113 protein-coding genes, 1 tRNA gene, 1 other RNA gene, 2 pseudogenes and 1 riboswitch (2 of these 118 cut by a window edge) are annotated in these 113,296 nt (G+C 53.1%); of the genes and pseudogenes, 62 read left to right on the top strand and 55 right to left on the bottom strand.

The window, feature by feature from the left end:
- Positions 1–383, bottom strand: a pseudogene (locus JNC80_RS14095) (DUF1036 domain-containing protein) (its annotated part extends 10 nt beyond the left edge of the window); the annotation flags it as partial.
- Positions 384–491: 108 nt separating this feature from the next.
- A complete protein-coding gene (locus JNC80_RS14090; protein ID WP_151160272.1) occupies positions 492–797 on the bottom strand; it encodes a hypothetical protein in 306 nt (101 codons plus the stop codon).
- A 292-nt stretch (positions 798–1,089) separates the two neighbouring features.
- On the opposite strand from JNC80_RS14090, the gene JNC80_RS14085 reads away from it, so the two are divergent.
- The 3 genes from JNC80_RS14085 to JNC80_RS14075 all read left to right on the top strand — a co-directional run bounded on the left by JNC80_RS14085 (position 1,090) and on the right by JNC80_RS14075 (position 2,738).
- Positions 1,090–1,887, top strand: coding sequence for an N-formylglutamate amidohydrolase (locus tag JNC80_RS14085; protein ID WP_376710654.1), 798 nt, complete (start codon positions 1,090–1,092; stop codon positions 1,885–1,887).
- 18 nt (positions 1,888–1,905) lie between these two features.
- Positions 1,906–2,211 (top strand): DUF1244 domain-containing protein, encoded by a 306-nt coding sequence (locus tag JNC80_RS14080; protein WP_376710653.1) that lies wholly within the window; start codon positions 1,906–1,908, stop codon positions 2,209–2,211.
- A 257-nt stretch (positions 2,212–2,468) separates the two neighbouring features.
- On the top strand, positions 2,469–2,738 hold the full coding sequence (locus tag JNC80_RS14075; protein WP_033315879.1) for a DUF2312 domain-containing protein: 270 nt from the start codon (positions 2,469–2,471) through the stop codon (positions 2,736–2,738).
- A 62-nt stretch (positions 2,739–2,800) separates the two neighbouring features.
- Here the strand turns inward: JNC80_RS14075 and JNC80_RS14070 are convergent, their stop codons facing one another.
- Complete coding sequence (locus tag JNC80_RS14070; protein WP_075657275.1) at positions 2,801–3,154, bottom strand: DUF1428 domain-containing protein; 354 nt, start codon at positions 3,152–3,154, stop codon at positions 2,801–2,803.
- 72 nt (positions 3,155–3,226) lie between these two features.
- On the opposite strand from JNC80_RS14070, the gene JNC80_RS14065 reads away from it, so the two are divergent.
- Together JNC80_RS14065 and JNC80_RS14060 are read left to right on the top strand one after the other, a co-directional pair.
- The gene (locus JNC80_RS14065) at positions 3,227–3,682 is read left to right on the top strand and encodes a MarR family winged helix-turn-helix transcriptional regulator (RefSeq protein ID WP_151160269.1); all 456 of its coding nucleotides are present in this window, start codon (positions 3,227–3,229) and stop codon (positions 3,680–3,682) included.
- A 111-nt stretch (positions 3,683–3,793) separates the two neighbouring features.
- Positions 3,794–4,741 carry an aldo/keto reductase gene (locus JNC80_RS14060; RefSeq protein WP_376710652.1) on the top strand — a complete coding sequence of 316 codons (948 nt, stop codon included), beginning with the start codon at positions 3,794–3,796 and terminating at the stop codon, positions 4,739–4,741.
- A 64-nt stretch (positions 4,742–4,805) separates the two neighbouring features.
- Here JNC80_RS14060 and JNC80_RS14055 read toward each other — a convergent pair whose 3' ends face one another.
- From JNC80_RS14055 to JNC80_RS14045, 3 genes are all read right to left on the bottom strand, one after another.
- Positions 4,806–6,617 (bottom strand): ABC-F family ATP-binding cassette domain-containing protein, encoded by a 1,812-nt coding sequence (locus JNC80_RS14055; RefSeq protein ID WP_376710651.1) that lies wholly within the window; start codon positions 6,615–6,617, stop codon positions 4,806–4,808.
- A gap of 160 nt (positions 6,618–6,777) precedes the next feature.
- Entirely contained in the window at positions 6,778–7,062 is a 285-nt protein-coding gene (locus JNC80_RS14050) for a YMGG-like glycine zipper-containing protein (protein WP_075657278.1), read from the bottom strand.
- 110 nt (positions 7,063–7,172) lie between these two features.
- On the bottom strand, positions 7,173–7,814 hold the full coding sequence (locus JNC80_RS14045; RefSeq protein WP_376710650.1) for a thiamine diphosphokinase: 642 nt from the start codon (positions 7,812–7,814) through the stop codon (positions 7,173–7,175).
- Positions 7,815–7,999: 185 nt separating this feature from the next.
- Positions 8,000–8,109, top strand: a riboswitch (TPP riboswitch).
- Between the two features lie 61 nt (positions 8,110–8,170).
- Between JNC80_RS14045 and thiB the strand changes: the two genes are divergently transcribed.
- The 4 genes from thiB to JNC80_RS14025 all read left to right on the top strand — a co-directional run bounded on the left by thiB (position 8,171) and on the right by JNC80_RS14025 (position 13,490).
- Complete coding sequence (gene thiB / locus JNC80_RS14040; RefSeq protein WP_376710649.1) at positions 8,171–9,178, top strand: thiamine ABC transporter substrate binding subunit; 1,008 nt, start codon at positions 8,171–8,173, stop codon at positions 9,176–9,178.
- 70 nt (positions 9,179–9,248) lie between these two features.
- Entirely contained in the window at positions 9,249–10,895 is a 1,647-nt protein-coding gene (thiP, locus tag JNC80_RS14035) for a thiamine/thiamine pyrophosphate ABC transporter permease (RefSeq protein ID WP_376710648.1), read from the top strand.
- Entirely contained in the window at positions 10,892–11,626 is a 735-nt protein-coding gene (locus tag JNC80_RS14030) for a thiamine ABC transporter ATP-binding protein (RefSeq protein ID WP_376710647.1), read from the top strand. Before thiP ends, JNC80_RS14030 begins: the two co-directional genes overlap by 4 nt.
- Positions 11,627–11,984: 358 nt before the next feature.
- Positions 11,985–13,490: a M48 family metalloprotease gene (locus JNC80_RS14025; RefSeq protein WP_051138948.1), complete on the top strand. Its 1,506-nt coding sequence runs from the start codon at positions 11,985–11,987 to the stop codon at positions 13,488–13,490.
- 98 nt (positions 13,491–13,588) lie between these two features.
- Here JNC80_RS14025 and JNC80_RS14020 read toward each other — a convergent pair whose 3' ends face one another.
- The 5 genes from JNC80_RS14020 to JNC80_RS14000 form a co-directional block, all read right to left on the bottom strand.
- The gene (locus JNC80_RS14020; RefSeq protein ID WP_376710646.1) at positions 13,589–14,314 is read right to left on the bottom strand and encodes a hypothetical protein; all 726 of its coding nucleotides are present in this window, start codon (positions 14,312–14,314) and stop codon (positions 13,589–13,591) included.
- A gap of 142 nt (positions 14,315–14,456) precedes the next feature.
- On the bottom strand, positions 14,457–14,582 hold the full coding sequence (ykgO, locus tag JNC80_RS14015) for a type B 50S ribosomal protein L36 (RefSeq protein WP_075657282.1): 126 nt from the start codon (positions 14,580–14,582) through the stop codon (positions 14,457–14,459).
- Positions 14,583–14,824: 242 nt separating this feature from the next.
- On the bottom strand, positions 14,825–15,898 hold the full coding sequence (locus JNC80_RS14010) for a 5-(carboxyamino)imidazole ribonucleotide synthase (protein ID WP_075657283.1): 1,074 nt from the start codon (positions 15,896–15,898) through the stop codon (positions 14,825–14,827).
- 3 nt (positions 15,899–15,901) lie between these two features.
- On the bottom strand, positions 15,902–16,408 hold the full coding sequence (gene purE / locus JNC80_RS14005) for a 5-(carboxyamino)imidazole ribonucleotide mutase (protein ID WP_075657284.1): 507 nt from the start codon (positions 16,406–16,408) through the stop codon (positions 15,902–15,904).
- Between the two features lie 120 nt (positions 16,409–16,528).
- Positions 16,529–16,732 (bottom strand): YdcH family protein, encoded by a 204-nt coding sequence (locus tag JNC80_RS14000; RefSeq protein WP_033315775.1) that lies wholly within the window; start codon positions 16,730–16,732, stop codon positions 16,529–16,531.
- A gap of 334 nt (positions 16,733–17,066) precedes the next feature.
- On the opposite strand from JNC80_RS14000, the gene JNC80_RS13995 reads away from it, so the two are divergent.
- Entirely contained in the window at positions 17,067–17,249 is a 183-nt protein-coding gene (locus tag JNC80_RS13995; RefSeq protein WP_028233180.1) for a YdcH family protein, read from the top strand.
- Positions 17,250–17,345: 96 nt separating this feature from the next.
- Here the strand turns inward: JNC80_RS13995 and JNC80_RS13990 are convergent, their stop codons facing one another.
- Entirely contained in the window at positions 17,346–18,731 is a 1,386-nt protein-coding gene (locus JNC80_RS13990; RefSeq protein ID WP_376710645.1) for an MFS transporter, read from the bottom strand.
- Positions 18,732–18,799: 68 nt separating this feature from the next.
- Here JNC80_RS13990 and JNC80_RS13985 point away from each other — a divergent pair, with 68 nt between their 5' ends.
- Positions 18,800–19,198: a helix-turn-helix domain-containing protein gene (locus JNC80_RS13985; protein ID WP_376710644.1), complete on the top strand. Its 399-nt coding sequence runs from the start codon at positions 18,800–18,802 to the stop codon at positions 19,196–19,198.
- Between the two features lie 33 nt (positions 19,199–19,231).
- On the opposite strand, the gene JNC80_RS13980 is transcribed toward JNC80_RS13985, so the two are convergent.
- The gene (locus JNC80_RS13980; RefSeq protein WP_075657287.1) at positions 19,232–20,518 is read right to left on the bottom strand and encodes an MFS transporter; all 1,287 of its coding nucleotides are present in this window, start codon (positions 20,516–20,518) and stop codon (positions 19,232–19,234) included.
- 241 nt (positions 20,519–20,759) lie between these two features.
- A complete protein-coding gene (locus JNC80_RS13975; protein ID WP_376710706.1) occupies positions 20,760–20,951 on the bottom strand; it encodes a DUF1192 domain-containing protein in 192 nt (63 codons plus the stop codon).
- A 394-nt stretch (positions 20,952–21,345) separates the two neighbouring features.
- Between JNC80_RS13975 and JNC80_RS13970 the strand changes: the two genes are divergently transcribed.
- Together JNC80_RS13970 and JNC80_RS13965 are read left to right on the top strand one after the other, a co-directional pair.
- Complete coding sequence (locus JNC80_RS13970; RefSeq protein WP_225685274.1) at positions 21,346–22,350, top strand: NAD(P)H-quinone oxidoreductase; 1,005 nt, start codon at positions 21,346–21,348, stop codon at positions 22,348–22,350.
- Between the two features lie 384 nt (positions 22,351–22,734).
- On the top strand, positions 22,735–23,421 hold the full coding sequence (locus tag JNC80_RS13965; RefSeq protein ID WP_022709100.1) for a DUF1013 domain-containing protein: 687 nt from the start codon (positions 22,735–22,737) through the stop codon (positions 23,419–23,421).
- A 71-nt stretch (positions 23,422–23,492) separates the two neighbouring features.
- Here JNC80_RS13965 and JNC80_RS13960 read toward each other — a convergent pair whose 3' ends face one another.
- The gene (locus JNC80_RS13960) at positions 23,493–25,421 is read right to left on the bottom strand and encodes a propionyl-CoA synthetase (protein WP_376710643.1); all 1,929 of its coding nucleotides are present in this window, start codon (positions 25,419–25,421) and stop codon (positions 23,493–23,495) included.
- 203 nt (positions 25,422–25,624) lie between these two features.
- Between JNC80_RS13960 and JNC80_RS13955 the strand changes: the two genes are divergently transcribed.
- Positions 25,625–25,792 carry a hypothetical protein gene (locus JNC80_RS13955; RefSeq protein WP_022711757.1) on the top strand — a complete coding sequence of 56 codons (168 nt, stop codon included), beginning with the start codon at positions 25,625–25,627 and terminating at the stop codon, positions 25,790–25,792.
- A gap of 61 nt (positions 25,793–25,853) precedes the next feature.
- Here JNC80_RS13955 and JNC80_RS13950 read toward each other — a convergent pair whose 3' ends face one another.
- On the bottom strand, positions 25,854–26,879 hold the full coding sequence (locus JNC80_RS13950; RefSeq protein WP_376710642.1) for a class I fructose-bisphosphate aldolase: 1,026 nt from the start codon (positions 26,877–26,879) through the stop codon (positions 25,854–25,856).
- Positions 26,880–27,125: 246 nt separating this feature from the next.
- Here JNC80_RS13950 and JNC80_RS13945 point away from each other — a divergent pair, with 246 nt between their 5' ends.
- Entirely contained in the window at positions 27,126–28,328 is a 1,203-nt protein-coding gene (locus JNC80_RS13945) for a PQQ-dependent sugar dehydrogenase (RefSeq protein WP_376710641.1), read from the top strand.
- 47 nt (positions 28,329–28,375) lie between these two features.
- Here the strand turns inward: JNC80_RS13945 and JNC80_RS13940 are convergent, their stop codons facing one another.
- The 3 genes from JNC80_RS13940 to tkt all read right to left on the bottom strand — a co-directional run bounded on the left by JNC80_RS13940 (position 28,376) and on the right by tkt (position 32,744).
- Positions 28,376–29,569 carry a phosphoglycerate kinase gene (locus tag JNC80_RS13940; protein ID WP_221720732.1) on the bottom strand — a complete coding sequence of 398 codons (1,194 nt, stop codon included), beginning with the start codon at positions 29,567–29,569 and terminating at the stop codon, positions 28,376–28,378.
- Positions 29,570–29,654: 85 nt separating this feature from the next.
- Positions 29,655–30,662 (bottom strand): type I glyceraldehyde-3-phosphate dehydrogenase, encoded by a 1,008-nt coding sequence (gene gap, locus JNC80_RS13935; protein WP_075657293.1) that lies wholly within the window; start codon positions 30,660–30,662, stop codon positions 29,655–29,657.
- Positions 30,663–30,758: 96 nt separating this feature from the next.
- Positions 30,759–32,744 carry a transketolase gene (gene tkt / locus JNC80_RS13930; protein WP_376710640.1) on the bottom strand — a complete coding sequence of 662 codons (1,986 nt, stop codon included), beginning with the start codon at positions 32,742–32,744 and terminating at the stop codon, positions 30,759–30,761.
- Between the two features lie 416 nt (positions 32,745–33,160).
- Here tkt and JNC80_RS13925 point away from each other — a divergent pair, with 416 nt between their 5' ends.
- The 6 genes from JNC80_RS13925 (at position 33,161) to JNC80_RS13900 (ending at position 36,935) form a co-directional block, all read left to right on the top strand.
- Positions 33,161–33,433: a DUF4164 domain-containing protein gene (locus JNC80_RS13925; RefSeq protein ID WP_028233611.1), complete on the top strand. Its 273-nt coding sequence runs from the start codon at positions 33,161–33,163 to the stop codon at positions 33,431–33,433.
- An 85-nt stretch (positions 33,434–33,518) separates the two neighbouring features.
- A complete protein-coding gene (locus JNC80_RS13920) occupies positions 33,519–33,884 on the top strand; it encodes a cell division protein ZapA (protein ID WP_376710639.1) in 366 nt (121 codons plus the stop codon).
- A 100-nt stretch (positions 33,885–33,984) separates the two neighbouring features.
- A non-coding RNA gene (ssrS, locus tag JNC80_RS13915) (6S RNA) lies at positions 33,985–34,143 on the top strand.
- 186 nt (positions 34,144–34,329) lie between these two features.
- Complete coding sequence (locus JNC80_RS13910; protein WP_376710638.1) at positions 34,330–34,926, top strand: 5-formyltetrahydrofolate cyclo-ligase; 597 nt, start codon at positions 34,330–34,332, stop codon at positions 34,924–34,926.
- Between the two features lie 48 nt (positions 34,927–34,974).
- Positions 34,975–35,799, top strand: coding sequence for a TIGR00282 family metallophosphoesterase (locus JNC80_RS13905; protein ID WP_075657296.1), 825 nt, complete (start codon positions 34,975–34,977; stop codon positions 35,797–35,799).
- Between the two features lie 389 nt (positions 35,800–36,188).
- Complete coding sequence (locus JNC80_RS13900; protein WP_376710637.1) at positions 36,189–36,935, top strand: TerC family protein; 747 nt, start codon at positions 36,189–36,191, stop codon at positions 36,933–36,935.
- An 82-nt stretch (positions 36,936–37,017) separates the two neighbouring features.
- Here the strand turns inward: JNC80_RS13900 and JNC80_RS13895 are convergent, their stop codons facing one another.
- Together JNC80_RS13895 and JNC80_RS13890 are read right to left on the bottom strand one after the other, a co-directional pair.
- Entirely contained in the window at positions 37,018–37,593 is a 576-nt protein-coding gene (locus JNC80_RS13895) for a biotin transporter BioY (protein WP_225685269.1), read from the bottom strand.
- 341 nt (positions 37,594–37,934) lie between these two features.
- The gene (locus JNC80_RS13890) at positions 37,935–38,621 is read right to left on the bottom strand and encodes a GntR family transcriptional regulator (protein WP_075657299.1); all 687 of its coding nucleotides are present in this window, start codon (positions 38,619–38,621) and stop codon (positions 37,935–37,937) included.
- A 385-nt stretch (positions 38,622–39,006) separates the two neighbouring features.
- Here JNC80_RS13890 and JNC80_RS13885 point away from each other — a divergent pair, with 385 nt between their 5' ends.
- Together JNC80_RS13885 and JNC80_RS13880 are read left to right on the top strand one after the other, a co-directional pair.
- Complete coding sequence (locus JNC80_RS13885) at positions 39,007–39,753, top strand: YebC/PmpR family DNA-binding transcriptional regulator (protein ID WP_022710828.1); 747 nt, start codon at positions 39,007–39,009, stop codon at positions 39,751–39,753.
- A 318-nt stretch (positions 39,754–40,071) separates the two neighbouring features.
- Complete coding sequence (locus JNC80_RS13880; protein WP_376710636.1) at positions 40,072–40,857, top strand: glutamate racemase; 786 nt, start codon at positions 40,072–40,074, stop codon at positions 40,855–40,857.
- A 128-nt stretch (positions 40,858–40,985) separates the two neighbouring features.
- Here JNC80_RS13880 and rpmE read toward each other — a convergent pair whose 3' ends face one another.
- On the bottom strand, positions 40,986–41,207 hold the full coding sequence (rpmE, locus tag JNC80_RS13875) for a 50S ribosomal protein L31 (RefSeq protein WP_075657301.1): 222 nt from the start codon (positions 41,205–41,207) through the stop codon (positions 40,986–40,988).
- Positions 41,208–41,228: 21 nt separating this feature from the next.
- On the opposite strand from rpmE, the pseudogene JNC80_RS13870 reads away from it, so the two are divergent.
- Positions 41,229–43,196 (top strand): annotated as a pseudogene (locus JNC80_RS13870) (ABC transporter transmembrane domain-containing protein).
- A gap of 95 nt (positions 43,197–43,291) precedes the next feature.
- On the opposite strand, the gene JNC80_RS13865 reads toward JNC80_RS13870, so the two are convergent.
- From JNC80_RS13865 to JNC80_RS13840, 6 genes are all read right to left on the bottom strand, one after another.
- Positions 43,292–44,320, bottom strand: a complete 1,029-nt coding sequence (locus JNC80_RS13865; RefSeq protein ID WP_116089049.1) for a peptidoglycan -binding protein — start codon at positions 44,318–44,320, stop codon at positions 43,292–43,294.
- 10 nt (positions 44,321–44,330) lie between these two features.
- Positions 44,331–45,341, bottom strand: a complete 1,011-nt coding sequence (locus tag JNC80_RS13860) for a MotA/TolQ/ExbB proton channel family protein (protein WP_075657304.1) — start codon at positions 45,339–45,341, stop codon at positions 44,331–44,333.
- A 336-nt stretch (positions 45,342–45,677) separates the two neighbouring features.
- A complete protein-coding gene (locus JNC80_RS13855) occupies positions 45,678–46,469 on the bottom strand; it encodes an inositol monophosphatase family protein (RefSeq protein WP_376710635.1) in 792 nt (263 codons plus the stop codon).
- A gap of 445 nt (positions 46,470–46,914) precedes the next feature.
- Positions 46,915–47,475, bottom strand: coding sequence for an elongation factor P (gene efp, locus JNC80_RS13850; RefSeq protein WP_022710520.1), 561 nt, complete (start codon positions 47,473–47,475; stop codon positions 46,915–46,917).
- Positions 47,476–47,810: 335 nt separating this feature from the next.
- Complete coding sequence (locus JNC80_RS13845) at positions 47,811–48,980, bottom strand: tetratricopeptide repeat protein (RefSeq protein WP_376710634.1); 1,170 nt, start codon at positions 48,978–48,980, stop codon at positions 47,811–47,813.
- A gap of 12 nt (positions 48,981–48,992) precedes the next feature.
- Positions 48,993–49,658, bottom strand: coding sequence for a thiamine phosphate synthase (locus JNC80_RS13840; protein WP_220160312.1), 666 nt, complete (start codon positions 49,656–49,658; stop codon positions 48,993–48,995).
- A gap of 394 nt (positions 49,659–50,052) precedes the next feature.
- Here JNC80_RS13840 and JNC80_RS13835 point away from each other — a divergent pair, with 394 nt between their 5' ends.
- From JNC80_RS13835 to JNC80_RS13745, 19 genes are all read left to right on the top strand, one after another.
- Positions 50,053–51,273, top strand: coding sequence for an OpgC family protein (locus tag JNC80_RS13835; RefSeq protein WP_370637687.1), 1,221 nt, complete (start codon positions 50,053–50,055; stop codon positions 51,271–51,273).
- A gap of 620 nt (positions 51,274–51,893) precedes the next feature.
- Positions 51,894–52,400, top strand: a complete 507-nt coding sequence (gene rcdA / locus JNC80_RS13830) for a protease adaptor protein RcdA (RefSeq protein WP_306401563.1) — start codon at positions 51,894–51,896, stop codon at positions 52,398–52,400.
- A 263-nt stretch (positions 52,401–52,663) separates the two neighbouring features.
- Positions 52,664–53,197 carry a crossover junction endodeoxyribonuclease RuvC gene (gene ruvC / locus JNC80_RS13825; protein ID WP_022710526.1) on the top strand — a complete coding sequence of 178 codons (534 nt, stop codon included), beginning with the start codon at positions 52,664–52,666 and terminating at the stop codon, positions 53,195–53,197.
- Positions 53,194–53,811, top strand: a complete 618-nt coding sequence (gene ruvA / locus JNC80_RS13820) for a Holliday junction branch migration protein RuvA (protein WP_121994086.1) — start codon at positions 53,194–53,196, stop codon at positions 53,809–53,811. The genes ruvC and ruvA overlap by 4 nt, the downstream gene beginning before the upstream one ends.
- Before the next feature lie 36 nt (positions 53,812–53,847).
- Positions 53,848–54,888, top strand: coding sequence for a Holliday junction branch migration DNA helicase RuvB (gene ruvB / locus JNC80_RS13815; protein ID WP_121994085.1), 1,041 nt, complete (start codon positions 53,848–53,850; stop codon positions 54,886–54,888).
- Entirely contained in the window at positions 54,888–55,364 is a 477-nt protein-coding gene (gene ybgC, locus JNC80_RS13810; RefSeq protein ID WP_376710633.1) for a tol-pal system-associated acyl-CoA thioesterase, read from the top strand. Before ruvB ends, ybgC begins: the two co-directional genes overlap by 1 nt.
- 3 nt (positions 55,365–55,367) lie before the next feature.
- On the top strand, positions 55,368–55,568 hold the full coding sequence (locus JNC80_RS13805; protein ID WP_306401530.1) for a hypothetical protein: 201 nt from the start codon (positions 55,368–55,370) through the stop codon (positions 55,566–55,568).
- Positions 55,569–55,590: 22 nt separating this feature from the next.
- A complete protein-coding gene (locus JNC80_RS13800) occupies positions 55,591–55,740 on the top strand; it encodes a hypothetical protein (protein ID WP_376710632.1) in 150 nt (49 codons plus the stop codon).
- Positions 55,741–55,845: 105 nt separating this feature from the next.
- Positions 55,846–56,556, top strand: coding sequence for a protein TolQ (gene tolQ / locus JNC80_RS13795; RefSeq protein ID WP_022710531.1), 711 nt, complete (start codon positions 55,846–55,848; stop codon positions 56,554–56,556).
- Positions 56,557–56,636: 80 nt separating this feature from the next.
- Positions 56,637–57,086 (top strand): protein TolR, encoded by a 450-nt coding sequence (gene tolR, locus JNC80_RS13790; protein ID WP_022710532.1) that lies wholly within the window; start codon positions 56,637–56,639, stop codon positions 57,084–57,086.
- A 7-nt stretch (positions 57,087–57,093) separates the two neighbouring features.
- The gene (gene tolA / locus JNC80_RS13785; protein ID WP_022710533.1) at positions 57,094–58,173 is read left to right on the top strand and encodes a cell envelope integrity protein TolA; all 1,080 of its coding nucleotides are present in this window, start codon (positions 57,094–57,096) and stop codon (positions 58,171–58,173) included.
- Between the two features lie 126 nt (positions 58,174–58,299).
- Positions 58,300–59,610: a Tol-Pal system beta propeller repeat protein TolB gene (tolB, locus tag JNC80_RS13780; protein ID WP_376710631.1), complete on the top strand. Its 1,311-nt coding sequence runs from the start codon at positions 58,300–58,302 to the stop codon at positions 59,608–59,610.
- A gap of 336 nt (positions 59,611–59,946) precedes the next feature.
- Entirely contained in the window at positions 59,947–60,462 is a 516-nt protein-coding gene (gene pal, locus JNC80_RS13775) for a peptidoglycan-associated lipoprotein Pal (RefSeq protein ID WP_022710535.1), read from the top strand.
- A 231-nt stretch (positions 60,463–60,693) separates the two neighbouring features.
- Entirely contained in the window at positions 60,694–61,668 is a 975-nt protein-coding gene (gene ybgF, locus JNC80_RS13770; RefSeq protein ID WP_376710630.1) for a tol-pal system protein YbgF, read from the top strand.
- A gap of 26 nt (positions 61,669–61,694) precedes the next feature.
- A complete protein-coding gene (gene tilS, locus JNC80_RS13765; RefSeq protein ID WP_376710629.1) occupies positions 61,695–63,149 on the top strand; it encodes a tRNA lysidine(34) synthetase TilS in 1,455 nt (484 codons plus the stop codon).
- A 152-nt stretch (positions 63,150–63,301) separates the two neighbouring features.
- A complete protein-coding gene (ftsH, locus tag JNC80_RS13760; protein WP_075657311.1) occupies positions 63,302–65,239 on the top strand; it encodes an ATP-dependent zinc metalloprotease FtsH in 1,938 nt (645 codons plus the stop codon).
- A gap of 267 nt (positions 65,240–65,506) precedes the next feature.
- On the top strand, positions 65,507–66,853 hold the full coding sequence (glmM, locus tag JNC80_RS13755) for a phosphoglucosamine mutase (RefSeq protein ID WP_376710628.1): 1,347 nt from the start codon (positions 65,507–65,509) through the stop codon (positions 66,851–66,853).
- Between the two features lie 251 nt (positions 66,854–67,104).
- Positions 67,105–67,971, top strand: a complete 867-nt coding sequence (locus JNC80_RS13750; RefSeq protein WP_376710705.1) for an outer membrane protein — start codon at positions 67,105–67,107, stop codon at positions 67,969–67,971.
- A gap of 105 nt (positions 67,972–68,076) precedes the next feature.
- On the top strand, positions 68,077–68,781 hold the full coding sequence (locus tag JNC80_RS13745) for an outer membrane protein (RefSeq protein ID WP_376710627.1): 705 nt from the start codon (positions 68,077–68,079) through the stop codon (positions 68,779–68,781).
- 61 nt (positions 68,782–68,842) lie between these two features.
- Here JNC80_RS13745 and JNC80_RS13740 read toward each other — a convergent pair whose 3' ends face one another.
- The 3 genes from JNC80_RS13740 to JNC80_RS13730 are packed head-to-tail and all read right to left on the bottom strand — an operon-like array spanning position 68,843 to position 70,468.
- Complete coding sequence (locus tag JNC80_RS13740; RefSeq protein WP_376710626.1) at positions 68,843–69,181, bottom strand: DUF6616 family protein; 339 nt, start codon at positions 69,179–69,181, stop codon at positions 68,843–68,845.
- A gap of 23 nt (positions 69,182–69,204) precedes the next feature.
- Positions 69,205–69,975, bottom strand: coding sequence for a DNA alkylation repair protein (locus JNC80_RS13735; protein ID WP_376710625.1), 771 nt, complete (start codon positions 69,973–69,975; stop codon positions 69,205–69,207).
- The gene (locus tag JNC80_RS13730) at positions 69,956–70,468 is read right to left on the bottom strand and encodes a MarR family winged helix-turn-helix transcriptional regulator (protein WP_376710624.1); all 513 of its coding nucleotides are present in this window, start codon (positions 70,466–70,468) and stop codon (positions 69,956–69,958) included. Before JNC80_RS13730 ends, JNC80_RS13735 begins: the two co-directional genes overlap by 20 nt.
- Before the next feature lie 190 nt (positions 70,469–70,658).
- On the opposite strand from JNC80_RS13730, the gene JNC80_RS13725 reads away from it, so the two are divergent.
- From JNC80_RS13725 to JNC80_RS13705, 5 genes are all read left to right on the top strand, one after another.
- Complete coding sequence (locus JNC80_RS13725; RefSeq protein ID WP_376710623.1) at positions 70,659–71,825, top strand: phosphoserine transaminase; 1,167 nt, start codon at positions 70,659–70,661, stop codon at positions 71,823–71,825.
- A gap of 214 nt (positions 71,826–72,039) precedes the next feature.
- Positions 72,040–73,641 (top strand): phosphoglycerate dehydrogenase, encoded by a 1,602-nt coding sequence (gene serA, locus JNC80_RS13720; RefSeq protein ID WP_022710547.1) that lies wholly within the window; start codon positions 72,040–72,042, stop codon positions 73,639–73,641.
- A gap of 130 nt (positions 73,642–73,771) precedes the next feature.
- Positions 73,772–74,293, top strand: a complete 522-nt coding sequence (locus JNC80_RS13715; RefSeq protein ID WP_220160299.1) for a GNAT family N-acetyltransferase — start codon at positions 73,772–73,774, stop codon at positions 74,291–74,293.
- Positions 74,294–74,498: 205 nt separating this feature from the next.
- Positions 74,499–75,788: an adenylosuccinate synthase gene (locus tag JNC80_RS13710; RefSeq protein WP_022710549.1), complete on the top strand. Its 1,290-nt coding sequence runs from the start codon at positions 74,499–74,501 to the stop codon at positions 75,786–75,788.
- A gap of 321 nt (positions 75,789–76,109) precedes the next feature.
- Positions 76,110–77,576 carry a transcriptional regulator gene (locus tag JNC80_RS13705; RefSeq protein ID WP_225685251.1) on the top strand — a complete coding sequence of 489 codons (1,467 nt, stop codon included), beginning with the start codon at positions 76,110–76,112 and terminating at the stop codon, positions 77,574–77,576.
- 128 nt (positions 77,577–77,704) lie between these two features.
- Here the strand turns inward: JNC80_RS13705 and rpoH are convergent, their stop codons facing one another.
- Both rpoH and JNC80_RS13695 read right to left on the bottom strand, forming a co-directional pair.
- Entirely contained in the window at positions 77,705–78,580 is an 876-nt protein-coding gene (gene rpoH / locus JNC80_RS13700; RefSeq protein ID WP_376710622.1) for an RNA polymerase sigma factor RpoH, read from the bottom strand.
- 306 nt (positions 78,581–78,886) lie between these two features.
- Complete coding sequence (locus JNC80_RS13695) at positions 78,887–79,900, bottom strand: RluA family pseudouridine synthase (protein WP_116089028.1); 1,014 nt, start codon at positions 79,898–79,900, stop codon at positions 78,887–78,889.
- Between the two features lie 53 nt (positions 79,901–79,953).
- Between JNC80_RS13695 and JNC80_RS13690 the strand changes: the two genes are divergently transcribed.
- The gene (locus JNC80_RS13690) at positions 79,954–80,430 is read left to right on the top strand and encodes a hypothetical protein (protein WP_376710621.1); all 477 of its coding nucleotides are present in this window, start codon (positions 79,954–79,956) and stop codon (positions 80,428–80,430) included.
- A 329-nt stretch (positions 80,431–80,759) separates the two neighbouring features.
- Positions 80,760–81,185 carry a Fur family transcriptional regulator gene (locus JNC80_RS13685; RefSeq protein ID WP_028233722.1) on the top strand — a complete coding sequence of 142 codons (426 nt, stop codon included), beginning with the start codon at positions 80,760–80,762 and terminating at the stop codon, positions 81,183–81,185.
- A gap of 311 nt (positions 81,186–81,496) precedes the next feature.
- Here JNC80_RS13685 and JNC80_RS13680 read toward each other — a convergent pair whose 3' ends face one another.
- From JNC80_RS13680 to JNC80_RS13670, 3 genes are all read right to left on the bottom strand, one after another.
- On the bottom strand, positions 81,497–82,579 hold the full coding sequence (locus JNC80_RS13680) for a sensor histidine kinase (protein ID WP_445482808.1): 1,083 nt from the start codon (positions 82,577–82,579) through the stop codon (positions 81,497–81,499).
- Between the two features lie 126 nt (positions 82,580–82,705).
- On the bottom strand, positions 82,706–82,870 hold the full coding sequence (locus tag JNC80_RS13675; protein ID WP_022711298.1) for a DUF1328 domain-containing protein: 165 nt from the start codon (positions 82,868–82,870) through the stop codon (positions 82,706–82,708).
- A 165-nt stretch (positions 82,871–83,035) separates the two neighbouring features.
- Complete coding sequence (locus JNC80_RS13670; RefSeq protein WP_075657367.1) at positions 83,036–83,833, bottom strand: response regulator; 798 nt, start codon at positions 83,831–83,833, stop codon at positions 83,036–83,038.
- A 279-nt stretch (positions 83,834–84,112) separates the two neighbouring features.
- On the opposite strand from JNC80_RS13670, the gene JNC80_RS13665 reads away from it, so the two are divergent.
- The 3 genes from JNC80_RS13665 (at position 84,113) to JNC80_RS13655 (ending at position 85,851) form a co-directional block, all read left to right on the top strand.
- Complete coding sequence (locus JNC80_RS13665; protein ID WP_220160424.1) at positions 84,113–84,328, top strand: NepR family anti-sigma factor; 216 nt, start codon at positions 84,113–84,115, stop codon at positions 84,326–84,328.
- 5 nt (positions 84,329–84,333) lie between these two features.
- Complete coding sequence (locus tag JNC80_RS13660; protein WP_022711295.1) at positions 84,334–84,882, top strand: RNA polymerase sigma factor; 549 nt, start codon at positions 84,334–84,336, stop codon at positions 84,880–84,882.
- Positions 84,883–84,945: 63 nt separating this feature from the next.
- Complete coding sequence (locus JNC80_RS13655; protein ID WP_376710619.1) at positions 84,946–85,851, top strand: diacylglycerol/lipid kinase family protein; 906 nt, start codon at positions 84,946–84,948, stop codon at positions 85,849–85,851.
- Between the two features lie 212 nt (positions 85,852–86,063).
- Here the strand turns inward: JNC80_RS13655 and JNC80_RS13650 are convergent, their stop codons facing one another.
- The 4 genes from JNC80_RS13650 to JNC80_RS13635 all read right to left on the bottom strand — a co-directional run bounded on the left by JNC80_RS13650 (position 86,064) and on the right by JNC80_RS13635 (position 87,619).
- A complete protein-coding gene (locus tag JNC80_RS13650; RefSeq protein ID WP_022711293.1) occupies positions 86,064–86,300 on the bottom strand; it encodes a hypothetical protein in 237 nt (78 codons plus the stop codon).
- A gap of 104 nt (positions 86,301–86,404) precedes the next feature.
- Complete coding sequence (locus JNC80_RS13645) at positions 86,405–86,863, bottom strand: hypothetical protein (protein WP_376710618.1); 459 nt, start codon at positions 86,861–86,863, stop codon at positions 86,405–86,407.
- A 1-nt stretch (position 86,864) separates the two neighbouring features.
- Positions 86,865–87,194 carry an ElaB/YgaM/YqjD family protein gene (locus JNC80_RS13640; protein WP_028233720.1) on the bottom strand — a complete coding sequence of 110 codons (330 nt, stop codon included), beginning with the start codon at positions 87,192–87,194 and terminating at the stop codon, positions 86,865–86,867.
- Positions 87,195–87,460: 266 nt separating this feature from the next.
- The gene (locus tag JNC80_RS13635; RefSeq protein WP_022711290.1) at positions 87,461–87,619 is read right to left on the bottom strand and encodes a hypothetical protein; all 159 of its coding nucleotides are present in this window, start codon (positions 87,617–87,619) and stop codon (positions 87,461–87,463) included.
- 475 nt (positions 87,620–88,094) lie between these two features.
- On the opposite strand from JNC80_RS13635, the gene exbB reads away from it, so the two are divergent.
- From exbB to JNC80_RS13620, 3 genes are read left to right on the top strand one after another with little or no spacing between them, the layout of a single operon-like run.
- Entirely contained in the window at positions 88,095–89,348 is a 1,254-nt protein-coding gene (gene exbB, locus JNC80_RS13630) for a tonB-system energizer ExbB (RefSeq protein ID WP_376710617.1), read from the top strand.
- 5 nt (positions 89,349–89,353) lie between these two features.
- Positions 89,354–89,872, top strand: coding sequence for a TonB system transport protein ExbD (exbD, locus tag JNC80_RS13625; RefSeq protein ID WP_376710616.1), 519 nt, complete (start codon positions 89,354–89,356; stop codon positions 89,870–89,872).
- A gap of 42 nt (positions 89,873–89,914) precedes the next feature.
- A complete protein-coding gene (locus JNC80_RS13620) occupies positions 89,915–90,805 on the top strand; it encodes an energy transducer TonB family protein (protein WP_370627106.1) in 891 nt (296 codons plus the stop codon).
- Positions 90,806–90,873: 68 nt separating this feature from the next.
- Here JNC80_RS13620 and dut read toward each other — a convergent pair whose 3' ends face one another.
- Positions 90,874–91,356: a dUTP diphosphatase gene (gene dut, locus JNC80_RS13615; protein WP_376710615.1), complete on the bottom strand. Its 483-nt coding sequence runs from the start codon at positions 91,354–91,356 to the stop codon at positions 90,874–90,876.
- Between the two features lie 208 nt (positions 91,357–91,564).
- The gene (locus tag JNC80_RS13610; protein WP_376710614.1) at positions 91,565–92,041 is read right to left on the bottom strand and encodes an Lrp/AsnC family transcriptional regulator; all 477 of its coding nucleotides are present in this window, start codon (positions 92,039–92,041) and stop codon (positions 91,565–91,567) included.
- 128 nt (positions 92,042–92,169) lie between these two features.
- Here JNC80_RS13610 and JNC80_RS13605 point away from each other — a divergent pair, with 128 nt between their 5' ends.
- Together JNC80_RS13605 and JNC80_RS13600 are read left to right on the top strand one after the other, a co-directional pair.
- A complete protein-coding gene (locus JNC80_RS13605; RefSeq protein WP_022711284.1) occupies positions 92,170–92,388 on the top strand; it encodes a DUF6356 family protein in 219 nt (72 codons plus the stop codon).
- 95 nt (positions 92,389–92,483) lie between these two features.
- Positions 92,484–93,308, top strand: a complete 825-nt coding sequence (locus tag JNC80_RS13600; RefSeq protein ID WP_116089021.1) for a class II glutamine amidotransferase — start codon at positions 92,484–92,486, stop codon at positions 93,306–93,308.
- 6 nt (positions 93,309–93,314) lie between these two features.
- On the opposite strand, the gene mbfA is transcribed toward JNC80_RS13600, so the two are convergent.
- From mbfA to JNC80_RS13585, 3 genes are all read right to left on the bottom strand, one after another.
- Positions 93,315–94,298 (bottom strand): iron exporter MbfA, encoded by a 984-nt coding sequence (gene mbfA / locus JNC80_RS13595; RefSeq protein WP_376710613.1) that lies wholly within the window; start codon positions 94,296–94,298, stop codon positions 93,315–93,317.
- Positions 94,299–94,392: 94 nt separating this feature from the next.
- Positions 94,393–94,884: a GNAT family N-acetyltransferase gene (locus tag JNC80_RS13590; RefSeq protein WP_376710612.1), complete on the bottom strand. Its 492-nt coding sequence runs from the start codon at positions 94,882–94,884 to the stop codon at positions 94,393–94,395.
- Between the two features lie 135 nt (positions 94,885–95,019).
- Positions 95,020–97,203: a malate synthase G gene (locus JNC80_RS13585; protein WP_376710611.1), complete on the bottom strand. Its 2,184-nt coding sequence runs from the start codon at positions 97,201–97,203 to the stop codon at positions 95,020–95,022.
- Between the two features lie 520 nt (positions 97,204–97,723).
- On the opposite strand from JNC80_RS13585, the gene JNC80_RS13580 reads away from it, so the two are divergent.
- On the top strand, positions 97,724–98,281 hold the full coding sequence (locus JNC80_RS13580; RefSeq protein WP_225685243.1) for an HNH endonuclease: 558 nt from the start codon (positions 97,724–97,726) through the stop codon (positions 98,279–98,281).
- A 23-nt stretch (positions 98,282–98,304) separates the two neighbouring features.
- Here the strand turns inward: JNC80_RS13580 and JNC80_RS13575 are convergent, their stop codons facing one another.
- Positions 98,305–98,835 carry a disulfide bond formation protein B gene (locus JNC80_RS13575; RefSeq protein ID WP_376710610.1) on the bottom strand — a complete coding sequence of 177 codons (531 nt, stop codon included), beginning with the start codon at positions 98,833–98,835 and terminating at the stop codon, positions 98,305–98,307.
- A gap of 81 nt (positions 98,836–98,916) precedes the next feature.
- Positions 98,917–99,507 (bottom strand): YqaA family protein, encoded by a 591-nt coding sequence (locus JNC80_RS13570; RefSeq protein WP_022711277.1) that lies wholly within the window; start codon positions 99,505–99,507, stop codon positions 98,917–98,919.
- A gap of 472 nt (positions 99,508–99,979) precedes the next feature.
- Here JNC80_RS13570 and JNC80_RS13565 point away from each other — a divergent pair.
- Positions 99,980–100,066 (top strand) — tRNA-Leu (locus tag JNC80_RS13565).
- Between the two features lie 48 nt (positions 100,067–100,114).
- Here the strand turns inward: JNC80_RS13565 and JNC80_RS13560 are convergent.
- The 7 genes from JNC80_RS13560 to JNC80_RS13530 form a co-directional block, all read right to left on the bottom strand.
- On the bottom strand, positions 100,115–100,270 hold the full coding sequence (locus tag JNC80_RS13560) for a 2-dehydro-3-deoxyphosphooctonate aldolase (protein WP_080600489.1): 156 nt from the start codon (positions 100,268–100,270) through the stop codon (positions 100,115–100,117).
- Positions 100,271–100,359: 89 nt separating this feature from the next.
- Entirely contained in the window at positions 100,360–101,622 is a 1,263-nt protein-coding gene (locus JNC80_RS13555) for an FAD-dependent oxidoreductase (RefSeq protein WP_046801861.1), read from the bottom strand.
- 23 nt (positions 101,623–101,645) lie between these two features.
- Entirely contained in the window at positions 101,646–102,095 is a 450-nt protein-coding gene (locus JNC80_RS13550) for a MerR family transcriptional regulator (RefSeq protein WP_003500212.1), read from the bottom strand.
- A gap of 136 nt (positions 102,096–102,231) precedes the next feature.
- Positions 102,232–105,402 carry an efflux RND transporter permease subunit gene (locus JNC80_RS13545; protein WP_003500205.1) on the bottom strand — a complete coding sequence of 1,057 codons (3,171 nt, stop codon included), beginning with the start codon at positions 105,400–105,402 and terminating at the stop codon, positions 102,232–102,234.
- Complete coding sequence (locus JNC80_RS13540) at positions 105,399–106,658, bottom strand: efflux RND transporter periplasmic adaptor subunit (RefSeq protein WP_003500202.1); 1,260 nt, start codon at positions 106,656–106,658, stop codon at positions 105,399–105,401. The genes JNC80_RS13545 and JNC80_RS13540 overlap by 4 nt, the downstream gene beginning before the upstream one ends.
- A 300-nt stretch (positions 106,659–106,958) precedes the next feature.
- Positions 106,959–109,703 (bottom strand): heavy metal translocating P-type ATPase, encoded by a 2,745-nt coding sequence (locus JNC80_RS13535; RefSeq protein WP_080600488.1) that lies wholly within the window; start codon positions 109,701–109,703, stop codon positions 106,959–106,961.
- A gap of 132 nt (positions 109,704–109,835) precedes the next feature.
- The gene (locus JNC80_RS13530; protein WP_428839562.1) at positions 109,836–110,225 is read right to left on the bottom strand and encodes an ArsR/SmtB family transcription factor; all 390 of its coding nucleotides are present in this window, start codon (positions 110,223–110,225) and stop codon (positions 109,836–109,838) included.
- A gap of 322 nt (positions 110,226–110,547) precedes the next feature.
- Here JNC80_RS13530 and JNC80_RS13525 point away from each other — a divergent pair, with 322 nt between their 5' ends.
- Positions 110,548–110,814: a glutaredoxin family protein gene (locus JNC80_RS13525; RefSeq protein WP_003500194.1), complete on the top strand. Its 267-nt coding sequence runs from the start codon at positions 110,548–110,550 to the stop codon at positions 110,812–110,814.
- A gap of 10 nt (positions 110,815–110,824) precedes the next feature.
- The gene (locus JNC80_RS13520) at positions 110,825–111,841 is read left to right on the top strand and encodes a 2Fe-2S iron-sulfur cluster-binding protein (RefSeq protein ID WP_003500193.1); all 1,017 of its coding nucleotides are present in this window, start codon (positions 110,825–110,827) and stop codon (positions 111,839–111,841) included.
- A gap of 322 nt (positions 111,842–112,163) precedes the next feature.
- Here the strand turns inward: JNC80_RS13520 and JNC80_RS13515 are convergent, their stop codons facing one another.
- Positions 112,164–113,296 carry the 3' portion of a multicopper oxidase family protein gene (locus tag JNC80_RS13515; protein ID WP_003500192.1) on the bottom strand. Its footprint extends 319 nt past the window's final position, so only the last 1,133 of its 1,452 coding nucleotides appear in the window; the start codon falls outside the window, past its right edge; the stop codon is at positions 112,164–112,166.

The following is a 113,296-nucleotide window of genomic DNA, read 5'->3' as shown; positions in this document are numbered from 1 at the left end:
TTGGTTCCTGTCACTGTGGCATTGCCGGCTGGTGCATCATCAGTCAGCTGCACCATCCAGCTTGATTGTTCGCCCGTATCATATTCCTGAAAACCGGAGCGCTGATAACCGCGGGCAAAACAGTCATTCACGCCGTTAATTTTGAATTCGTTTTCAGCCACACACATATTGACCTTGCCGTCCCAGCGGCCGCCGCCTTCTGAATCCTCAGCATAAACATAGTAATAGCGGGAGGTCAGCGGGCCTTCGATCAGGGTCTTACAGCTTGATCCGTTAATATGCCACCAGCCTTCCGTGATCCATCCGCTCTTGGCGCGATAGCCGATTGCGACACCGACAAGATTTTGCGTCGAATTACAAACGCGAAAATCGGCACGGGCTTCAGGTGCGGAAAAGATAACAGAAATCAATGTGACCGAAACAAAAGCCAGACAATAGAACAAGGTAGAATGAAGACGCATCCGCCAGAACCTTTCAGCGCACGGTACTGCTTAAATATGACAGCAAGGTGTAACAGCCTGACCATTACCACCGGACTGCATCTTTTGTTCGGCTCTGTTTCGGGCAGAAACAAATGATACAGCACTGTAAACAACCGGGTTGCGGCACCGTATCTGCTTCACCATGAAAATGCGATGCCGTAAAGCCGCATAATTCACGCAAGTTGCAGGCAGACTCAAGAGCCTGAGGTCAGTTTTCCGCTGTAAATCAGAACTAATTGCAAAATAACCTGTCTTGCCGGTCAAGCCGCTATCGGCAACCTTTGTAATCATCTCCGGCAGATAGTGACGGATCACAGTCTGAAAAATACCTCCTGTTTTGCGAATTCAGTGGTTTTCAGTTGTCACAATTGTAATCAAATCGATTTAATTGCTGTTTTGTCTATAGCCCACACTCCGACCGGATACTAGAGCGTATCGCGTTTAATTATATCCGCTGCGCGTGCTCTATCTTTTTGTTTTTACGTCTATCCATTTGAGCCAGGCATGCTCTGGCCTATCTTGCAAAATGGAGCGCCGGTCACAAATGGCTCGCAATTCCTTGCAATCCATTTATATGTTGATCATCCAATCCATAGCCGGAAACGAGATGACAGGTTTTTCCCCTTTTGAGACCATTGACGGTGATTTTGAGCAAGGTCTGCTGCTGATTGCCGATCATGCCAGCCGTGCAGTGCCTGAGGACTATGGCACGCTCGGGCTGGAGCCACGTGTTTTTGAACGCCATATCGCCTATGATATCGGCGTTGAGATGCTGACCAGAGCGCTGGCAGAAAAGCTGAACAGTCCGGCTGTGCTCGGCGGTTTTTCACGGCTGCTGATTGATCCGAACCGCGGCGAGGATGATCCGACGCTGATTATGCAGCTGTCGGACGGTGCTGTTATTCCGGCTAATTATCCGATGCGGACTGAAGAGCGGGAAAACCGGCTGAACCGCTTTTACCGCCCTTATCACTATGCGGTTGATGCAGCCTGCAACAAGATGCTGCAAGCCGGTGGAAGCGCCCCTTTTGTCGTCTCTGTTCATTCCTATACGCCGGTCTGGAAAACCATACCGCGCCCGTGGCAGGTTGCATTGCTCTGGGATAATGATGACCGGGCAATAACACCGCTTTTGTCGATGTTACGTGAAGACGGTACATTATCTGTCGGCGATAATGAGCCCTATGACGGCGCTCTGCGGAATGACACATTGTTTCGCCATTGTACCGCTAAAGGCTATGCCAATGTGCTGATTGAAGTGCGGCAGGATCTGATCGCAACACCGGAAGGTGTGCAGGTTTGGGCCGATCGCCTTGCGCCTATGCTGGCACATATCAATATGATGGATGGTATTCACGATATCCGCCATTATGGTTCACGCACCGGTTCCGTTGAACGGATTTGAGCTGCGAAAGGAAATTGCATGACACATATTACAGGTAATCAGCGTCTCGCCTATGAGGCAGCAGCTTTTCGCAAGCTGGTTGAGCATTTGCGCAACCGCACCGATGTTCAGAATATCGATATGATGAACCTGACCGGCTTTTGTCGCAACTGCCTGTCCAACTGGTTTCAGGAAGCGGCCAATGCTGATGGCAATGCGCTGACCAAAGACGAAGCACGCGCCGAGATTTACGGCATGCCTTATGATGAATGGCGGGAAAAATATCAGACACCGGCCAGTCAGGCGCAGCAGGATGCTTTTTCCGCACGAAAACCAAGCCACTAATAAAGCTGCTTCAGAAAAAGTGGCTACCGGTTTTTTGCCCGAAGCCGCGACAGATAAAAAACAGAGTGGGTTTTCACTCGAAAATTGAACCACTCTGTAGATTTTAACCAGTATCTTACCGCTTGGCGGCTAGTTTAAGTTCCAAGATTCTTAAATCCATTGCTTGACCATGCGGCTCATGTGAGGCAACCAAGACCACCTGTTTTAAGGCCTGCGACTCGCCCAGCGTTTCATATGGTCTTGTCTATAATCGGAGAATGATATTGAGCGACGATATTACCGGCGACAACGCCCAGTCCATTGCAGTCGGCCAGCTGCGTGCATTTATTGAACGTATTGAACGTCTGGAAGAAGAAAAGAAAACCATTTCTGATGATATCAAAGAGGTTTTCGCTGAGCTGAAAGGCTCCGGCTTTGACTCCAAAGCCGTACGCACCATCATCCGCCTGCGTAAGAAAGAAGCGCATGAGCGTCAGGAAGAAGAAGCGATGATCCAGCTTTATATGGACGCGCTCGGCATGAGCTGATTTCAGCAGTGCTGAAACAAAAAGGGGGCTTTCGCCCCCTTTTTTATTGCTAAAAATCAGTGTCAAACATCAAGCAGTTTCTCAAAACCACCATAGATCATACGCTTGCCGTCAAAAGGCATGGATTCACCCATCGCCTGCATGCGGGGATCTTCCATCATTTTTTTCCAGGTTGTATCGCGCACAGTTTTGTTCGGAAATTCAATCCAGCTGAACACAACAACTTCGCCGTCTTTGGCCTGCACGGAGCGGCGGAAATCCGTCAGCTTGCCATCCGGCACATCATCGCCCCAGCACTCAACAATGCGGGTGGCGCCAAATTCTTTAAAAATCACAGCCGCTTCAGCTGCATGTTTACGGTAGTCTTCTTTGCGGTTTTCCGGCACAGAAGCGACAAAACCCTCGACATATCCCATTTTCATTCTCCTCCTTGTGGGCAACTTTATTCTTGCGTTGACTTAATATGTTGATATCAACATAATTGTAAAATGTCAATGAATGTACCATTTTCGACCACACTGGAAGTCCGTGATACATGTCTGTGCCTGCACGCACAGCGCGCAGCCCGTGCTTTAGCCCGTTATTTTGACGATGCTTTGAGGCCTTTCGGACTGACAAACGGCCAGTTTTCTTTGCTGATGGCTTTAAACAGGCCTGAACCGCCATCCATCGCACCGGTTGCCCAATTGCTCGCTATGGATCGCACGACTTTAACGGCCGCACTCAAGCCGCTTCAGAAAAAAGCACTGATAGAAATTATACCAGATGCAGCAGACCGGCGCAGCCGATTATTACTGCTGACACCCAAAGGTTCAGCTCTGCTGGCAGAAGCCGTGCCTGTCTGGCGGCAGACCCATGCAGAACTGGAAAATAACCTTCTGAACGGTAACGGTGATTTTTTGCGCTCAATGCTGCTCAGCCTTGGGAATATCACTCCGGCATGAAACACAAAGCTGTGTTATCAGAATAGTTTGCCGCGCTTTTTCTTTCCCTCCGCATCTTTTTAGTCATAATCCGCTCTGAACGAATAATGCATATCCTGCGGAGGAAACGGAATGCGCATGAAACAACTCGGACGGTCAGATTTACAGGTTTCACCTTTCTGCTTCGGCGGCAATGTGTTCGGCTGGACAGCCAATGAAACCACATCTTTTGCTTTGCTCGACCGTCTGCTCGATGCTGACCTGACATTTATTGATACGGCCAATGTCTATTCCCGCTGGGTAGAGGGGCATAAGGGCGGTGAATCGGAAACCGTTATCGGGAACTGGCTCAAAAGCCGTGGCAGCCGTGACAAGATGATCATTGCCACCAAGGTTGGTGCCGATATGGGCGAAGGCTTTACCATGGCGCCTGCCCATATCCGTGAATGTGTTGACGCTTCGCTCAAGCGCCTGCAAACAGATTATATTGATCTCTACCAGTCGCATTATGATGATCCGAATACGCCGTTTGAGGATGTGCTCGGTACATTTCAGGATCTGATCAAAGCCGGTAAAGTCCGTGCAATCGGTGCATCCAATATCACTGGGGAGCGCCTGCAAAGTGCATTGGAAATTTCAGAGAAACATAATCTGCCGCGTTATGACTCATTGCAGCCGTTGTATAATCTCTATGATCGCAAGGATTATGAAACCACGCTGGAGCCGGTGGTGAGCGCCAATCAGGTTGGCGTTATTCCTTATTATACGCTGGCGGCTGGTTTCCTCACGGGGAAATATCGCAGCGAGAAAGATTTAGGCATTAGCCCGCGTGGTAACAGGGTCGGCACCAGCTATCTCAATGAACGCGGATTGAAGATTCTGGTAGCGATGGATCAGGTGGCAGAACGCTATAGCGTGACTGTGGCGCAAATTGCTGTTGCATGGATGATGGCTCAGCCGTCAATCACAGCACCGATCGCCAGCGCCACCAAGATTGAGCAGCTGGAAGAACTGATTAAAGCGACTCAGCTGACGCTCGATCAGGGCGCATTGGATGTTCTGAACAAGGCCAGCGCATAAAACAAAAAAGCCTGCCTGAAACATCATTCAGGCAGGCTTTTATCAGAGCATTGTGAAGGACTGATTAGCCTTCAATCTCCTCACGCAGCATTTCCAGTTCAAGCCATTCTTCTTCATGGGCTTCATTTTCACTGCGTTTCTTTTCAATCTCAGCAGCGATCTTGGCAAACTGCGCAGGGTCTTTGGTATAGAGCGCCGGATCAGCCATTTTCGCCTCAAGTGCTGTAATTTCTGCACTCAGCTTTTCCATCTTCGCCGGTAATGTTTCCAGTGCAAATTTCTGCTTGTAGGACAGTTTGCGCTTTTCATCGCGTTTTGGTGCGGGGGCAGCTTCCGCCTTGTCACTACCTGCGGGTGCGGCAGATTTTACCTGACGGCGTGCCAGCGCTGTTTCTTTGCGCTGCGCCATCATATCCGCATAACCGCCGGCATATTGCAGCCAGCGCCCGTCACCTTCCGGTGCAATCACCGATGTTACCGTGCGGTCGAGAAAATCACGGTCATGGCTCACCAGAATAACGGTGCCTGCAAAACTGGATACCAGTTCCTGCAACAGATCCAGTGTTTCCATATCCAGATCATTGGTCGGCTCATCGAGGATCAGCAGGTTGGCCGGACGCGACAGAACCCGCGCCAGCATCAGACGTGCGCGCTCACCACCGGATAATTCACGGATCGGCGTGCGTGCCTGTTCCGGCTGAAACAGAAAGTCTTTCATATAGGAGACAACATGGCGCTGCTCGCCATTCACCACCAGCGATTCACCGCGCCCGTCTGTCAGATAATGCGACAGGGTTTCATCGGGATTGAGCTCACGCTTCTGATCCAGCTCGGCAAAATCCAGATTAACACCGAGACGGATCGTGCCGGAATCCGGTTCAAGTTTACCGGTTAGCATCGACAGCAATGTGGTTTTGCCTGCACCATTTGGCCCGACAAGACCGATACGGTCACCGCGATTGACGCGGATGGAGAAATCCTTGACCAGCACACGCTCATCATAGGCTTTGCTGATCTTATCTGCTTCAATCACCAGCTTGCCGGATTCTTTCACGTCGCTGGCCTGCAGCGTTGCCACGCCTTGCGCATGGCGATGGGTGCGGAATTCATGGCGCATTGTATGCAGCTCGCCAAGGCGGCGCATATTGCGCTTGCGGCGGGCAGTCACGCCATAGCGCAACCAATGTTCTTCACGAACAATCTGACGGCCGAGTTTCTGATGATCGCGCTCTTCTTCTTCCAGAACTTTGTCGCGCCATTCTTCAAAATGCGCGAAGCCCTGTTCAATACGACGTGTCACACCGCGATCCAGCCAGATCGTGGCGCGGCTGACATTTTCCAGAAAACGACGGTCATGGGAAATCAGCACAATCGCCGAGCGGATCTGGCGCAATTCCTGTTCCAGCCATTCAATCGTTGCGAGATCAAGATGGTTGGTCGGTTCATCCAGCAGCAGCACATCCGGCTGCGGTGCAATAACCCGCGCCAGCGCTGCACGACGTGCTTCACCGCCGGAAAGCTGCTCCGGTGTTTCATCGCCGGTCAGTCCCAGATTTTCCAGAAGATAGGCCACGCGATACGGATCATCAGTCGGGCCGAGACCTGCTTCCACATAATCACGCACATTGGCAAAACCATCCATATCCGGTGCCTGTGCCAGATAGCGGATAGTCGCCGATGGATGCCGGAAAACCTCGCCGCCGGTTGGTTCAACCATACCGGCTGCAATTTTCAACAGTGTGGATTTGCCGGAGCCGTTACGCCCGACCAACGCAATCCGTTCTCCCTCACTGATCGACAGGCCTGCATCCTCCAGCAGCGGTGTGCCACCAAAAGTCAGGCTGATCTGGTCAAGTCGGAGAAGAGGAGGAGCCATGGATAATTACGCTTTAAAAAGAGAGGCCGAAGATTGTTACTGCTCATTACTGCATATTGCTGCAAACAGGAACCCTCGCGGCAAATTTCCTGAACTTGATACGAGAGCATAAAAAAACAGGCCGGAAACCGGCCTGTTTTTAAATTCAATTTTGTAACTATTAGTTACAAGGCGCTTCGTAAACGCGGCCGTAATTGTCGCGGTAGCGGCAATACTGAACGCCGTTACGGGTCTGTGCTGCACCGAGCAGCGTACCGGCAACCGCACCGATTGCAGCACCGGTCAGGGCGCCGCGGCCGTTACCGCCAATTGCGCCACCGGCAAGCGCGCCGAGTGCTGCGCCGCCCACACCGTAACCGGCGGTGCGCTGTTCGCCTGTTGTACAGGCAACAGTCGAAAACGCGAGCACTGCTGTTACTGCGATCATAGAAAGACGTGATTTCATCTAAAGTTACTCCCGTTGAGGCTACTCACCTGCCATAATCTCCTGCATTTTATAGCAAAAAGAAGACGGCAACTATCAAAACAATTTACAGGTTTTTACGTTCAGTCACATCAGATTGAATCAATGGCAGGCGATGCGACTAAAATTGCCGCCCCTCCACCTAACGTCACTGTTAAGTTTTCTTTTACCCTATTTGAAAGCGTTAAAGAAGAGCCAAACGGTACAGTCACATTATCCAGCGGCCATTCGGCGCCGGAAATTGATAATCTGGTTAATGTCTCAAAGCCCAGAATACTGAATAATGTTTCTTCCGGCAGGTCAAAACCGGTTTTCCCGCAGATCAGCGGTGTTGCTTCCTCGTGGCCGCTGGAGAGAAATATTTTTCGCCCTCTATGTGCCTGCGCTACCGCCATACTGAGATGCAGAAATGTGTGATCGGTGCGCTCGCCGCCAAAAGCGCCGGCCAAAATCACTTCTGTTGCGCCGCGCTCATAGGCTTCATGCAATGCCAGTTCGCCATCGGTCATATTTTTTGCCACGGGAAAGACCTGTCGCTCAACGTGTCCATATTGTGCAGCCAGTACCGTGTCTGTGGAATCAAAGTCACCGAGCCATAGTTCCGGTACCACGCCAAGGCCGGCCGCATGGCGCATACCGCTGTCTGCCGCCAAAACGCGTGCACCGGCAATCTGCTTTTTCAGCCGCGAAGTGACGGTCAGATCACCGCCGAGAAGAATGAGAAATTTTGACATGGTGCTGCATATCACGCTGTTTCAAAGACCGGAAGTCTGGAGCGTGTCGCGTTTAATCGTACCCACTGTGCTCGCTTCAATTTTTTTAATTGCCGCATGTTCGCAACAGCTCAAATGAAACCATTTGAGCCGGAGATGCTCTAACAATCCTCTTGCTCCTCGATGCTGTTTTATCCTATTGTCCGCTCGCTCTAACGGGGTGCCTTCGGTTTCGGAGGCTGAGAGGCCGGTCTCCGGCTAACCCGCTGAACCTGATCCGGTTTGTACCGGCGGAGGGATTAGATGCTGTCCGGCTTCCGGCGCTCAATCCTTGGATCAATTCATAACCAGAGGAGAGCCCGCGCGGCTGTTATCTCATGCTTATCAGAAATCTACTTCTCACAACCGGTCTTCTGTCCGTTTTAAGCCTCGGCGCAAGTGCAGCACAGGCTCAGGATCTGACCATCTACACCTATGACAGCTTTACATCTGACTGGGGGCCGGGGCCGAAGGTTAAAGAGAATTTTGAAAAATCCTGCGGCTGCACCGTCAATTTTGTCGCTGTTGCCGATGGTGTGGCTTTGCTCAATCGCCTGAAACTGGAAGGCAAATCCACCAAGGCCGATATTGTTCTGGGGCTTGATACCAATCTTATCAATGATGCCAAAGCCTCCGGCCTGTTTGCCCCGCACGGATTGAGCGATGTGAAAAGCAATGTGCCTGATAATTTTCAGGACGAAGTTTTCCTGCCTTATGATTACAGCTATTTCGCTGTGATCTATGACAGCGAGAAGATGAAAAATCCGCCGAAATCCATGGCAGAACTGATTGACGGCGATGCTTCTCAGAAAATCATTCTGATGGATCCGCGCACATCGACACCGGGTCTGGGCATGATGCTCTGGGTGAAAGACCTCTATGGCGACAAGGCTGGGGAACAGTGGCAGAAGCTCAGCAAGCGCGTGCTGACAGTTACACCGGGCTGGTCCGAGGGCTATGGCCTGTTTACCAAAGGCGAGGCGCCGATGGTGCTGTCCTATACGACTTCTGCCGCCTATCACATGATCTCGGATAAAACCGAGCGTTATAAAGCAGTGACTTTTAAAGAGGGTAATTATCTCCAGATTGAACTGGCCGGCCAGACGATAAACGGTGCTAAAAACCCGCGCGCTGCAGAGTTTTTGAAATTCATAACCACAGCCGGTTTTCAGGATGTTATTCCACAGACCAACTGGATGTATCCGGCCTATGACACATCTGCGCCGCTCGATGCGGCTTTTGATGCTCTGCCAAAACCGGATAAGAGCTTGCTGATTGCTTCTGAAACCGTTGCACAAAACCGCAAAGCATGGGTTGATGAGTGGCTGAAAGCTATGAGCCGCTAAGGTACAACAGTTTCTGAGCTCAACATGACTGCTTCCGCCGCATCGTGCGGCGGGGCATTTACGGAGAAATATGCAGGCCTTCCGTTTCAAAACTGTCTCAGGCTTTATCGCGTTGATGCTGCTGCTGGTGCTGACCGGCGGGGCCTTGCTGTCACTTGGCATTCAGGGGCTGCAATCCGATAGCGATGCGCTTGCTGCGTTTGACGGTTATTTGTGGAATATCACCCGCTTCACACTGCTGCAGGCGCTGTTGTCAGTTCTGCTTTCGGTGCTGTTTGCACTGCCGGTAGCCCGTGCACTCCATGCCAATACCGCATTTCGCGGCCGCAAATTACTGCTGCGCTTTTTCGCGGTGCCTTTGACATTGCCGTCCTTGGTCGCCGTCTTCGGCATTACCAGTATTTATGGGCGCAATGGTTTTATCGCGCAGGGCAGTACGGCTTTGGGTCTGCCGCTGATACCGGATATTTACGGGCTGACCGGTATTTTGCTGGCGCATGTGTTTTTTAATATGCCGCTTGCAGTACGTTTGCTGCTGGCCAGTCTCGAATCCATTCCGCAGGATTACTGGAAACTCTCGGCGCAATTAGGTATGGGCAGTTTTGCCCGTTTCCGGCTGATCGAATGGCCGGTGATTGCCCGAAATCTGAGCGGCATTGCAGGGCTGATCTTCATGCTCTGCGCCAGTTCCTTCACCATTGTTCTGACATTAGGCGGAGGCCCCCGCGCGACTACGCTGGAAGTTGCCATCTATCAGGCCTTGCATTTCGATTTTGATCTGGCGCGTGCTGTTGCTCTCACGCTTACCCAGCTGCTGCTGACTATTGGCGTGTTGTGCTTGCTGCGTCTGACCGGCAAGCCAACCGAAGAGGGGCTGTCGCTGGTCACGACCAACCGTGATTATATTCACCACGGCAGATGGTCTAAAATCTCATCGGGTATCATTATCTTCATTGCCACTTTGTTCATTGCTTTGCCGGTTTTGGGGATGGTTCTGTCCGGTCTGGGGTCTGATCTGTGGCGTTTGCTGAATGAAACCGTGGTGCAGCAGGCAATTATCACCTCGCTTTTGCTGGCTTTTGGCGCAGCCAGTCTTTGTGTGATTTTATCGCTCACGCTGGTCACCGCACGCGAATTTAGTGCTGCGCGAAATCTTAAATCGCCGCACCGGCTGCGCAGCTTTTTCACCACTGCCCTCGATAGCGGTTCCAGTCTGGTGCTGATCATTCCGCCGATTGTGATCGGTGCGGGCTGGTTCATATTGCTGCGCCAGTTCACCGATGTATTCACGCTCGCACCTTTCATGGTCATTGCGGTGAATGGTGTTATGGCTATGCCTTTTGCGGTGCGTCTGCTGCGTCCTGCATGGGACAGTGCAGCGGCACAGAATAACCGGCTTTGCACGTCGCTCGGTATCAGCGGGCTCAACCGTCTGCGTCTGATCGACTGGCCGGTCATCCGCCGTCCGCTTATCCTGAGCTTTATCTTTGCCATGGCGCTGTCTATGGGCGATCTCGGCACGATTGCTCTTTTCGGCAGCGATGCGGTGCAGACCTTGCCTTATCTTCTGTTGCAGCGCATGGGCAGCTATCGTACCAGTGACGCAGCAGGCCTTGCGCTGATCCTTGCCGCTATCTGTTTTGCACTGATGCTTATCACTGATAAAACCGGCAGCCGGATCAATTCAGGCAAATCTACTGAGCGGAATGCCTCATGACACGACATAATGCTGCAATCACCCTTGATAATGTTCGTTTCTCCTATGGAGCGACAGACATGCTGTTCAACCTGCATTTAAAGGCCGGTGAAACCGGTGTGATTGTGGGGCCAAGCGGTTCCGGCAAGTCGACACTGCTCAATCTGGTTGCCGGATTTGAAGCACCGTTATCCGGCCATATTCTGATCGGTGACGAGGAAATCAGCACTGAGGCCCCAGCCGGACGGCCGGTTACGATGGTGTTTCAGGAGAATAATCTGTTTGCGCATCTTGATGTGCGCGCCAATGTCAGCCTTGGCCGGTCACCTGCGCTCAAACTGAATGAGGCGGATCATCTTGCGGTGCAGAATGCCATTGACCGTGTGGAGCTGACCGGCAAAGAAAACCGCAAACCGGAAGCGCTTTCCGGTGGTGAGAGGCAGCGTGTTGCGATTGCCCGCGCATTGGTGCGTGACAAGCCTGTTTTGCTGCTGGACGAGGCTTTTGCTTCTCTCGGCCCCGCCTTGCGACAGCAAATGCTGGATCTGATCCGTGAATTGCAACAGGAAACCGGTATAACCATTCTGATGGTGACGCATACGCCGGAAGATGCACTGCGTTTCGATTCAACGCTGTTTTTTCTCAAAGACGGGCAAATCAGAGAGCAGGGTGATGCAGCCATGATGCTCTCGCCCTCCGGCCCTCAGCCCGTGCGTGACTATATGGGCATGTCAGAACATAAAACATCCTGATTACAATATGATAATCAGATTATCATAGCGAATGACGTGATATTGACACAAAGCATGCGCAGTTAAATGCTCGACTTGAGCCGTCGGCTATGCGGCTGTTCAGGCGATCCGGAGCGGGTGCATTACGATCATTTAATGCGACCGGCTCTGGTTAAACAGAGAAGCAGCCTATATCTACTAATGATGCAATAGCTGACAATTTGTGAAATACCGCAAAAATCATTTCACTTCTATTCAGAAGAGCATTGTTTATATTGCGGGCAATTCGCTTGCAGACGAGCAGACAGAATCGCTGAACAGGCCGTGCAACCGGCACCGCCAAATCAGCTTTGAAGTAAACGGGGACACGACACTGGATATGCTTTTAAGGGCAGCACGGTTTTCCGCAGCGGAAAAGCCCTCTATTTCTCCAGTTTTCAAACGATCAGCCGCTATTGGTCTGGTCGCGCTTTTATCTGCCTGCCGTACTGTAGATTTCAGTGATCCCGATGTGATTGGCCCGTCGTCCAATCCGGTTACGGTTGCCAATGTCAGCAAGAATGACAAGCTGGCACAGCTTGGCGCGCAGCAGCATCCGCGTATTCTCGCCACCTATGGCGGGGAATATAAAGATGCCAAGCTTGAGCGCATGGTTGCAAAGATCGTCGGCAATCTCACAACGGTTTCTGACAATCCTGACCAGACATACCGCATTACAATTCTCAACAGCCCGAATATCAATGCTTTTGCGCTGCCCGGCGGTTATCTCTATGTGACCCGCGGTTTGCTGGCACTTGCCAATGATTCATCTGAAGTGGCTGCTGTAATCGCCCACGAAATGGGGCATGTCACGGCCAATCATGGTATTCTGCGACAGGCAAAAGAAGCTGAATCGGTACTTGCCAAACGCGTTGCCTCCGAGGTGTTGCATGATGATGCGGCCGGTCGTGAGGCGGCAATCCGCAGCAAGCTGCGCCTTGCCCAGTTCTCGCGCAATCAGGAATTACAGGCCGATGCAATCGGCATTAAAATGATCGGCGCTGCGGGTTATGATCCGTTTGCCTCGGCGCGTTTTCTGCAGTCGATGGAAGCCTATACGGGCTTCCGCTCTGTCTCCGGTGCGACCGATGCCAGCCTCGACTTTCTGGCCAGCCATCCGGCCACACCACAGCGCGTTGATCTGGCTATCGGCCATGCACGCCGCATCGGTGCACCGGGTGTCGGCACCACTGACCGCCCTTCATTCCTGAACGGAATTGACGGCCTGCTCTATGGTGACACGCCGCAGGAAGGTTTTGTGCGTGAGCGCACCTTTATTCACCCGAAACTCGGTGTGACTTTCAGTGTTCCGCAGGGCTTTACGATTGATAATTCAGCCAGTGCCGTTATGGCCAGCGGTCCGGGTGAACTGGCTATCCGTTTTGACGGTGCAGCACTGCCACAGGGCGGTGATCTTGCAGCCTATCTGCGCAGCGGATGGGTGACAGGCCTTGATGAGCAGTCTGTGCAGACAACCACAATCAATGGTCTGCCTGCAGCCACTGCGCGTGCCAGTGCCGATAAATGGCAGTTTGAAATTGTTGTCATCGCCTCCGGTCAGAAAGTTTATCGCTTCCTCATCGCCGCACCGAAAAACAGCAATGCTTTGAGTGCCACAACACAGGCGACCACACAAAGCTTCCGCGTGCTGACACCAGCCGAGCAGGCTGCAGCGAAGCCTCTGCGCATCCGTGTGATCAGTGTGAAAGCCGGAGATACGCTCGGTTCACTGGCCAACCGGATGCAGGGGACAGATCGCAAGCTTGATCTCTTCCGCCTTCTGAATGCGCTGCCGAGCGGCGGTACGGTTTCTGCAGGCGACCGTGTGAAAATCATCAGCGAATAAGCTAAAAGCCCCGTAAGGGGCTTTTAGAGCGCCGTGTGCCAGACTTGGCACTACACAAGGTCGCTCTAACACTTTAAAATTATGCTCTAATTGCGGGGTCAGAGGGCGGTATCGCTGTCAGCTTCCGTGAGCTTCAGCATTTCATCCTGCGCTTCTTTCATCATCGGATAAACACTCAAAGCCTGCTCATAGAGCCGGAGAGCACCTTTGCGATTTCCGGTTTCGCGCAGCAAAGTTGCATAATTGATGAGAACATCAAAATTGCGCGGTTCTAAAATCATCGCCTGTCTGATGTCATTGAGGGCAGGAGCCAGCTCGTTGCGGCGCAGATGCAGGCGAGCGCGCAATTGCCAGACCGTTGCATTGTCAGGGCGCTGTGCCATCACCTCATCAATATAATCCTGCGCCTCGGCCTCGCGGGACTGGTTGAGAGCTGTTTCTGCCCAGCGCAGCATCAGATCCAGACTGTCGCTGCCGGTGCGCACAAAGCTCTGGCGCAGGCGGCTGGCTATGGCATGGGACTTCTCCGGCGTGGATGCTTTACGCAAATCCGTGAACAGCTGCTCCTGTTCTTTCCGGCGGGTTTGTGTGAGCGGCCCTGCCATTTCCACATCGGGATTTTTCGGTTTCTCTTTGGGTTTTGCCGCCGTGTTGTTGATTGGTGCCGGTGTCGGAGCTTCAGGTATGGTTACGGCAGGCGGCATGGGCTGCGGCTCTGTTTTGCCGGTAGCACTGATATCTTCTGCCGCAGCAAAGCCCGCAGCGCCCGTGATCATCAGGGCTGATATCAGAGAAACGGTGAGGGAGCTGCGTGTCTTGGTCATAGTGCTATCATAAAGCAGAAACCGGCTGATTAAAGGCATAAAAACAGCGCCGGTAAATTAATACCGGCGCTGTTAAAATTCTCTACAACTTACTGTCTGAAACAACTCTCAGAGTTGTCTCACTCAGCTTATTACCCCAAGATTAACCTTGGCGGGCTTTAAAGCGAGGAGCAGTTTTGTTGATGATGTATACGCGGCCCTTACGACGAACCAGCTGGCAGTCACGATGACGGCCTTTGAGCGCTTTAAGCGAATTCTTGATCTTCATGTTACTCACCAATGTGTTTGGCCCGAATTGGGCATATTCCTGGAACGTGTCTCATTTCATTAGAAACGCTGCGCTCGTTCCAGCTCTTTGTTTCTATACATGCCTTGTTCCCAAAACCGTTTCCCGTATTTGGGAGCATGTTTCAGAGCGAGCCAAAGAGCACGTTTGAATGGTTGAGGTGAAATAGTCAATGAATGGGTCAATTGTCAACCATTGATGCGCACGGAACCCGCAAAACGGTGTTATTTTCCGTTTTTAATGCGTGTGACATGCCCCATTTTGCGTCCCTCACGTGCTTCGGCCTTGCCATAGAGATGCAGTACCGCATCCGATTCTGCCAGAATCGCCGGAACTTTGAGCACATCATCACCGATCAGGTTTTCCATAACGCAGTCACTGTGACGTCGCGGATCACCGAGCGGCAGGCCGGCCACGGCACGGATATGCTGCTCAAACTGCGAAACAGCACAGGCCGCTTCTGTCCAGTGACCGGAATTATGGACACGCGGTGCAAATTCATTGGCAACGACAGAACCGTCCGGCAGAACGAAAAATTCAAAGCCGAGCACGCCGACATAATCCAGCGCATGAAGCAGCTTCTGTGCGGCCTCGGTGCAGGCTGCTGCGGTTTCAGAGCTGACCGATGCCGGTATGGTTGAGGTATCGAGAATGCCGTTCTTGTGAACATTTTCTGCAATGTCATAAAGGCGGACATTGCCTGCCTTGTCGCGTGCGGCAATGACAGAAACTTCACGGGTAAATTCCACAAAGCCTTCAAGAATTGCCGGAGCATTTTTAATGGCAGCAATGGCTTCCGCCGCAGCGTCATTATCGAGGCTGTTCAGGCGCACCTGACCTTTGCCGTCATAGCCGAAACGGCGGGTTTTCAGAATGCCGCGCTCGTTCAGCGCGCCAAGCGCTGCGACCAGATCCTGCACATCGTCAACCACACGCCATGGTGCGGTGGCAATACCGCTCTCATTGAGAAACTGTTTCTCGGCAACGCGGTCCTGAGAAATTTCCAAAGCCAGCGGTGGCGGGGAGACAATGTTTTTTGTTGCCAGAAATTGTGCGGCTTCTACCGGCACATTTTCAAACTCATAGGTGATAACATCGCAGGCTTCAGCCAGTTCCAGCAAGGCGGCGCGATCATCATAGGCAGCCACGATCTGGTGATTGGCGACCTGTGCGGCAGGGCAATCCGCTTGCGGTTCCAGAATAATGGTTTTGAAGCTCAGGCGCGCTGCCGCCATGGCCAGCATACGGCCAAGCTGACCGCCGCCGATAATTCCGATTGTTGATCCTGCTTGCAGCATGGCTCAGTCCTCATCTTTCGGGGCGGCAGCCACGGCATCGGTCTGGGCTTTGCGATAGGCATCCAGACGGTCTGCCAGCGGCTTGTCATGCAGTGCCAGAACTGCAGCGGCAAGCAGTGCGGCATTGGTGGCACCGGCATTGCCGATAGCTACTGTGCCGACAGGAATACCCGCAGGCATCTGGACGATGGAAAGCAGTGAGTCCTGACCCGACAGCGCTTTGGACTGTACCGGCACACCAAAAACCGGCAGCGGCGTCATGGATGCAACCATACCCGGCAGATGGGCGGCACCGCCTGCACCGGCGATAATCACATGAAAGCCCTGATCGCGTGCCGTTTTGGCAAATTCAACCATGCGATCCGGCGTGCGGTGCGCAGAAATAATACGGGCATCATAAGCAACCCCCAGCGTATCCAGTGCCTGCGCCGCATTGCGCATGGTTGGCCAGTCGGACTGGCTGCCCATAATGATGGCGACTTTCGGGGAAGTTGGTGTGTTATCTGCCATGAAATGTCCTGTCAGGTGCTGGATTTAAAAAATAAAAAATCGGTCAGGCTTCGTAAAAGTCTGCCGGTCTTTTATTTGCTGTGAGAATGTAAAGTGATCGAGTCGGTTTTGGTGCCGAACTCAGGCAATAATATCCGGAATGATTTTATCTTCCAGCTTGCTCAGCTGATCCTTGATCGCGAGTTTTTTCTTTTTCATGCGCTGAATGCTGAGCTGGTTACAACCGGTCTGCATCATCGCATTAATGGCAAGATCAAAATCCGTGTGTTCCTGGCGCAACCGTGCAACGGAGAGGCGAATTTCGGCTTGTTCCTGATCGGCCATGGCATATTCCATCTGATCTTGTCTTCACAGCGAGAACAGAACCGCAGACATCTGCATTTATCGCGCACCAATATGGGTTGCGATTTTCACAGAAGCACCGCAGGTCAGTATAATCCGCCCTTTTTCAGCTTTGCCGTAGCACAAATTTGGCAAAGTTGAAATGTGCCAAATATGAATTCGACATTAATCAAATCTCATGCAAGACTGTCATTGTTTTGTCATAGTCTGGTTCGAGGCTGGGAACTGTCACAAGCAGGTTCCTGCAGACCGAACGGGTCTTGGAGCCTGATCCGCTGACAAAATGAGAGTGACGCGTAAATATAAAGGAGAAGCAATAATGGCACTTGAATCCCATCTTGCCTCACTGGAAAAGAAGCATGATGCACTGGAAAAGGAAATTTCCGACGCCGCAGCATTGCCAGCTACTGATACGCTGACGATCGCCGATCTTAAACGCAAAAAGCTGTATCTGAAGGAACAGATAGAAAAGCTTAGGACACAAGTCACCCGACATTAATTACGCTAAACTGTAAAGCACAGTTTCAGACAGAACCGCCGGATGGGCAGGCTCTGAAAGATGAGGTGCAGGCCGGATATCAGGCCCGCACCGGATTTATTTTCTTATGCTGATGAGCGTGATTATCAGCGAAAGCAGTGCAAGTCCTGCTGCCGTCAGCAAGGTGACAGTAAAGGCAAATCCGACGGATTTTGCGGCTGCATGAACAAGCTCTTCCTGTCCCAGTGCGGTAACAAATATTGTGGCCATGACAGATGCGCCGGTCATCAGTCCCAGATTGCGCGATAAGCCCAGCAATCCGGACAAGATACCGCGCTGGTCTTCGGGTGCTGCAAGCATGATGGCTGTATTATTGGCGGCCAGAAACAGCTGAAAACACGGTGTCAGCATTATCAGCGATAAAATATATCCTGCCGTTCCGAACCTGACGGGCAGTAAGGCCATGCAGATGAGTGCAATGCTCATGACAGCCAGTCCGTAAGCCAGCGCGCGTCTTATGCCAAACCGGTCTGTAATGCGTCCGGCAGGAATACCGGCCAGCGCTGCAACAACAGGGCCGACAGCGACAACCAGTCCTGTTGTCGCTTCCCCCAGCAGCAGGCCGAATAACAAGAAGAATGGCCCGACCACCAGCATCGCCATCATCACTGAGCTGATGAGCAGGTTGGTTATCAGCGAGGCGCTGATAACAGGATTACGCAAGAGTGACAGAGGCACCAGCGGCGAAGAAGACCGGATTTCAACACACGCAAAAATTATCAGGACAACCAGAACCGCCGGAATGGTGACAGCCATATCCCAGTTCAGTCCGTTTTTATTTCCGGTCGTAATCACTGCATAGAGAAACAACACTATCGCCAGTAAGGCCGCGCCTGACAGATCCAGCGAGCGGTTGGTTTTATGATTTGGCGGTGATGCCGGTATCGCTTTGATAGCCGGAACCAGCAAGAAAAAACCGGATATTGCCAGCAGGATAAAGGCGGAACGCCAGCCAAAGACAGCAATCAGGACGCCGCCGAGTGCAGGGCCAAGCGCTGTACCGATTGCTGACATGGAACCGAGAAGCCCCATGGCGGAGCCTGTCTGTTCGCCGGAAACCATGCCTCTTATGATTGAGACCGGTAATGCCATGAGAATGGCACCGCCTATACCCTGTATCGCTCTGGCTGCGATGAGCATTGTGAGATTTGGTGCTGCGGCGCAAAGCAGCGAACTGATCGTAAAGATTATCAGTCCGGTCAGCAGGATAAAACGATGGCTGAACAGGTCGGCACAACGCCCCGCCAGCACAATCACTATTGTGACGGACAACAGGTAAATCAGCACAATCCACTGAACCGCAGATACAGGAGCATCCAGTGTTCTGCTGAGCGCCGGTAATGCGACAGCGGTGATGCTCACGGCCATGGAGGCAAGCAGCATGGAGCCTGAAAGAGTAAGGATTGCAAGGCGAGGGGAAGTGTCTGAGAGGGTGAAACGCACAGCGGTTCCTCTTGTGGCTTGTTTGAGTCGCTGTTACATTGCCACTTCAAGTCAACTTGAGGTCAAGTATGAAACTTCTTGATATAGGTGTGCTGGCGGAGAAGAGCGGAGTGTCAGCTTCCGCACTCCGTTATTATGAGGAGATCGGCCTGATTGAATCCTTCAGCCGCCATGGTTTGCGCCGTCAATATGCACCGGAAGTGCAGCAGCAGCTGGCTTTGATTTCGCTGGGGAAGATAGCGGGTTTTCCACTGTCTGAGATGAAAGGCATGTTCGGCAAAGACGGCTCGGCTGATTTGCCACGACAGGCGCTGCATCAGCGGGCAGACCAGCTGGATTTGCAGGTCCGTCAGCTGACAACACTTAGCAAAGCCCTGCGGCATGTGGCTGAATGTCCTGCAGAAACCCATACGGAATGTCCGAAATTCCGCAGGCTGATGCAGGCAGCACTTCATGCCCGTAAATAGCTATATTGGATAAAAGAGCTAACTACCCGTGTGTCAGTTCTCTGATTTTGCCGGTTCCGGTACAGGGGCGGATTTCTCTTCCTGTGCCGCCTCAGAGCGCGGATCAAGCAGCACACTTTCCTGTGTGGCAGGGCGTTCCGCAGCCATGCTCTGGAACTGCTCTTTTTCGGAAGGTAGCGGCGAGGCGCGTTTACGCGAGCGCAGAATAGCATAACCGGCAATGGCAATATGCGAGACCGCTGTCACCAGAAACAGGCCGGAAGGCCATAAATTATTCATCGCTTCCGCAGCAATCAGCGGCCCGAGCATGGTGCCGAAACCATAAAGCAGTAGCAAACCGCCGGAAACCTTGACGAAAGTTTCAGGTGTTGCGTGGTCATTGGCGTGGGCAACGGCAACCGGATAAATCGCATAAGCAAGAGAGCCGTAAAGTGCGGTCATGACCAGAATGAGTGTACCGTTGGTTGGTGCGATGGCAAAAATCAGAAAACCGATCAGGGCTGCAGAACCGGCCACGCTGGCCATGACATAGCGGCGGTCGATACGGTCGGAAAAACGTCCGACAGGGATTTGCATTAATGCACCGGCAGCAATGGTGAAGCTGACCATCAGCGCGATTGTGGTTTTATCAATACCGCTGAGCGAGCCGAAAACCGCACCGAGTGTACCCCATGCACCATTGGCAATGCCGATCAGAATAACACTGACAAAGGCAACCGGAGAATTGGAATAAAGCTTTTTCAGATCAAGTTGGACTTCGGTCAGCGGGCGCGGCGAAGATGCTTTGGAAGCTGCGGTTGGCAGCAGCGCAAGGCAGAAGAAGATTGCGGCAATCATAAACAGCGAACTGCCTTCGACATCGCCGGTAATCACCAGCATCTGGCCGGTCATGACGGCACCGTAGTTGACCATCATATAGAGGCCGAAAATTTTACCGCGTGTTTCATTGGTGGCTTTTTCATTCAGCCAGCTCTCAATCACCATGAAAATACCGGCCATCGCAAAACCGGTAATGGCGCGCAGAACCACCCAGATTGAAGCGTCAACCATCAGGCCGGTCAGCAAAACCACAATTGCCGCAGTGGATGCGAAAAAGCCGAAAGCACGCACATGTCCGGCACGGCGCACCAGACGCGGCGCAAAAATACAGCCAGCAACAAAACCGCCCGCCCATGTTGTACCGATCAGACCCAGAGCCGTAACCGAGAAACCTTCCACATTTCCGCGCAGTGGCAATAAAAGACCGTGCAGACCTGAACCGATCAGCAGAAAAGCGGTGCCGCAAAGCAGTGCGAAAATCTGGACATAGGAACGGAACACGCATAATCCTTTATTCTATTGCAGGCTGTTTTACAGTTTTCTGATCTTGAAACCTGTTCGCCTGAAACTGCAAGGTGAAATTGCCGCTTCGGACAGATTGAGTGTAACCATGCTGACCTATCACTTGGAAGAGTGCAAGGCTTTGTATTGATGAGATATTGTGTCAGGTAAAATTAAAAGAACCTCCGCCTGTTTGAGAGCAGAGGTTCTGAAACTTGGTACATCCGGAAATAGCAAAGGCTTACAGGCGAAACAGAGCCTCTGCGGCCGCACGGCTGTTGTTTCTGTCATTGCGATCGGTTTCGAGACGGCGGATTTCCGCTTTAAGCAGAGCAATACGGTTGTCGATTTCAGCCGCTGAAAGCAGGGTCACATCCTCACCGATATGGTGATTATAGGTTGTTGTCTCCTGCGCATTATCATCAAAGAACATGGCGTTTTCCTCACTTCCTGCTGCAGCCTGTCCACGGCAGCTTTCAATATGGTTCGCAATATTCGTGACCTGTTTGCCTTTAAATTCAGGGCGGGCAGGCCACATAAGTTTTCAGCATCTCATAAACCTGCATCATTAGCGATATGATTTTTATGGATTGCATTTTTTCAGCATAATATGGCTAGTGGATTGAATTTGCCGTTTGAACTTCCGTCGACACAAATGTTGTTTCAAACGGCAAATTCGAAAAATCCACTAGCATTATTTAGTTGCTAGTGGTCTTTTTGATTGCGACATTTGCTCTGCGCCTGTCACGAACGGGCGCAAATGTCGTAATCTGACCACTAGATCAGGGAAAGCGCTTTGGGCGGACCAGAGAATTTAAGGAGCGGATATGACAACGGAACTTGCTTCCCAGATGATGGCAATTGCGATTGAACAGGCCGGTGCGCCATCGGTACTGAAACCAGTCAAGCGTGCCGTGCCGCATCCGGGTAAAGGCGAAATTCTGATCCGTGTGAAAGCTGCCGGTGTGAACCGTCCTGATGTGCTGCAACGACAGGGGCATTATCCGCCGCCAGCCGGTGCTTCAGATTTGCCGGGGCTGGAAGTGGCCGGTGATGTGGTGGCTATTGGCACAGATGTGCAGCGTTATAAGGTCGGCGATGCGGTGACTGCCCTTTTGGCAGGCGGCGGTTATGCTGAATATGCCGTGGTTTGTGAAGGTAATGCACTGCCGCTGCCTTCCGGTTATGGTTATGTGGAAGCGGCGGCTCTGCCGGAAACACTTTTTACCGTCTGGCACAATGTGGTGCAGCGCGGGCAGTTGCAGGCCGGCGAGACATTGCTGATTCACGGCGGCAGTTCCGGTATCGGCACAACGGCAATTCAGCTTGGCAAGGCACTGGGTGCCAAAGTGATCGTAACAGCAGGCTCTGCGGAAAAATGCTCCGCCTGTCTGAAGATCGGGGCGGATGTTGCGATTAATTATCGTGAGCAGGATTTTGTCGAGCAGGTGAAAGCTACCACCAATAACAAGGGTGCAGATGTTATTCTTGATATGGTTGGCGGTGATTATGTTGACCGTAATTATGATGCGGCGGCGGTTGAAGGGCGCATTGTACAGATCGCTTTTCTCGGTGGTGCCAAGGCGAAAGCCAATTTTGCCAAGCTGATGACCAAGCGTCTGACCCATACCGGTTCGACCCTGCGTGCGCGTGATGTGGCTTTCAAAGCGCAGATTGCAGCGGAACTGGAATCAAAGGTCTGGCCGTTGCTCGCCAGCCGCACGATTTCTCCGGTGATGGATATGATTTATCCGCTAAAAGATGCATGGCGTGCCCATGAACGTATGGAAGAGGGCAATCATATCGGTAAAATCGTCCTCGACGTCGGTTGATATTTCGCCTCTGGCGGCCTGCAAATGGCGTTTTTCTGTGAGTCCGGTGCTCATGTACTGGAGCGGTTCCGGTTTAAAAGGAATCGTTGGAACCGCTTTGTTTTTTGTTTTGTCGCATTGTCCTACGCAAAACCGCTATGCACTTTTGCTGGAAATGCTCAATGCTACACTCCGCTCCGGTTCTCAAAAAACACCATTTTCGGCACGCCATAACCGAAATCTCCCTGCAAACAGGGGGAGTGAGTTGCAAATGCGCTGAATTCCTGTGCAGGGTTTTCTTGCTCATTGTGTAAAATTTGGTTATAGAGGGAACGAATTCCCGGAAATTGTGGTTTACCCCACGTCCCGCGCTACCGGAGCGGGCGAACGAGAGGATTATATCTTATGGCCACTCAGCTTCTTATGCCTAAGGCAACAGCCGTATGGCTTGTCGATAATACTGCTCTGTCTTTTGACCAGATTGCAACTTTCTGCAAACTGCATGTGCTTGAAGTGAAAGCGATTGCGGATGGTGAAGCTGCACAGGGTATCAAGGGTCTTGATCCGGTCATCACCGGCCAGCTTTCCCGTGAAGAAATCGCACGGGCTGAGAAAGACATTAATTACCGTCTGAAACTGTCCGAACCAAAAGTGCGTGTACCGGAAGCCAAACGTAAAGGCCCGCGTTATACGCCTTTGTCCAAGCGTCAGGATCGTCCGAATGCGATTCTCTGGCTGGTGCGTAACCATCCGGAACTGAAAGATGCCCAGATTTCCCGTCTGATCGGCACCACCAAATCCACCATCGAACAGATTCGTGATCGCACTCACTGGAACTCGGCTAACCTTCAGCCGATGGATCCGGTAACACTGGGTCTCTGCTCGCAGATTGATCTGGATATCGAAGTTGACCGCGCAGCGCGCAATCGTCCGATTGAGCCGGAATCCGGTGATACATTGCTGCCGGCATCGGCAACAGAAAATCTGGATTACAGCCGCAATGACGAATCGGATGAGCTGGATGCGGATAAAGTCTTCGCCAAGCTTTCTTCGATGAAGAGCGCACCGGAAGACGAAGAAGACGATCTGTAAGATCAGCTTGTGCTATAGTTTTGAAAAGCCGCCGGATCATCTCCGGCGGCTTTTTTTGTATCTGATAATTGTCAGGCCGCAGGTTTTGTTGCTTCGGAGCAGGTGCCGATGCCACGTTGATGAAGGCAGTCACGGATATCATCCAGTGTCTGCGGATCTTCAATCGTGGCAGGCATTTTCCATGGCTCGTGATCGGCGATTTTCTGCATGGTGGAGCGCAGAATTTTGCCGGAGCGGGTTTTGGGTAATTTATTGACTGTCAGAACTGTGCGCAGCGCGGCAACAGGCCCGATCTGATCGCGTACCCGTTCCACACATTCTGCTTCAATCTCACTATGGGCTTGCGTCACACCGGCCTTGAGCACGATGAAGCCGCAAGGGATTTGTCCTTTGAGCTTATCGGCAATGCCGATCACCGCACATTCTGCGACCTGTGGGTGACCGGCAATCACCTCTTCCATCGAGCCGGTAGACAGGCGATGTCCCGCAACATTGATGATGTCATCAGTGCGGCTCATGATGAAAATATAGCCGTCTTCATCCATGTAACCGGCATCAGCGGATTTATAATAATCTTTGAATTCATCAAGATAGGCTTCTTGGAAGCGCTGGTCGGCCTGCCATAAAGTCGGCAAACAACCGGGCGGCATTGGCAGTTTGATAACAATATTGCCGAGCTCACCGGTTTTCGCCGGATGGCCTGCATCATCCAGCACCTGCACATCATAGCCGGGCATTGGTACACAGGTGGAGCCGTGTTTGACCGGCAACATACCAAGGCCGCGCGGATTACCGGCAATCGGCCAGCCGGTTTCCGTTTGCCACCAGTGGTCAATCACAGGGCGGTTGAGCATCTGCTCTGCCCATTCCAGCGTATTGGGATCAGCGCGTTCTCCGGCAAGATACAGTGCTTCAAGGCTGGAGAGATCATATTGATGCAGCAGCTTGCCTTCGGGGTCTTCTCGCTTAATCGCGCGCAGAGCGGTTGGTGCAGTGAACAGCACTTTCACCTTGTGCTCGGCAACCACGCGCCAGAATGTACCGGCATCGGGCGTGCCGACAGGTTTGCCTTCAAATAGCACTGTTGTGGCGCCGATCAGCAGCGGGGCATAGACAATATAGGAATGGCCTACCACCCAGCCGATATCTGATGCTGTCCAGAAAATATCACCTGCATGAATGCCATAAAGTGCACCCATCGACCAGGCGAGCGCAACCATATAGCCGCCATTATCGCGCACAACGCCCTTGGGCTTCCCTGTGGTACCGGAAGTGTAGAGAATATAAAGCGGATCGGTTGAGGCAACGGATGCACAAGGCACATCACGTCCTGCTGTCTGCTCACAAAGCTCTCTAAAGTCGTGATCGCGGCCTGTGATGAGGTCACAACGGCATTGTTCGCGCTGATGGATCAGGCAATGCTTTACCTGATGTTTGGCTGTGGTGATCGCTTTGTCGAGCAGCGGTTTGTAGCTGACTGTCTTATTGGCTTCCAGCCCGCAGGAGCTGGCGATAATCAGGGCAGGGGTGGCATCATCAATACGTGCTGCCAACTCGTCAGCGGAAAAGCCGCCAAAGACTACAGAATGAATTGCACCAAGGCGGGCGCAAGCCATCATTGCAAACAGCGCCTGTGGCACCATCGGCATATAAATCAGCACCCGATCGCCTTTTTGAATGCCGAAATCCTGCATCACGGCACTAAGCCGCATCACCTGTTCCAGAGTCTCGCTATAGGTGAAACGAGCCTTCTGGCCGCTGACAGGACTGTCATAGAGAATGGCAGGAACATCACCACGACCGGCCTCGATATGACGGTCGAGCATATTGTAGCAGGTGTTGCATTCAGCGCCTGCAAACCACCGTCCGTAAGGGCCTTGTTCAGGGTCAAAGATTTTTGTCGCTGGTTTATACCAGTCAATGAGTGCAGATGCCTTGCCCCAGAAAGTTTGGGGATCATTTTTCCATGCCTGATAAATTTCGGGATAAGCCGAAGTCATGTATTCCTCCCATTGCAATGCAAGCTGTGCTTGCACCTCTCAGGCGCAGAATAACTTTCACCGGATCTTTGTGCGGTTTTGAAAAATATAAACTACGCCATTCTCCTCAGCCGATATTAATCCACACTGTTAAAGTGACGTCCATTCGACTAAAGAGGGGGCAAGATACAAGTCAGGCCGCAATAATATTCAGAGGATGCGCAATGGCAAAGATTGCACCGGTTTTATTGCTGATCCTGATGGGATTACATCTGCTTAAGCCATTGGGACTGCCGGGGTTGAAGCGGCGCAGTGATTTTTGGAAAATCGCCGTTGCGGCCATTGCCGTGATGATGATTACAGTCTTGCTGCAGGCTCATACCGGTTATTAAAGGTCAGATATAAAAAAAGCCCGCGTTAAACGCGGGCTTTTACATTTAATAAGAAAGCTGGTTAAGCATTCTTTTCCTGTGCTTCAGTCCATGCACCGGTCGCGGCAAGGCCGTTCATGCGGGCGCGGTGGGTGAAGGCAGCCTGTGCTGCAGGAACGTTTTCGTCTTTACCGCCCCATGCCTTGATGGCAGCAGCCTGCAGAGCGCGGCCATAGGAGAAGGTCAGGTTCCAAGGCATATCATAACCGGCATTCATTGCGGAGAGATGTGCAGTTGCTTCAACATCCGACTGACCGCCGGAGAGGAATGCAATACCAGGAACTGCGGAAGGAACATTGGCTTTGAGTACGCGAACGGTGAGTTCAGCAACCTGTTCAACAGAAGCCTTACGGGCGTTCTTACCGTCGATAACCATGTTTGGCTTGAGGATCATACCTTCGAGCTTAACGCGGGCATCATAGAGTTCGTTGAAAACGGTTTTCAGAACCAGATCGGTCACTTCGTAGCAACGTTCAACGGAATGGTTGCCCGGTACGCCGTCCATCAGGATTTCCGGCTCAACGATCGGCACGATACCGGCTTCCTGACACAGAGCTGCATAGCGAGCCAGTGCCTGTGCATTCTGGCGAACTGCGCTCCATGTTGGCAGAGTATCGGAGATTGCGATAACACCGCGCCATTTGGCAAAACGTGCGCCGAGTTCGTAATATTCGTTCAGGCGTTCACGCAGGCCATCAAGACCTTCGGTGATGGTTTCGTCAGCAAAACCGGCCAGAGACTTGGCACCGGCATCAACCTTGATACCTGGGATAGAGCCGGCTGCTTTGATGAGGTCTGCAAGACGAGTGCCGTCACGGGCGCTCTGACGCAGGGTTTCATCATAAAGAATAACGCCGGAGATGTAGTTCTTCATCGCATCATCTGCGCGGAACAGCATTTCGCGGTAATCGCGGCGCGCATCTTCTGTCGAAGTCAGATTGATGTTGTCAAAGCGCTTCTTAATTGTACCGGAGCTTTCATCGGCGGCAAGAATGCCTTTGCCTTTTGCTACCATGGCAACTGCAATATCTTCGAGACGTTCGCTCATAAAAAACTCCGTGTTAAGAAGGGCGTTGGAAATTGGTACCCAGCCGATAGCAGATGTGCCGGATAAAACAAATACTGTGCCAAGCACTTGAACCGATTGAATTAATTTTAACCGATTAAGTTCGGACAAGTTTTCTTAAAACTGGTTAAAATTACCGGATAAGTTTATCTGCACAACAGACTTGTCAACAGCCGCCGGATTGCGTTTGATACAGCCAGTCATAATCAACCGGTCAAGGGGGAGAGCGTGCTGAACGGACGCGTCAAGATTACAGGTCTGAAACATGCAGGCATTCGTTATTTTCTGGCCTCTGCAATAGCAGCCAGCCTGTTCAGTCCGCCGGTTTTTGCATCCCAATCTGTTAATGCCGGTGGCCGCGCAGCGGTTGCTGAAAATCCGTTTAAAGTGCAGGAAATTGCCGAATTTAATACGCCGTGGGCGATTGCTTTTTTACCGGATCAGCGTCTGCTGGTAACGGAAAAAGCCGGACATATTTTTCTGACGGATCGGGCCGGTAAAAAGACCGAAGTCAGCAATGTGCCTGCCGTGTCTTTTGAAGGACAGAACGGCCTGCTGGATATTGCTGTTTCACCGGATTTTGCCTCTGACCGGCTGGTCTATTTCACCTATGCCGAACCGGAACGCAGCGGGAAAGATATTGTCAGCTCGCTGGTGCTGGCACGGGCAAAATTGAGCGAAAAGGATGGCAAAGCTTCGCTCGATGATCTGACTGTGATGTGGCGGCAGCTGCCGAAAAGCAAATGGGGGCAACCGGGCGGCATTATCGCTTTTTCACCGGACGGAAAATATCTGTATTTAAGCTCCGGTGACCGGATGAATCCGAAAACCGCGCAAGATCCGAAACTGGCTCTGGGCAAAGTACTGCGTTTTAACCGCGACGGTTCTGTGCCGCAGGATAATCCGCGTGCCGATCTGGCAGGGCAGGATGAGGATAATGCACGGGCGCTGACATGGACAACCGGCCATCGCAATCCTTACGGACTGGCTTTTGCTCCCGATGGCAAATTATGGCTGCATGAAATGGGCCCCAAAGGCGGGGATGAGCTGAACCTGATTAAACAGGGCTTGAATTACGGCTGGCCGGTGGTGTCGAATGGCACGCAATATAGTGGTGAGTCGATCCCGCACCATGAGACAAGGCCGGAATTTGAACCGCCGGTTGTTTATTGGACACCGGTGATTGCCCCTGCAGGGCTCGCTTTTTATGAAGGCGCATTGTTCAAAAACTGGAAAGGCTCGGCGCTGATCGGCGGCCTTGCTTCCATGGCTTTGATACGGGTTGAGTTTAAAGAGGATGGCAGTGCCGATGAAGCGGAGCGCTATGATATGGAAAACCGTATCCGCGATGTGGCGATTGCCAAAGACGGTTCCGTCTATGTGATCGAAGATGATATTCCGGGGCGGTTACTACGCCTGACACCGAAATGATCAGATATTAAAAAAAGCCCGCTGAAACTCAGCGGGCTTTTTTGATTTTAGTGCTTTTTCAGCACGTCTACACCCGGAAGCGGTTTGCCTTCCATCCATTCAAGGAAAGCGCCGCCTGCGGTAGAGACATAGGAGAAATCATCGCTGACTTTGGCGTGGTTCAGCGCTGCAACAGTATCACCGCCACCGGCAACGGAAACCAGCTTGCCCTGTTTCGTGCGTTCTGCTGCATGTTTGGCTGCGGATACGGTTGCCGCATCAAAAGGATGCAGTTCAAAAGCACCGAGCGGGCCGTTCCAGACCAGAGTGGAAGCATCGCTGATTGCCGCATTGATACGGTCAACCGAGAGCGGGCCCACATCCAGCATCATGCCGTCATGCGGGATTGCATCCACACCATAATTCTGGTGCGGGGCATCCGCTGCAAAGTGCCATGCAACCACAGCATCAACCGGCAGAATAATCGCGCAATTGGCGCTATCCGCTTTTGCCATGATCGCACGGGCTGTATCGGCCAGATCATGTTCGCAGAGCGATTTACCGACATTGTGGCCTTGTGCTGCAAGGAAAGTATTGGCCATACCGCCGCCGATCACCAGAGCATCAACCTTTTCAACAAGGTTGGAGAGCAGGTCAATCTTGGTGGAAACTTTGGCGCCGCCGACAATCGCGATCACCGGACGGGCTGGCTGGCCGAGACCTTTTTCCAGTGCTGTCAGTTCGGCTTCCATGGTCAGACCGGCAAAAGCAGGCAGAACATGCGCCAGACCTTCGGTCGAGGCATGGGCGCGGTGCGCAGCCGAGAAAGCATCATTGACATAGATATCGCCATTGGCAGCGAGCGCCTTGACGAAATCGGCATCGTTCTTTTCTTCGCCTTTGTGAAAACGGGTGTTTTCAAGGAGCAGAACATCGCCGTCTTTCATGGCGTTAACGGCTGCAGCGGCTGCATCACCGATGCAATCTTTGGCGAAAGCAACATGGTGTTTAACCGCATGTGCCAAAGCAGGCACGATCTGTTCCAGCGAGAATTCAGCCTTCACTTCGCCTTTCGGGCGACCGAAATGCGCAAGCAGAATGACTTTGGCGCCACGTTCACGCAAAGCATTGATGGTCGGAATGATACGGTCGATACGGGTGGTATCCGAGACTTTGCCGTCCTGCATAGGTACGTTCAGGTCAACGCGGACAAGCACGCGTTTTGAAGCAACATCTGCGTCTTTAAGAGTGCGGAAATTCATAAGAGGTCTCCGGTTTTTGCGGAATAAAAAAGCCGCGCGTCCAGTGAGGTCACGCGGCTTCGGCATATTTGGTCCGAGCAGATGCTTAGATCAGCTTGCCAAGCGCAACCGCAGTATCGCTCATGCGGTTTGAGAAGCCCCATTCATTGTCGTACCAGGTCAGGATACGCACCATGGTGCCGTCCATCACTTTGGTCTGATCCATGTGGAAAACGGATGAATGCGGGTTGTGGTTGAAGTCGATGGAAACCAGCGGCTCATCAGTAAAGCCGAGAATGCCTTTGAGGCGGCCATTGGCAGCTTCGCGGATTGCATTGTTGATTTCTTCAACAGTTGTGGAGCGCTTTGCTTCAAATGTCAGGTCAACAACGGAAACATTCGGGGTTGGTACGCGGATTGCAACGCCGTCGAGCTTGCCTTTGAGTTCCGGCAGAACCAGACCAACAGCTTTAGCCGCACCGGTTGAAGTCGGGATCATCGACAGGGCAGCAGCGCGGGCACGATACAGATCCTTATGCATGGTATCCAGCGTCGGCTGGTCACCGGTATAGGAGTGGATCGTGGTCATGAAGCCTTTTTCAATGCCGATTGCATCATTGAGAACCTGAGCCACCGGTGCAAGGCAGTTGGTGGTGCAGGAAGCGTTGGAAATGACCAGATGATCTTTGCTTAGCTTGTCATGGTTGACACCGTAAACAACTGTCAGGTCAGCATTGTCCGCAGGTGCGGAAACGATAACGCGCTTGGCACCGGCTTCCAGATGAGCAGCGGCTTTATCGCGGGTTGCGAAAATACCGGTGCATTCCAGAGCAATGTCCACGCCTTCAGCCGCCCATGGCAGTTCAGCAGGATTGCGCACAGCGTGAACTTTCATCGCGCCGCGGCCAACATTAATGGTGTCGCCTTTGACAGTCACTTCTGCCGGAAAACGGCCGTGAACGCTGTCATAGCGCAGCAGATGCGCATTGGTTTCAACCGGACCCAGATCGTTGATTGCTACAACTTCGATATCGGTACGACCCGATTCGATGATGGCGCGCAGGACGTTACGGCCGATACGACCAAAACCGTTAATAGCGACGCGAACTGCCATATTATGACTCCCGAAACTGTTCGATGTTTTTCAGTCTGCTTTTGCAGGCTGAGAGAGAAAAAGGAGTAATCAGGTCACCTGATTACTCCTGATAAATTAACCCAGCTTGGCTTCTGCTGCGGCAACCACAGCTTCTGCAGTGATGCCGAAATGCTTGTAGAGATCATTGATCGGGCCGGAAGCGCCGAAGCCCTTCATACCGATGAATGTGCCGTTTTCGCCGATGAAGCGTTCCCAGCCCATGGAAATTGCTGCTTCAACCGCAATACGTACCGGCGCATTGCCGATCAGTGCTTTCTGATAGGCTGCTGTCTGGTTTTCAAACAGCTCAAAGCAAGGAACGGAGACTACGCGGGTCGGAATACCTTTGGCTTCCAGCTGTGTGCGGGCATTGAGCGCGATTTCAACTTCGGAACCGGTGGCGAAGATGGTGACTTTTGCATCATCCGATGCAGTGGCTAGCTCATAAGCACCATAGGCGCAGAGATTGTCATCATCGTGCTGGGTGCGCACTGTGGGTAAGTTCTGACGGGTCAGAGCCAGTGTCGACGGTGTTTTGGTCGAATTCAGTGCAATCTGCCAGCATTCTGCAGTTTCAACCGCATCAGCCGGACGGAATACGAAATGGTTCGGAATAGCGCGCAATGCAGCCAGATGTTCAACCGGCTGGTGTGTCGGGCCGTCTTCACCAAGACCGATGGAATCATGGGTCATGACATAAGCAACGCGGATGCCCATCAGTGAGGACAGACGCATGGCCGGACGCGCATAGTCGGAGAAGCAGAGGAAGGTGCCGGAATAAGGAATAACACCGCCATGCAGCGCCATACCGTTCATTGCAGCGGACATACCGAGCTCACGGATACCGTAATGGACGAAACGGCCATGGTAATTATCCGGTGTAATCGGCTTGGTCTGCGAGGTCAGCGTGTTGTTGGAACCGGTGAGGTCAGCGGAGCCGCCGATGGTTTCCGGTACAACGCCGTTGATAACTTCCAGAGCCATTTCCGAAGATTTACGGGTGGCAACCTTCGGCTTATCTTCCGAGAGCTTTTTCTTATAATCGATGATCGCCTGATCGAAGGCGCTTGGCAGATCGCCGCGCATACGGCGTTCAAATTCTGCACGAACCGATGCGTCAGCGGCAGCAAAGCGCTTTTCCCATTCGATACGCTTCTTCGCGGAGTTCAGACCGGCCAGACGCCATGCATCAAGCACATCCTGCGGGACAACAAACGGCTCATATTCCCAGCCGAGTGCCTTACGGGTGGCCGCAATTTCTTCTGCGCCGAGCGGCGAACCGTGAACCTTGCTGGTGCCTGCTTTGTGCGGCGAACCAAAACCGATGGTGGTTTTACAGGCGATCATGGTTGGTTTGTCAGAAGCTTTGGCGAATTCAATAGCCTTGGCAATTGCATCCTGATCGTGACCGTCAACTTTCAGCGTGTTCCAGCCAGAAGCTTCAAAGCGGGCGCACTGATTGGTGGAATCGGACAGGGAGATCGGACCGTCGATGGAGATGTTATTGTCATCCCAGAGAACGATCAGACGGTTCAGCTTGAGGTGGCCGGCCAGCGAAATCGCTTCCTGGCTGATACCTTCCATCAGGCAGCCGTCACCAACCAGAACATAAGTGTTGTGGTTGACAAGTGCATCACCGAATTCTGCGTTCAGAATACGTTCTGCCAGTGCCATGCCAACGCCGTTGGCAATACCCTGACCGAGCGGACCGGTTGTGGTTTCAATACCGGCAGCATGGCCGAATTCCGGATGGCCTGCGGTACGGTGACCGAGCTGACGGAAATTTTTGATTTCGTCGAGCGTGATGTCTTCATAGCCGGTCAGATACATCAGGGAGTAAAGCAGCATCGAACCGTGGCCTGCGGACAGGACAAAACGGTCACGGTCAGGCCATGTGGTGTTCTGCGGATCATGGGACATGAAACGGGTGTAAAGTGTGGTCGCAATGTCAGCTGCGCCCATCGGCAGGCCCGGATGGCCCGAATTGGCTTTTTCTACTGCGTCCACAGACAGGAAGCGGATTGCGTTGGCCATCTGGTTCTGTTTATCGGAATTACTCATGGTTTCGGCTGTCTTTCCTGTGGTGCCTGCAGAATGTGTAAAGAGCTGTTAGCCTCAGACATCGGCAGATTTGTGAGCATTAGGACATAACTTGCAGTAAAAAGATAAAAAGAGCTCTGCTGCAAGGGTTGGCGACACATAACATTTGCATGAAGAGAGTCAACAAAGCGCTGGCATTCTGCACGTATAACAGGGGATTTCAGGCCTGCATGCGACACAGTGTGCGCGCTTAAAACGGTTGAAGTTACAACAGCGCTTGTCAAACCCCGTTGTAAATATGGTGTATGAGTTAACGCCTTTGTGTGACATTTGTTGCTTCACAGCATTGTGCTTATTAAAGTGATGGCAAATCTGCCGCTTCCGGCATGACGATTCGGCCTTATTTTGAAAAGCCGTTATCGGCAAAGGGAAAGAATATGGCTTCAGAAATTACGCTCAGACAGGCGATTGAACAACTGGAAAAAGCAATGACAACTCTTGAGCAGGCTGTTGAATTACGGCTTGAAAAAGAGGGGGACTTTGTGGAGGCGGAAGAAGAAGTACAGCGCATGAATGCTGACCGCTCCAAACTGGCACAGGAACTTGATTTGTCTGAGGCTCGTGCCGAGCGGCTGGAGACAGCCAATCGTGAAGTTTCGCGGCGGCTGGTAACGGCTATGGAAACAATCCGCACGGTTCTCGATCGTTGAGACTCTTGCCGGACAAAATTTAGCAGCTATTTATGTTCTATAGCTTGCACGGCAAAATAATAAAAAACGGCAGAACGGAGGTCCCATGGCTACAGTAACAGTGACAATCGATGGCAAAGCCTATCGTATGGCCTGTGACGAGGGTCAGGAAGAGCATCTCTCCGGTCTGGCTGACCGTTTTGACCAATATGTCATGCATCTCAAAGGCTCTTTCGGTGAAATCGGCGATCTACGCCTGACCGTTATGGCCGGTATCATGGTGATGGACGAACTGTCCGAATTGCAAAAACGCTTGCAGGGGCTGGAGAATGAAGCGGAAACGCTGCGTCGCTCCCGTGATGATGCTTTGTCCCGTGCCGATAAAAGCGACAGCGCTTTGACACAGGCAGTGGCACGTGCTGCCCATCAGATTGAAGGTCTGGCTAAAAAAATTGCACCACGCGGCACTTGATCGGGCAGTTCTGATTTATTGTGATGAGTTGAATAAAAAAATCTGTATCCGTGAGAATGCCCTCTGGTGCAGGGGCATTAGAATCCCTATAATAAATACAGGCGTACTGCTCTTCACGACAGAAGGTTTAACATCCCCGGGGCCTTATTGATCTCTAAGGGAACTGTCCCTGAGGAGGCTCGAGGGCTTCTTCATATGGTGCCCACCTACGTTGTAGGTTCCCGGGATCAATCGCTTCATCGGTCGCTGTGGTTCGCCGCTCTTTCCTTTTTCATATTTGCCTTTTTTCGCGTCTTTCTGTTTTAATCGGAAAGAGGCGTTTAGAGCATAATTCCTTAAACTTGGATCAGTTTAAGGTGAAATTATGCTCTAATTTTAAAGTATTAGAGCGAGTTTTGTGTGCAAGTATGGCACACGGCGCTCTAGGTGTGTGAAGTGAAGGAAAATGAGCATGGCGGATGGTGATCTGAAAATGCAGAAGGCCGATTTGCGAAAATCCGTTCTGCAGGCGCGCAATGCTCTCCCTGAAATTTTCCGTAACACTGCTTCTGAGACCATTGTTCAGAACTTTCTGAACGATATTACTCTGCCTGAGAAGGCCTGTGTCTCCGGTTTCTGGCCGATCCGCTCGGAAATTGATCCGCGACCATTAATGCGGGTGCTTGAAGCGCGTGGCATGACACTTTGTGTTCCGGCGATTTTGGATAAGCAGACTATTGAATTCCGTACCTTGTCATTTGGCGATACGCTGGTTGAGACGGGCTTTGGTACAATGGGGCCACCGGCCGATGCGCCGGTTGTTGATCCCGATATTATGCTGATTCCGCTGGCGGCATTTGACCGTGCAGGCAACCGGATCGGCTATGGTGCGGGCTATTATGACCGTGCAATTGCAGCTTTACACCATAAAAATAAGCATCCGCTGCTGATAGGTGTTGCGTTTGATGCCCAACGGGTAGATCACATAGCCCATGAGCCGCATGATGTGGCATTGAATTATATTCTGACTGAAACCGGACTTATTGCGGCATCGCCAGTGTGATATTTGCGTGATATTTGCGGAAAATCCAAAAGCAGGTTTGAAGGATCTATGCGTTTTCTTTTCTTGGGTGATATGGTTGGCCGCTCCGGTCGCACAGCAGTTTTTGAAAAATTACCGGGTCTGATTTCTGATCTGAAACTGGATTTTGTCGTTGTAAACGGTGAAAATGCTGCCGGTGGTTTCGGAGTGACGGAAGAAATCTTCCATGAGACCATCCGTGCCGGTGCCGATGTCATGACTACCGGCAACCATGTCTGGGATCAGCGCGAGGCTCTGGATTTCTCCCGCCGCGAAGATCGCTTTTTGCGCCCTGCGAATTTTCCGAAAGGCACTGCCGGTAAAGGTTCCGGTCTCTATATTGCTAAGAACGGTGCGCGCGTGCTGGTCGCCAATATTATGGGGCGCGTTTTCATGCATCCTGATCTGGATGATCCGTTTAAGGCCGGTGAGGAAATTCTCGGAGCCTGCCCGCTTGGTGAACAGGCAGATGCGGTGATTTTTGATTTCCACGCGGAAGCCACCAGTGAAAAGCAATGTTTCGGCCATTTTGTCGATGGCCGCGCCAGTCTGGTTGTGGGAACGCATACCCATGTACCGACAGCTGACTGCCAGATTCTGACCAATGGTACGGCCTATATGTCTGATGCCGGTATGTGCGGTGATTATGATTCATCGCTGGGTATGGACAAAGAAGAGCCGCTCAACCGTTTTCTCTCCAAAGTGCCGAAGGGGCGCTTTGAGGCTGCCAGCGGCCCTGCAACTATCAGCGGTATCGGGGTTGAAATCTCAGATCGTACAGGTCTGGCAGAAAAGGCGGCGCCATTGCGCATCGGACCGCGGCTTGAAGAAACCATTCCGTCTTTCTGGCGCTGAAGTATCATTTTACTGAATAAAATTATAAGACCCGCATATTTTACGGATATGCGGGTTTTTTGTTTGGCTGAACATGCGAAATATTTCACGCGGAAATAAAATGTTGGGCTTCTGTTTTATTGAAAAACAGGCATTCTTTTCCCATGTGCCTGTCTCGTGATTTCATGAGATTGTAAAATATCTGTGCGTGTTCAAGTCTTTATTGCCTGTATAGGCGGTTTATAACCGGAACATGGACTGAGTTTTGAACTGTTTTGTCATAAGTAAAATGACGCAGCTCACCTGTCTCTTTGGCTTTGCGCACTATCTGATGCAAAGCCGCATGGTATTTGCCGGATATGCTTACATTACAGATCTATCAATAATTCTTCGACGCAAAGGGCGCCTGAATGGAATTTTTCGCTGAGTATTTTGGTTTTTTGAACAGCCCTGCGGGATGGGCTGCCTTGGTCACATTGCTGGTCATGGAAATTGTTCTCGGCATTGATAATCTGATCTTTATCTCGATCCTCACCAATAAGCTGCCGCTGCATCAGCAGGCAAAAGCCCGAAAAATCGGTATTGGTGCTGCGCTGATCCTGCGTCTCGGACTGCTTTTCACAATTTCCATTATCGTACAGATGAAGGATCCGGTGATTGAACTGTTCGGTAATCAGTTCTCATGGCGCGATATTATTCTGATTGCCGGTGGTCTGTTCCTTGTCTGGAAAGCGACCAAGGAAATTCATCACACGGTTGATCCTCATGACGGTGTCAAAGCCGGTGCAGGTAAAGTTGTGACATTGAGCATGGGTGCTGCAATTACACAGATCCTGTTGCTTGATCTGGTCTTCTCGGTCGACAGTATCATCACAGCGGTCGGTATGACCGATGAGATCGTGATCATGGTGATTGCTGTTGTCGGTGCTGTAACAGTGATGCTGCTTGCTGCTGACCCGCTGTCGCACTTTATCGGTAAGAACCCGACAATCGTTATGCTGGCGTTGGGCTTCCTGCTGATGATCGGTATGACCCTGATTGCCGATGGCTTCGGTTATCATGTGCCGAAAGGCTATATCTATGCTGCGATGGGCTTCTCGGCGCTGGTCGAAATCCTCAATATGCTGGCACGTCGCCGCAATAAACCCGCTGAGTAAATCAGTATAAAATCCGCATATGAAAAAGCCCCGTTGCAGTGATCTGCAACGGGGCTTTTATTTTGCCGAAGCTCAAAAGCGATTAAGCGTCTTTACGGAAAGAAGCTTTCAGGATCGAAGCGCCGAGAGCGGATTTGATCAGTGCGCCGATCAGGAATGGTGTAACACCAACCAGTACAGCTTTTTCAACACCGACTGACAGGCTCAGCCATGCTGCGCCGAGAACCAGAGCCAGAATATTGGCGGTCAGGAAAGCAGCGAAAGCTTTTGGCAGGCTGCTGCCGTTCCAGCCGCGTTCGGCCAGATAGCCGGTGAGGGCTGCGATAACAGGGAATGCAAACAGGTAACCGGCTGTCGGGCCTGCGAAAGCGGCCAGAGTGCCGTTGCCACCGGCAAGAACAGGCATGCCCATTGCTGCTTCACCAAGCCATGCAAGCACGGTGAGTGCGCCAAGACGCCAGCCATAAAGTGCGCCGATCAGCGGAACAACCAGTGTCTGCAGGGTGATTGGCACCGGCAGCATAGGCACTGTGATCTGGGAGGTCAGTGCGAGAATCATGGTGCCGGAAATGACGGCAAATAATTTCATGGCCGCGCTGCGATTGTCGAGATTGAGCGGGCTGAAAGCCGGTTTGCGAACTGCATGTGCGAGAGACATGAAAAGCTCCTTATAGCATGGTGTGTATTCAAATGATCTTATTTGACGGGCACGATCATGCAATAAACAAAAACTGAGAGCGGGTGCAGCGGGTAAAATGATATGCGACACACTCTGGTGAAATTATAGATAGTTTGCAATGTGCATCTATCGTAAAAATCATTAGGTCAATTTGCACGACTTGGCCAGACAGAATTGTCGTAAAATTGTTTATAGGCGGGTCGTAAACAGAGCGGATTGCAGCTATCCGGGCAAGGGCAGGTTTTAAAACTGCCCGCATCTGCTCTGAGACTTATGAATTGATATATTTTATAGATAATTTATGCGGAATTGGTTTTATTTTAACCGACAATCGCAAAGGCATCGCGCACTTTGCCTGACGGGCTGGTTACCGGCTTGCGGCCAATCCACTGCACATGGCGGGTGAGAATATTGGCAGCCTGCTCCACATCGCCGTCCCGCAGGGCTGCAAGAATAGCCAGATGGTCGTGATCGGTGCGGGCTTCCCATTCTGCGCGCCATGAGACGAACAGAAAGCGTGCGCTGGCATCATGCAGATCATCAATCGTTGCCAGCAGACGCGGCATGGCGCAAGGCGTAATCAGCAGACGGTGAAACTTGCGGTTGGCCGCTTCCCATGAACGCACATCACTGGAATTATCACCGGCATGGGTGGCTTCTTCCGCCTCATCCAGAATGGCACGGGTCAGATGCGGCGCAGCATGGCGCAGTGCCAGCACTTCCAGTGCGGCGCGCATTTCCGCAACTTCGCGGATTTCTGCAAGCGAGAAAGAGGCAACACGCACACCACGGCGCGGCTCGGACACTGCAAGCCCCTGTGCTTCAAGACGACGAAAAGCTTCGCGTACAGGCACATGGCTGGTGCCGAATTCATCGGCAATATGATCCTGACGCAGTTTTGCCCCCGGTTCCAGTTCACCGGCGATGATACGCTGCGACAGAATCTTGCTGATCTGTGCGGCTATCGTGTCGTTTTTCTGTCGCGGTGCGGCTGGCTGTTCGGTCACGTCAATCTATATCCGGTGTAACGGGCAGTTTCAGAGCTTGCCCGTGGATAGAGCATTCTGGGATTCAAATAAAGGTACGGGCAAATAAAGGTTTGAGAATGAGTATAATGCCAGAGATGCGGCATAATATATTCACGTTATTGATAAGGCGCATATCAGAGCGTGTCCAGTTGCAGGGCCCGGAACCGGTGTAAAAAACTATCATCTGCAATGAAAAGACGATATTATCGCAGCCTGCAAAGAAGTGCGGTGTGGTGTGGCTGGACGTGGCGCACCATTTTCCTTATAAAGCGCACATTCCGCAGGGATGAATGCGGATGCCTCGCTCTTGCTGCGCCGCATATTCAATCCCGTGCCCAAATTTTAGAACCTGAACAGGGGTGCTATGGCCGGCCATTCACAGTTTAAAAATATTATGCACCGCAAAGGCAGACAGGATGCCATGCGGTCGAAAATGTTCTCCAAGCTTGCACGCGAAATTACCGTTGCAGCCAAGCAGGGTCTGCCTGATCCGTCGATGAATGCGCGTCTGCGTCTGGCAATTCAGAACGCTAAAGCGCAGTCCATGCCAAAGGACAATATCGAACGCGCGATCAAAAAAGCTGCCGGTGCCGATTCCGAGAACTATGATGAAGTACGCTACGAAGGCTACGGCCCGGGTGGTGTGGCCGTTATCGTTGAGGCGCTGACAGACAACCGCAACCGTACCGCATCGAATGTGCGCGCTGCTTTCACCAAATCCGGCGGTGCGCTGGGTGAAACCGGCTCCGTGGGCTTCATGTTCTCCCGCGTTGGCGAGATCGTCTATAAGCCTACTGCCGGCGATGCTGACACCGTTATGGAAGCAGGGATTGAGGCCGGTGCTGAAGACGTGCAGTCTGATGAAGAAGGCCACGTCATTATCTGTGCTTTTGAAGATCTCGGCGAAGTTTCCAAGGCGCTGGAAGCAGCACTTGGCGAAGCTGAATCCATCAAGGCAGTGTGGAAGCCGCAGACTTCGGCTCCGGTTGATGAAGAAAAGGCACAGTCCGTTCTGCGTCTGATTTCGACACTGGAAGACGATGATGATGTGCAGAACGTTTACGCCAATTTTGAAGTCAGCGAAGAAGTGCTGGCCAAGCTGAGCGTATAATTTAGCCTCCTTATTCAATATTAAAACCTCCGGCAGCTGATGTTGCCGGAGGTTTTTCTTTTTGTGCCATATAATCGTCCTGTTGACCTTGGCAGGTAAAATCGGGACACTAAATTGATAGAGCATATCTGAGGCGGGCCGGAGCATTTCACAGCCAAGTTGAATAACTTGGCACTCTTGATTTTATCAGGTTGAATAGTTTGATGGCAATGAAATGCGACGACTCTAAGAATCGGGAGCGATTGCTGTGATTCAATCGGGGCGTAATGGCTCTCGAAGCGGACACCGTTCCGCAATACGGAAACGGGAGAATGATCTATGCACAGACCGATTGCTGTTTTTGATGCAGGTATCGGCAGCTATGCTGTCGTTGCGGAAATCCGTAACCGCTTGCCGCATCAGGATATTATTTATTTTGCTGACCGTGCCAGTTTTCCCTATGGCGGCAAAAGCCGCGCGGAACTGATTCAGGTGATGCGCCGCACGATTGATTATCTCTCAAGCTTCAATCCTTGTGCGATTGTGATCGCTTCCAATGCGCCGTCGATCATGGTGCTGGAGGAACTCAGTCAGGATATTCATCTGCCGCTTTTCGGTGTCTATCCGCCTTTGCGGGAGGCATGGGGCTTATCCCATAGCGGACAAATCGGGATCATGGGCGTTCAGTCGCTGGTGGAAAGTCCGATGATCGGTGAATTTGTGGCTGAACACAGCGCCTATAGTGATCGTGTGGCGCTGATTAATGCCTCGCCGATGGTGGAGCTGGTAGAATCAGGTGCGTTCCTGTTTGCACCGGAGAAAACACAGGCAGCCGTTGATGCATTTCTGGCGCAGGTTTTTGCCAAATATCCGGAGATTGATGTGCTGACCCTTTCCAGTACACATCTGCCATGGTTGCGCCGGTTTTTTGAAAATGCCCGTCCGCAGTGCCATTTTCTCGATCCTGCCAAGGATATGGTTTCAAGGATCGGGCAGGGCACAAAAGGGCAGGGGAAAAACCGCGCATTGGTGACGGAAGATGAGCGCTATGATCTGGCGACATTCCGCAAGATGCTCAGCGCGATTGGCGTGGATATTCCGCTGGAACCGGTGCGGCCCTATTAAAACCTGCTGCATTTCCAGCAAAAGTGGGAACCGGTTTTGCGTGAGGCAAATGCACAAAACAAAGAGACAGGTCATAAAAAAAAGCTCCGCATTGCGGAGCTTTTTTATTCTCATCAAGAAATCGGGAATTAGATACCCAGATTGCCGAAGCGGTTCTTGAACTTGGTAACGCGGCCACCGCGATCCATCAGCTGCTGGTTGCCGCCGGTCCATGCCGGATGGCTCAAAGGATCGATATCGAGGTTCATCGTATCGCCTTCTTTACCCCAGGTGGAGCGTGTTGAATATTCGGTACCATCAGTCATAACAACTTTGATGGTGTGGTAATCCGGATGAATGTCTGCTTTCATAGTCAGCTTCCTGAAAGGTTTATGGCATTTAGCCACGCCCCGGCCATCACCGGAACTGCGGCAGATACGCCCACTTGTCTCATTGAAGCTGCAGACAATACGGCTACGGCTTCCAAAAGGGTTGGGGAGCCTATACATCAGGCAGCAGCTAATAACAAGGGCGCAATATAGCAAGCAAGCAGAATGACAGCGACGAATTTACAAAACAAAGCGGTTTCTGAGGCCGAGAGCGGTAAAAAGCCACGCCGGTCCTTAAAGCCGCTGGCGCGAATCTTTCCTTACGTCCGTCAATATCCCCGCTCTGTTGCCGGTGCGCTGGTTGCATTGGTCACTGCTGCAATGGCGACTTTGGTTCTGCCGGTGGCCGTGCGCAGCCTGCTGGATAACGGGTTGATATCGGCCTCCAGCAGTCTGGTTGATACGTCTTTTGCTGCTCTAATGGTTCTGGCTGCGGTGCTGGCTGTGGCCTCTGCTGCACGCTATTATTTCGTGATTACGCTGGGTGAGCGCATCGTTGCTGACCTGCGGCGCGATGTTTTTGCCCATGTTACGCGCCTTTCGCCTGCTTTTTTTGATGAAGTGCAGTCGGGAGAGATCGTTTCCCGTCTGACAGCCGATACAACACAGGTGAAATCCGCTGTCGGTGCTACGGCTTCTATCGCCTTGCGTAATCTGATTCTGGTGATCGGTGCGGTGGTGATGATGGTGGTCACCAGTCCTAAATTATCGGCACTGGTACTGGCTGCTATTCCGCTCATCGTTTTGCCGCTGGTGGCCTTTGGCCGCTCTGTCCGCCGTCGTTCGCGCCGTGCACAAGATGAGCTGGCGCTGGCGACTGCCTATGCGGGAGAAAAAATTGCCGCAGTGCGCACTGTACAGGCTTTTACCCATGAAGCACCGGCGATTGCACATTATACCGGTGCGGTTGATCATGCTTATGATGCGGCACAGCAATCGATTCTCTCCCGCTCGATCCTGACTGCTTTTGCAATCTTCATCATCTTCGCCAGCGTTGTGGCTGTGCTTTGGTTCGGCTCGCATGATGTGATGAACGGCCGGATGTCTGCCGGCACATTGGGGCAGTTTCTGATCTATGCAGTGGTGGCGGCAGGTTCACTCGGTGCTTTGTCGGAAGTTTGGGCGGAGCTGGCACAGGCTGCCGGTGCGGCGGAGCGGCTGGTGGAATTGCTGAATGAAGAATCAGCTGTTGCTTCACCGGCGCAACCGGTCAGACTTATCCGTGCTGAAGGCAGCGTTGAATTTTCCCATGTGGAATTTGCTTATCCGACAAGACCGGATGCACAAGCCCTTCACGATGTGAGCTTTGTGATTGAACCGGGCAAGACTGTTGCGATCGTCGGTGCCTCCGGTGCCGGTAAATCGACACTGATCGCCTTGCTGCTGCGTTATTATGATCCGTTTCAGGGCAAAATCCTGCTGGATGGTAAGGATCTGCGGCAATTGTCGCTGGATGATCTGCGCGGTAATATTGCGCTTGTGCCGCAGGATGTGACGATTTTTGCTGCCAGTATTCGTGAGAATATTGCTTTCGGACGGCCGGATGCCAGTGATGCGGAAATTGAAGCTGCAGCAAAGGCTGCGCAGGCGCATGAATTTATCATGGCGCTTGAAGGTGGCTATGATGCACCGGTCGGTGAGCGTGGTGTAATGCTCTCCGGTGGTCAGCGTCAGCGTATTGCCATTGCCCGCGCTTTGCTGCGGGATGCGCCGGTGCTGCTGCTCGATGAAGCGACTTCGGCACTGGATGCGCAGAGTGAAATGCTGGTGCAGAAAGCGCTGGAACATCTGATGCAGGGACGCACGACACTGGTTATTGCGCACCGTTTGGCGACCGTGCTGAAAGCGGATCATATTTTGGTTATGGATCAGGGGCGCATTGTTGAGCAGGGCACCCATACAAGTCTGAGCCAGTCCGGCGGGATTTATGCCCGTTTAGCCAGCCTGCAATTTCAGCAGGCGGTAAACTAACAAAGTCTGCAGTTTCAGCAGGCGGTAAATTAACAAAGCCTGCAGTTCGAGCAGACAACCAACTAAAAAAGCCCGCGGTAATCGCGGGCTTTTTATTATCTCTCAGTCAGTTTCAGCTCGATACGCCGGTTGCGGCTGCGGGCATCGGAGCTGTCATCCGCTTCCAGTGGCTGATATTCGCCAAAACCTGCGGCTACCAGCCGGTTCGCCGGTACACCATTGGCAATCAGGAATTTGACCACCGCCGTTGCGCGGGCTGAGGAGAGCTCCCAATTGTCGCGATAACGGCCTGTGCCGGAGAGCGGCACATTATCCGTATGCCCGTCCACACGCAGCACCCAGTTGATATCGTCCGGTATCTCCTTGTTAAGCTCTACCACTGCATCGGCCAGTTTTTTCATTTCGATCAGGCCTTGCGGATTGATATCTGCTGAGCCGGTCGGGAACAGCACCTCCGACTGGAAGACGAAACGATCCCCGACGATGCGGATATTTTCACGATCGGAGAGAATCTCACGCAACCGTCCGAAGAAGTCCGAGCGGTAACGGTTTAGCTCCTGCACACGCTGGGCAAGTGCCACATTCAGCCTTTTGCCGAGATCTGCAATCTTGGTATTGGATTCGCGGTCACGGGCCTCGGATGCATTGAGTGCGTCTTCCAGTGCACCGATCTGGCGGCGCAGGGCTGCAATCTGCTGATTAAGCAATTCAACTTGCGACAATGCACGGGCGCTGACCTGTTTTTCAGCATCCAGTGTAGCAGATAATTCACCGGCACGTTGTTCTGCAGCTGCACCGGAGCCACCGGAAGCGAGCAGACTCTGCAGGCGGGATTTTTCATTTTCCGCAGCGGTAAGTGATGCCTGAAGACCGGCCAGAGTATCTTCCAGATCCTGCCCCTTGCCGCGCTCCAGCGACAAAAGCTCGGTCAGTTCGCTGATCTGGCTGTTGAGCCGGTTCAGTACAGAATCCTTGTTATTGACCTCTTGTGAGAGCAGAAACTGCATCAGCACAAAGACAGACAGCAGGAACATGATCGCCAGCAGCAATGTGGACAGCGCGTCCACAAAGCCCGGCCAATAATCAACATGGCGCTCACTGCGACGGTTACGGGATAAGGCCATCGGTTCCGCCTTATTGTTCGCGCTTGGTAGCGGAGAGGATGGTGTTCAGTTTTTCGACAGCCTGACGCAGAGCTTTCTGCTCTTCGGCCTGCCGTTCAACCCAGTCACTCATGCTCTGCTGGTCATGGCGCATGGTTTTCACCAATGCCTGCACACCGTCTGCCAGATTAGCCAGAGCAGCGGTTGTGCGCTGGCTGGTGCCATTGCCGTCCTGCATTGTTTGCAGGCGGTCGGAGAACAGGCGGATTTCTTCCAGTGTTGTATTGCCGTTTTCCGCATCAACGCGCAGGTCGGAATTCAGATCGGTGACCGAGGACAGCCAGTTTTCCAGTTCCGTATAGAAACGGTTCTGGGCACGGCCGGATTGCAGATCGAGAAAGCCGAGAATCAGCGAGCCTGACAGACCGAACAGGGAGGACGAGAAAGCCGTGCCCATGCCGCTGAGCGGTGCCTGCAATCCGCTCTTGAGCGAATCCAGCACAGTGCCGGTATCATTGGATTTCGGGTCAAGCGACTGAATGGTTTGACCAATGGAGCCGATAGTTTCCAGCAAACCCCAGAATGTACCGAGCAGGCCGAGAAACACCAGCAACCCGATCAGATAGCGGGAAATATCGCGGCTTTCATCCAGACGGGTGGCAATGGAATCAAGGATCGAGCGCATGGATGTGGCGGATAGTGCCATAGACTGGCGGCGGCCGATCATTGCCCGCATTGGTGCCAGCAGCACCGGATCCGTCGCGCCGTCATCACCGTTGCGGAAGGAATTGACCCAGCGGATTTCCGGCACAAGGCGCAGAACCTGAATGAAAGCCAGTATGATGCCAACCAGCAATACACCGAGAATCAAGCCGTTGAGGCCGGGATTGGTGACGAAGAAAGTCTGGATCTGCCGTACCAGTACCAGAGCCAGAAAAGCGACAAGAGCGAGGAATATAATCATAATCATCATGACCTGCCGCGGGCTGGAAAGCCGGTTCGGGTCGTATTCTGTTCCCATGCTGATATCCCGCTGCGCCATAATATTCTCTCGCCTGAGCCTGATGTGTTTTGCTTCAGATGCTGTTCTGCATTGTCTGAAACCGCTTTGTGATACAGGACGCTACTGCAAAACTTTCAAAACTGAAACTTTTATTCCTGTCATATTTCCGACTGTGGCAAGCTATAGCATGTCGCGGAAAAGTGGACACCGGTTTTCCGATAACGACATGCGTAAAAATAAAGCGATAGAACGAGCGCTATGATCCAATCTGGACGTAAACCGCTCCAGAGCGGTGAAAACGGGAGCGGGATATAAAAAAATCCCCCGCGCATCAGAGATGAACGGGGGATTGGTGATTTCAGCCTGATCGTTTTATCAGACCGGCTTTTTGATTGTCCGCAGCAGCTGGCTGTGAATGAGCTCATTACCGGCTACGATGTTTTTCTGCTCATACATGTCCTGCTGGCCGTTTTTGTCGGAGATAAAGCCACCGGCTTCACGTACCATCAGAATACCGGCTGCCATATCCCAAGGGGACAGCGGCTCATCCCAGTAGCCGTCAACGCGACCGGCAGCGACATAAGCGAGTTCCAGAGAAGCGGCGCCAAACGCACGCATCCCGGCGGCTTCGCCCATAACATTGCGCAGTTCGATGAGGTAGTGACCATGCTTGCCGCGACCCAGATGCGGCATACCATGGGTAATCACAGCATCGGAAAGCTTGGAGCGGGCTGCAACGCGCAGGCGACGGTCGTTGAGGAATGCACCGCCACCACGCTCAGAGGTGTAAAGTTCGTCGGTTGCCGGATTGTAGATCACACCGGCAACAACCTGTCCCTGACGCTCAAGAGCGATGGAAACGGCAAAGGTCGGAATACCGTGCAGGAAGTTGGTGGTGCCGTCGAGAGGATCAACGATCCAGCGGTGCTGGCTGTCAGCACCTTCAACCGCGCCGCGTTCTTCCATCAGAAAGCTATAATCAGGACGCGCACGGCGCAGTTCGCTGAAAATAATATCTTCGGCTTTTTTATCGGCCTGACTTACATAATCGCCCGGGCCTTTGAGCGAGACCTGCAGATTCTGTACTTCACCAAAATCACGCGCCAGTGAGCGTCCGGCCTTGATTGCGGCCTGAACCATAACGTTGAGAATTGCTGAGCGCGCCATATTTTTCGTCCTGTCAGTGCATAAGTCCGGTGCTGGCTGAAGTCTGCATCGCCGGCCGGTACAATTTATGCGTTCGTGTCAAAGAGAAAACCGCTAAGCCTCACCAAAGACGAGGGGCAGTTTTCATGTGTGGAAACCGGCTGGCACAGACGTTAAATGTGAGCAGCGTCTGTTCGCCGGATAATCTTTTATATGCATAAAGATCATGCATAAATAATATCTGAGCTAAAAGCGAGAGACTGTTTAGAGCATAGTCCGGCACGGCCGGATCAGATCGACGCAGCCCAATAATATGAGCACGCGCACATTCTCCGAAAAGTGCTTTCGTTTTCTGGATCTATTCACAAATGTCAATGTGCTTAACAGCTTTTTCATCCGCAAAGCATGCCTTGCGGATGAAACAATATTTAAATCCTGAAGAGTACAGGTGGTATTCTGAGCCGGATCAGGCGCGGGATACGTAGGTCAGTTCGTTGGTGTCAACGATAACGCGTTCGCCGGATTCAATGAAAGGCGGCACGAGAATACGGATGCCGTTTTCCAGAATTGCAGGCTTGTAGGAAGAAGCCGCTGTCTGGCCTTTAACAACCGGATCAGCTTCGGTGATTGCCAGTGTAACCTGATCCGGCAGACGAATGCCGATCGGGCGTTCTTCGTGCATTTCAACAGTGACCATCATGCCGTCCTGCAGGAATGCAGCGCGTTCACCAACAAAGTCTTTGTTCAGTTCGAGCTGTTCGTAGCTTTCGGTATCCATGAAAATCAGAGCTTCACCCTGTTCATAGAGGAAAGAGAAGTCTTTCTGCTCAAGACGGATGCGTTCAACAGTTTCAGCGGAACGGAAACGCTCATTCAGCTTGGTGCCGTCGATAAGGTTTTTCAGTTCAACCTGATTATAGGCGCCGCCTTTACCTGGTTTGACCGCGTTGCATTTAACTGCTGCCCACAGGCCGCCATTGTGCTCAATGACATTGCCGGGACGGATTTCGTTACCGTTGATCTTCATATTCGTTCAATCCGGAATTAGTGTGAAATTTTCTCTGATTTACCCTTTGAAATTCTGCGTCGCTTCGCGCAAAACCGGTGGCGGTTTGGCAAAAAATGCCGCAGGCGGTATCAGAGGGCTCTCAAGCCATATCAATCGGGGTTTTCAAGACCATAAATCTGCAATTTTAGCAAGTCTGATACGATGCTTTGCCGGACTTCGGGCTGCACTAGAGCATAATTTCTTAAACTTGAATCAGTTTCAGCGAAAATTATGCTCTCATTTAAAGTGTTAGAGCGCTGTGCGCCTGATCGGGCGCACAGCGCTCTATGTTAGTAAAAATGCAATTTTACCGGTCAGCGCAGATTGTTTGCACGGGCGATGGCCTGCTGAATTTCTTCATCTGTCAGACCGTCCATGAAAGAATCGAGGTCTTTGGCATTGAGTTTTGAGCGCCGCGCCAGAATATACCATGCCGCAGCCTCAACCGAATTACCGTCTGTGCCGATACCGTCACGATAAAGCCGTGCCACACGCGCCATGGCTGCAATATTGCCGCCCCGCGCTGCTGTCAGCATCCAGCGGAAACCGGCATCATAATTGCGCTCACCGCCGCGCCCTTCGACCAGCCATGTGCCCAGATCAAGCTGCGCCGTGTCATAATTTTTACGGGCAGCACGTAATAAATATTCCCGCGCCTGCGCATCATCGCGTTTGATTGTTGCGGTGCCATTGGCAAGCAGCTGACTGACAGCATATTCACCATCGGCCAGTCCGGCATCTGCCGCTTTTTGGAACCACGGTGCGGCTTCATCCAGCCCTTTGGCTCCGGGACGGCGCATCATCAGCATTTGCGCATAATTGAATTGTGCCATGGCATTGCCTGCCTCGGCCGCTTTTTGCATCAGCTCTTCAGCTTTTTTCGCGTCCTTGGTGACATAGATGCCCTGAAGCAGCATGGCAGCGTAGCGGAACTGGGCTTCATGTTCGCCCTTTTCTGCGGCTAAGCCATACCAGTGCGCTGCTTGTTTCTGATCGGATTTGACGCCAAGGCCACGGGCATAGATTTCCGCCACCAGCGTTTGCGCCGCCGGATCACCGGCTTTGGCGCGCTCCATACCAAGATTGAAGGCTGTCAGATAAAGACCGCGCTGAAATGCACCAAAGGCCGGATCGGCAATTTTGTCTCCGAACCGGTTCTCGTTAAAAGCGGGCATAGCATCGGTTGTTGCCGGTTGCTGAAGCATGTCAGACTTTTCAGTCTGATTTTTCGACCATGATCCGGCAAGTTCCGGAATAGTGAAGCCGGTTGAAACTGCCGGTACATCCATAGATGCACCGGTCGGATCTGCCGGTTTATCCGTCTCTGTTTTGTCCGCTTTGGACTTGTCAGCTTCAGGCACTGTTTTCTCAGGCGCCGGTTTTGCGGCCTCTGCAGCCATGACAGTGGTTGCCGGCATAACCGTCGCTGCGGCAACCAACCAGAAAGCACAGGTGCTGTTGAACAAAACGGATTTTTTCAGCATGGTCTAACTCTGTTACTCTTCAGTCTCAGCCGCGCTCATCTCATCGAGCTGGCGGTTTGCATCGGCAATAACCTGTGCCGGATCTTCTGCGGAAAACACAGCCGTACCCAATGCGATAAATTCTGCATGTGTGGCAAAACAAGCCGCGAGATCATCCAGTTTTGCACCAGCCTGCAAAATAGCCGGAATCTCGACCATTGCCGCCCACCATTCAGCCAGTGAAAGATTGCGCGGATGGGCTTCCGGTTTGGTATCGGCACCGATTTTGCCGAAGAACATATAATCCGGCTGCAATTCACCGACTTCCAGCGCTGTGTGGCGTTCTTTTACATTGCCGGTGCCGACGATCATTTTCGGCGTATAGCGCTCAACAGCATCTGCAATATCAGCCAGAGAGCCTTCAATATGCACGCCGTCTGCGCCGACACGACCGGCAGTGCGGGTGTCGTTCAGAATAATGGCTGCGGCGCCTGCTGCCTGAATTTTGCCAACGGCCAATGTTGCAAAAGCCTGAAAGGATGCCTCGTCGGTTTTCCCGTTGTCGAGAATGACGCTGGCAATGTCGCCTGCAGTCAGGGCTTTATCCAGCGTGGCAAGCAGCGTATCTGCCGTATGCTCTTCCGAAGAAGGAGAAGGGACAACCAGCACCAGACGCGGACGGTTTGCAGGAAATTTCATCAGATAAAGCCTCGTTGAGCGGGCGCCAATAGCCCATAAAAATGGCAAAGTTCGGGAATTGCACAGTGTAAAATATGCAATATACCGGTCATTATCTTCTGTTTAGAGCATATTTGCCAAAAAATAACGCGGTTTTTAAAGACAGATAGAAAAACATCGGAGCACTGTCCTTTTTCCCCGAATTTCCCTTCGATCTTGATGCTAACAACTTATTGTCATTGCCGTTTTGTTTAGTTCTGGAAAATAATGTGATGGGGGTAAGCAGTAGCTTAGCCGCTTTCGTGTCCCATTTGAGTCGTATTGTTGTATGCAGACAAAAACTGTCTGCAGGACATGTTTTCGCTTCTTGAGAGATGAAAACATTCAGGCAAGTCAGGCAAAAGGCAGGCTGGCAATGACAATACATAATGCAGGACAGATGGTGAAAATGCGCGATACGCGTCTTGATGTTTTCAGGGCGCTGGCATTGCTGACGATTTTCATCAACCATGTTCCGGGCACAATTTATGAGAAATTCACGCATCGCGAATTCGGTTTTTCCGATTCTGCGGAAGCTTTTGTGCTGATTTCCGGTCTGGCTGTTGCGCTTGCCTATAGTTCCAAATTTGTTGAAGGCAATCGCCTGCTGCTGTCATTGAAAATGGCACGCCGGTCGATGACGCTTTATATGGCGCAGATGATGACAACGCTCATCACACTGGCGATTTTCGGTTTTACGGCCATTTATATGAAACGGCCGGAAATGCTGGAAATGATCAATATCAAAACTGTGATGGAACAGCCTGCACAGGCTTTTGTCGGTCTGGCCACGCTTGGCCACCAGCTCGGCTATAATAATATTCTGTCGCTCTATCTGGTGCTGATGCTATTTGCGCCGGTCATGCTTTATCTGTCGCGGATCAGCATTTCGCTGATGCTGACAATTTCCGGTTCGATCTGGTTCCTGTCCGGCTATTATCATATTGCGCCGGTGAATTATCCGACACAGGGCGTGTGGTTCCTCAATCCGCTGTCGTGGCAGTTTCTGTTCGCCATCGGTATTGGTGCGATGACCTATGTGAAGCAGGGCGGCCGCTTTGATCAGAACCGTCCGCTGATGATTGCGGCGATCGGTTATCTGGTTTTCTCCTTATTGTGGCTGCGTGTCCCGCATCCGAACTGGGATATTTCCTTTGGCCTGCCTGCGGTGCTGACCGGTTTTGACAAGACCTATCTCTCGGCAACCCGTTTGTTGCATGTGCTGGCGCTTGCCTATGTGATTGCCGGTATTCCTGCGCTGTCGGAAAAAGCCCGTCTTGATATGAACCATCCGCTGGCCTTGCTGGGTAAACATTCGCTGCCGGTTTTCGTGGCCGGTACTATTCTGGCGATGGTTGGTCAGGCGCTGCGCCATGTTTATCCGGTGAGCCTGTCCTTTGACACCTTGCTGATTGCGGGCGGTATTATGGCTCAGTTTGCGCTGGTCTATTATCTGGAATGGCTGCCGCGCATCGGCTGGAAAGGCAAAGCAGTTTCGAAAAGCCCTGTGCCGGAAATCGCAAGATCCGCACGGGTGGCAGAAAGCCGGAAGCCAGCTCCTATAGCTGTGAAGCCGCGTTCGGTTCCTGTGTCTTGAAAGTGATAGAAACCGCATTAACCAAATATTAAAGTTAACAAAAGAATATAAGACTATCCGGTTTTGCCGGATTCTTACCGAGTGGACTTGGTCCCTCTGTATGACGCCTCCCTGTTAAACTTCTGAGAGCCGCTTTTGCGGCTCTTTTTTTATTTCCGGACCTGCTTTGTTTATCCGCAGTTGAGAGCCGCTTTGTGGATAAAGCACTTCTGCGAAAATCTGCCGACTGGTGTTGCTATTACCTGAAAATACGGGCGATTCTGCTTAACTATCTGAGCAGGCTGACTTTATTCGTCTGGATAGCATTATTTTCTCTGGCAAGCACAAAATCACAATTCATCTTTCTTTAACCATATTATTGCGCGAGCGTGTATGAGCGTGCATTTTGCTTGGATAGGCCATAGCCAAACGGTTTTTTACAATCACGCTTTGTGATGCAAACGAGTGAAGTGCAGCCTGATTATAGGGGATTCGCCTGTTTGACCGGTTATAAACCGGAGAAAATACGGTGCCTTACGTGGTCGGAATGCTTGTCAAAAATTACAACTGCGTTTCAGTGAGTTGCAGTTGCCAGTGAGCAGAACAAGATGATGGAACAGACACATCGCAGCGAAAACAGAGTGCCGGATAATATGATCCGTCTGTCGGAGCGTATGGTGTTTTCAGACAGTTTCAAACCGCTTTACAGTGAAGGTATGGCGCTGGTGGAAGAAGCCGCCGCTTATCTTGACGGTGAGGGGAAAGACGCTGCGCGTTCCCTGTCTCACAAGGCTGCAACACTTTATGCCGCTGAATCCATGCGTCTGACCTCGCGTCTGATGCATATTGCCTCCTGGCTTTTGCTGCTGCGTGCCAGCCGTTCCGGCGATATGCCGCGCGAAATGGTGGCAAAAGAGAAGGCAAAGGTCAGTCTGGAAACTCATTCTGCCGGTGAAAATACCGCAGGCTGGAAAGAACTGCCGCAGGCTTTCCGCGATATGATTGCGCATTCGCTGCATCTTCAGGACCGCGTGCGTTGCATGGATGGTGACAGCTATCACCAGCCGATCCGTGAACTGGTTGAGTGCAAAGGTAATCCGGTTTCGGATCAGATCATTCTGCTGCGTACAGCATTTGGCAGCAATTGATCTGCCTAAGCATGTCGCGGAAAAGTGGGTGCCGGTTTTCCGATAGCGACATGCGTTAAGACAAAAAGACAGAGCGAACGCAGTGGATATAATTAAACGCGACACGCTCTGGTTTCATTTAATTGTCGCATGTTCGCGAACGCTAAATGAATCCATTTGAGCCGGACGTGCTTTAGCATCTTCTCCCGTCTTTAAATTGCGATGTTTCCATTTTGTTCACATTTTGATTGTTGAATGCACCTTACACAAGGTAAGGTCAGCATATGAAACAGGCGATTCGCATTATTGGTATTGATCCGGGCTTGCGCCGCACCGGCTGGGGCGTGATTGAGTCCATGGGTAATTCCCTGCATTTTATTGCAGCGGGAACAGTCACCTCTGATGACAAAATGGATCTTGCCTCGCGTTTATGCCAGTTGCATGAAGGATTGAGCGCTGTCCTGCATCAGATGATGCCGGATGAAGCGGCTGTTGAACATACATTCGTCAATAAAGATGCAGGTGCTACGCTGAAGCTGGGGCAGGCGCGCGGTATTGCACTGCTGGTGCCGGCACAGGCCGGATTGCGTGTAGCTGAATATGCGCCGAATGCGGTGAAGAAATCGGTCATCGGTGTCGGCCACGGTGAAAAACAGCAAATTCATATGATGGTCAAAGTACTGATGCCACGGGCGAGTTTTGATACCAGTGATGCGGCGGATGCGCTGGCGATTGCCATTTGTCATGCCCATAACCGGCACAGCCTGTATAATCTGGCGGAACTGAAGAAAAGCGGGAGGATTGCAGCCATATCATGATCGGGAAACTGAAAGGTGTTGTCGATGAAATTGCTGACGATCATGTCATTCTTGATGTGCATGGTGTCGGCTATGTGGCTTTCTGTTCTGCGCGCACGCTGGGCAATCTGCCTTCAGCGGGTGAAGCGGCCATTCTGCTGATTGAGACCTATGTGCGTGAAGATGTGCTGCGGCTTTACGGTTTCGGCACGGCATTGGAGCGTGAGTGGTTCCGTCTGTTGCAGAATGTACAGGGCGTTGGTGCCAAAGTGGCACTGGCAGTGCTGGGCACATTAACACCGTCTGAACTCGCCAATGCCATTGCTTTGCGTGATATTGCTATGGTGTCCCGTGCGCCGGGTGTCGGCAAAAAAGTAGCCGAACGCATTGTGACGGAGCTGAAGAATAAAGCACCTGCATTTGCCGGTGATGCTGCGGCTAATATCGGGCTGAAGCAGGAAATCGGTGAGGGTGTTGCCTCCACTGCGGTGAGTGATGCGGTTTCTGCGCTGAGTAATCTCGGCTATTCACGCGATCAGGCTGCCAATGCGGTGGCCAGTGCCTTGCGCGAGGCCGGAGAAGATGCAGATTCTGCCAAGCTGATCCGGCTTGGATTGAAAGAACTGGCGCGATAAGAGCGTTGCCTGAGAAAATGAATGCGGGTGTAACTGATGAGTGATGAAGATCGTCTGATTTCTGCGCAAAAGCGCGGGGAGGATACGGACACGGCTTTGCGCCCGCAAAGCCTTGATGATTTTGTCGGTCAGGCGGCAGCACGCGCTAATCTGAAAATTTTTATCGAAGCAGCCAAAACCCGCGGTGAAGCTCTGGATCATGTGTTGTTTGTCGGCCCTCCGGGCTTGGGCAAAACCACATTGGCGCAGATTATGTCCAAAGAACTCGGCGTTAATTTCCGCTCCACTTCAGGGCCGGTGATTGCCAAAGCCGGTGATCTGGCGGCATTGCTCACCAATCTTGAAGACCGCGATGTGCTGTTTATCGACGAAATTCATCGCCTCAGCCCTGCGGTGGAAGAAATTCTCTATCCGGCGATGGAAGATTATCAGCTCGATCTGATTATCGGCGAGGGGCCTGCGGCACGCTCCGTCAAGATTGATCTGGCGAAATTCACGCTGGTGGCAGCGACAACCCGTCTCGGTCTTCTGACCACGCCTCTGCGCGACCGTTTCGGTATTCCGGTACGGCTGAATTTCTATACGGTTGATGAGCTGGAATATATTGTGCGCCGCGGTGCACGGCTGATGCAGCTGAATATTTCCGATGATGGTGCACGCGAGATTGCGCGTCGTGCACGCGGAACACCGCGCATTGCCGGACGATTGCTGCGCCGTGTCCGTGACTTTGCGCTGGTAGCAAAAGCAGACATTGTGGATGCGAAGATCGCCGATGAGGCGCTGATCCGCCTCGAGGTGGATAATATCGGACTTGATCAGCTCGACCGGCGCTATCTCAATATGATTGCACGCAATTTTGGCGGCGGACCTGTGGGGATTGAGACGATTGCCGCCGGTCTGTCTGAACCGCGTGATGCGATTGAAGATATTATTGAACCCTATCTGATCCAGCAGGGCTTTTTGCAACGCACACCGCGCGGGCGTGTGCTGACAGCACTTGCATGGCAACATCTGGGGCTGACGGCACCGACTGATCTGGCTGCACGGCAGATCACCCTGTTTGAGGACGAAGCCTGATGCCGGATACAATACCTCCAGACGATTTAAGCGCGGCTGAATCTGAAGTGATTAATGGCACGCTGACACCGGCAGGACACCGGCTGCTGGCACGGGTTTATTATGCCGATACGGATTTTTCTGGTGTGGTTTATCATGCCCGTTATCTGGAGTTTCTGGAGCGCGGCCGCACCGATTTTCTGCGCCTGAAAGGTGTACACCATACGCAATTGGAAGAAGGGCAGCTTGGCGAACCGATTGTCTGGATTGTGCGGCGTATGGAGATTGATTTCCGTTTGCCTGCCCGCATTGATGATATGCTGGTAATTGAGACTTGCGTGACTGAAGCTTCCGGAGCGCGGGTGACGATGCGCCAGCACATCCGGCGTAAAAATGGCGAATTGCTGATTGAAGCACAGGTCGAAGCGGCGCTGATTAATAAGCAAGGCCGTCCGAAACGGATGCCCAAAGAGTGGAAAGCGCTGTTTACAGCTTAACTTTTGGCAAATGCCTTCATCGTCAAACCGGGACAATTGGGCGGGCATAATCCTGCGGCATTTCAAAAATCGGGTGTGATCGCGCAGGCAGTGCTGAATATGCACAGCCTCAAAACCGGCGGCGAAAAATCAGGCGCAGCACGTAAAATTGCCCGCAATAGTGCGAATCCTAACTTATCTTTAACCATAATAGTTCATCTTTAGTCCAAGACGGAGAGGTGAGGGCATGAATCTGCTTGTCGCCTTCCTTTCACCAAAATTAACCGTAAAAAGCAAAACAGCCGGTCATGCACAAGATTGTGTCCGGCACTATGCAGATACGGCGCAAAGCAATTCGGCGGGCCGTGCTGGCAAACAATGCATCCGGACCGCTTAAGGTAACAACAGATCGAAACGGTTGCGCAGAAAACTGCGCGGTGAACCGTTTTGCTTTTGCCGCCCGGTGATGAGCCGGGCGTTTGGATTCGAGGACAGGTGACAAATGGAAACGCTACCCATTGCAGCACATACAGCTGATGTCAGTCTCTGGGGACTGTTCATGCAGGCCAACTGGGTTGTGAAACTGGTCATGCTGGGCTTGCTGGCTGCCTCAATCTGGACATGGGCGATTATCGTCGACAAGACACTGGCCTATCGCCGTGCAACAAGTGCGATTGAGCGTTTTGAGCAGGTCTTCTGGTCCGGCCAGTCTTTGGAAGAATTATACCGCAATCTCGGTGAACGCCGTACCACCGGCATGAGCGCCATTTTCATGGCAGCAATGCGCGAGTGGAAAAAGTCTTTCGAAAAAGGCGCCCGTTCCCCGATTGCGTTGCAGATGCGTATCGAAAAAGCGATGGATGTGGCCTTGGCGCGTGAAAACGACAAGCTGGAATCACGCCTCGGTTTTCTGGCCACCATTGGTACATCCGCACCATTTATCGGTCTGTTCGGTACGGTTGTCGGTATTATGACCTCGTTTATGGCGATTGCCGCTTCCAAAAATACCAGCCTTGCCGTTGTGGCACCGGGTATTGCGGAAGCATTGCTTGCAACGGCGATTGGTCTTCTGGCCGCTATCCCTGCGGTTATTGCCTATAACAAGCTGACCGCAGACTCGGCAAAAATCACCGCACGTATGGAAGGTTTTGCCGATGAGTTTTCGGCCATACTGTCACGACAAATTGATGAGAAGCTGACGCCGCGCGGATAAATTATCCGGTTTGTGTGCGTCAGTCGTTTTAAATTCAGGCCGGATATCAGGTCAAAAGATTAAGGCCGGAAGGTTCCAATATGGGTATGTCATTAGGAAGTCAGGGCGGAGCAGGCGGTCGTCGCAGACGCGGCGGCAAGAAGGCTCCGATGAGCGAAATCAACATCACACCTTTCGTGGACGTGATGCTGGTGCTGCTGATTATCTTCATGGTGTCCGCACCGCTGCTCACCTCCGGTGTGCCGATTGATCTGCCGGATACACAGGCCAAGGCGCTGAATGCCGATACTCAGCCGATTACCGTGTCCGTGAATGACAAGGGGCAGGTCTATTTGCAGGAAACCGAGATCGACATTGCGGAAGTGGTGCCAAAACTCGAAGCTATCGCCAAAACCGGCTATGAAGAGCGCGTTTTTGTGCGCGGCGATAAAAATGCCGATTACGGTACTGTGATGAAAGTGATGTCACGTATTTCCGCTGCCGGTTTCAAGAATATCGGTCTGGTGACCCTCCAGGAGCAGGATAGCTGACGCCATCATGAAGGCAGGTCTGACTTCCTCAACACTCATCCATGTGGTCATTATCGGCTGGGGACTATTCTCGTTCTCTTCGCCGAAGCCTTTTGACATGACTGATACTGAATCCTTCCCTGTCGATATTGTACCGATTGAAGATATTTCACAGGTACAGCAGGGCGATAAAAAAGCGCCGAAAGCGGAAAAAGCAGCACCAAAACCAACGACTAAGCCGAAAACGGTTGAGCAGGCGGAAAATGCCGGTGACAGCGAGCTTGATCTGAAAACACCGCCGATGCCGAATGAAAAGCCGAAGCCTGTTGAAACCGCAGAAGCGGCTAAGCCTGCGGAAAAACCGGCTGAAAAGCCGGAGCCTGTACAGGAAAACAAGCCTGAACCAAAACCGGAGCCGGTTAAACCGCCTGAACCGGTAAAGCCGCCGGAGCCAAAAGTGGAGCCGAAGCCGGAACCAAAGGCTGAGGTGAAGCCGGATCCTGTTGCAGAAGCAATTGCGCAGCAGCCGGAACAGGCTGAAGAAGTCAAATTGCCGGATCGTGTTCCGGCGCCGGAAGCCAAACCGAAACCGCAGCCAACGGAAACGGCCAAGGCTGAGGATAAGAAAAAAGACGAGAAGAAACCGGAAAAGCCAAGCACGACCGCGCAGAATACGTCGAAAGATAAGGATGCAAAGGCTGACGAGGTTGCCGTTCTTTTGAACCGTGAGAAATCTGCAGGTGGCGGAGCTAAACGCTCTACCGACAAGGAAGCCTTTGGTGCCAAGAAAACGACCGGCGGAGCTAAACTCAGCCAGACGGAAATGGATGCTCTGAAAGGTCAGATCAGCGACAAATGGAGTATCCCTTCGGGTGTGGCCGATGCCGCTGATTTGCGTATTACCGTTAAGATGCAGCTGAACGAAGACGGCTCGATTAATGGCTCGCCGGAAGTCACCTATACGGGCGGCGATTCTATCGTTGGCCGTGCGGCAGCAGACAGTGCGCGGCGTGCGGTGATGCGTGCAGCGCCTTACAATCTGCCGCGGGATAAATATGAAACCTGGGCAACGGTCATCGTGAATTTTGACCCGAGCGAAATGTTCTAAACGGAATACGGACCGGCGCTGCGTAGCGCCGGTTTCAGGGGCTTTCTGTGAAGCTCTTCAATATCAAAGCATGTGAGACGTCTCACAGAACCAAATATGATCAGGACAAACGAGGTCCACGCCATCATGAAAACACTGTTTAAAACCTTATTTTCAGTTTTCGCTGTCGCTGCGGCAGTGAGCACGGCTGCAGTGCTGCCTGCACGCGCCGTTGTGGAAGTAAATATTAACAAGGGTAATGTTGACCCGCTGCCGATTGCTCTGACCGACTTCTTGTCCGGTGATGCGCTGGGTGCGGAAATTACCTCTATCATCGCTGCGGATCTTGAGCGTTCCGGCCTTTTTGCGCCGATCGACAAAAAAGCATTCATTGAAAAAATCAGCAATCCGGATGTGGCACCGCGTTTTGAAGACTGGAAAGTCATCAATGCACAGGCACTGGTTACCGGCCGCGTGACCAAGCAGCCGGATGGCCGTCTGAAAGCGGAATTCCGCCTGTGGGATACTTTTGCCGGACAGCAGCTTGCAGGCCAGCAGTTTTTCACAACACCGGAAAACAAGCGCCGCGTTGCCCATATTATCGCCGATGCGATTTATGAGCGCCTGACCGGTGAAAAAGGCTATTTCGATACACGTATCGTGTTTGTTGATGAGTCCGGCAGCGCGCAGAAACGCGTCAAGCGTCTGGCGATCATGGATCAGGACGGCGCGAATGTGCGTTATCTGTCGAATGGTAAAGATCTGGTGCTGACACCGCGCTTCTCACCAAGCCGTCAGGAAATCACTTATATGTCTTTTGCCGGTGACCGTCCGCGCGTTTATCTGCTGCAGCTGGAAACAGGGCAGCAGGAACTGGTCGGTAATTTCCCGGGCATGACGATTGCACCACGCTTTTCTCCTGATGGTCAGAAAGTGGTGATGAGCCTGCTGCAGGATGATGGTAGCGCCAATATTTACACGATGGATCTGCGTTCGCGCACAACCACCCGTCTGACCAGCAGTCAGGCCATTGATACCTCGGCATCCTATTCGCCGGACGGTTCCAAGATCGTATTTGAATCCGATCGTGGCGGTCGCCAGCAGATTTATGTGATGGGTGCCGACGGCTCCAACCCGCAGCGCGTTTCTTTCGGTAACGGCAGCTATTCGACACCGGTCTGGTCACCGCGCGGCGATCTGATTGCCTTTACCAAACAGTCCGGTGGTCAGTTCTCGATCGGCGTGATGAAAACCGATGGTTCGGGTGAGCGCCTGCTGACAAGCGGCTTCCATAATGAAGGCCCGACATGGGCACCGAACGGCCGTGTTCTGATGTTCTTCCGTGAAAGCGGCGGTACATCCCGTCTCTACACGATTGATCTGACCGGCCGCAATGAACGTCAGATCCAGACGCCGAATGCGGCTTCTGATCCGGCATGGTCGCCATTGCTGAATTAAGTTTGAGATAAGCTCTGTGTGCTGAATAGGACACAGAGCTTATTTTTGAGGGCTGATGCTTTAGTCAAATCAGGCTTTTGTGATAACAAGCCGTGTTTTTGCCGCATTGCTTTCTAGGTTGCCGATAAATGGTTCGCTTTGAAATCAGGGAAGAACCACTTGAAACTGTCTCCGTGAATGAGCCGAAATACGGATTTTTGACGGAGAAATCTTGAGTTTTTATGCTGATTAAGTAACAATTAACCATGTTATTTGAACGGTTTTTAACCTCAATATGATTAATCATCTGGTTAGTCATACATCATGTAAACGCATTATTCTTAAGGAGTACGGGCCATGCGCCGTTCCCAGTCGATTGCCCGCAGCCCGTTTGCTGTTGCCCTTTTCCTGTCGCTTGCCGTAGCCGGTTGCGCCAACAAGAAAAACCTGCCGAACAATGCAGGTGATCTTGGTCTGAACGGTATGGGGGCCAATGGTGCTGTTGCCGGTTCCGCACAGGACTTCACCGTGAATGTCGGTGACCGCGTGTTCTTCGATCTCGACAGCTCCGTGATCCGCGCTGACGCACAGCAGACATTGTCCCGTCAGGCTCAGTGGCTGGCCCGCTATCCGAACTATTCGATCACTGTTGAAGGTCACTCGGATGAACGCGGTACACGCGAGTACAACCTGGCACTTGGCCAGCGTCGTGCTGCTGCTGCCCGTGATTATCTGGCTTCCCGCGGCGTGCCGGTTAACCGTATGCGCACCGTTTCCTACGGTAAGGAACGTCCGGTTGCAGTTTGCGACAATATTTCCTGCTGGTCGCAGAACCGCCGTGCAGTAACCGTTCTGAACGGTGCCGGCAGCTAATCTGCAGCTAAAAAGTCATTTTTCGCTGCTCGTAACAATTGCGCGATAAAAAAGACACAGACTTATGGGAAAAGCGGCCTCAGGGTCGCTTTTTTCAGTTTGAACATAAAAGCCAAAATTTGGCCGCACTCAATTGCACCATTTCAACTGAGATTATAAAGATTGAACCGGTCCATCTGAGAATGTGATGATGACCTTTGGAACAGAATTCGGGCGCATGAGGTATTGCGAATGAAGAAAGCGATGAAAAGACTGGCTCTGGCTGTCAGTTTGCTGCCGCTGCTGGCTATGGCAACGGGCGGAACTACAGCCTTTGCTCAGGCCAGTGATCAGCGGGTAATTCAGTTGCAGGAGCAGGTTCGTGACCTGACCGGCAAGCTTGAAGAAATGAACTTCCAGATTTTGCAGATGCAGGAGCAGATGCGTAAAATTCAGGAAGATAATGAATTCCGCTTTGAAGAGCTGGAAAAAAAGAAAAAGGCCGACGCCGATTCTGATCAATCCACACAAACAGCGGCGGCAGATTCTGCCGCTGTATCCTCTGACGATGCTTCAGCAGATAAAGAACCGCGCCAGACGGCTTCGGTGAGTGCGGATAATGACAACACCGCTCAGGATTCATCTGATTTCCAGCCTGCACAGGATGCCAATACAGATAATTCCGCCGCTTCCGTTGCTACTGGTCAGCAAACGCCGGTTACAGTCACATCGCAGGCTCCGCGTGCGCTCGGCTCTATCCGCTTTGATTCCAGTGGCAATGTAATCGGCGGCAGCCTGAGTGACGAGCCGGCACAGCAGACAGTTTCCCTGCCGCAGACCGACAATCCCAACGAACTTTATAATGCCGCCTATCAGTTTATTCTTGCCGGTGATTACCGCTCGGCAGAAGTGGCATTTCGTGCGCATATCGACCGCTATCCGGCCGATCCTATGACATCGGATGCCCGTTACTGGTTGGGTGAAGCACTGTACGGACAGGATCGTTTTGCGGAATCAGCTACGGTTTTCATCGACAATCAGCGGGATTTTCCTGATTCCAAGCGTGGTGCGGAGAATATGCTGAAACTCGGTATGGCTATGGCCAAGCTGAATGACCGCGAAGTTGCCTGTGCGACGCTGGCAAAAATCAGCAGCCGTTTTCCTTCAGCCGCTCCGGCAGTGCTGAAACGTGCGGATGAAGAGCGTAAACTCAACCGCTGCTCATAAAATATGGCACAGGGGGCTGACGCCGGATGCAGGGCACGGATGTGAATGCTGCGAAGACGGCAATTTCAGACGGTGGCACCGCTACGCTCATGCCGGATTTTCTGCCGCGAATTTTTGCAGGCTTTGATAATGCGCTGGCGGGGCAGCATCCGTCGGTGATGATTGTTGCGGTTTCAGGCGGCAGCGATTCTTTGGCACTGTTACTGCTGACCAGACTTTATTTACAAGAAAAATTGCCGGAATGCCGCTTGGTAGCAGTGACTGTCGATCACAGACTACGCGCGGAATCTGCGGATGAAGCGGCGGGTGTTGCTGAGTTTTGTCAGAGCATCGGCATTGCGCATCAAATTTTGTGCTGGACAGGTGATAAGCCTGTGAGCGGTCTTGCGTCTGCTGCCCGTTCTGCACGCTATGATCTGCTGGTACAGGCTGCACGCCACCATCAGGCTGATGTTATTCTGACAGGACATACGGCTGACGATCAGGTCGAGACATATCTGATGCGTCGGCAAAGAGAAGGCTTGGCAGCTGGTCTTGCCGGTGCTGAGCGCGGGCTTGCCGCTATGGCTGTGCAAACTCTGCTGCAAACGAAGGTTCTGCTGTGCCGCCCGCTGCTGGATATCTGGCGGGATGAGCTGAGAGGTTTTTTATCAGCACATAATATCCGTTGGGTGGATGATCCGAGCAATGAGAATCCGGCCTATGAGCGCCCGCGGGTGAGACAGGTTGCGAAAATGCTGGATAAGCCAGCTTTGTTGCAGGCCATTGATGCCGCAGCAGTGCAAAGACGTGCAGATAATCACCGCGTGGCTGATTTGTTGAAACAGGAAAACAGCCAGATCAGGCTGCTTGCCGGTGACAGTTTGTTTTTACCTGCCGGGTGGGGCGCATCAGATCGGGATATTATCCCGCTGACACTGGGTTATTTACTGGCTGCTATCGGCGGGCAGGCTTTTTTACCGGCACTGCGTGATTGTGCTGATCTTACAAGCTGGCTTGATAAACCTTCAATACCGGCCAAACAAAGGAAAACCCTGCATCGCTGTGTGATTGAAAAATCCCGTCATGGAACCATTATCCGTCGTGAACGACGTAATTTGCCCGTAATTCCATTGCAGAGGGAAGAAGAGGCCTTGTGGGACGGGCGTTATCATATCCGCAATGAGGGAACAGAACCGCTTGTCATTGCTGCGCTGAGTGAAAAGCAATTGTCTGCTTATTTGCAACAGCACAAGATAGGTACAGGAGAGGGGAAACAGGGATATTTTGACCGCAACAGTTTGCTTGCTGCACCGGCTGTCTTTTGTGACGGGGTGGTGACCGGTTTTCCTGCATTGTCCGGTCTGGTTCCGCAAAGTTCTGAAGTTCGGATAAAACGCACTCTTGCCTGTTTTGACAGGGTGCTTTCCGGCCATGATTTTGCGGTCGCACAGGTTGTAAAAGGGCTTTTAACCATGCCTTTCAACCATAATTACAGGTAAATTCTGCAAAGAATGCAGAAGAATCACTTATGAAGCTGTACACCGCCTTGGCAAGGCCGTGCATCGAACCTATGTTAGGTTTGAATATTTTTCCGGAAAGCGCCAAAACGGCAGATGAGCCGGAAAGACGTTGGTAATCGATTGGACCCGAGATGAATCCAAATTATCGCAACTTCGCCCTCTGGGCGATCATTGCTCTCCTGCTGGTTGCATTATTCAACCTGTTTCAGAGTCCGGCGCAGCGTGCGTCGTCTCGTGAGATTCCTTATTCGCAATTTATTGAAGATGTATCGGGCGGACGGGTTAAATCCGTCACCATTACCGGTCCGCGTATCGTCGGTTCCTATGCTGATAATAATGCGACATTCCAGACCTATTCCCCTTCGGATGCCAGCCTGATCGGCCGCCTTGAAGAGAAAAATGTTGCGATTACCGCAAAGCCTGAAAGCGATGGCTCGGGATCGCTGTTCGGTATTCTTCTGTCATGGCTGCCTATGATCCTGATCCTCGGCGTGTGGATTTTCTTCATGCGTCAGATGCAGGGCGGTTCGCGCGGCGCGATGGGCTTCGGTAAATCCAAGGCGAAACTTCTGACTGAGGCGCACGGCCGTGTGACCTTTCAGGATGTTGCCGGTGTTGACGAAGCCAAGGAAGATCTGGAAGAAATCGTTGAATTCCTGCGTGATCCGCAGAAATTCCAGCGTCTCGGCGGTAAAATTCCGCGCGGCGTGCTGCTCGTAGGCCCTCCGGGAACCGGTAAAACTTTGCTGGCGCGTTCTGTTGCCGGTGAAGCCAATGTGCCGTTCTTTACAATTTCCGGTTCTGACTTTGTTGAAATGTTTGTTGGTGTCGGTGCAAGCCGTGTCCGCGATATGTTTGAACAGGCGAAAAAGAACTCTCCTTGCATTATCTTCATCGACGAAATCGATGCCGTCGGTCGTCACCGTGGTGCGGGCCTAGGCGGTGGTAATGATGAACGCGAACAGACACTGAACCAGTTGCTGGTTGAGATGGATGGTTTTGAAGCCAATGAGAATATTATTCTGATTGCTGCAACCAACCGTCCTGACGTGCTTGATCCTGCGCTTCTCCGTCCGGGTCGTTTCGACCGTCAGGTTGTTGTGCCTAATCCAGATGTAAGCGGCCGTGAGCAGATCCTCAAAGTGCATGTGCGTAATGTGCCGCTTGCACCGAATGTCGATCTGAAAGTTCTTGCCCGCGGTACCCCTGGTTTCTCCGGCGCGGATCTGATGAACCTCGTCAATGAAGCTGCACTGATGACTGCACGCCGGAACAAGCGTCTGGTGACTATGCAGGAATTTGAAGACGCAAAAGACAAGATCATGATGGGCGCGGAACGTCGTTCTTCGGCGATGACGCAGGCGGAAAAAGAACTGACCGCCTATCATGAATCCGGTCATGCGATTGTGGCCATGAATGTGCCTGTGGCTGATCCGGTCCATAAAGCAACCATCATTCCGCGTGGTCGTGCGCTGGGTATGGTGATGCAGCTGCCGGAAGGCGACAAATATTCCATGAGCTATAAATGGATGGTGTCGCGCCTTGCAATCATGATGGGTGGCCGTATTGCCGAAGAGCTGAAATTCGGTAAGGAAAACATCACATCCGGTGCGTCATCCGATATTGAACAGGCAACCAAGCTTGCCCGTGCAATGGTGACCCGCTGGGGCTTTTCTGAAAAGCTCGGTTATGTTGCCTATGGCGAAAATCAGGAAGAGGTTTTCCTCGGTCATTCCGTATCGCGTACGCAGAATGTTTCTGAAGCAACAGCTCAGCTGATTGATGCGGAAGTTCGTGAGCTGATTGACAATGCCTATGTTGAAGCGCGCCGTATTCTGACAGAAAAGCATGATGCATGGGTCGCCATTGCTGAAGGCCTGCTGGAATATGAAACCCTGAGCGGTGAAGAGATCAAACAGCTGATCGCCGGTCAGAAACCGAACCGCGATACAGGTGATGACTCATCCTCATCGCGTGGATCGGGCGTTCCTAAAGCCGGTGCATCGCGCAAGAAGCCGGATGCTGAGCCGGAAGCCGGACAGGATATGAAACCTGAACCACAGGCATAAGACTTGTACCGGTAACGACTGTGTGAAATAAGAACCGGGCTTTTAAAGCCCGGTTTTTTTATTTCGTTGATCTGAACGGGCACGCTGTGTCATTCGGAGGCAGCAATTTAAATATCCTGAGCGGATCTGTTTACCAGATGATCAGTTTCATGGTCTGGATATTTGACAAGAGATATAAAATCGCTGCATTGCTAGTTTTAAGAGAAGCCTGTTTTCTGTTCTTTAGAATAAGGCAGGTATGGCACTGCGCAAAGAAAAGGCTTGAATATGTCCCGTAAATATTTTGGTACTGACGGCATTCGCGGTAAGGCTAATTCTTTTCCGATGACGCCGGATATCGCTATGCGGGTCGGTATGGCTGTAGGCTTGTCATTCCGCGATGGCGGACAGGGGCAGCGTGTGGTGATCGGCAAGGATACCCGTCGTTCGGGCTATATGCTGGAAAATGCGCTTGTTGCCGGTTTTACCTCCATGGGCATGGAAGTGTTTCTTCTGGGGCCGATCCCGACACCGGCTGTTGCCATGCTGTGCCGTTCATTGCGTGCAGATATCGGTGTGATGATCTCCGCCTCGCACAATCCTTATTATGATAACGGTATTAAGCTGTTTGGCCCTGACGGTTACAAATTGTCAGACGCGCTGGAATTGCAGATTGAAAAGCTGATTGATGATGACATGAGCGCGCATATGAGCAGCCATGGCGAAGTTGGTCGGGCGAAACGCGTTGACGGCGATATTTACCGTTATATTGAGTTTGCCAAACGTACGATGCCGCGTCATTTGTCGCTGAATGGTCTGCGCATTGTTGTCGATTGCGCCAATGGTGCAGCCTATAAAGTGGCACCGGCTGCTTTGTGGGAACTCGGTGCTGAAGTTATCACCATTAATAATACACCGAATGGTACGAATATTAATGAGGATTGTGGTTCCACCCATCCGGAAGGTCTGATCCGTAAAGTTCATGAAACCCGCGCCGATGTTGGTATTGCCCTTGATGGTGATGCGGATCGTGTGCTGATGGTTGACGAAAACGGCACCATCATTGACGGCGATCAGCTGATGGCTGTGATTGCGGAAAGCTGGTCAAAGAGCGGACGTCTCGTTGGCGGCGGTATTGTTGCGACCATTATGTCCAATCTTGGTCTGGAGCGGTTCCTCGGCGATCAGGGGCTGACACTGGCGCGCACCAAAGTCGGTGACCGTTACGTTGTTGAACATATGCGTGAGAACGGTTTTAATGTCGGTGGCGAGCAGTCCGGCCATATTGTGCTGTCTGAATTTGGTACGACCGGCGATGGTTTGATCTCTGCGCTGCAAATTCTTGCTGTTATGCAGGAGCAGGGACGTCCGCTCAGCGAAGTTTGCTGTAAATTCCAGCCAGTACCGCAAATTCTTAAAAACATCCGTGTTGCCGGCGGAAAATTGCTTGAGAATAAAACAGTTATTCAGGCGATCGAGGAAGGCAAGAATGCTCTTGGCAGCACCGGCCGTGTTGTGATCCGCCCTTCAGGGACTGAACCTCTGATCCGCGTGATGGCAGAGGGTGACGACCATAGATTGGTTGAAACTGTCGTCGATGATATTATCACATCAATCAGAAGGGCAGCAAAATAACGGGCTGATTTACGAATTTGTGCCTGTTTTCATATGCGGTACTCTGTATCGCTCATGTATAAAACTGAATATTTTCAATAAAAAGAGGGGCATTTTTTGCCCCTCTTTTTTATATGGTTACATGCGCAATTATTAATAAATATCGTGAATAAACAAGGTTAAGTAGCATTTAACCTTTCCGAATTATGGTGTGTCTGAGAATAGTCGTCCCGGTGCTACATGGCCGTGGAAATGCGATAGGACACGCTATGATGAACTTAAAGAATTTGCTTATCGCCGGTGTTGCAGGGCTGACAATGGCGGGCTCTGTTTCCTCGGTCTTTGCGGCGGATATCGTCGATATCCCTGAACCAATCATTCCTGAAGTTGTGGTTCCGCCTGCGCCTGTCGGCGGTTGGTATCTGCGTGGCGATATCGGTTATGCCGGTGCGAAATTCAAAGGTGCCAATTATGCGACGATTGACAAGGGATGTGGCAGCACCTGCTCGGGAACCAGCTTCGGTGAAAATTCACTGGATGGCAAGCTGAAAGGTTCATTCCTGCTCGGCGGTGGTGTCGGTTATCAGGTGACTGATTATTTCCGTACGGATCTGACAGTTGATTATCTGACCCGCGCGAAGTTCAGCGGTTCCACGAGTGGCGTGTGTAGCAATGATCTAGGTAGTTTCGCTTGTACCTCTAATGATACAGCAAAAATGTCGGCGCTTTCCATTCTGGCCAATGCCTATATTGATCTGGGCAATTTCAACGGTTTTACACCTTATGTCGGTGCCGGTATCGGTGGCACACGCATCAAATGGGGTGATCTGACCAATACGATCGATCCGGGCTTTTACCAGTCGGGCTCAACGGTTCATTCCGGTTCTGCAAGCTGGCGCTTTACCTGGGCTTTGATGGCCGGTCTCTCCTATGATCTGACCCAGAGCCTGAAGCTGGATGCCGGTTATCGTTTCCGCCGCATTGAAGGTGGCGAAATGTTCGGTGCAACAAAAGATATCGGCCGCGGCTTTGATCGCAGCTTTGATATTCACGATGTCCGCGTCGGTCTGCGTTACCAGTTCGGCGGTTACAGCCGTCCGGTCGCTTATAATGACGTGACAACACCGGTTTATAAATAAGTGAATTTGTGCTGCGCCCCAAAAGGCGCAGCATAGTCCGCATAGATTTCCATTTAGTATTTCAGTCTCATGTGAGGCGGAAAACAGAATTACAGGATGCAGATGATGAAAAAATCTTCATTCACATCATTGCATAAAGCAGTGATTGCAGTTTTCGCACTATCCGCTGCAAGCGGAGTGGCGCAGGCCGCCGATCTCGATCAGATTCTTTATGCGACACCTGTCGAGCAGGACGTTTATAAGCCCGTGGAAATCGGATCGGGCTGGTATCTGCGCGGTGATATTGCCTATGTACCGTCCGATAATGTTAAATCTCGCCTGAAGGGCTATGACTGGGTGGGTGAAGGACGCGGCGACACCAAAGCCACAGCTGCTTATAGCGGTGGTGTCGGTTATCAGTTTACCGATAATATTCGCGGTGATGTGACTTTGGGCTATCGCAAGATGAAGATCAGCGGTGAGCCGGTTGAAGCCGGTATCTGGGATGTGATGGCAAATGCCTATTACGACATCGGTAATTTCTCAGGTGTAACACCTTATGTCGGTGCCGGTCTTGGTATGGCAAAAGTCGATTACAAAGTGCACGGACCAGTTGGTGACTTCATTAATGGCCGTGATACGACCCGTCTGCAATGGGCGCTGATGGCCGGTGCTGCAATTGATGTGACCGAGAATATCAAATTTGATCTTGGTTACCGCTATGCACGTATTTCATCCGGTGATGCCGCAAATGTCGGGTCTCTGACGATTGCGGATAAAGGTTTGGAATCGCATCAGATTCGTGCAGGTCTGCGTATGACAACCTGGTGAGCAGGTTAAAATCTCAGCTATTATTGAAATGCCGCGTTTATAAAAACGCGGCATTTTTTGTTTAGCAGGCGGCGAGCTGTGCCAGATGTGTGTTCATATCGGTTGCTTCACCTGCGGCATTGATCGTGTTGAAATAATCATGCCAACCGGTAGCCGCAATCGCTTCCAGCAAAGCTGTAACGGCTGCTTTGTCACTGAATTTCCAGATGGCGAAAAACTGCTGCTGTGCCGGATGGAGTTGAGATGGATCGGTCTGGCCAAAGGCTAGTGGCTCAATGCCAAATTCAGACAGGTTGCTCATGCCTGCGCCAATGCTGGCGAAAAACGCCTGACGTTGCTCGGGTGACAGGGTAAGCCATGCCGCTTTAGGGCTGTATAATTCTGCAAGATAATGGGTCATATCAGTCTCATTTACGGGGAGGATTATTTGTTGAGTGTCCGCAAAGCGCGTTTGCAGATGCGGGCAGTAGAAGGTGATGCGCTTTCCTGAAGCCAACGGTCGCAAAGGGCGCGTACCCAGTCCGGTGTGGTTTTGGAGGCATCATTGAGCCAGTTGGCGACAGAATCCTGCACATAAATTTCCGGATCACTGCGCAGTGCTTCAAGGATAGGGAGTGCCAGTTCCGGCTGGGTTTTCAGCAGGTTGAAATGGGCGCACCATACGCCACGCGGACGGACAGCCTCGCAGGCATAACGCCGGATTTTATAGGACGGATCATTCGTCCAAGGCTGCAACAGGCTGAAACTCAGTTCCGGTTGCGCGATCAGATCATTGCGCAGTGCCAGCCATGCCCATTCCCGCACGCCAAAATGATGATCATCGGCAAGCGGGCGGATCAGTTCCAGTTTTTCTTGCAGGGAAAGCTGCTGTTGCTGGGCGATGAAATAACAGGCCCAGCCGCGAATTGTATCTGATTGATATGTATTCAGGTCACGCAGACTGATTATATCGTGGCTGTGCAGTAATTGTGCTGCCAGTGCCATACGGGCGGTGATACCAGCCGAAGTGCCGCTTAACTGCTGATGCAGCTCTGCGGGTACTCCCGGAAAAACAGTCTGCATCAGCAGTGCAAAATCAATGGCAAGGCATTCCGTCAGTACGGTGGTTTCTGCTGTGCCGCTATTCAGCTCGGCCAGCCGTTCCGGTGTGATGTCGCTCATGCGGCGGACAGATTTAACGGGTGCTTTGGTCATGGTCTGCCGGCTCCTGTGCCGCTGTCCAGATTTTACCCAGTAAGGTACTGAGCATTTGTTTCTCTTGTTCATTCAGCGGAGCCATCAGAGAGGCAATCCATTGTGAATGATCGCTCACCAGCGATGTTGCGGTCTGTTTTCCCTTGTCCGTCAGAGTCACGATAATAGAGCGGCGGTCTGTCTGGCTGTGATTGCGAATGAGAAAACCATCGCGTTCCAGCCCGTCGAGCAGGCCGGTTAAAGTGGCGCGGGTGATTCCGGCACGCTCTGCCAAAAGATGGGGCGCCAGACCTTCCGACTCTTGCTGCAACAAAAACAGAATTACAAAACGGCTCTCGGAGAGCTGATAAGGGGCGAGGCGTTGTGCGCAGCTCAGATCAATCATTTTGGCAGTACTGAGCAGCTCAAAACACAGGCGCATATTCTGATAATGGCCGTTTTCCGGTGTTTCCGCACCAAGAAGAGCGCGATGTTTGATTTCCAAAATATCCATATGGCAACATATAGTATGGTGCCTAATTACATGTCAAGTTAATGCAGATGATGTAATTTTGTCGCAGATGATAAATTCTGTGACGGTTTCGTTTCTGAGCCACTTGCGCAGGATGCGGCTTTTATATAGCTTCGTCAGTGGGCCACTTCTCCCCAACGGGAAGCGTGCTATCTGAAAGGGTAGATACAAAATGACGACTTTTCCAAAGCCAGACATCCGTCCGGCTAATGCACAATTTTCTTCAGGTCCTTGCACCAAGCGTCCAGGCTGGACATTGGAAGCGCTTACAGATGCACCGCTCGGCCGGTCGCACCGCGCTAAACTTGGCAAGACAAAGCTCAAAGCAGCGATTGACCTGACCCGTGAAATTCTTGCAATTCCAGCAGATTACCGCATCGGCATTGTACCGGCATCGGATACCGGTGCGATGGAAATGGCTTTGTGGTCACTGCTTGGTGAGCGCGGCGTTGATATGGTCGCGTGGGAAAGCTTCGGTGCCGGTTGGGTCACCGATGTTGTAAAACAGCTTCAACTCAAAGATGTCCGCACATTTGATGCGCCTTATGGTGAAATCGTTGATTTCGCTAAAGTGGATTTCGACCGTGATGTGGTTTTCACGTGGAACGGTACGACTTCCGGCGTTCGTGTGCCGAATGCAGATTTCATTCCGGCAGACCGTAAAGGCCTGACCATTTGCGACGCTACTTCTTCGGCTTTTGCGCAGGATATGGATTACAGCAAGCTCGATGTCGTTACTTTCTCATGGCAGAAAGTACTCGGCGGTGAGGGCGCACATGGTATGCTGATCCTTTCCCCGCGCGCAGTAGAGCGCCTTGAAAGCTATAAGCCTCAATGGCCGCTGCCGAAAATCTTCCGCATGACTAAAGGCGGCAAGCTGATTGAAGGTATCTTCACCGGCGAAACCATCAACACACCTTCGATGCTCTGCGTTGAAGATTATCTGGATGCGCTGCAATGGGCGCAGTCGATCGGTGGTCTTCAGGGTCTGATGGCGCGTGCGAATAAGAATTTTGCCGTGCTCAATGATTTTGTTGAAAAGAGCGACTGGCTTGCCAATCTGGCTATTGTGCCGGAAACGCGTTCCAATACCTCTGTTTGCCTGTCGATCAAAGATGCACAGGTTGCAGCACTGCCGGCAGATGCTCAGGCCGCTTTTGCCAAAGCGATTGTAACGCTTCTGGAAAAAGAAGGCGTTGCCTTTGATATCGGTGCCTATCGTGATGCACCGTCGGGGCTGCGTATCTGGACCGGTGCAACGGTTGAAACATCAGACCTGCAGGCATTGCTGCCTTGGCTCGACTGGGCTTTCCAGACGCAAAAAACGCAGCTTTCCTAAGATCATTCATACGGCCGCAAGGCTATGAGCATTGTTAGAGCGTGATGTCTTTAGCTGAATAGTTATCCCGCTCTAATCTTTTGATTACGCATGATCTTATCCGAAAACCGGTTTCCACTTTTCGGGATCATGCTGAGTACCCGCTGCAACTGTGTTGGGACGGTTGCGGCACACCACCCTTATTTTCTGCTATCACACAATTACGGAGGCCGTTATGGCACCTCGCGTTCTCGTTTCGGATAAATTGTCACCAACCGCAGTGCAGATCTTCAAAGATCGCGGCGTTGAAGTTGATTATTTGCCGGATCTCGGAAAAGACAAAGAAAAACTGCTCGAAGTTATCGGCCAATATGATGGTCTGGCGATCCGCTCCGCTACCAAAGTGACCGATAAGCTGATTGCAGCAGCAAAGAATCTAAAAGTGGTTGGCCGCGCCGGTATTGGTGTGGACAATGTGGATATTCCTGCTGCCTCGCGCCGCGGTATCATCGTGATGAATACGCCTTTCGGTAATTCGATCACCACAGCGGAACATGCGATTGCGCTGATGTTTGCTGTTGCCCGCCAATTGCCGGAAGCTGACCAGTCAACCCGCGCCGGTAAGTGGGAAAAGAACCGCTTCATGGGTGTGGAAATTACCGGCAAGACGCTCGGTGTCATCGGTTGCGGTAATATCGGTTCGATTGTTGCGACCCGTGCCATTGGCCTCAAAATGCATGTGGTGGCTTTCGATCCGTTCCTCTCCGAAGGTCGTGCGGAAGAGCTGGGCGTTGAAAAGGTCGAGCTGGACGATCTGCTGGCACGCGCTGATTTCATCAGCCTGCATACGCCGATGACCGATAAGACCCGCAATATCATTAATGCTGAAAACATCGCCAAGATGAAAGACGGCGTGCGCATCATCAATTGTGCCCGTGGTGGTCTGATTGTTGAAGCTGATCTGGTTGCAGCCCTGAAATCGGGCAAAGTCGCCGGTGCCGGTATTGACGTGTTTGAAGTAGAACCGGCAACAGAGTCCGAATTGTTTAATTTGCCGAATGTGGTCTGTACCCCGCATCTTGGTGCTTCGACCTCGGAAGCGCAGGAAAATGTGGCGCTGCAGGTTGCCGAGCAGATGGCCGACTATCTGATCAAGGGTGCTGTCACCAATGCGATCAACATGCCGTCGATCACTGCGGAAGAAGCACCGCGCCTCAAGCCGTTTGTAAAACTGGCTGAAGTTCTGGGTGCCTTTATCGGTCAGGTGACGGATGAGCCTATTCAGGAAGTGGAAATCCTGTTTGACGGTTCCACCGCGGCTATGAATACCCGTGCACTGATGAGTGCGGCGCTGGCCGGTCTGATCCGCCCGCAGGTTTCCGATGTCAACATGGTATCGGCACCGGTAATGGTGAAAGAACGCGGTATTATCGTATCAGAAGTGAAGCGCGATAAATCCGGCGTGTTCGACGGTTACATCAAGATCACTGTGCGCACGACAACACGCACCCGCTCGATTGCCGGCACCTGCTTCTCCGATGGCAAGCCGCGCTTTATCCAGATCAAAGGTATCAATCTGGATGCGGAAGTTGGTCAGCATATGCTTTATACCACCAATAATGACACGCCGGGCATGATCGGCTGGCTGGGTACAGTTTGCGGTAATCACGGCGTGAATATTGCAAACTTCTCGCTTGGTCGTGAGCGCATGGGCGGCGATGCGATTGCGCTTCTCTATCTGGATGAGCGTATTCCGGATGCGGTTCTTGATGTGTTGCGTGCCAATGAAGCCATTGTGCAGGCACGCCCGCTGGTCTTTGATATCGCTGCGGATTGATTAGAGAGCGAACTCTGATTATCTAAAATGAACAGGCATCCCGGAAAGCGTTTTGTGCTTTTCGGGATGTGCTTTATCAACTGACGGGAAATTGACGAAGCATTCCGTCATATGAATAAAGGCAATGATTATGTCTGAGAATAAAGCGTCGCTGACTGCTGACTGGCGGCTGATGCAGCCATCCGACTTGTCGGAAGTGCATGATATGAGCTGCATTGTGCATCCGGATTTTCCTGAGGATCCTGCTATTTTTGCTGACCGGCTGAGTGTCTTTGCTGCCGGTGCTTTTGTGTTGCAGGGTGACAAACAATTGCTCGGTTATAGTTTCAGCCATCCGTGGATGCGTTTTTCCGCACCGGCGCTGAACACGCTTTTACATCAGGTTCCGGAAGGCGCCGACAGTTTCTATATGCATGATGTGGCATTGCTGCCGCAGGCACGTGCATTCGGTGCCGCACGCAAGCTGGTGACACTGCTCGTGGAAACGGCCGAAGCGCATGGTTTCGACTCACTGTCGTTGGTGGCCGTGAACGGATCGCAGCCCTATTGGGAAAAACAGGGATTCTCCGTGCAGGATGTGCCGCATTTGCAGGAAAAACTGCTCAGTTACTCTGAAGATGCCCGTTTCATGATGCGCAATCTGGCAAAATAAGCCAGTTTTTGCAGGAAGAGGTACGATTTCCGGCAATCGGGAGTCGCACTTTTTGTTGTGACGCTGTATAGAAGCTCACGTTCTGTAAAAAATACGGGCTTGCATAAGCACGCGTTTTAGAAAGAGCGGGCCTAAAGCGGCATGTGTCACAGGCTCGATTCAAATTCCAAACAAGCTGTACATTCTGTACTGAGGAGTTTTCTTCATGGCTAATGTGATCGTCGTCGGCTCGCAATGGGGCGACGAAGGTAAAGGTAAGATCGTTGACTGGTTGTCGGAACGCGCTGATGTAATCGTGCGTTATCAGGGCGGCCACAATGCCGGTCATACTCTGGTGATTGACGGTGTGAGCTACAAGCTGGCACTGCTTCCTTCCGGCCTCGTACGCGGTAAACTTTCCGTTATTGGTAACGGCGTTGTCGTCGACCCGCATCATTTCGTGACAGAAGTTGAAAAGCTGCGCGCACAGGGCGTTGAAGTGACCCCTGAAGTTCTGCGCATTGCTGAAAATGCTCCTTTGATCCTGTCTCTGCACCGCGAACTGGATGCGATCCGTGAAGACGGTTCTGCCGGTCTGAAAATCGGTACTACCAAACGCGGTATCGGCCCTGCTTATGAAGACAAGGTTGGTCGCCGTGCCATCCGCGTGATTGATCTGGCTGAGCCTGAAAGCCTGCGTCCGAAAATTGAGCGCCTGCTGACCCACCACAATGCGCTGCGTCGCGGTATGGGACTGGCCGAAATTTCCGTCGACAGCATCCATAATGAACTGACAGAAGTTGCTGACAAGATCCTGCCTTATGTGGATCAGGTCTGGAAGATTCTCGACGACAAGCGCAAAGCCGGTGCCCGTATTCTGTTTGAAGGCGCGCAGGGTGCGCTGCTCGATAACGACCACGGGACTTACCCGTTTGTGACTTCGTCCAATACTGTTGCCGGTCAGGCTGCAGCCGGTTCGGGTCTTGGCCCGACAGCAATCGGTTATGTGCTCGGTATTACCAAGGCTTACACCACCCGCGTTGGTGAAGGTCCGTTCCCGTGCGAACTGGATGATGCAATCGGTGAACATCTCTCGACCGTTGGTCGTGAAGTCGGCGTAAACACCGGTCGCTCCCGTCGTTGCGGCTGGTTCGATGCGGTTCTGGTGAAGCAGACTGTGCGCACCTCTGGTATTACCGGTATTGCACTGACCAAGCTGGACGTTCTTGATGGTCTGGACGAGATCAAAGTTTGTGTGGCTTATGAGCTGGATGGCAAGCGCATTGATTATCTGCCAGCCTCGATGGATGCACAGGCACGCGTCAAGCCGATCTATGAAACGCTGGAAGGCTGGAAAGACACCACTGCCGGTGCCCGTTCATGGAATGAGCTGCCAGCACAGGCTGTGAAATATGTTCGCTATATTGAAGAGCTGATCGGTACGCCGGTTTCCATGCTCTCCACCAGCCCTGAGCGTGACGATACAATTCTGGTAACAGATCCGTTTCAGGACTAAAATTTCTGAAATCAGTGATTTGAAAAAGGCGGGATTTCGATCCCGCCTTTTTTGCTTTTTATGCCCCTTGATTGCGCAAGCGGAGTGCTCCATGTTGATCAGGGGACGATTTCAGGGTGATAGGGGACTTTTTAACGGTATTTTATCGTTTATGTTCGTCTGTAAGGTGTTGAATTACACAGTAAACTTTGCATTCGTTAAGACTTATGTTTAATAAAACATTCAGATTTCATCTGATTTTCTCATGAATAGGCTGATATGGCGCTGTGCAAAAGCGCTTGGAGAGGCAGATTCAGTCGCCAGTAACGGATTTGGAAGAGTATGGCAGATTTTGCAGCGGTACTGAAAAAGACAATTGATGCTCAGGAAAATCCTGATCAGGCGCTTCGTCAGCGTGTCTATGCGAAGGCCCGCTCCACGATCGAGCAGAAGCTGACGGCTGCAAATGCGCCGGACGCGGTTGCCCAGCGTCAGCGCCAGATGCTCGAAGCGGCGATTGAGGAAGTTGAAACCGATTACCGTGCTGCCGAGCGCGCTGCTGAAGAAGCTGCACAGCCGGAGCAGGCGACTGATCCGCTGGAAGATTTTCTGAAGGCGGTTCAGGAAGCCGGTGTTGCCGATGAGCAAAATACGGAACCTTCTGTCTTGCCGGATGATCCGCATGACAGCACATTGCATGGCAATACGCAGGATGACTGGCAGAATGACCGTGATGACACATCCGGTTTTGCAGAACGCTCCTCTTATAATGATTATGATGAAGAACCGCGCAGCCGCAGCTCCAAAGGGCTGATTGCCGGACTGATTGCAGTTCTGCTGCTTGGCGGTGCCGGTTATGCAGGCTGGACCTATCAGGATCAGATCAAGGATTATGTTTCTTCGCTCACAGCCGGTTCAACGGATAGCGGTGAGGGCACAGATGCAGGCGAAGATAGCGGTGATGAACCGGACACCGGAACAACAACACCGCCGGAAACAACACCACCTGCAACGAATAATGACAGTGGCGGTAATGCTGATAGCAACACAACACCGGCACAGACCAAGCCTGAAGGTGAGCAGAAACTGACCCAGCGTTTGCTGCCGGATGGCAGTGAAGTGGATGCAGGGACTTCCGGTGACAAGCCGACAGTCGGTGAGGGAACCTCCAATGCACCGGTGACAGGAACTGCTCCGGCGACCAATGGTCAGCCTGCGGCGAACACGAATACACAGGCGCAGACTATTCCGGTCGGACAGCCAGCTTTCTTCTATGAAGAACAGCGCGGCGGTGAAACATCGGCTGCAATCAAGGGGAATGTTGTCTGGTCAGTGGTGCAGGATTCACCGGGCGAAGGTGTGCCGGATGAACCGGCAATCCGTGCCGATGTCAGCTATCCGGACAGAAAAATCAATCTGCGCATGACCCTGCGCCGCAATGCGGATCAGTCAATTCCTGCAAGTCATCTGATCGAGATGATCTATACAGTGCCGGATGATTTCGACGGCGGCGTGATTGAGAATGTGCAGCGCGTGACCTTCAAGGATTCCGAACAGGCAGCAGGTAATCCGCTGGCAGCTATTCCGATGAAGATCGCGGATAACTTCTTCCTTGTGGCATTGAATGATGCCCGTACGGCTGTTGATATGAACCTGTCGCTGATGCGCCGTCAGCAATGGATTGATATTCCGATCACCTATCGTAATGGTCGCCGTGCGCTGATCAGCATCGAAAAAGGTGTGCCGGGTGATAAGGTCTTTGATGAAGTGCTGAAAAGCTGGGGCAACACAGCACCGGCAGCCAACTGATAAGAATAAACAGGGCAAGAGCGTGTTATGAAGCTTCAACATGCTATGCTCTGTGGTAATAAAAAAACCGCCTTGTACTTTGTACAAGGCGGTTTTGTTTTTGCCGGGTGCTAAACGGGATATCCGCTTTATGCTGCTTCCGCAGAGGCCATGACAGCCTCCTGTACTTTTTCAAAAGCGCGGACTTCAATCTGACGGACACGCTCACGGCTGATGCCGAATTCGGTCGACAAATCTTCAAGCGTAACCGGTTCCTCTGCCAGACGACGGGCTTCAAAAATCCGGCGTTCGCGGTCATTGAGCTTGGACATTGCTGATTCAAGCATGGTTCGGCGGCTGTTGAGCTCGTCTTCGTCAATCAGAACCTGTTCCTGAGAGGCGCTGTCATCCACCAGCCAGTCCTGCCATTCACCGCCTTCACCTTCCGAAGCGCGGATCGGCGCGTTCAGCGATGCGTCACCGCTCATACGGCGGTTCATGGATACGACTTCTTCCTCAGAAACGCTCAGGCGGTGAGCAATTTCTTTCACCTGCTCAGGGTTCAGATCGCCGTCATCCAGCGCCTGAATCTTATTCTTAGCCTTACGCAGATTGAAGAACAGGCGCTTCTGGTTTGCGGTGGTGCCCATTTTGACAAGGCTCCACGACCGCAGCACATATTCCTGAATCGAGGCCTTGATCCACCACATAGCATAGGTCGCGAGGCGGAAGCCGCGTTCCGGTTCAAAGCGTTTGACAGCCTGCATCAGGCCGACATTACCTTCAGAGATCACTTCACCGATCGGCAGGCCGTAGCCGCGATACCCCATGGCAATCTTGGCCACGAGACGCAGGTGACTGGTAACAAGCTTATGAGCGGCTTCCGGATCAGCATGCTCGCTATAGCGTTTTGCAAGCATATATTCTTCCTGAGGCTGAAGCATCGGGAAGCGGCGGATTTCATCGAGATATCGTGTCAGACCACCATCACCTGCGGTGATAGCCGGTAAAGTTGCACGGGCCATATAGCACCCTCCTTTTTGTGACAGGTTCCCATTGAGGCGAACCCGCGTCTGTATGATAACCATTTCAGACAGTTCGTCGCATAAAGTGAGTATATAGGAAGAATTTAGGCGAAAACACGGTCAAAGTGACAAAACACGAGAATTTTATCAAAATGACTACAGAATTAAATTTTAGAAGCGTGTTTTAATTAACATATTGAAAATCAATAATATTATTGTGGTGAAATGTCTGTAGGGAAAAAACAACCGGGAGCAAACATGCTGCCGCTCCCGATTGTTACAATTATTTAATATGGCGAACCGGTTTTAATCCGCTTTAAGACCGCCATGGCGGAAGGCTTCGAGCAGAATCTGCATATCTTCCGGCATGTCAGCGGTGAATTCCATAAATTCACCGGTCATCGGATGTTCAAAAGCCAGCAGCCGTGCATGCAGTGCCTGACGATGGAAATTCTGTACAGTTGTTTTCAGTTCGTCAGTCAGACGGTTGGCCTTGGTTTTATAAGCGCCGCCATATTCACTATCGCCGATCAGCGGATGGCCGATATGCGCCATATGCACACGGATCTGATGGGTACGTCCGGTTTCAAGGCGGCACTCTACGAGGGAAGCGAGTGCTGTGGCATCGCTGTTCTCACCGAAACGCTCTTCAATTGTATAATGGGTAATGGCGTAGCGTGCATCTTCACGGTCTTCACGTACCACCGCCTGTTTGGTGCGGTCACGATGTGAACGGCCGAGATGGGCATCAATCGTACCGGCAGGGCGCTCAGGCATACCCCAGACCAATGCCATATAGGCGCGTTCCAGCATTCCGTTACGACCGTGATCGGCAAATTGTGCGCTTAAGTTCTGATGCGCCTTGTCATGTTTGGCGACAACCAGCACGCCGGATGTGTCTTTATCCAGCCGGTGAACAATGCCCGGACGTTTGACGCCGCCGATACCGGAGAGGCTGTCACCGCAATGATGTATCAAAGCGTTAACCAAAGTTCCGGTCCAGTTGCCATTTCCCGGGTGTACAACCAGTCCGGCAGGCTTGTTGACCACAATTATGTCATTATCTTCATAAAGGAGATCAAGCGGAATGTCTTCCGGCTGTGGTTCAGCGGGTTCGGCTTCCGGAATGTGCAGTACAATCGTTGAACCTTCGCGTAATTTGTGCTTAGGCTCACTCACAGTCCGGTTGTCTACCTGTACATGGCCGGCACTTATGAGTGATTGGATGCGATTTCGTGAAAGATCAGGCGTGAGTTGAGAAGCAAGCCACTGATCCAGCCGCTTCCCTGCGGCATCTGCGTCGGCAATTAGCTCTTTCAATCGTCTCTTCCCTTCGTTATCACGCCTCGCGATATCAGTAATCGGAGACCTTAATGCAGGACCACTATTATCAAGAGCACCCGGAACAGCAGCAATATGCTGCTCAGACGTATCAGGAGCCTCAACTCGATCCGGCTATGGAACGTGTGCGTCGTAAAATGGTTCGCCTGCTGATTATATCAATCGCCATTATGGTGATAGGTCTTATGGCGGTGCTGGCTGCGGTTGTCTATAAAATCAACAAGGCACCCGATACAGCAGAAACTGAAACAGCTCAATCGGATATTCCGGGACAGGCTCCGAAAACAGACGCGCAGGCGCAGAGTGCAGAAGGCAAAGCTGCCGAGCCGCTGCCAATGGTTGAATCCCAGCTGGAACTGGCTCCGGGGACACGTCTCCTGTCACAGAGCCTCTCGGGCAATCTTGTATCGCTTGAGACCCTGTTGCCGGATGGCGGTACCGAGATCATGATTTATGACTATCGCCAGTCGCGCTTTGTCGGACGTATGCGCCTCGGCAATCTCGAATAGATTTCTGTTTTGACAGATCAGCTCCGCACCGGACAATACCGGTGCGGAGCTTTTTGTTGTCTGCAAATTTCCGCTGGGCATATATAAGTGCGGGATAAACTATTGCACAATAACAGTCTGGCCGGATCAGGGCTTTGCCTGACCGGTATTCATTTATAAGTTGCACATCAGAGATTCTTCATTCCTGTTGGTTTGACGAGAGTTCCAAGTTTTGTAAAAGTGACATCTGAAATCGTCACGGTTCAGTTCCGCTGATGGTGCAGACATAGTATGCGTGTTTCACCCGCAATTGCGCTTGGCGCTGTGTTTAAGGCACAGTGTCGGGTTCTATGGGGATTTTAATAATGAAAAATGATTATGAAAAACAGCTTCGTGATGCGGGTGTACGGATCACGCGCCCCAGGCGGGTTATTCTGGATATTCTGTCCCAGACGGACGGACATCCGGATGCGCTGGAAATTTTCAAGCGTGCTGTTGAAGTGGATAACAGTATTTCATTATCGACTGTCTACCGGACCATGAAATTGCTGGAAGAGCAGGGGGCTATTCACCGCCATGCTTTTGACGGCGGGCCGTCGCGTTTCGAGCAGGCAGGCAATCAGCATCACGACCATCTCATTGATATGGAAACCGGTGATGTGATCGAATTTCATTCAGAAATGATTGAGAAATTGCAGGAAGAGATAGCCCGTTCGCTGGGTTATGAAATTATCCATCACCGTTTTGAACTCTATGGCCGCAAGCTGAAGAAATAAATTCCGGCGTGTTTCAGAATTTATTTTTAAATAATGCAGTTTCGTGTGAAACTTATTGCCTGGATGGGCGTTATGAACCTTGTGAAAGGCTGACTTTCCGCCCCCTCACAAGTTCGGCCTTTCACCGACCGCGGGCACGCCCCCTAATCCCCGGTCCGCGCGCTCACGGAGCTGTTGTTCCGGAGCGCGCTATTTTTTTAGCCATCCATGAGAATTAAAGGTTAGAGCGACCTTTGTGCACCCAACGGGGCGTTCCGATGCAGCAGATTTAATATTGCGCAATGGCTCAGCAGCGGGCATTTCCGGCGAGCTTAAAAATCAAAATTCCGGTGGGGAATGCGCAGATAATATTCTACGCTCTTATCCTCAATCCTGTAGCAGGCTGTGCCACTGACGGCCTGAGGAACGATCCGCAGCAAAACTGCGCTGCCGAAACGGGATGTTTCATAGGATTTTATTTTAAGGTCTGACACTTCATCATGCATGTGGTTTTCTGCAGCTAATATATCCGGCGGACGGCCTGACAGATCGTTTTCCGTTGCAGGACTTGTTTCCTTCCAGTGAATAATCAAATCCATCTCGCCTTCACCGTCCGGCTCCATCTCCGCTGAAATCGTCAGACTGCCATTTTCACAGGCCAGTGCGCCATAGGAGGCGGAGTTGACAATCAGCTCGTGGAAAGCAAGGCCAACATGCAGTGCTGCTCCGGGGAAAAGATAAACATCTTTGCCTGTAATCGTCAGGCGCGGATCTTTGGGATGGATATATTTTTCCAGCTGTGAATGCAGCAATTCCCGAAAGGCTGCACCATGCCAGTTGGAATCCGTTACCAGATCCTGCGAATTGGACAGGGAATAGAGACGGCCGCGGAATTTTTGTAAAAATTGATCCACCGAGCCGGAGAACCGTGCTGTCTGCATGGCGATACTCTGAATAATGGCCAGCAGGTTTTTTGAGCGGTGGCTGACTTCGCGCAACAAAATTTTGAGAACCTGTTCGCGGTGTTTCAGCTCGCTTATTTCAACGGCAGTCGTGACGATGCCGATAGTTTCGCCGCTTTCATCCTTGTCGGAATCGATGAAGAATTCATACCAGCGGGGATTTTTCTTGTCGGGGAACGAAATTTCCAGACGCTGGGCATCGCCGGTCGCAAGCAGCTGGCTTTTGGCAGTTGTCAGTCTGGCCGCAATATCTTTGGGCATCAGGTCGCTTTCGCTGATGCCCGTGCGCCATGGCAAAAGCCAGAACTCCGGCAGATTTTCTACCCAAGTGTAATTCATATCCGTGGTTTGATAAAAAACCGAAACATTGCTGTTTCTTATGGCTCGCAACATAGAGCGCAACCGAATCTGAGCGGCACTGCTATATCCTGAAACGGGCGAAGTAGGAGCCATAGTCTGCGCTTTCTGTGCTTAAAACCGGCATAAGCTGCGGTACAGGATTGCTCCGCACAAGACAGGTTCGGGACGCGTCGCGGGCGTCCCGTTCAGATGTTTTCGGATCGGATTGCTTTGCAGCATTTATGCTTTCCTTATGATGCTGGCGATCAGTGACAGCAACAGTAGACCGAGGAAAATAAAGAACAGAATTTGCGCTATGCCTGTTGATGCACCGGCAATACCACCAAAACCCAAAGCACCGGCGATAATGGCGATAATCAGAAAAACAACAGCATAATATAACATGTCAACCTCCTCTTGCAGGCAGGCAGGCAAGGAATTGCCCGCCTTATGGCCCGCTTTATGGAATGACCGGATTTTTGAAGGTCATTGCATGTTAAAATAACGCCCGTTGCGGGTTTTGGTTCCGGCTAAAGCATTTTCAGCACAAATCCCTGTTCAATTTGTCAATTATGACGCTCTTGCCAGCGAACCTTCTTCAAAAAACAGCGCCTGACTGATGAGCGCCTTCACCATATCCGGATTGAACGGCTTGGTGACGAGGAAAGTCGGTTCCGAACGTTCTCCTGTAAGAAGACGTTCCGGAAACGCGGTAATGAAGATAACCGGAATTGTATCACTTTTGAGAATATCATTGACCGCATCGATGCCTGAACTGCCGTCTGCAAGCTGAATATCAGCCAGAACCATTGACGGTTTTTCTGCCTTATAAAGTGTCAGCGCTTCCTGATGTGTACGGGCAATGCCCACTACTTCATGTCCCAGCGTCTCCACCATCTGTTCAATATCCATGGCAATCAGCGGCTCATCTTCGATAATCAGAATGCGGGTGGCAACGTGGCGGGAAATCTGCTCCGAGGCTTCCGTCAGCAGAGCTGAAAAACCGGCTTCGTCTTCCTGCATGATCTCTGCGGCTTCTTTTTCATTAAAGCCTTCAACGGAAACCAGAAGAAAAGCCTGACGCGAACGTGGAGTCAGCATTGCCAGATTATTTGCGGCCCGTTTTTCCCATGCATGCTGAGAGTCAGTTTCCGGAATTTCGACAGAAGTACGGTCGAAAATACTGGAATAAAGACGATAGAGCGCTATCTTATCGGATGAGGCCTCAGGAAATACAGAAATATCATCGATCAGAGTTTCGAGAATTGCTGCAACATATGCATCTCCGGCTGACTGAGAGCCGGTCACGGCGCGTGAGAAACGGCGCAGATATGGCAAATGTGGTGCAATACGCGTGGACAATGACATTGAATGCTCCATTTATATGGGCTGATAGGATTACAGCCTGTTTATGGTTCTAACGGCTGACTATAAAAATTGTTCCTGTGTTTGGGAACTAATTATTCACGCCCGCATTATGACTTGGATACAGCGTCTCAATCGGGCAGGGTTTTAGTGCTTGAAACAGGGCCGCACCAAGGCCGCATCAAGATCACATCAGAGCCGCAACAGAGCTCTGGTGGCATTAACCGGAATACGACTGAGATGACCAACACTAAGAAACCGCTTCAGGATCAAGACAACGCTATGACCTCATTTTCGCGCGATTTTTCCGCGCAAGGCGGCTCGCAGGCCGGCAGTTTGAATAAAGGCGATGAACTGGGACCCAATTCCGAGATCGGTTCCAAATTGCGTGCTCTTTATTCCAGTATTCAGGATGAAACGATTCCTGACCGTTTTCTTGATCTTTTGGAGAAACTGGATCAGGCTGAACGTAAATCTGCTTCTCATTCAAGGAATTGACAGGAATGGCGGAGGAGAGAGACGAATTCAAGCGGCTGATGCTTGCGGCCCTGCCGGGCTTGAGGGCTTTCGCAGTATCTTTATCAGGTCAGCAGGATAAAGCTGATGATCTGGTGCAGGATACGATTATGAAAGCGTGGGGCAAGCGCGACAGTTTTGAAATGGGCACCAATATCAAAGCCTGGCTGTTTACGATTTTGCGTAATGAATTTTACAGCCAGATGCGTAAGCGCGGCCGTGAGATACAGGATACGGACGGGTTGTATACGGAGCGGCTGGCCGTTCATCCGTCACAATACGGATCGCTGGATTTGCAGGATTTTCGCAAGGCTCTGAACGAATTGCCGGATGATCAGCGTGAAGCCATTATTCTGATCGGCGCTTCCGGCTTTTCCTATGAGGAAGCTGCAGAAATCTGCGAATGTGCTGTCGGCACAATCAAGAGCCGTGTCAGCCGTGCGCGTGTCAGGCTGCAGGAGTTGCTCGATGTTAAAGGTAATTCCGATTACGGCCCCGACGATACGTCGTCCCAAGTGACGATGCGCTCTTTCTAAACGGTTTTTGCGATCATCAGAGTGTGACCGATTGATTACCTGTCATGCGGAGCGGAGATTTATTTGAAGATTATTGCTGTTCTCAACAGTCAAAGCGGCACTTTGCGGACGATGGATATTGATGCGTTTATTGATGACGCATGCACTGCTTTTGCTGCTGAAGGGCATGAACTGTCCTGTGTATTGACGGATGGTGATGATATTCTTGCCGCTTTGGAAAAGGCCGCACAAAATCATGATTATGATGTGCTGCTGGCCGGTGGCGGTGACGGCACTATTTCTGCTGCAGCTGCACTGGCCTGGCAGAATGATAAAATTCTGGGCGTGTTGCCAGCCGGTACGATGAACCTCTTTGCCCGCTCACTGAATATTCCGCAAAATGTTACTGAGGCCATTCACGCACTGGCAAAGGCCGGTGCTGAAAATGTTGATATCGGCACCTGTAACGGTCAGTCCTTTGTGCATCAGGTGGCAATCGGCCTCCATCCGATGCTGGTCAGATATCGTGAAAAATACAGCTATGCTTCACGGGTGGGGAAAATTCTGGCGAATTTCCGCGCCATGGGGCAGCTGATTACCCATGTGCCGCGTGTGAAGGCGATTGCGGATATTGACGGGCGTGCAGTCAAAGGGGTGTATTCTGCCCTTGCCGTATCGAACAATCCTTACGGAGACAGTGTTCTGCCCGTTGCACCGGATGTGCAGACAGGGCATCTCGGTTTTTATCTGGCAAAGCCTCTTCCCGTCAGCGGTATGCTTAAGCTGTTCTGGGATATTGCGCGCGGACAGTGGCGCAGTAATCTGGCGATTGAGGAAGACCATGCCCGTTCAGTTCAGCTGACAATCCTCAATCATAAAGCGCATCAGTATATGTCTGTTGACGGTGAATTGCTGCCATTACCGGCCGAACTGGATATTCGTATTCATCCGGCAGCATTGCGTGTGCTGGTGCCGCAGAGTGAGAACTGACTGGTCAGAATTGGCGAGCGCATGAAAACACCGCACAAATCGCTTTGTGCGGTGTTGTTTATAGCCGGAGCAAAAGCGTATCCGCGACATGCTCTAGAGCGGTTTACGTCCAGATTGGATCATAGCACTCGCTCTAGCTTCTTTATTTGGTCGCATTATCACGGGCGTCAAGTTGATCCAACTTGACTGTGAAATGCTCTGGTAGAAAAGCTCTAAAGCGTTGCTGCACCGGTCTCATCCGAACTGACACCGAGTGTTTCCAGTGCAAGTTCAATTTCCCGCAGGTCCTTGTTCAGCCCGTCATCAGGATCCATGCCGCCTTCTGTTGCGGCGCGCTGGAGATCGCGCGCATCTTCCTGAAGTTTCAGAATAGCAGCAGATTTATCCAGATTGGTGAGGGACATATCTGCGAGGATCTCATTAAGCTGTGCTTTTGTCGAACTGGTCATTAATGGTCTCCTTAGGGTTTGGCTTTGCGGACTGAACTCCTTGACCCGAACATTGCGGCCCTAACACTGCTGCCCTAAAACTGCGGAGGGAGAGGAGGCGGAACTTATCCGCCCTGATCCTGCTTTTTATTGCCGGATTTTTTGTCCCGCGACAGCAATGTCACTGCAATCAGTCCTGCAAGCGGTACTGCTAAAGTTAAAAGCGGTTTTTTGAGCAAGGTCGGCACGGCGGCAACCGCTGCTGCTGTGAGCGCTGCATTGGTGTCAATCGCAGCGCGCCTTTCTTCTAGACGGCGTTTCTCGGCCTTATCCATTACGCGGTTGACGATATAGGCAAGGATCGCCAGCACCACACAGCCGGCTGTGATCATCAGAGCTGCGATAATCAGACCGTATTTCATCATGAGAATGAAAAAGACTGCGAGGAGCAGAAAGAACGCAGCTGTGAGCAGCGCCACGGCCATAATCGCATAGAGAATGGCACTGCGTTTGGCACGCTGCGTTGCGGCCTGCACTTCGCTGCCGATAATGGCTGAAATGACCGGTGTGAACAATTTCAGCATATCAGCGCCGTGTCAGAGCTGCGAAAAGATAACCGAACGCGGCTGCCAGAGCGATCGATGTGACCGGACGTTCCTGAACATAATCGGTGACCTGTTGCTCAAGGGAGCAGGCACTGTCCTTCAGAGAACTCAGAGCATCTTCGCCCTGTTCATAAATATCCTGATAGGCATCGGATGCATCTTGTCTGGCCTGATTGATTTTTCGTGAGCCCATTTCTGTCAGTGTTGCGGCAATCGATGCAATATCTTCTTTAAGCTGGGCAATCTGTGCCTGCAATTCTGCTGTGCTGTCGTCCTGAATGTCATTTACGATTTTGGTATCACGAGCCATGGATGCCTCCGGAAGCTGAAATTTCAAATGACTGAGCAATTTCATTTTCTTTGAGACTGCTCAGTCATATTGTCTGGGTTCAGAAATATAACGTGGCTTTAACGTAATGGTTCCGTGCATTCATCGCCAGAGAGCTGTTGCCGGTCAGGATGATATTCAGCTGCCAAGGTTAATTGCCACAGTTTCCAAATTCAGCTCATGCGGAAGCAGACAGGCATATGCCGGGCATAGCCTGTATTGGAAACCTGATAGAAAGTGCAGGAGTGTCAGGCAATCATAAGAATGAGAGCTGCAATCAGAATACAACCGGCTGTCACATAAAAACCGGTACGTAAGACCGCATTTTCCTGTTGTTCCGGTTCATAAGATCCCGCCATTGCGGTACGGGCGGCAGTTTCAATGGTTTGCATGTCTTTGTGCAACATCTACTGTCTCCGGAGCATGATGATATTGGTGTCAGTCAATAACGGTATGCACTGCATTATGCGGCTTTAATGCGTCAGGTTTATGATTGTTCCTTGTCAGGATCTTAATATTTCCCTGATTATCGGGTTTGCGCTCAAACTTGTTTCAAATTGTCATATTATGGTTTTGCCGTTATAGTGCCCTCATAATCTGGAGCTGCGACTCACCGGAGCTGCATTGCGGATGTGAGAAATCCTTGCGACAGTGATGAAATTCGTAAAACATCCGTTTGTTTTGGTGAATAACTTCCGCTTTCCGGTCAAATAACAGCAGAATGACGGGTTTTTTTAAAACATGACTTGCGAAGTCATGTTTGATGGTTGTATTGCATAACCCGAAAAAGGCAGTTGCTGGTTGATGCAGCACATCCGCATAAATGCGGAGCAGGTTGATCCTGTACAGGCTGGAAATAATACAGGCCGGCTGTCCCTGATAATGAAATGCAGTGAGGTCGTCGCGGTGGTTAAGACAGTGTCCAAGGCAGCAATATCATTCAAGACAGGATTGTCAGCTTTCATTCTTTCCGCATTTCTTGCGGTCGGTAATGTACTGACACTTTCAGCGCCGGTTATGGCGCAGGAAGCGCAGCCACAGCAGACTGCCCCGCAAACCTCTCCGGCAACACAATCTGCGCCTCAGGCAGCGCCATCTGCTCCTGCTGCAGCGCCTGTAGCGCCAGCGGCACAGGCACCGACGTCCGCTCCGGCCACATCTTCTCCTGTCAATGAGCCTGCTGCCTCGCAGCCAGCGACAGGCACTGCTGCTCCGGCAGCAACAAATCCTGCTCCGGTCAATCCGGCAGTTCAATCCTCCCAGTCCGCGCCGTCTGCCGTAACGCCTGCGCAAACAGAACCTGCCGGGCAGCCGGTTAGTATTGTACCGGAAACCGGTCAGTCTCAGGCTGCCGCACCGGTTCGCACCGCTGATAACGGCTTGCAGATTCCGCATGATTTGTCCCCTTGGGGCATGTTCATGGCTGCTGACTGGGTTGTTAAAGCCGTTATGATCGGTCTGGCGATTGCATCATTGGCCACATGGACAGTCTGGCTTGCCAAGACACTGGAAATTACCGGTGCCCGCAGCCGTGCCCGTCGCGCCTTGAAGGAAGTATCCCATGCGGACAATCTGGCTTCTGCAGTGCAGGCGCTGGATAAAACCCGTGGCCCCGGTGCGCATCTTGTCCGTGCGGCACAGGAAGAAGTAACGCAATCTGCATCTGCTGCTGCCTATGTCGGCGGGGAAGGTCTGAAAGAACGCGTTGCTTCCCGCCTCAGCCGTATTGAAGCCGGTGCAGGACGCCGCCTTGCCAAAGGTACCGGTATTCTCGCAACAATCGGTTCTGTTGCACCATTTGTCGGTTTGTTCGGTACTGTATGGGGGATTATGAATTCCTTTATCGGTATTTCCGAAGCGCAGACCACCAATCTGGCTGTTGTGGCACCGGGTATTGCCGAGGCGCTTCTGGCAACGGCGATCGGTCTTGTCGCCGCTATTCCGGCAGTGATTATTTATAATATGTTTGCCCGTTCGGTGACCGCCTACCGCCATCTGCTGGCCGATGTGAGTGCCGGTGTTGAGCGTCTTGTCAGCCGTGATCTGGATATGCGTGCAGCCCGTGACATTGTGCAGAAACAGGCAGCCCGTCAGAATGCGGCTCAGACTGTTCCGGTCACGAAAGCAGCGGAGTAAAGAATATGGGCAGCCGTTTGCGTGAAGATGCCGGTGATGACCTGCAGGAAAGCCATGAAATCAACGTAACGCCGTTTATCGACGTGATGCTGGTGCTTCTGATTATCTTCATGGTGGCAGCGCCTCTGGCAACCGTTGATATTAATGTTGATTTGCCTGCGGCAAGTGCTACGCCGCAGCCACGTCCTGACAAGCCGGTTTATCTGACGCTGAAGGAAGATCTGAGCCTCAGCCTTGGTAATGATGCGATTAATCGCGATTTGCTGGCGCCGACACTGGATCGTCTGGCGGCAGGCAATAAAGACACGCGTATTTTCCTCCGTGCAGACAAGACTGTCGGCTATGGCGAGCTGATGAATGTTATGAACCTGCTGCGTGAGGCCGGTTATCTCAAAATCGCGCTGGTCGGTCTGGAAACGCTTGGTGCGGGTGATGCAACCGGTGCGCCTGCAGCGGGATCACCGGCAGGTCAGCCTGAAGCTCAAAGCTCGGGTCAGATTTCGGGCCAGAATGCAGGAGAGTGAGACGTGAAGGAATTACCGATCGATCATCCGCCGGTTCGGGGTATGAAAAACGGTTCCGCAGTTGAACCGTCATCCGGTCTCTGGAAAGATATGGTGCGCTGGCTGGGTGCCGGTGCCGCCGTGCTGATGGCGCATGCAGCCGGTGCTTATGCTCTGCATGCATCAGTACCGGAAATGGTACCGGATGGTGAGCCGCCTGCAGCGATTATGATGGAGCTTGATCCGGTTCCTCAGGCACCGGAAGTGGAAGAAGATTCCATTGCCCCTTCTGCCGAGGCTTCTCAAAATCCCGATGAAGCTGAAATCGAACCGGAAAAACCGGTTGAACAGGTTGAAGAAGTAACGCCTGAAGAACCTGTTGAAGAGCCTCAGGAAGTGGCTGAAGCGGAGCCGGTAGAAGAAGAAGTTCCGGAAATCGTTGAAGCGCCTAAGCCTGAAGTGGTTCTGCCGAAGGTTGTTGAAAAACCTAAGGTCGAAAAGAAAGAACCAAAGCAGGAAAAGCCTAAAGAAAAGCCGAAACCTAAAGAAAAAGCCAAGAAAACTCAGAAAGCTGAGCAGACACAGGCCGCTTCCGCACCGCAGATCAATGCGAAGAATTCTTCCCGTGTTGCGGCTAATGCCAATCGCCAGAGCTCGGCATCTGCCGGTGTCAGTTCGGCAAAATGGCAGTCGAAAGTGCAGGCACATCTTGAGCGCAAGAAGCGCACAGCACAGCGCAAGCTTGGACGCGGCGATAAAGGTATTGTGCAGATTGCTTTTGTGATTGATGCAGGAGGCAATGTATTGTCTGCCCGTATTTCGGGGACATCGGGCAATCCGCAAGTGGATCAGGCTGCTTTGACAGCTGTGAAAGCGGCTTCACCGGTTCCGGCACCGCCACCGGCAATGGCAGCTGCACGGATTCCGTTTCAGGTGCCTTTCAAATTCAACTGATATAACAGCATAAAAAAGCCCCGCATGAGTTTCATGCGGGGCTTTTTAATTTCAGCTTTACAGCACTCTTATTTATGGCCGGTTGAGCCAAAACCACCGGCACCGCGTTCGGTTACGCCGACTTCTGAGCGTTCTTCAATTTCAACCTGCACAACAGGAGAAATCACCGCCTGCGCAATGCGCATGCCGCGCTCGATGCGGAAATCATCATCACCGAGATTGATCAGCAGGACTTTGACTTCACCGCGGTAATCGCTGTCGATGGTGCCCGGAGTGTTCAGGCAGGTGATGCCATGTTTGAAAGCCAGACCGGAGCGCGGACGGATTTGCGCTTCATAACCTTCTTCCAGTTCAAAAATCAGGCCGGTCGGCACAAGTGTACGGCGACCCGGCAGCAGCACGATCTGGCGGTCTTCCGGTACGGCAGCACGCAGATCAACACCAGCAGAACCTGATGTTTCATAGGCCGGCAGATCAAGGCCTGCAGCATGTTCAAGACGGACAATTCCGAGCTTCGGGCGGCTGGATGATGAAGGGGAATTGGCAGACATGATAAACCCTTTTCAGCAATATATGATTTAAAATGAGCACTAAACATATTGAGGCTCTTTTTGAAAGAGCGGTATGCTTTTTTCAAAAATAATTAGAGCGGTTCCGGTTAATATTGCATCGGTAGAACCGCTCTAACTCTTTGTTTTACGCGTATCTTATTCGAAAACCGCTTCGCACTTTTCGGGATACGCTTTAGGGGCTCTTTTCTTATGGTGTGTAACCGAAAAGCGGGATTTCCGTGCTGTCCTTAATTTCTTCCATTACGAAGGACGCAGAGACATCTGACAGCGGCACACGGGTGATGAGTTTCTGATAGAGCCGGTCATAGGCTTTCATATCTTCAATGCGGGCACGGATAATATAATCAAGATCCCCGCTCATGCGATAAACGCCGACAACCTCTGTTAGCGATGTGACTGCCGCGCGAAATTGTTCCAGCCATTTCGGATCATGATTGCTGGTTCTGATCAGCATGAAAACGGTGAGGCCAAGGCCGAGCTTGTCGGCATCCACGATTGCAACACGGCCTTTGAGAATGCCGTCATCTTCCAGCCGCTTCAGCCGTCGCCAGCATGCATTGCGCGACAGGTGGATACGGGCAGAAAGCGCGTCTACCGATAGAGTGGCATCTTTCTGTAATTCCTGAAGGATGCGGCGGTCTGTTTCGTCTATATTATGTACCATATAGGGATAATTGTCCCAAATATTTATATTATCAAGAATTTTTTGAGACAAAATATGCGTTTGGCGGTGTTAGTATTTCAAATCAGAAACCTATCTTGCTGATTTGAAAATTGATAACGGGGAAACTCATGCAAACCAAAATTTCACGTCTGTTTACGGAACATCCGGCATCCGTCAACGAAACCTATTTTGAGCATATGGCTTTTGCGGGCAAATTTTCATTCAAGCTTTTTGCTGCCGCTTTTGCAGCTCTGATCCATGCAATTTTGCCATTTTTATTCGACAAAACAGCCAGCACTATTGTCGCGAAGCTTTACGCCAAAACGCATAAGCGCGCGGCTGAATAGTGAATTGTTAACTATAGTGGCGGAAGATCACTGTTGTAACCGGCTATAAATAACGGCAGGTTCCTATCTTTCGCTCACTTGTCAGAGTGTGTTTCATGTGCCGCTGGGCTGCGTATTTCGGATCTGATCTGTATCTTGAAGATATTATCACTTCGCCTTGTCATTCGCTGATTGCGCAAAGCCATCATGCGACTGAGGCGAAAACCGCGACCAATGGCGATGGCTTTGGCGTGGCGTGGTACGGCACGCGCGAGGAGCCGGGATTATACCGCGATCTTCTGCCTGCATGGTCTGACCAGAATTTGCGCAGTCTTGCACGCCAAATTAATTCGCGCCTGTTTCTGGCGCATGTGCGTGCCTCCACCGGTGGTGAAACCAGCCGTGCAAATTGCCATCCATTCGTGTTTCAGCGCTGGAGCTTTATGCATAATGGTCAGATCGGCAGTTTTGACCGTTTGCGCCGTCCGCTGGAGAGTTTGCTGCCGGATGCGCTTTACAGCCACAAATCAGGTTCGACCGATTCAGAACTTTTCTTCCTGCTGATGCTGCATTTCGGGCTGGATGATGATCCGCTCCGTGCTCTGACGCGCACTGTCGAGACAATTTATGAGGCTGCGGAAAGTGCAAAAGTGCCGCCTTTTATCCGTCTGACAGCAGCATTCTCGGATGGTCATTCACTGTTTGCAGTACGCTATGCCAGCGATACTTATGCACCAACGCTTTACACCGCCAAAATGGCGTCTTCTACGGGAATATGTGTTGTGTCTGAGCCGCTGGACGGTGTTGCTGAAAACTGGATGGCGGTGCCGCGCAACAGTTTTGTGACCATTAACAAGCCCAATCATATCTGCATTGAACCGTTTATGGACGAGCAGTCTGTAGTGAAGCCTGCCGCAACGCTTGCTGTTGTGGCAGGCTAATTTTTATCAGGCATTACCGATAAGAATACCGGCTGCGAGCACCAGTGCGCCACCGAGCACGACCTGAAAGGCTGCACGCATGAACGGTGTTTCCATGAAGCGGTTCTGGATATAGGCAATCGCCCAGAGCTCGACAAAGACAACGAATACCGCAATGCCGGTTGCAGTCCAGAAGTCGGTAATCAGATAGGGCAGGGCATGACCGAGGCCGCCGACAGTGGTCATAATACCGCTGGCAAGGCCACGTTTGACCGGCGAGCCACGGCCTGAAAGTTTGCCGTCATCATGGGCAGCTTCCGTGAAGCCCATGGAAATACCGGCACCGACGGAAGCAGACAAGCCAACGAGAAATGTTTGCCATGTATCCTGCGTGGCAAAGGCCGCGGCAAAAATCGGTGCCAGCGTGGAAACCGAACCATCCATCAGACCTGCGAGGCCTGGCTGGATATAGGTCAGGATCAGTTGTTTGCGCTCACCGGCACGTTCTTCATCCTGCACATTATCCGGTGTCAGTTTTTCTTCCAGATGATGGGCGCGTTGCTCATGATGTTTTTCTTCCAGCGCCAGATCACCGAGCAATTTACGCGTGGCAGCATCGGAAACACGCATGGCTGCCTGTTCGTAAAAACGTGCAGCCTGCTCCTCCATCTGTGCCGCCATATTGCGTACTTTATCGATGCCGAGCGGACGCACCAGCCAGTCGGGCTTGCGTTCATAATAGCCACGCACATGTTCGCGCCGGATCAGCGGAATGATTTCGCCGAAGCGCTGGCGATGCAGTTCAATCAGACGTGCACGGTGATTGTGCTCTTCCTCGGCCATGGCTTCAAAAATTTTCGCGGATTGTGGGTAAGCCTCACGCAATCCGTCCGCATAGCTGAGATAGATGCGGGCATCATCCTCTTCGGAGGAAATGGCAAGTGCCAGCATTTCCTGTTCGGAGAGACTTTCAAAAGACCGGCGCGACGGTGAGAAAAGGGAGGAGAACATGAAAGTTCCTTTTTAGAATTGTTCTAAATTTAATAGTTTGGAATAATTCTAAAATCAAGCTCCTTTTGCAGAGCCTGACCAGATTAGTGCGTGTTCAGAGAATGCGTTGCATCAGTACCAGATCAAGCCAGCGGTCGAATTTTCGGCCGACCTGGGGCAGAAGACCGGTTTGTGTAAAGCCATGTTTCTCATGCAGACGAAGAGAGGCGGTATTCTGTGCTTCAATCGCGCCAAGCAGAACATGGATATTGTTGCCCGCTGCATGTTCCAGCAAGGCGCGCATTAGTCTGTCACCGGCACCTTTGCCGCGTGCATGACCGGCAATATAAATCGAGAGTTCTGCCGTATGTTTATAACACTCAAAAGCACGGAAAGCGCCGTAGCTGGCATAGCCGAGCAATTCGTTCCCCTCTGTCAGCACCAGTACCGGAAAACCCGCGTTTTGGCGCGATGTCAGCCATTCCGCACGGTTTTGCAAATTGACCTTCTGGCTGATGAAAACGGCCGTCGTATTGGCAATCGCATCATTATAAATATCAAGGATTGCGGGCAGGTGGGTGGTGTCAGCGTGCTGTATGGTCAGCATGATCGGCCTCAAAGCATTTCCAGCAAAAGTGTGAAGCGGTTTTGCGTAGGATAATGCGCAAAAACAAAAATAAAAGTGGCGGACAAGAAGATCTTGTCCGCCACTTTTATGCCGCTTGTGAAAAGCGTCAAGAATTTATTTTTGGGCAGCTTTGAACTGCAAACGGCGGGCATGGAGAACCGGCTCGGTATAGCCGTTTGGCTGCTCGCGGCCTTTAAAGACCAGCTCACAGGCTGCCTGAAAAGCGATAGAGCCATCAAAATCCGCAGCCATCGGCTGATAGGCTTCATCACCGGCATTCTGCGTGTCTACCACAGCGGCCATGCGCTTCATGGTTTCCATCACCTTTGCTTCGCTGACAATGCCATGATGCAGCCAGTTGGCGATGTGCTGTGCCGAGATACGCAAGGTTGCACGGTCTTCCATCAGGCCGACATTGTTGATGTCCGGCACTTTGGAACAGCCAACGCCCTGATCGATCCAGCGCACCACATAACCAAGAATGCCCTGTGCATTATTGTCGATTTCAGCCTGCACGTCTGAAGGTGCCCAATTGGTGTCACGGGCAACAGGAATGGTCAGAATGTCTTCAAGTTTTGCTTTTGTGCGGGACTTGAGCTGGTTCTGCACAGCTGCCACATCAATCTTGTGATAATGCGTGGCATGTAGTGTTGCTGCTGTCGGGGACGGCACCCATGCGGTATTGGCTCCGGCTTTCGGATGGGCGATCTTCTGCTCCAGCATCGCAGCCATCAGATCCGGCATAGCCCACATGCCCTTGCCGATCTGTGCATGGCCGGTCAGACCACAGGCAAGGCCGGTATCGACATTCCAGTTTTCGTAAGCTGCAATCCATGCCGCCTGTTTCATCTCGCCTTTGCGGATAACTGGTCCTGCTTCCATAGAAGTATGGATTTCATCGCCGGTACGGTCGAGGAAGCCGGTATTGATGAAGAAGACCCGTTCTTTGGCAGCACGGATGGCTTCTTTGAGATTCACTGTCATGCGGCGCTCTTCATCCATGATACCCATTTTCAGCGTATTCGGCTTAAGACCTGCCAATGCTTCAGCGCGAGCGAAGATTTCTGCGGCAAAGGCGACTTCTTCCGGCCCGTGCATTTTCGGCTTCACAATATAGACCGAACCGGTGCGGGAATTGAGATGCGTGCCTTTGAGTTTGCCGTCCTGCGTACCGATATCGTGGAGCGCAATCACTGCGGTGAAAGCTGCATCAAGAATGCCTTCCGGAATTTCATTGCCTTCGCTGTCGAGAATGGCAGGATTGGTCATCAGATGACCGACATTGCGGATCAGCAACAGTGAGCGGCCAGGCAAAGTGAGGGTGGAGCCATCCGGTGCGGTATAGCTACGGTCGGCATTGAGCTTGCGGGTGATGGCTTTACCACCCTTGTCAAAGCTCTCCGACAAAGTGCCCTTAAACAGGCCGAGAATGTTGCGATAGGCCAGAACCTTATCGGCAGCGTCAACCGCGGCGACTGAATCTTCACAGTCCTGAATGGTGCTGAGAGCCGATTCCAGTGTGATATCGGCAATATGTGCCGGATCGGTCTTGCCGATGACATGAGCAGCATCGCAGCGGATCTCGATATGCAGCCCGTTATTCTTCAGAAGCACGAGGGAAGGGGCAGATGCATCGCCCTGATAGCCTGCAAAGCCTTGGGTATTTTTCAGGGATGCAGTTTTGCCGTTACCGAGTGTGAGAACAAGCTGGCCATTGGCGACAGAGAAACCGGTGACCTCATCCCAGCGGCCATCGCTCAGCGGGGTGGCTTCATCAAGAAATGCTTTTGCCCATGCAATGACTTTTGCGCCGCGCACAGGATTATAGGCTTTGCCTTTTTCCGCGCCATTGTCTTCGCTGATAGCATCGGTGCCGTAAAGTGCGTCATAGAGCGAACCCCAGCGCGCATTGGCAGCATTGAGCGCATAACGGGCGTTCATGACAGGTACAACAAGCTGCGGACCTGCAAGGCTGGTAATCTCACTGTCTACATTGGCAGTGGTGACCTGAAAATCTTCACCTTCCGGCAGGAGATAGCCGATTTCACGCAAATAAGCCTGATAGTCCGCCATCGCGTAATTGCGGTTGGCTTTGTACCATGCGTCGAGTTTAGCCTGAATATCATCACGCTTGGCAAGCAGGGCTTTATTGCGGGGCGCCAGTTCTTTGACCATGCCGGCAAGGCCGCTCCAGAAGGCATCTGCCGCAATGCCGGTTTCCGGCAAGACTTCCCTTGTCAGGAAATTGCTCAGTTCCTGATCAACCTGCAGACCTGCATGTTCAATACGACCACTCATCACTCGCTCCCTGTCTGATCTCAATGTTAACCAGCTTGTCCTTTGCAGCTTAGTCTGAACGGGCGGCAATGGACAAGCACGGTTACGGCTTTGTTTTGTCAAAGCTGTCAATGTATGTTTACATAATTGTCTACAATATTCAAAGCCGATAATGCGTGTAATCAAACACTGTTTACACTGTCAGGTCTGAATTCCTTATCAAAGCACGGAATTTTGAAAGCGCAGGGCTGATTTTGTTACAGGATTATCCATCGGCAGCATGAATAGAAATTGACTGATAAACAGTCTGGCTTCACAATACTGACATGTCCTGCTTACATATTATGACCGGTAAAAGCATTCGTTTTTCACGTATCATTCTGTCAGGTACATTGAAGAGTGAAGCGCCTCAAAAAATATAGCTGGCAGAGACGGAATGGAATGCAAGCAGGGTAAACCGCGTGTTTGCTCTGTCTCTTTGAAGCCGCGTTTTGCAATCGCATGAACCGCAGTGTTGCAAGATGCACAAAGGAGGTGTTTCTTGAACATTGCCGCATTTGCCGGCAAATTGCCGGCACTGGTTCTGAACGCGGATTTTCGTCCGCTCAGCTATTATCCTTTATCACTCTGGTCGTGGCAGGACGCGATCAAAGCGGTTTTTCTTGAGCGCGTAAATATTGTGGCGGAATATGAGGCGGAAGTCAGCTCTCCGACTTTTTCCATGCGGCTGCCAAGTGTTATCAGTCTTAAAACCTATGTTGCCCCGCCGACCTATCCGGCGTTTACACGATTCAATCTGTTTCTGCGGGATCGTTTTGAATGCCAGTATTGCGGCGCGCATCATGAACTGACATTTGATCATGTTATACCGCGATGCAGCGGCGGCGAAACAACCTGGGAAAATGTGGTTGCTGCCTGTTCTCCCTGTAATTTGCGCAAGGGAGGCATGATGCCTGCCAAAGCGCAAATGTGGCCGCGACAAAAACCCTATATGCCGAGTGTTTTTGATCTGCATAAAAACGGCAGGCGGTTTCCGCCGAACCATTTGCATGAAAGCTGGATGGATTATTTATACTGGGATGTGGAACTGGAGCCGTAAAGATACAGCTCCGGTTTTTTAGATCACGCTTTGCGGGTTTTGAGCGATGCGCCGTAAAAGGCAATGATGGCGAAGATCAGCGAAGCAACACCATTCCATCCGGCAAAGGAAATACCGAGGAAACGTCCGGCGGCAACATCGCAGGCGGCCGGTTTGACCGCATTGAGATCACCAAGCAGATTGCCTGCGCTGGTGGTGATGGAAACCGCGCCTGTAGCGCAATCGGCAGGACCTGCCCAGAATTTCCATTCCACACCGGAGTGATAGACGGAAAGAATGAGGCCATAGGTCATCAGTAATCCGGCGATCAGCAGGAAAAGACGGGTCAGTTTTTCTGACTTTCCAAGCGCTGCCAGCAATGCACTGAGAAGCATCAGCGGTACGCCGATATAATAGGGAATGCGCTCTTCAAGGCATAATTTGCACGGCAGATAACCGCCAATATATTGAAACGCCAGTGCGGAGCCCACGACACCGGCCATGCTTACCGCAAGAAATGCTGAAATAAGCGTATGTTGCGAATGGGTTGTCTGAGCAGTACCGGTTGAAGACACAGGAAAATCCTTGTTGCAAAAATCAGTTTAAACCCAGCTCAGCCATGACCTTATGGCATAAACATGGCTGCCTGATGCTTTTTAGGCGTGAAGATATTTCACGACCATAAATAACAGAATCAGGATGACGGCAACCGTGGCCGCGATCAATCCGAGACGCTTCTCAATGAAGTTGCGGATCGGTTCGCCAAAGCGCTGCAACAGCCATGCCAGCAATATGAACCGTGCACCACGGGTAATAATAGCTGACAGGATAAACAGCCAGATATTGACGCCTGCGGCGCCGGAGAGAATGGTTACAACTTTCATCGGCGGCAGATGAGACAGGCCGGAAGTGATGAGCAACAGCAGAATCATATCGGCGCTGGTGCTGCCGCGCATGGCTTCGAATGTATCGAGCTTGCCGTAAAAATGCAGAACCGGCTTGGCAACAGTTTCATAGGCATAATGGCCGATATACCAGCCAAGAATACCGCCGAGCACGGACATGACCGTGGCAATCAGTGCGTAATGCCAGACTTTTTTCGGGCGGGCGATACCCATCGGTACGAACAGGACATCTGCGGGAATCAGAAAAACCGAGCTTTCGAGAAAAGCGATGACGGCCAGCCATGCAGCTGCGGATTTACGCGCTGCAAGGGAAATGGTCCAGTCGTAGAGTTTGCGCAGCATGATGGCCTCTGTCGGTTCTCAGCAATTATGATGATACAGGCCAAAGCCATGCGGAATTTTGATGCTGTGTGTAAAACGAAAAACTTCGCAGGGCAATGTGTGCCGGAATTCGTTATGAATGGTTTTACAATCCGTGAGCAAAGGCTGAATTTTCTGCGCGGGTGAATTTTGTTGAAATAATTTGAAACAAACAGGTTTTGCAGTTGACGGGAAGGTGGTTCTCACTATATTTCGGCGCACCAGTGCAGCGCTTTGAATATGAAGTGCCTGCGAATGTGCGGGTGTGGTGGAACTGGTAGACGCGCCGGACTCAAAAAGGGATTTGTCTACCAATCCACAGAAAATCACGGTGAAGTGAAAGCGTCGTGTTTTCAACGGACTGGCGGTATGGAAGTGAAGTGAGAGGTTTCCGTCGAAATGGCGCTAGGGGTCGGCTAGGAGCCGAGACCTAGAGTAAGATCGGCGGCAAAGTGCGGGCGTGGCGGAATTGGTAGACGCAGCGGATTCAAAATCCGCCGTCCTTACGGATATGTCGGTTCGAGTCCGACCGCCCGCACCATTGTCTCATTCACTGCAAAAGGCGCTTCTTGATAACGCGAAGTTCGCACTACCTGTCGAAGGACTTCACCAGATCATCGACGGCCTTCTCCTGCGAAAGGGACGCGGGGAGTGCAGCGAGACACAAGGGGCTTGGACCGTCGCACAATGCGTGGTCAGGATCGGGATGGGCTTCAAGGAATAGTCCAGCCAGCGACAAGGCCATTGCCGAACGGACGAGTGAAGCCGGTGGCGCGTGTAAAAGACTTCGGGGTATCGCCCTCAATGGCTTCCCGGCGCTTCATCGCGTAGCATCTACCTAGCCGGGGCTCTCAATGAACACGTCCAATCGACGAGCCGCGTGCGCACATGTTCCGGTCGGAAGCCGATCCCAATGAGGCGGCCGGTCAGCCGCGGCAGTAGGTGTGACTGGGCAATCAGGCGCATGAAAAGCGGAGGTCTTCGAATTTGCGTGTTGCCCGCTTCACCGGCACGCTTCCGGCTGCGCATCATCAATTGCAGTTTCTGGGTTGCCTTGGTCGGGAAGTTGCGACGGCGCTGTACGGCTTCGAGCATGCGCGTTTGCAGCCGCCCCTCGCGAAGAGCCTCCGCCAGCGTGTTGGCGGTGGCGATCGCGTCCTGGATCGCGAGATTCACACCGACCCCGCCAATGGGCGACATGGCATGGGCCGCGTCCCCAATGCAAAGCACGCCGGGTTTCCACCACGACTTGAGACGGTCGATGCGAACACTGAGCAGATGGATGTCATCCCAGGAACGGATTTCTTCAAATCGATCCGCCGACAATGGTGCTACGTCGGCAATCCTGGCGCGAAGCGCCTCAAGCCCTTGCTCTTTCAGCGAATCAACGGTTCCCTTCGTGATTACATAACCGCATTGCCAGTAAACGCCACGATCGATCAAGACCAGCCCTTGGCTCGGACCGGCGTGGCCCATTGCCTGCTGCGGATCGCCTGCTTTTTTGGAGATCTTCATCCAGAGAATGTCGGTAGCGATACCGAAGCTCTGAACCTCAAGTCCAGCCGCCTTGCGGATGATCGAATTGCGTCCGTCCGCCCCGATGACGAGAGCGGCTTCCATGGCGAGTTCACGTTCGCCCTGGCGAGCATTCAGGCCGACAACCCGGCAATTGTCCCAACGGAGCGAAGTTGCCTCAGTGGACATGATCAACCGAAAGCGCGGAAACTCGCCTGCCTTTCGCGCAAGAAAATTCAGGAAGTCCCATTGCGGCATGAAGGCGATGAACTTAGCGCGCGTCGGTAGTCTGGAGAAATCGGCGATCGTGGCCTTGCGGCCGGCGATCTCAGCGTGGAGATGGTAGGCTCTCTGATGGGGGAGAGAAAGAAGCTCATCGAGCAAGCCAAGCTCATGAATCGCTTCGAGGGTCGATGGATGGATGGTGTCCCCGCGAAAATCGCGCAGAAAGTCTTGATGTTTTTCGATGACCGTAACATCGACGCCCGAGCGGGCCAGCAAGAGCCCGAGCATCAGGCCCGCCGGTCCCGCACCGACCACGACGCAGCTCTGGCTCCTTTTCACATGGGAATAGTATCTCAACGTCGTCGGTCCTTGGGATGAGGCTAGTGAATCGATTCGCGGCCTTTGCTTGAAGTTTTCACCTCAGCATCGCCATCGCGGCTGGTGTCTTTCAAGGGCAAAATATCGAGCGGGATCAGATCCCCGTCATTCTCGCTTTCGGCAACGAGCTGGATCATCTTTTCGAGTGTTTCCAGTTGAGCGATTTTTTCCTCGACCGCAGCGAGTTGCTCCTTTGCGATGCGGAGCGCTTCGGCCGGACTTGAGAACGAGACGTCGGCAAGTCGAAACAGGTCCTTGATCGCCTCGATGCTGAAGCCGAGATCGCGGGCGCGGCGGATGAAGAGAAGGCGATGGACCGCGCCGTGGTCATAGCGTCGCTGGTTTCCCTTGCTCCGCAAGCGCTCGCGCAGCAACCCAATCTGCTCGTAGTAGCGGATCGTCGGAATTTTGACGCCGGTGAGCTGAGAGAGTTCGCCGATGCCGATATCCATGTTTGAAGTCCCTTCCGGATAGCCGCGTGTTTATGATTTGCTGCGTGTTCGATCGCTGAGGCCCTGACGGCCCGACCGCGCCGGGGTGCGGCAGCAGCCATGGGCCGCCCCGGCGTGGAATTGTGTGTCGGCCTGCTCAGGTATGGACTTCGGTCGCCTGTTGGGGCGACGCGCTCCGCCTGATCGCGAGCCGCCGCACGACCACATAGAAGATCGGCGTCAGAAGCAGGCCGAATAGCGTCACGCCGAGCATGCCGGCAAAGACGGCGATGCCCATGGCGTGCCGCATTTCGGCGCCCGCTCCGGTGGCGATGACGAGCGGAATCACGCCGGCAATGAAGGCGAGCGACGTCATCAGGATCGGCCGAAGGCGCAGGCGGGCCGCTTCGAGAACGGCGGCCAACGGATCGACGCCTTCATCCTCCTTCGCTCGGGCGAACTCGACGATTAGGATTGCGTTCTTCGCGGCAAGTCCGACCAGAACGACAAAGCCGATCTGCGTGAAGATGTTGTTGTCGCCGCCAGTGAACCACACCCCGGCGATCGCCGAGAGGAGCGCCATTGGAGCGATCAGCAGCACCGCGAAGGGAAGCGACCAACTGTTGTACTGCGCCGCGAGGATCAGGAACGCGAGCAAGACGGACAGCGGGAAGACATACATCGCTGTGTCGCCGGCCTGCTTCTCCTGATAGGCGAGATCGGTCCATTCGAAGGCCATGCCCGCTGGCAAGGTTTCGGATGCGATGCGCTCCATGGCGGCGGTGGCCTGCCCGAACGAGTATCCGGGCGCGGGACTGCCGCTGATGTCCGCAGAGGGGAAGCCGTTATAGTGCATGACACGATCGGGGCCTGAGCTGTGCTTGATGGTCAGCAGAGCCGAAAGCGGAATCATGTTGCCGGTCGCGTTGCGGACCTTCAGGCGGCCGATGTCCTCGGGCTGCATGCGGAACGGCGCGTCCGCCTGCACCATCACGCGGTAGGTGCGGCCGAAGCGATTGAAGTCGTTCGCGTAGAGCGAGCCGAGGTTGACCTGCAACGTCTCGAAGATGGTATTGAGCGGCACGCCTTGCGACTTCGCTTTCACCCTGTCGATATCGACCTGCACCTGCGGCGCGTTCACCTGGAAACTTGCCAGCATGCCGGCCAGCTCGGGCGTCTGCATCGCTCTGCCCATGACCGCGCCTTGAGCCTGCGCGAGCGCCTCGAAGCCGAGGCCCGCTCGATCCTCGATCTGGATCTTGAAGCCGCCGGTCGAACCAAGTCCCGGAACGGGCGGCGGCGGGAAGATGCCGGCGAAGCCATCGGGAATCTGGCTGAACTTGCCCATGAGCTTGCCGGCGATGGCAAAGGCCGAAAGAGACGGGTCCTTTCGTTCGTCGAACGGCTTGAGCATCGTGAACATGACGGCCGCATTGGGGATGTTGACCATGCCGTTGACCGAGAGCCCTGGAAACGCGACGACACTCTCCACGCCCGGCTCGGCCAGCGCGATCTCCGACATTTTCTTGACGACGGCCTCGGTGCGGTCGAGCGAAGCGCCAGTCGGGAGCTGGGCGATGCCGACGAGATAGTATTTGTCCTGGGCCGGCACGAAGCCGCCCGGCACCGTCTGGAAGCCGACCCACGTCATGCCGACCAGGCCGGCATAGACGAGCAGGACGAGAACACTGAGCCTCGCGGCACGGCGCACCGACCAGACGTAGGCGGTCGAAGCGCCGTCGAAGAAGCGATTGAACAGCCGGAAGAACCAGCCGAACAGGAAGTCGATCACGCGGGTCAGGAGATCGCGCTTCACGTCGCCGTGGTGGGGTTTCAGGAGCACGCCAGCAAGCGCGGGAGAGAGCGTGAGGGAGTTGATCGCCGACAGGATGGTCGAGATCGCAATCGTCAGCGCAAACTGGCGGTAGAATTCGCCCTGCAAGCCCGAGAGGAACGCCGATGGAATGAACACGGCCGACAGGACAGAGGTGATGGCTACGATCGGCCCCGTCACCTCGTCCATGGCCTTGCGCGCCGCCTCTTTCGGCGTTTCCCCAAGCGCGATGTGGCGCTCGACGTTCTCGACCACGACGATCGCGTCGTCGACCACGATGCCGATCGAGAGAACGAGGCCGAAGAGGGACAACGTGTTCAGCGAGAAACCGAACATATACATCAGCGCAAATGTGCCGACCAAGGAGACGGGAACGGCGACAAGGGGAATAATCGACGCCCGCCACGTCTGGAGGAACAGAACCACGACGATAACGACCAGCACGACGGCTTCGAGCAGCGTCATGACCACAGCTTCGAGAGACGCCTTGACGAACACCGTTGGATCGTAGGCGATCCGATATTCGATGCCTTCCGGAAAGCCCTTCTGAAGTTCGGCCATGGTGGTGCGGACGGCGCTCGATACGTCGAGCGCATTCGCGCCGGGGCTTTGGATGATCTGCATCGCGAGCGCCGGCTTGCCGTTGAGGAGGCTACGAAGGGCATAGGAGTCTGCGCCAAGCTCGATGCGGGCAACGTCGCGCAAGCGGGTGACCTGACCGTCGGTGCCTGTCTTTACGACGATCTCGCCGAACTGCTGCTCACTGGACAGCCTTCCGAGCGTGTTGACCGTCACCTGAAACGCGGCCGAGGCTTCGGGCTGCTGGCCGACCGAGCCGGCGGCCACCTGAACGTTCTGTTCCTGAATCGCCCCAACGACGTCGCTGGCGGTCAGCCCCCTCGCGGCCACCTTGGCCGGATCGAGCCACACGCGCATGGAATACTCGCCAGCCCCCCAGACGAGTACGTCACCCACACCTGACAGGCGCGCAAGCTGGTCGCGTACCTGCAAGGTGGCGAAGTTCGACAGGTAGACGGGATCGTAGCGATTGTCGGGCGAGACGAGATGGACGACCATCAGGATGTCTGGGGACGTCTTCTGCGTCACGACCCCGATGCGCTGCACTTCCTGCGGAAGCCTGGGCAATGCGCGCGAAACGCGGTTCTGCACCTGAATCTGCGCCATGTCGGGATCGGTGCCCTGCTTGAACGCAATGGTCAGGGTCATGCGTCCGTCGGTCGCCGCCTGTGAACTCATGTAGAGCATATTCTCGACGCCGTTGATCGCCTGCTCCAGAGGGGCGGCGACGGTTTCGGCGATCACGGCGGGATTTGCGCCGGGATAGCTGGCGGTGACCTGCACCGTCGGCGGCGTGACCTGGGGATATTCGCTGAGCGGGAGCTTCAGGAGCGTGAGGCCGCCAGCGATCAGCATCAGGACGGACAGAACGACCGCGAAGATCGGGCGGTCGACGAAAAAGCGCGGGATATTCATTGACGCGCCTCCTGCGAGTCTGCCGCAGCCCGGTCATCTGTAGCGGTGTCGCCGGGCGCCATGGAGATCATCTGCGGAACTACCTGCATGCCTGGGCGGACGAGTCCTTTTACGATGATCTTGTCGGCCGGCTTGAGACCCGCCGCGACGACGCGCAGGCCATCGATCATGGGTCCGATTTCGACCGGGCGGTATTCCGCCTTGTTGTCGGCGCCGAGAGCGAGAACGTAGCGCCGCCCCTGGTCGATACCGATCGCCTGATCGTCGATGAGCACGGTCTGGGCTGGTTCGGCCGTGACGAGCTTGACCCGCGCGAACAGGCCGGGCGTCAGCCTGCCGTCCGGGTTCTTGACGATGGCTCTTGCGCGGATCGTCCCGGTGCTCCGGTCCACGCGGTTGCCGAGGAAGTCGAGTTCGCCGGCATGCGGAAAACCCGTATCGGTCATCAAGCCCAGATGCACCGGGAGCTTGCCGGCAACCGTTCCCGTCTCGGGTGCGCGGGCATTGGCTACGAAGCCGAGATAGGTGGCTTCGTCGATGTCGAAATAGACGTAGAGCGGATCGGTCGCGACAATCGTGGTGAGGAGCGTCGCAGCGCCTGCATTGCCGCCGGTGACGAGATTGCCTTCCGTGACGAGGACCCGGTCGATGCGCCCAGCAATCGGCGCGGTGACGCGGGCAAAGGAGAGATCGAGTTCGGCGGCCGAGACGGCAACCTTGGCGATGTCGACTTGCGCCTGGCGTTGACGCCGCATGGCCAGCGCGTCATCGAAAGCCTTGCGCGGCGCGTTGCCGTTCGAAGCGAGCGCCTCGGTGCGCCCGAAGTCGATCTCGGCCTGATCGAGCAGGACGTTTGCCTGCTGCAACTGCGCTTTGGCCGCGTTCAGGACCACCTCGAACGGTCGCGGATCGATCTGGAAGAGAAGCTCGCCGGGCCGCACGAGACCGCCTTCGGGAACGCTGGCGGCGACGATCGCGCCGCCGACGCGCGGACGCAGCTCGATAGCCTTGGTCGCTTCCAGATGGCCGGTAAACTCAACGGATGGCGCGACCTTGCGCGTGATGACCTCGGCAACCGGCACCTGCGGAACAGGCATCTGTGCCGGCTGCGCGACAGCCTCCGACGCAGCGGTCGAGGAAGCAAGCGCCAGAACGCTTTTGGCGTAGGGTCCGATCTCGTCGCGATAGACGATGGCAAGCGTGCCACCGGCGATGACGGCGCCGGCTAAAAACAGGGCGGCGGCTTTATTACTCATTCTCGTTCACCTTCAAAAGGCGCGCGCCCCCGGCCAGCCGGATGCGGCGACGTTCATTTTCTGCGAAGGTGCGGTTTCCAACGATGGAAAGGTCAAGGGCCTTGCAGGATGTTTCCGAACAGACCCTTGACGCTGCCGCCTAGCCATGTCGTGGCCAACCGCATGTCTCGCTTCGCCGACGTCTTGGAAGAAGCGGAGTCCGTCCCCGAATGAGCGCGATGGATCAGCGTTACCTCGACGGGCTCCAGTTGTGTGAAGCCGCCAGACCGATCCGGTTGGCGGCTCCTTGAGTGCGAGCGACTAGTGGCTTTCGGCCGGGACGAGAGGGTGAGAACGCATGCCCTCATCGCGACCGTCATCGGCAGACTTCGCACCCTTGAAGCGCAAGAGCCGCAACGCATTCAGCGTGACGATCGCCGTTGCGCCCGTATCGGCAAGGACCGCGATCCAGAGGCCGGTGATGCCGAGGACGCTGGTAACGAGGAACAGGCCCTTCAACGCGAGAGCGAAGACGACGTTCTGGTGGATGTTCGCCATGGTGGCGCGGGACAGCGCGACGAGATGGGCGACGTCCGTGACACGGCTCTTGAGCAGGGCGGCGTCCGCAGTCTCGATCGCCACATCGGTTCCGCCGCCCATGGCGATCCCGACGTCGGCCGTCGCCAGTGCCGGAGCATCGTTGATGCCGTCGCCGACCATGGCCACCTTGGACTTCCGCTTCATCTCGTTGACGAGATCGAGCTTGTCCTGCGGAAGCAGCTCGGCGCTCCACTCGATACCGAGACCCTTGGCAATGGCCTGGGCGGTGCGCCGGTTGTCGCCGGTTAGCATGACGGAGCGGACCCCCATAGCTTTGAGCTGGGCGACACCCTCCCGCGCGTCACGGCGCGGTTCGTCGCGCAGGGCGATGAGGCCGAGGACTTCCTTCGCCTGCTCGTCGAAAAGGACGGCAACGGTATTGCCGCGATCTTCGAGCTTCTCGATGGCGCTGCGCTCAAGCACCCCGAGCGTCACCATCTGTGCGGCATGGGTCGGGGAGCTGACGGCGAGGCGACGTCCGGCAACGGTCGCATGTACGGCCTTACCCGCCGTCGCCGATGCATCCTGTGCAAGGGGAACGGCGATGCCATCGGTTTCGGCACGGCCGATGATCGCCTTCGCAAGCGGATGGCTCGAACCTGTTTCGACCGCCGCTGCCAAAGCGAGAACGTCGCTCTCCTCGTTCTTGCCAAAGGCGAAGACTTCGGTGACGCGCGGCTTGCCCTCGGTGAGCGTACCCGTCTTATCGAAGGCGATGGCGCTCACCTTGCCAATGGTTTCGAGCGCATTACCGCCCTTGATCAGGAGGCCGCGGCGCGTGCCGACGGCGAGGCCCGAGGCAATCGCAGCAGGCGTCGAGAGGACAAGCGCACAGGGACATGCGATCAGCAGCAGCGCGAGGCCGCGGTAGATCCATGTGTCCCAATCACCGCCCATCGCGAGCGGCGGGACGACGACGATCAGCGCGGCGATCAGCATCACCGCCGGGGTATAGTAGCAGCTAAAATTCTCAATGAAGCGCGCGGTCGGGGCCTTGGCGGACTGCGCCTGCTCGACGAGCTGGATGATGCGCGAGATCGTGTTGTCGGAAGCCGTCTTTTCAACGCGGACCTGAAGAACGCCATCGACATTGATGGAGCCGGCGAAAATGCTGTCTCCCTTGGCCTTCGAGCGCGGCACGGATTCGCCGGTGATAGGCGACTCGTCTAGGCTGGAAGCGCCCTGTATGATTTGCCCGTCCGCCGGCACGCGGTCGCCGGGCCGCACCAGAACTAGATCGCTGACACGCAAGGACGTGGCCGGGACGCTGCGCTGCCCGCCATTCGGATCGAGCAGGACGGCCGTCTTCGGCACGAGCGATGCAAGGGCCTTTATGCCGGCGCGCGCCCTCCCGGCCGCGACGCTTTCGAGCAATTCCCCGACCGCGAACAGGAATACGACCGCAGCCGCCTCTTCAGCCTCGCCGATCACGAGGGCGCCTATCGAGGCGACGACCATCAACGTCTCTATAGAGAACGGAGATCCAGAGGTCGCGAGCGCGAATGCCTTGCGAGCGAAAGGAATGACGCCCGCGACGACGGCGGCGGCAAAGATCCATTCCGCATAAAGGGGGAAGAATTGGGCAATGGCGTACGCCGAGCCCATCAGCAGACCGAGCCCAATGACATGCTTCCCCTTGCGGGTCTGCCACCAGCGCTGATTGGGCATCGCTGGCGCTGGCGCGACGTCGATGGCCGCATCCGACGAAGCCGAAAGCTCGCGTGTGTTAGACACACCGAAGCCGAGGCTCTTGATCGTCTTTTCGATGTCGGCGACCTTGGTGATCGCGCCGGCAGCGAGCGTCAGTTCAAGCGTTTCGGTCGTGAAGTTCACGCGCACGTCGGAGACGTCTGGCATCCGTGCCAAGGCGACCTCGATCTTGCCGACGCAGCTTGCGCAATCCATCCCCTCGACGCGCATGGAGACATTGGGCGGAGAGGCCGGTGCGGCGCGGGGAGTTGGCGCAAGGCCCGCGTGATCATGTCCAGAGCAACCACCGTGGCCGTGATCATGATCGTGATGAGCGTGGTCGTGGTCATGGTGAGCGTGATCGTGACCGTGACCGTCATGACCATGGTCGTGCTTGTGATCGTGGCCGCCGCAGCCGCTGTGATCGTCGTGGCTTGCGTGACCGTGATCGTGATCGCCGGCGCAGCCGTTGTGATCATGACCAGCATGGGCGTCGGAGCGCTGCTCAGGCGCGGCGGGAATCGCAGAAGACGGCAGCTCGGTCACGTCGAACCCAAGCGAGCGAATCTTCTTGGCGATATCCTTCGACGTCGTTTTGCTCGTGGCATCGCGTGAGAGCAGCAATGTCTCGGTCGCGAAGTTGACGGCAACGTCGGAGATACCCCCCAGACGGCCCAAGGCCGTCTCGATCTTGCCGACGCAGCTTGCGCAATCCATGCCGTCGACACGAAAGCCGAGCCGTTCACCAGCGTCCGGCGTTGAAAGTCCAGTTGTCATTCCGATCTCCTTTCCGGCCGCCGTAGCGGGCGCGCGTGCTCACACGCCCTGCGCGGCTTCGGAAGGAGTCAATAACACACTTGAACAGCTATTCAAGTGTTAGTGGTAAAATTATGCTCTTCTCCAGGCGGATCAGTCGTCCGCATGATCCTCTGAAATATGCGTCGCCATATCCTGAAGAACATGGCTGACGTGCTGGTCGGCGATCGCGTAGAAGATCTGCTTGCCTTGGCGATCGCCCTTGACGAGACGCGCGCCGCGCAGCAGGCGTAGATGGTGGCTGACGAGGGTCACGGACAGGTCGAGCCGCTCGGCGATATCGCCCACCGAAATGGGCGCCGGTACACAGCTCAGCAGGATCTTCAACCGTGAGGGATCGCCGAGCAGGCGAAACGTTTCCGCGAGGATCGTGATCTCGTTCTGCGAGAGTGAAGGGAGCAGGAGGTGACCTTCAACCTCCATATGCTCGGGGGTCGCACGATCGTCTGGCTTCGTGGCGTTTGTCTTCTTGAGAGCAGTCATCTGCGTGCTTTACCTGAGTTCGGGACGGAACCTGCCGGCATTTGATCGCCAAGAGCTGTCCGTGTTTGATTGGTCTCGCCCAGTTTACCGGATGGGCGCGCAATCACAATGCGAAACACGGTCGCTGTCGATCGGCGGGACAGTTGGCGCAGTCCTTCTCTGCCCCTGCGTCATATCTCGAATTTTCCTTTTCCGCGCACGAACAGTCTTGACCTTACAAGCGCTGGAAGCCGCACGCTGACGACAATCCTGCCAAATCCGCCTGCGGTTGGGCGGCCTGGCGGCGGGGCAACCGTGTCGAATTCAGAGAAAGGCAAGACCGATGACGGAGAGCAGCAAACCCCAGATTCTCATCTACACCACACCGACCTGTCCGGACTGCCACGCGCTCAAACGCTGGCTCGACCAACAGGGCCTCGCCTACGAGGAACGCGACCTCACCGACCCGAAGATCGCCGAGGAGGCAAAGGCCCGGACCGGCGTCCGGGTCGCTCCGATCACCATCATCGGATCGGAAGTCTTCTACGGGACCTTCCCGAGCCAGAAGCCGGGCCTCGTCAAGGCGCTCGGTCTCGCCGGGAGCCTGTGAGGAGACGCAGATGACGAGCAAGTTCGTTGATATCCGGCAAGCGCGGACCAGCCTTGAGGTCCAAGAGGACCAAACCATCCTCGACGCCGCGCTCGCCGTCGGCATTCCCTATCCTCACGGTTGCCGTTCCGGCCGCTGCGGCTCCTGCAAGTCCCGCCTGATCGAGGGCGAGGTGGAATTGCTCCAGCACTCGCGCTTCGCGCTCACCGAGGAAGAGAAGGCCGATGGCCTGATCCTCGCATGCCGCGCTATGCCGCAAACGGATGCGGCCGTCGCTTGGCTGGGCAGCGATGACGACGATTCCGTGGAGACGCCGCGACGCCTGGACGCGATTGTCACCGGCCTCGACGATCTCACGCACGATATCAAGCTGGTGCGGATTGCACCCGCGGATGGTAGCCCGTTGCTGTTTACCGCCGGGCAGTATGCGCAGGTCGGCTTCGATGGAGCGCCGGCGCGCAGTTATTCGATGGCCAATCGTCACGGCGACGACAGCCTTGAATTCCACATTCGTCGCGTTCCGGGCGGCGTCACCTCGGAGCATGTGCATTTTGGGCTGAAGACTGGCGACAGGGTGGCGCTCGAATTTCCGCTGGGCTCTTCCTACCTGCGCCAGCATCATTCCGGCCCGATTCTTTGCATCGCCGGGGGCTCCGGCCTGGCGCCGATCAAATCGATCGTCGAAACCGCTCTTGCGCACGGCATGAAGCAGCCGATCCATGTTTACTTCGGCGCACGCGGCGAGCGAGATCTCTATCTCGTGGAGCATTTCCAGGCCATGGCCGAGCGTCACTCCACTCTTGCCTTCTCGGCCGTGCTCTCGGAGGCAGAGTCAGCGCAGCACCGGCGCGGTTTCGTGACCCAGGCGGTGGCCGAGGATCTGGAGGATCTCGACGGCTGGAAAGCCTACGTCGCCGGGCCGCCGCCGATGGTCGATGCAGCGATGGAGGTCGCCTTCGGACGGGGACTGCGCAGGGAGGACATGCACGCTGACGTGTTCTTCACGCCTGACGATCAGGATGCGTGAGGACGCCAGCCAGCAAGAGGGCAAGTCGCGGGCGAAATGGGGGAGAGCAGCTCGCCAGAGCGGGCAAAGGAGACCGAGAGTTATGAGCAGCCATACCGGGCGCCGCCCGAAGCCGACCGTTGCAGAGCTTCTTTCCGATCCGATTGTCCGCGCTGTGATGTCGGCGGACGGAGTGGACGAGGCCCAACTGCGAGAGCTGCTTGATCGCGTTTCCCGAGAGCAGTCGATGTGCGCGCCCCCCCACGCGCACGAAGCTGTGAAGATAGTCGGGAGCGCTATCGAGCAAGCCTGCGCCGCGATCCCTCGCGGCGCAGGCGCCCTATCACGCTGATACGCTGAACTCGGTCATCATGCCAGTTTGAAGGTGCGGCATGTGGTGGCAATGCAGCATCCAGCGCGCCGCCTCGCCAGCATCGAGCGCCACCGTCACCATGCCCATCGGAGGAACATAGACGGTGTCGCGCCGCGCGCCTTCGAACCGCTTGCCGTTGATCTCCACGACCTGAAAAACGTGGCCGTGCAGGTGCATCGGATGGCCCATCATCGACATATTGTGGAACATGATCTCGACGCGCTCGCCAGTCGTTGCGACAATCGGCTTGTGCTCTCCCCAGACCTTGCCGTCGATGGTCCAGAGGTAGGGCTGCATTGAGCCGCCTAGCATGACCATCTGGGTGCGTTGCGCGGCACGCGGCGGCAGATTGTCCGTCGCCCGCAGCCTCTGCTCTTGCGAAAGCTCGATGTCGAATGCAGGCGTATCCGCGTCGCCGAGTGCGGGAACCTTCTGAATAGTCGCGCCCGGCGTTGCGAGGATCAGCCCGGTGCGCTCCTTTGCGCCCTCGCGCAACGCCAGCACAGGCCAGGCTCCATCTCCGGCAAGCTCCAGCTCAAGATCGAGACGCTGGCCCATGGCGACGCCGAACCGTTTGCCCTCAAGCGGTTGCACGGCATGGCCGTCGACAGCTACGAGGCGCGCCGAAAGCTCGCCGGTATCGATCCAGAAGACGGTGGCCGAAGCGCCGTTGATCACCCGAAGCTTTATCCGTCCGCCCTTCTCGACCCTGACGATCTGCGGATCGGACAAGGTGCGGTCGTTGGTGAGGTAGGCGTCCCAATCGTAGTCGTTCAGGTCCACGGCCATGCCCTGCATCGAGGACATATCCATCTTCATGCCGGAATGGTCCATCGACGCGCCGGGATCGGATTGGCCTCCCATCGCGCTCATATCATGGCCGCCACCATGTCCGCCGGTGATCTCCTGCATGACCTCTTCGGGCGTCTTGAACGAGAAATCATGAAGGAACATCACGACCTCCTGGCGGTCGGCCTTCACGTCTTCGGCGCTGCGCACGATCAAGGCCGCGGCGAGAAGGTTCATTTCTTGAAGCGGGATATGCGCGTGCATCCAGTAGGTGCCGGGAAGCGGCTCATAGTCATAGGAGCGCGTTTCTCCGG

The sequence above is a fragment of the Pseudochrobactrum lubricantis genome (genome assembly GCF_041929865.1).
In the GTDB taxonomy this organism is placed as follows: Bacteria; Pseudomonadota; Alphaproteobacteria; order Rhizobiales; family Rhizobiaceae; genus Pseudochrobactrum; species Pseudochrobactrum saccharolyticum.
This window is presented reverse-complemented; position numbering and strand designations above follow the sequence as displayed.

What these genes read in the sequence shown, in the direction of transcription:
- thiB (WP_376710649.1), top strand. Translation starts at nt 8,171, where the DNA reads ATGCTTATCAGAAATCTACTTCTCACAACCGGTCTTCTGTCCGTTTTA.
- JNC80_RS13645 (WP_376710618.1), bottom strand. Translation starts at nt 86,863, where the DNA reads ATGCTGAAATTGTTCACACCGGTCATTTCAGCCATTATCGGCAGCGAA.
- JNC80_RS14000 (WP_033315775.1), bottom strand. Translation starts at nt 16,732, where the DNA reads ATGGCCGATCAGGAACAAGCCGAAATTCGCCTCTCCGTTGCACGGTTG.
- JNC80_RS13715 (WP_220160299.1), top strand. Translation starts at nt 73,772, where the DNA reads ATGTCTGAGAATAAAGCGTCGCTGACTGCTGACTGGCGGCTGATGCAG.
- glmM (WP_376710628.1), top strand. Translation starts at nt 65,507, where the DNA reads ATGTCCCGTAAATATTTTGGTACTGACGGCATTCGCGGTAAGGCTAAT.
- JNC80_RS13730 (WP_376710624.1), bottom strand. Translation starts at nt 70,468, where the DNA reads ATGGATATTTTGGAAATCAAACATCGCGCTCTTCTTGGTGCGGAAACA.
- ftsH (WP_075657311.1), top strand. Translation starts at nt 63,302, where the DNA reads ATGAATCCAAATTATCGCAACTTCGCCCTCTGGGCGATCATTGCTCTC.
- rpmE (WP_075657301.1), bottom strand. Translation starts at nt 41,207, where the DNA reads ATGAAAGCAGACATTCATCCGGATTACCACACCATCAAAGTTGTTATG.
- JNC80_RS13840 (WP_220160312.1), bottom strand. Translation starts at nt 49,658, where the DNA reads ATGAAATTTCCTGCAAACCGTCCGCGTCTGGTGCTGGTTGTCCCTTCT.
- JNC80_RS13740 (WP_376710626.1), bottom strand. Translation starts at nt 69,181, where the DNA reads ATGACCCATTATCTTGCAGAATTATACAGCCCTAAAGCGGCATGGCTT.
- JNC80_RS13640 (WP_028233720.1), bottom strand. Translation starts at nt 87,194, where the DNA reads ATGGCTCGTGATACCAAAATCGTAAATGACATTCAGGACGACAGCACA.
- JNC80_RS14020 (WP_376710646.1), bottom strand. Translation starts at nt 14,314, where the DNA reads ATGACCAAGACACGCAGCTCCCTCACCGTTTCTCTGATATCAGCCCTG.
- JNC80_RS13705 (WP_225685251.1), top strand. Translation starts at nt 76,110, where the DNA reads ATGGCAGATTTTGCAGCGGTACTGAAAAAGACAATTGATGCTCAGGAA.
- JNC80_RS13670 (WP_075657367.1), bottom strand. Translation starts at nt 83,833, where the DNA reads ATGTCATTGTCCACGCGTATTGCACCACATTTGCCATATCTGCGCCGT.
- JNC80_RS13735 (WP_376710625.1), bottom strand. Translation starts at nt 69,975, where the DNA reads ATGACCAAAGCACCCGTTAAATCTGTCCGCCGCATGAGCGACATCACA.
- JNC80_RS14030 (WP_376710647.1), top strand. Translation starts at nt 10,892, where the DNA reads ATGACACGACATAATGCTGCAATCACCCTTGATAATGTTCGTTTCTCC.
- rpoH (WP_376710622.1), bottom strand. Translation starts at nt 78,580, where the DNA reads ATGGCCCGTGCAACTTTACCGGCTATCACCGCAGGTGATGGTGGTCTG.
- JNC80_RS14060 (WP_376710652.1), top strand. Translation starts at nt 3,794, where the DNA reads ATGCGCATGAAACAACTCGGACGGTCAGATTTACAGGTTTCACCTTTC.
- JNC80_RS13690 (WP_376710621.1), top strand. Translation starts at nt 79,954, where the DNA reads ATGCAGGACCACTATTATCAAGAGCACCCGGAACAGCAGCAATATGCT.
- JNC80_RS13955 (WP_022711757.1), top strand. Translation starts at nt 25,625, where the DNA reads ATGGCAAAGATTGCACCGGTTTTATTGCTGATCCTGATGGGATTACAT.
- JNC80_RS14050 (WP_075657278.1), bottom strand. Translation starts at nt 7,062, where the DNA reads ATGAAATCACGTCTTTCTATGATCGCAGTAACAGCAGTGCTCGCGTTT.
- JNC80_RS13975 (WP_376710706.1), bottom strand. Translation starts at nt 20,951, where the DNA reads ATGTTCTTTGATGATAATGCGCAGGAGACAACAACCTATAATCACCAT.
- tilS (WP_376710629.1), top strand. Translation starts at nt 61,695, where the DNA reads ATGCAGGGCACGGATGTGAATGCTGCGAAGACGGCAATTTCAGACGGT.
- serA (WP_022710547.1), top strand. Translation starts at nt 72,040, where the DNA reads ATGGCACCTCGCGTTCTCGTTTCGGATAAATTGTCACCAACCGCAGTG.
- JNC80_RS13710 (WP_022710549.1), top strand. Translation starts at nt 74,499, where the DNA reads ATGGCTAATGTGATCGTCGTCGGCTCGCAATGGGGCGACGAAGGTAAA.
- JNC80_RS13570 (WP_022711277.1), bottom strand. Translation starts at nt 99,507, where the DNA reads ATGCTGCGCAAACTCTACGACTGGACCATTTCCCTTGCAGCGCGTAAA.
- JNC80_RS13650 (WP_022711293.1), bottom strand. Translation starts at nt 86,300, where the DNA reads ATGACCAGTTCGACAAAAGCACAGCTTAATGAGATCCTCGCAGATATG.
- JNC80_RS14075 (WP_033315879.1), top strand. Translation starts at nt 2,469, where the DNA reads ATGATATTGAGCGACGATATTACCGGCGACAACGCCCAGTCCATTGCA.
- JNC80_RS13920 (WP_376710639.1), top strand. Translation starts at nt 33,519, where the DNA reads ATGGCTACAGTAACAGTGACAATCGATGGCAAAGCCTATCGTATGGCC.
- ruvB (WP_121994085.1), top strand. Translation starts at nt 53,848, where the DNA reads ATGAGTGATGAAGATCGTCTGATTTCTGCGCAAAAGCGCGGGGAGGAT.
- JNC80_RS13550 (WP_003500212.1), bottom strand. Translation starts at nt 102,095, where the DNA reads ATGGATATCGGCATCGGCGAACTCTCTCAGCTCACCGGCGTCAAAATT.
- JNC80_RS13965 (WP_022709100.1), top strand. Translation starts at nt 22,735, where the DNA reads ATGGCCACTCAGCTTCTTATGCCTAAGGCAACAGCCGTATGGCTTGTC.
- JNC80_RS14010 (WP_075657283.1), bottom strand. Translation starts at nt 15,898, where the DNA reads ATGCTGCAAGCAGGATCAACAATCGGAATTATCGGCGGCGGTCAGCTT.
- JNC80_RS14070 (WP_075657275.1), bottom strand. Translation starts at nt 3,154, where the DNA reads ATGGGATATGTCGAGGGTTTTGTCGCTTCTGTGCCGGAAAACCGCAAA.
- tolQ (WP_022710531.1), top strand. Translation starts at nt 55,846, where the DNA reads ATGGAAACGCTACCCATTGCAGCACATACAGCTGATGTCAGTCTCTGG.
- JNC80_RS14055 (WP_376710651.1), bottom strand. Translation starts at nt 6,617, where the DNA reads ATGGCTCCTCCTCTTCTCCGACTTGACCAGATCAGCCTGACTTTTGGT.
- JNC80_RS13620 (WP_370627106.1), top strand. Translation starts at nt 89,915, where the DNA reads ATGAAAAACGGTTCCGCAGTTGAACCGTCATCCGGTCTCTGGAAAGAT.
- JNC80_RS13905 (WP_075657296.1), top strand. Translation starts at nt 34,975, where the DNA reads ATGCGTTTTCTTTTCTTGGGTGATATGGTTGGCCGCTCCGGTCGCACA.
- JNC80_RS13900 (WP_376710637.1), top strand. Translation starts at nt 36,189, where the DNA reads ATGGAATTTTTCGCTGAGTATTTTGGTTTTTTGAACAGCCCTGCGGGA.
- JNC80_RS13940 (WP_221720732.1), bottom strand. Translation starts at nt 29,569, where the DNA reads ATGAATTTCCGCACTCTTAAAGACGCAGATGTTGCTTCAAAACGCGTG.
- JNC80_RS13845 (WP_376710634.1), bottom strand. Translation starts at nt 48,980, where the DNA reads ATGCTGAAAAAATCCGTTTTGTTCAACAGCACCTGTGCTTTCTGGTTG.
- JNC80_RS13960 (WP_376710643.1), bottom strand. Translation starts at nt 25,421, where the DNA reads ATGACTTCGGCTTATCCCGAAATTTATCAGGCATGGAAAAATGATCCC.
- JNC80_RS13880 (WP_376710636.1), top strand. Translation starts at nt 40,072, where the DNA reads ATGCACAGACCGATTGCTGTTTTTGATGCAGGTATCGGCAGCTATGCT.
- JNC80_RS14025 (WP_051138948.1), top strand. Translation starts at nt 11,985, where the DNA reads ATGCTTTTAAGGGCAGCACGGTTTTCCGCAGCGGAAAAGCCCTCTATT.
- JNC80_RS13560 (WP_080600489.1), bottom strand. Translation starts at nt 100,270, where the DNA reads ATGGCCTTGTCGCTGGCTGGACTATTCCTTGAAGCCCATCCCGATCCT.
- JNC80_RS13535 (WP_080600488.1), bottom strand. Translation starts at nt 109,703, where the DNA reads ATGACAACTGGACTTTCAACGCCGGACGCTGGTGAACGGCTCGGCTTT.
- JNC80_RS13660 (WP_022711295.1), top strand. Translation starts at nt 84,334, where the DNA reads ATGGCGGAGGAGAGAGACGAATTCAAGCGGCTGATGCTTGCGGCCCTG.
- JNC80_RS13590 (WP_376710612.1), bottom strand. Translation starts at nt 94,884, where the DNA reads ATGCTGACCATACAGCACGCTGACACCACCCACCTGCCCGCAATCCTT.
- JNC80_RS13800 (WP_376710632.1), top strand. Translation starts at nt 55,591, where the DNA reads ATGAATCTGCTTGTCGCCTTCCTTTCACCAAAATTAACCGTAAAAAGC.
- ybgF (WP_376710630.1), top strand. Translation starts at nt 60,694, where the DNA reads ATGAAGAAAGCGATGAAAAGACTGGCTCTGGCTGTCAGTTTGCTGCCG.
- JNC80_RS13855 (WP_376710635.1), bottom strand. Translation starts at nt 46,469, where the DNA reads ATGGCGCGCTCAGCAATTCTCAACGTTATGGTTCAGGCCGCAATCAAG.
- tolR (WP_022710532.1), top strand. Translation starts at nt 56,637, where the DNA reads ATGGGTATGTCATTAGGAAGTCAGGGCGGAGCAGGCGGTCGTCGCAGA.
- JNC80_RS13895 (WP_225685269.1), bottom strand. Translation starts at nt 37,593, where the DNA reads ATGTCTCTCGCACATGCAGTTCGCAAACCGGCTTTCAGCCCGCTCAAT.
- gap (WP_075657293.1), bottom strand. Translation starts at nt 30,662, where the DNA reads ATGGCAGTTCGCGTCGCTATTAACGGTTTTGGTCGTATCGGCCGTAAC.
- JNC80_RS14080 (WP_376710653.1), top strand. Translation starts at nt 1,906, where the DNA reads ATGACACATATTACAGGTAATCAGCGTCTCGCCTATGAGGCAGCAGCT.
- JNC80_RS14085 (WP_376710654.1), top strand. Translation starts at nt 1,090, where the DNA reads ATGACAGGTTTTTCCCCTTTTGAGACCATTGACGGTGATTTTGAGCAA.
- JNC80_RS13885 (WP_022710828.1), top strand. Translation starts at nt 39,007, where the DNA reads ATGGCCGGCCATTCACAGTTTAAAAATATTATGCACCGCAAAGGCAGA.
- JNC80_RS13545 (WP_003500205.1), bottom strand. Translation starts at nt 105,402, where the DNA reads ATGAATATCCCGCGCTTTTTCGTCGACCGCCCGATCTTCGCGGTCGTT.
- JNC80_RS13985 (WP_376710644.1), top strand. Translation starts at nt 18,800, where the DNA reads ATGAAACTTCTTGATATAGGTGTGCTGGCGGAGAAGAGCGGAGTGTCA.
- ruvA (WP_121994086.1), top strand. Translation starts at nt 53,194, where the DNA reads ATGATCGGGAAACTGAAAGGTGTTGTCGATGAAATTGCTGACGATCAT.
- JNC80_RS13600 (WP_116089021.1), top strand. Translation starts at nt 92,484, where the DNA reads ATGTGCCGCTGGGCTGCGTATTTCGGATCTGATCTGTATCTTGAAGAT.
- JNC80_RS13865 (WP_116089049.1), bottom strand. Translation starts at nt 44,320, where the DNA reads ATGGCCTTATCCCGTAACCGTCGCAGTGAGCGCCATGTTGATTATTGG.
- tkt (WP_376710640.1), bottom strand. Translation starts at nt 32,744, where the DNA reads ATGAGTAATTCCGATAAACAGAACCAGATGGCCAACGCAATCCGCTTC.
- JNC80_RS14065 (WP_151160269.1), top strand. Translation starts at nt 3,227, where the DNA reads ATGTCAATGAATGTACCATTTTCGACCACACTGGAAGTCCGTGATACA.
- thiP (WP_376710648.1), top strand. Translation starts at nt 9,249, where the DNA reads ATGCAGGCCTTCCGTTTCAAAACTGTCTCAGGCTTTATCGCGTTGATG.
- JNC80_RS13540 (WP_003500202.1), bottom strand. Translation starts at nt 106,658, where the DNA reads ATGAGTAATAAAGCCGCCGCCCTGTTTTTAGCCGGCGCCGTCATCGCC.
- JNC80_RS13745 (WP_376710627.1), top strand. Translation starts at nt 68,077, where the DNA reads ATGAAAAAATCTTCATTCACATCATTGCATAAAGCAGTGATTGCAGTT.
- JNC80_RS13605 (WP_022711284.1), top strand. Translation starts at nt 92,170, where the DNA reads ATGCAAACCAAAATTTCACGTCTGTTTACGGAACATCCGGCATCCGTC.
- JNC80_RS13725 (WP_376710623.1), top strand. Translation starts at nt 70,659, where the DNA reads ATGACGACTTTTCCAAAGCCAGACATCCGTCCGGCTAATGCACAATTT.
- tolA (WP_022710533.1), top strand. Translation starts at nt 57,094, where the DNA reads ATGAAGGCAGGTCTGACTTCCTCAACACTCATCCATGTGGTCATTATC.
- tolB (WP_376710631.1), top strand. Translation starts at nt 58,300, where the DNA reads ATGAAAACACTGTTTAAAACCTTATTTTCAGTTTTCGCTGTCGCTGCG.
- JNC80_RS13685 (WP_028233722.1), top strand. Translation starts at nt 80,760, where the DNA reads ATGGGGATTTTAATAATGAAAAATGATTATGAAAAACAGCTTCGTGAT.
- JNC80_RS13525 (WP_003500194.1), top strand. Translation starts at nt 110,548, where the DNA reads ATGACGGAGAGCAGCAAACCCCAGATTCTCATCTACACCACACCGACC.
- JNC80_RS13585 (WP_376710611.1), bottom strand. Translation starts at nt 97,203, where the DNA reads ATGAGTGGTCGTATTGAACATGCAGGTCTGCAGGTTGATCAGGAACTG.
- JNC80_RS14045 (WP_376710650.1), bottom strand. Translation starts at nt 7,814, where the DNA reads ATGTCAAAATTTCTCATTCTTCTCGGCGGTGATCTGACCGTCACTTCG.
- JNC80_RS13910 (WP_376710638.1), top strand. Translation starts at nt 34,330, where the DNA reads ATGAGCATGGCGGATGGTGATCTGAAAATGCAGAAGGCCGATTTGCGA.
- JNC80_RS13610 (WP_376710614.1), bottom strand. Translation starts at nt 92,041, where the DNA reads ATGGTACATAATATAGACGAAACAGACCGCCGCATCCTTCAGGAATTA.
- JNC80_RS13925 (WP_028233611.1), top strand. Translation starts at nt 33,161, where the DNA reads ATGGCTTCAGAAATTACGCTCAGACAGGCGATTGAACAACTGGAAAAA.
- JNC80_RS13860 (WP_075657304.1), bottom strand. Translation starts at nt 45,341, where the DNA reads ATGGCGCAGCGGGATATCAGCATGGGAACAGAATACGACCCGAACCGG.
- JNC80_RS13750 (WP_376710705.1), top strand. Translation starts at nt 67,105, where the DNA reads ATGAACTTAAAGAATTTGCTTATCGCCGGTGTTGCAGGGCTGACAATG.
- JNC80_RS13970 (WP_225685274.1), top strand. Translation starts at nt 21,346, where the DNA reads ATGACAACGGAACTTGCTTCCCAGATGATGGCAATTGCGATTGAACAG.
- pal (WP_022710535.1), top strand. Translation starts at nt 59,947, where the DNA reads ATGCGCCGTTCCCAGTCGATTGCCCGCAGCCCGTTTGCTGTTGCCCTT.
- JNC80_RS13680 (WP_445482808.1), bottom strand. Translation starts at nt 82,579, where the DNA reads ATGGCTCCTACTTCGCCCGTTTCAGGATATAGCAGTGCCGCTCAGATT.
- exbD (WP_376710616.1), top strand. Translation starts at nt 89,354, where the DNA reads ATGGGCAGCCGTTTGCGTGAAGATGCCGGTGATGACCTGCAGGAAAGC.
- JNC80_RS13635 (WP_022711290.1), bottom strand. Translation starts at nt 87,619, where the DNA reads ATGTTGCACAAAGACATGCAAACCATTGAAACTGCCGCCCGTACCGCA.
- ruvC (WP_022710526.1), top strand. Translation starts at nt 52,664, where the DNA reads ATGAAACAGGCGATTCGCATTATTGGTATTGATCCGGGCTTGCGCCGC.
- JNC80_RS13665 (WP_220160424.1), top strand. Translation starts at nt 84,113, where the DNA reads ATGACCTCATTTTCGCGCGATTTTTCCGCGCAAGGCGGCTCGCAGGCC.
- ykgO (WP_075657282.1), bottom strand. Translation starts at nt 14,582, where the DNA reads ATGAAGATCAAGAATTCGCTTAAAGCGCTCAAAGGCCGTCATCGTGAC.
- JNC80_RS13530 (WP_428839562.1), bottom strand. Translation starts at nt 110,225, where the DNA reads ATGACTGCTCTCAAGAAGACAAACGCCACGAAGCCAGACGATCGTGCG.
- efp (WP_022710520.1), bottom strand. Translation starts at nt 47,475, where the DNA reads ATGAAGATCAACGGTAACGAAATCCGTCCCGGCAATGTCATTGAGCAC.
- JNC80_RS13835 (WP_370637687.1), top strand. Translation starts at nt 50,053, where the DNA reads ATGACAATACATAATGCAGGACAGATGGTGAAAATGCGCGATACGCGT.
- dut (WP_376710615.1), bottom strand. Translation starts at nt 91,356, where the DNA reads ATGTCTGCCAATTCCCCTTCATCATCCAGCCGCCCGAAGCTCGGAATT.
- exbB (WP_376710617.1), top strand. Translation starts at nt 88,095, where the DNA reads ATGAAATGCAGTGAGGTCGTCGCGGTGGTTAAGACAGTGTCCAAGGCA.
- purE (WP_075657284.1), bottom strand. Translation starts at nt 16,408, where the DNA reads ATGGCAGATAACACACCAACTTCCCCGAAAGTCGCCATCATTATGGGC.
- JNC80_RS13950 (WP_376710642.1), bottom strand. Translation starts at nt 26,879, where the DNA reads ATGAGCGAACGTCTCGAAGATATTGCAGTTGCCATGGTAGCAAAAGGC.
- JNC80_RS13675 (WP_022711298.1), bottom strand. Translation starts at nt 82,870, where the DNA reads ATGTTATATTATGCTGTTGTTTTTCTGATTATCGCCATTATCGCCGGT.
- mbfA (WP_376710613.1), bottom strand. Translation starts at nt 94,298, where the DNA reads ATGTTCTCCTCCCTTTTCTCACCGTCGCGCCGGTCTTTTGAAAGTCTC.
- ybgC (WP_376710633.1), top strand. Translation starts at nt 54,888, where the DNA reads ATGCCGGATACAATACCTCCAGACGATTTAAGCGCGGCTGAATCTGAA.
- JNC80_RS13520 (WP_003500193.1), top strand. Translation starts at nt 110,825, where the DNA reads ATGACGAGCAAGTTCGTTGATATCCGGCAAGCGCGGACCAGCCTTGAG.